This is a genomic window from Paenibacillus sp. BIHB 4019 (assembly GCF_002741035.1).
In the GTDB taxonomy this organism is placed as follows: Bacteria; Bacillota; Bacilli; order Paenibacillales; family Paenibacillaceae; genus Pristimantibacillus.
In genome coordinates, this window is sequence record NZ_CP016808.1 from 4,043,874 (window position 1) to 4,159,216 (window position 115,343).

Sequence of the window (115,343 nt, forward strand, 5' to 3'; positions counted from 1 at the left end):
CGATGCGAGCGGGATGCGAAGGAATCCGCCGAAGAGGTTGTGAGAGGGCTGCAAGCTATTGCGAGCACCGGAGCCGCCGCCAACGTTTCCGTGAAGCTGACGCAGCTCGGGCTGGATATTTCCTATCCGTTATGCCTTAGCCATATGCGAATGATCGTATCGGAGGCGAAACGGCTGGATAGCTTCGTGCGCATCGATATGGAGGATTACGCCCGCAATGAGCCATCGATCCAAATGTATGAGCAGCTGCGAGCAGAGTTCGGCCATCATATCGGCATTGTCCTGCAGGCTTATTTATTCAAAACTGAAGGGGATATGGAGCGGCTGAGCATTTTGAAGCCGAACTACCGTTTGGTAAAAGGCGCCTACAAAGAGCCGCCAGAGGTCGCTTTTCCTAATAAAGCGGATGTGGATCGCAATTTTATCCATCTCATTAAAAAACAGCTCGAAAACGGCCATTATGCTGCTGTCGCAACCCATGATGACGCCATTATTGAATGGGTGAAGGATTATGTGAAGGAGCAGGCCATCCCGAGGGAGCAGTTTGAATTTCAAATGCTGTATGGCATTCGCACAGCGCTCCAGCAGCAGCTCGCCAAGGAGGGCTACAAGGTGCGTACCTATGTGCCGTACGGAACAGATTGGTATGGCTACTTTATGCGGCGGCTGGCCGAACGGCCGGAAAATGTCTCTTTTGTGCTCAAATCCATGTTCAAACGATAGGCTGAGCTGAGAAAGAAATAGCCATCAGGCTGGAAAGAGGGATGGTCATGAAGGAGCAGGCTAATACGATTGAGCAGACCGAGCGGCTTGGCGCGCATAACTATCACCCGCTGCCGATTGTAATCGCCAAGGCGGAGGGCGTGTGGGTCGAGGACCCGGCTGGAAAGCGTTACATGGATATGCTCAGCGGGTATTCGGCGCTCAATCAAGGGCATCGGCATCCGCGAATTATAGAAGCTTTGAAGAAGCAAGCGGATTTGGTCACGCTGACGTCGCGAGCGTTTTATAATGAGCCGTTTGGGGAATTGCTTGCGCTGCTGACAGATTTAACGGGCAAAAATATGCTGCTGCCGATGAATACCGGAGTGGAAGCGGTGGAGACGGCGGTAAAGGCGGCCCGCAGATATGGCTACCGGGTAAAAGGCATTCCAGCGGGCCAAGCGGACATTATTGTATGTGCCGGCAATTTTCACGGTCGAACGCTGACCGTTACGTCTTTTTCCTCCGAGCCTTCTTATCGGGAAGACTTTGGGCCGTTTACACCGGGCTTCACCATTATTCCTTATGGGGATATTGCGGCGCTGGAAGCGGCCATTACCCCGAATACGGCTGCGTTTCTCGTCGAGCCGATTCAAGGGGAAGCAGGAATCGTGATCCCGCCGGAAGGTTATTTGCGCCAGGCTGCCGCTTTGTGCAAGCAGCATCAGGTGCTGCTGATGGCCGATGAGATTCAGACGGGCTTTGGCCGTACGGGCAAGCGCTTCGCCTGTGATTGGGAAGCGGTCACGCCGGATGTTTACATTATGGGCAAAGCGCTTGGCGGCGGCGTGCTGCCGGTGTCAGCGGTAGCGGCGGACAGCAGCATTTTGGGCGTGTTTGAGCCTGGCTCGCATGGCTCGACGTTTGGCGGAAATCCGCTGGCGAGTGCCGTAGCTGTCGCATCGCTGCGTGTAACGGAGGATGAGCGCCTCGCGGAAAGATCGCTGACACTGGGCGAGCGGCTGCTCGCCAAGCTGCGGGAAATCAAGCATCACGACATTGTGGAGGTGCGCGGCAGGGGGCTTTTTATTGCGATCGAGCTGAAAGGGGCGGCGCGGCCCTACTGTGAGAAGCTGAAGGAAGCCGGCCTGCTATGCAAGGAAACGCATGAAAAGGTAATCCGGCTAGCGCCGCCGCTGATTATTTCCGAAGACGAGCTGGCATGGGCGGCTCAGCGTATAGCGGATGTTTTTCAAGCGATGTGACCCGACTTATCCAATTCATCTATTTTAAGAGGAGAAGGGTGGAGCTTTCCTATGATTACTTATGTACCGGAGCCATTTACCGATTTCACGATCGAGGCGAACAGCGAGGCGCTTGCCGCAGCCATTAGCCAAGTGCAGCAGCAGCTGGGCCAGGTTTATCCGCTTATTATCGGCGGCAGCAGGGTCATGACAGAGGAAACGCAAAGCTCGATCAATCCTTCCAGCACGAGCGAGGTCGTGGGGCGGGTATCGAAGGCTAATGCAGAGCAAGCCGACCAGGCGATCGCAAGCGCCTCTGAGACGTTTAAGTCGTGGTCCAAGGTGCCTGTGGCGCATCGGGCGAGATTGCTGTTTAAGGCAGCAGCGATTTTGCGCCGCCGCAAGCATGAGTTTAATGCGTGGCTCATGATTGAGGCGGGCAAGACGCGCGGGGAAGCAGATGCTGATACGGCGGAAGCGATTGATTTTCTCGAATATTATGCCCGGCAAATGCTGGAGATGAGTGAAACGGCAGCGAAAAAGCTGATCGTTCGGCGCGGCGAAGATAACGATCTGCAATATATTCCGCTTGGCGTCGGTGTCGTCATTCCGCCGTGGAACTTTCCGCTGGCGATTATGGCGGGCATGACGACGGCGGCGGTAGTGGCGGGGAACACGGTAGTGCTGAAGCCGGCAAGCACGACGCCTGTTATCGCGTACAAGTTCGTCGAGGTGCTGGAGCAGGCGGGCATGCCGGCTGGCGTCGTCCAGTTTTTGCCGGGGAGCGGCGCGGAAATTGGCGATTTGCTCGTGACGCATCCGCTGACGCGATTCATTTCCTTCACGGGTTCGCGGGAGGTCGGACTGCGAATATTCGAGCTGTCTGCGAAAACCTCGCCAGGCCAAATTTGGCTTAAACGGTTTGTCGGCGAACTGGGCGGCAAAGATGCTATCGTTGTTGATAGCGAAGCGGATCTGGAGGCAGCAGCGCAGGCGATTGTTGCTTCGGCATTCAGCTTTTCCGGGCAAAAATGCTCCGCCTGCTCCCGGGCCATCGTCCACGAGGCTGTCTATGACGCGGTATTAAAACGCTGCACCGAGCTGACGGAGGCGCTGACCGTCGGCAATACGGTGGACTTCAATAACTATACAGGGCCGGTTATTGATTCGAATGCTTACCGCAAAATTTTCGAATATATCGAAACGGGCAGCAAGGAAGGGCGGCTTGTGACCGGAGGGGAGAAGGCGGAAGGCGATGGCTATTACATCCAGCCTACAATTATTGCTGATCTCAAGCCGGATGCTGTACTGATGCAGGAGGAGGTTTTTGGCCCGGTGCTCGGCTTCTGCAAAGCTTCATCTTATGAAGAGGCGCTTGAGATTGCCAACAACACGGAATATGGACTCACCGGTGCGGTTTTTTCGACGAACCGCGTTAAGCTGGAGCTGGCGCGCGAGCAGTTCCATGTCGGCAATCTTTATTTTAATCGAAAATGTACAGGAGCCATCGTCGGTGTCCATCCTTTCGGAGGCTTTAATATGTCGGGAACGGATTCCAAAGCCGGGGGGCCGGATTATTTGCTGCAATTTACACAGCTTAAGCTGATTTCGGAGCAGCTGTAAATAGCTGAAGCAGTTGCGAATCAAGCCCAGCAGGTAAAGGAGGATGGCTTATGCTGCCGATTAGCCAAACGGATATTTCAATTATCGGTGTCCCGATTGATCTGGGGGCAGACCGTCGCGGCGTCGATATGGGGCCAAGTGCGATTCGCTGCGCGGGTATTGAACAGAAGCTGGAACAGCTCGGCTATATGGTGCATGATTTGGGCGATGTAGCTGTGCGCCGCCCTGCATCGCGTCCTGAGCCAGGCGAGAAGCTGAAATATGTAGATGAGCTCGTTAGGGTCAATAGCAAGCTGGCGGACAAAACGGCCGAGGAGCTGGGGAAAGGGCGGTTCCCGCTTATTTTGGGCGGCGACCACAGCATAGCCATTGGCACGATAAAAGGGGTGCAGCGCCATATTCCGCGCCTTGGCGTGTTATGGTTCGATGCGCATTGTGATGCCAACACAGCGGATACTACGCCGTCGGGCAATATTCACGGCATGTCGCTGGCGGTTAGTCTCGGCTATGGCAGCCGTCGCCTGCTTGGAGTAGGAGGCGGCGGTGGAAAACGCGAGCCGATCCGCCCAGAGGATGTCGTCATTATCGGGGCCCGCTCGATTGATCCGGGCGAGAAGGCTTTGCTCCGCAAGCTTGGCGTCCGCGTCTATACGATGCATGATATTGATCGGCGAGGCATGGATCAGGTGATGGAGGAAGCGCTTGAGCGGCTTGCGGCAGCAGATGGCGTCCATTTGAGCTTCGATTTGGACGGTCTTGACCCGAACGATGCCCCGGGAGTCGGTACGCCCATTATCGGCGGAGTCAGCTATCGGGAAAGCCATCTTGCGATGGAAATGCTAGCCGAATCGAAGCGGCTTGTATCCGCGGAGTTTGTTGAGGTGAATCCTGTACTCGATTACCGCAACAAAACAGCTCATACAGCAGTTGAGCTGATCGGATCTGTTTTCGGAGAGCAAATTATGTAGCTCGGCAGCAAGTCCAGCATAAACAGCAGGAACACAAGGAGGCTGCTTCCGTGTCCAGTAGCCATCTGGCAGCGGAAGCAGCCTTTTTGTGATGAATATCGTTATGCTTATAGACATTAAGTGTAGGGTCATACAATCATCTAGGCGCATCCGAGGTGTTTGATAGAGTGCAATTAATGAGTTGAACGCCTCTTCCGCAGTGCTTGCTGCTGCGTCTCCCGAGCTGGTGGAGCTAAGCACCGTCGGCCATTCCGTTAACGGAATAAGCTGATTGGAGCTTCGGCACTTGCGTATTTTTGCTGGAAATTATGTGCTGAACCGTCCATAATAGAAGGACTGGATTATGCATTTTATATGATAAAGCGATAGATATTGATGGCTGCAGGTGGAATAAAGGCTGGCTGGATGGTCGAATGGGCGGCGTCTGATCAGCAGATAGGAGGGACGCGTAGTGGTAGCGGGTTCAATTAAATCGATTAATATTGGGATGCCTCAGCAGGTACCCTATTTGAAGAAAGAGGTTTTAACGGGCATTCATAAGCATCCTGTCCAGGATGCTGTTAAGCTTACTGCCGTCTGCTTTGAGGGAGACGGCCAAGCGGATTTGGTCCATCATGGCGGGGAGGATAAGGCGGTGTGCGTGTATCCTTTTGAGCATTATGCCTATTGGGAGACGCAGGGCTTGCCGATGAACTTCGGCGCCTTTGGCGAAAATCTTACGACGCAGGGCATCGTTGAGGAGGATATCCATATTGGCGATACGTTCCAGCTTGGGACGGCGATTGTGCAGGTAAGCCAGCCTCGCCAGCCCTGCTTCAAGCTGTCCGTCAAATACGGCTTGCCCGAGCTTCCGCTTCAGGTACAGCAGACCGGCTATACCGGGTATTATTTTCGAGTGCTCAAGGAAGGTGTCGTTTCGCCTTCGGACTCTTTCATGTGCATAAGCAAGCATCCGGCAGCGTTGTCGATTTCTTACGCGAATCAAATTATGCATGTGGAGAAAACGAATCAGGAGGGCATGGAGCGGCTGCTTGCCGCGCCAGAGCTGTCCAGCAGCTGGAGAGCGACGTTCACCAAACGTCTGGCCGGGATGGAGACGGATACAACGGAGCGGCTATCGGGCCAAGCGGCGAATAAGCAAGCCGATTAAGTTGAACGATTGACTTTGAAGGACAGAGGTTCCGCTATACTGGCTTTTGAGAAGAATGGAGGCTGTACGCGGACGGGAAAGCCGTTATGTTCTGTATAATTCTGCAAAATAACGTTTGGCAGCCCATTAGCGTCTCCTCAGTCCGCTTCGTCTGCCATAATCCCTAATTTGTGTGAAGTAGCGGCGGCTGTGTCCACCAAGTCTATGCCTGCGATGCTGTTTTTCAGCAAGTAGATTTCTATTCATGTTTGCTGCTAAATTCAATCCGAATCAGCGTCGAGCATGCTTGTGTCTGGCCTGCATGCCCTAGCGTGATGGCGATAGTGGACACGCGGCCCCATCTCTTTCTTTAGTTCAACTTATATAGCAAAGCAATCCAAAACGAGGAGGTAGACCTGCATGACCCATTTATTGTGGCAGGAAGATAAAGTGACGACCGCGGAAGAGCTGAGAAGCATGATGACCGAGCCTTCTGAAGCTGTCGTGAAAAAAACGATTTCCATTATCGATTCGCATGCCGCCAATTATTTGTCGATGTCGCCGCTCTTTTTTCTAGCGACCTCGAATGCGGCTGGCGTAGGCGATGTTTCCCCGCGCGGGGATGAGGCCGGCTTTGTTAAGGTGCTTAATGAGAAGCAAATCGCATTCCCGGATCGTCCGGGCAATAGAAGAATTGACTCCTTGCTGAATGTGATTGAGAATCCGCAAATCGGCATGATTTTTATTATTCCGGGACTTGATGAAGTGATGCGGGTGAATGGGCGTGCGAGCATTACGCGTAATGCTGCGTTTATCAGCAGCATGGGGTGGAATGGCAAGACGAGCGGCCTTGCCGTTGTCGTTGAAGTCGAAGAATGTTTCATTCACTGCCCGCGGGCGTTCAAGCAGGCCGGATTATGGGGGCATGAGCAGTGGCCTTCCAAGGAGCAGCTGCCCTCCGTTCAAGATTTGTTCAAAGCCCATCTTGAAATTAATGGCTTCCCGCTTAAAAAATAATTTTAGACAACGAAGGCAGGTACAGTTATGCAATTATCTGAAATGCAAAAGCAGGTGAAGGAATTCAGCCTCGCTCATGGGTTTGACGAATCAACGATCGAGCAAAGGGCGCTTTATTTAGTTACGGAGGTAGGGGAGACGGTTAAAGAGCTGCTGCATCTTTCCTACCACCCCGACCATGAGAAGAAGGAAGAAATCAAAGACCGTTTGGGCCTGGAAATGTATGATATCGTATGGAATATTTGCGACCTTGCCAATAAGCTGGATATAGATTTGGAGCAGGCTTTTTCGAAGAAGATCGAAATCAACAAAACTCGCACCTGGTAATGGCGATTCGCTATTTCTAACAATTCGGATATGTTTGTTTAAGAAATTGGATGGACTGGCGGATTAACGCTTTTAAGACGTTCGTATCTATGTCGGCCACTTTATTGATGTAGACGCATGCCTTGCCCGCTGTATGTTTTCCGAGCTGCAGCAGCAGCACCTCTCGCTGCGTGTCGCCTGTCGCAAAATACAGGCTGATCTTGGCTTTTCTTGGGGAAAAGCCAACTAGAGGTGCATCTCCAGCATGCCCTGATTCATATTTGTAGTGATACGACCCGAAGCCGATAATGCTCGGCCCCCACATTTTTGCGGGAAGCCCCGTAGTATCGGTGAAGAGGTCAAGCAGCTTATATGCGTCTTCCCGTTTTTTAATATTTTCGATTTCTTCAATAAATGCGATGACGCTGTTATCGGTTTCCTTCGTTTTCAGCTCGTACATGTCAAACGCCCCCGATCGCTCATTTAGTGGTTGTAAATTCGTCTATAGGAGTCGCGGAATGTAGTTCCGTCCCCTTCAATCACGCGAATCAAGCAGTCGCCAAATTCCTCCTCATACTGAAAATGCAAATTAGCTCCCGTATTTAAAAAGGCAATGATCATATCATGGTCCTTGCAAATTTCGATGATCTGCAGGTCATTTTGCTGGGCATAAAGCGTAAAGCTCTCCCAAAAATGAATCTCATATTCCTTTATTATTTCCTCTTTGCTGCTGCGTAAGCTGCGGTTGATAAATTTAAGATTTTCCCCGATCAATGCCAAATGGTCATCATAAAAAATTTCCAAAAGCCAGTTTTTAAACTCAAAGCCTAAAATGGTGCCGGTTATGGCGCTGTGGCTTTCCTTGCTGCTGCATTTCATCAATAAATCATGGAAGCCGCTGTTTTTATGGGCGGGAAGGTTGAAAAAACCTTTGTGCTTCAAATAATCTTTGATCGAAAAATCGATACTCTCCATCTCCATATAAGAGGAGGGCGAGAGCGTAGAATTAATCATTCGTTTGTTCCCAAACCGGCTTGTAATTTCGCTTATGAGGAAATCATCATGGGCTTTGGAATAATGAAAAATGAGGCGCAAGCCGTTGTCGAGTATGGCTTTTCTGCTGTTTTTGGTTAGTGTGCATGTGCGGATAGCTAAACGATGCTGGGCCGCATAACGTTCAAAATCATGCCAAAAATGAAAGTCGCCTAGCTTTGCTATTTTATGAGCGTCCTTGATTCGGGCCAGCCTCTTAAAGTCGATAAGCGAGCCATAATATTGGTCATGAACATAGATTAGGGACAAGTCGAAGTGGCGAAATTCAAAATTCAATACCGTACATGGCTCGTTTCTTGCGCTTGCTTGGCAGGCAATTAGCAGCTCGCGAAAGGTTAATTGTCCGTTTTCGGGCATTTCGATAAATCCGCCATGTTTTATAAAGGCATTCAGATCAGCGTACTTATAATTATTTTCTCCTAAGCGAATAGGTAACACCTCTCTTATGTGTAAAGCGAGTCTCCCTATAAATTATACATGATCATGGAATGTGAACGCATGCTCCGATATGCCCTATACAAACAAAACAGGGACGCGATTTGCTCGCATCCCTGTTGTCTATTCCGTTATATCCTTGCCCCCTGAAAAAATCCTTACGCAGGCACAACGCTGCGAATGACGGTCAGGCTGCCGTCCAGCTCGTAGCCGCCAAGGCTTGCTGGAAGCAAGTAAGCTTGGCCCGCAGAGAGAGCGAGCTCGCCATCTGCCCATTTCAGCTTGCCGCTGCCTTCGGCAACGATCAGGATGACGAAGCTTGTTGCAGGCGTTTCATAAGCTGCTGCGGAACGGATGATTCCTTTTTCCACAATAAAATAAGGAGATGAGGCAATGGTCAGCCACTGGCCATCAGCAACGCCTTCGGTAGTCATGCGGCTTGCGCCAGCGCCGTCATAAGCAATGACGTTCAGCGAGTCCTCGATATGCAGATCGCGCAGCTCGCCATCAAGACCAAGACGGTCATAATCATACAGGCGGTAAGTCGTATCGGAGTTTTGCTGAATTTCGGCCACGACTACGCCAGCGCACAACGCATGGACGGTTCCTGCCGGTATGTAAAAGGCATCGCCTGCTTGTACGGGAACCTCCTGCAGCGTATCCATAATGCGTCCTTCAGCAATTGCAGCTTCCATAGCGCCGCGGTCTACGCCGTCCTTCAAGCCGTAAATAATCGTTGCGCCTGGCTTGGCATCAAGGATATACCACATTTCGGTTTTGCCAAGCTCACCTTCAGGCAATCCTTCGTACGTGTCGGTCGGGTGAACCTGAATCGACAGGTCGTCATTGCAATCGAGCAGCTTAATGAGCAGCGGGAAGCGGCCATTTTTCTCGGAAAAGCCTTTCGTGCCGAACCACTCGCGGCCATAAGCTTCGCGAATTTCGTCGAGGCCTTTGCCAGCAAGCTCGCCATTAATAACCTTCGTCGTGCCGTTCGGATGGTCGCCGATCATCCAGCCTTCGCCAATCGATCCTTCCGGCAGCGTAAGGCCAAACTGCTCAAGCGCACGGCCTCCCCAAATACGTTCCTTCATCTCTGGTTGAAATTGCAGTGGATATGGTTTAGTCATTACAGTATCTCTCCCTAAGTTAAGTAGTTTAAGCTTTTCATTTGCCTTTTTTCTCTACGCCAAGCAAATACGGTGCAGCTTTCTTATGAAGCTGGCGGTACAGCATCGTGGAGGCAGCCTCATCGGGCAGTGCTTCAACCCAATGCTGCACGGCAGCCGCTTCCTCCGCGCCGCCCGGATGACCGGGATAGACGACGCATGTAATGATGCCGCCCGGACGAAGCAGGGCAAGCGCTGCTTCCAGCGCGGCAATTGTAGTCGATGGCTGCGTAATAAGCGACTCATCGCCACCAGGCAAAAAGCCGAGATTAAACATCACTCCAGCAATATTGCCATGCAGCGCGGTTGGCAGGCCATCCGCCATATGCTCGTGGCTTTGGAGCAAAAGCTGCGTCTCCGCGAGCTTCTCCTTGCCGCTTGCGCGTATTGCATCCAGCCGCTCCCGCGTCCGGTCGAGCGCCGCCTGCTGGATGTCGAAGGCGAATACGCTGCCGCGTTCGCCGACGAGACGGGCGAGGGCTAGCGTGTCAACGCCGCCGCCTGACGTGGCATCGATGACGGTATCACCGGGCTGTGCCCGTTCGGCCATCCAGCGATGCGCCATGCTGAGAACCGATAAAAATCCCATGCTAGCCGTTCACCCACAGCTTTCCTTGCCAAGTGCCACGCTTACGCAGCTCATCATCAATCGCATTGAGCACTTCCCATTTCTTGAGGCTCCACATTGGGCCGATGAGCAGGTCGCGCGGCGCGTCGCCAGTGAGGCGGTGGACGATCATCTCTGGCGGCAAAAACTCCAGCGTGTCGCCAATGAGCTTGACGTATTCGTCCTTCTCCAGAAAGCGCAGCAGTCCAGCCTCATATTGGCGAACCATGGGCGTCTTGCGCATGAGATGGAGCAGATGGATTTTGATGCCCTGCACATCCATGGCGGCAACGGCGCGCCCGGTGTCCAGCATCATTTCATGCGTTTCCTGCGGCAGTCCATAAATAATATGGGCGCAGACGCGGATGCCGTGCGCCCGCAAGCGTTTTACCGCGTCAACATAGCAGGCGGTATCATGCGCCCGGTTAATCAGCTCCGAGGTCGATTCATGCACCGTCTGAAGTCCCATTTCGATCCAGAGGTAGGTGCGCTCATTGAGCTCCGCCAAATAATCGACGACATCGTCCGGCAGACAGTCGGGGCGGGTTGCAATCGACAGGCCGACAACGCCGGGCTGCTGTAAAATCACTTCGTAATATTCGCGAAGCTCCTCTACGGGTGCGTAAGTGTTCGTATAGGCCTGAAAGTAGCCGATATACTGGGCATCGGGCCATTTTTGATGCTGGCGGTCGCGAATGTTGTTGAACTGGGTAATGAGATCATCCCGCCGGCTTCCGGCAAAGTCGCCTGATCCGCGCGCGCTGCAGAAGGTGCAGCCGCCCTTGGCAATGGATCCATCGCGGTTCGGGCAAGTAAATCCGGCATCTAGCATGACCTTGAACACTTTGCCCCCGAATTGCTCGCGCATCTCGTAGTTCCATGTATGAAATCTTTTATCGCCCCACAGCTGGGGTTCATTGGCTGATTCTAATGCTGTTGCTGTTGCTTTTAATGAATTCATTCCGTTCTCCTTCTCTTATAAAAAGGGTGGTGAAAAAATCGGTGCGGAGTGAAAGGTTTGAATCATAGAAGCATATACTTAAGCTTTCCGCAGGAATGCCGCTTCATAAGCCAACCTTTCACACAGCCCAGATTCGTTTTGACCGCCATTTATTCGCTCCTTCTATTTTAACGAAAAAACAGGCGGAAAGCCACGCCCGATTATAGGCTGAATGTAAACGTTTCCACTATGCGGAAAACTGGAAATTATTTTTGAGAAAACAGAAAATAGGCTTGCTATACCTTACATGATCTGTTATATTAAAAGTGTGAAATGGAAACAAAAAAACCTAACATAGCTAATTCGTAGCGATTGTCATACAATGTCGTTTGTCTGGAAATAATGAGTTATATTAAACGATGAGGTGATGTCTAATGAGCCAGCAAACTAGAATTCCACATGGCGATGAGAAAGTAACGGTAGAATTGACAGTTAAAGAGCTGATGGCGCTGAGCGGTGTCAGATTCCACAATAATCATCATGTTGAAGTATCTGCTCGCAAGAAGTTGAATGAAGCGCTGGAAGAAACCTATGAAATCGATAAATCCAGTGCTCCGATTGATTATCGCTTGCTGATCTGAGCTGCTCTATAATTAGTAGAAGAACCGCGGGGGCGGCCACCCTGCGGTTCTTTTTTTGGCTATCTGCTTTACAAGAAGGGCGATCTTAGGCACAATAAGGACTAGCTTATATGCGGGAGTTGCCCACAATTCGGGCACGCTCGCAATTAAATGGAGGATTCAAATACAATGCGATTAAGAGGAAGAAAAGGAATTCGTGAAAGCCTGGAGGCACAGCCAGAGCTTGTTGTTCTGGATGCTGCCCCGCTTAAAGGGAAATGGCGCGATTTTTTCGGCAATGATAACCCGATTTATGTAGAGCTTGGCATGGGCAAGGGCCGTTTCATCAGCCATATGAGCGCGCGCAATCCGCATATTAATTTTATTGGCGTAGATATGTATGATGAGCTGATTCGCCGTGCAGGCGAGAAGGCACATGCGATTTGGGCAGAGCAGGGAGTTAGCCATCCGCCTAATTTGGCGCTGCTGCGCGCGAATATCGAGCAAATTGAGACGATGTTTGAGCCGGGCGAGCTTGAGCGCATTCATCTGAATTTCAGCGATCCTTGGCCAAAAGCGAAGCATGCCCGCCGCAGGCTGACGCATCCGCGTTTTCTGGCGAAGTATGGTCAATTGCTGAACGAGCGCGGAGAAATTCATTTTAAGACCGATTCGATGTCGTTGTTTGAGTTCTCATTGAACAGCTTTACGGAGATGGAGCTTCAGCTTCGGAACATTTCCCTGCATTTGCATAAGGATGAGCCGCGCGAGGAGCTTGTATTTACTGAGTATGAGATGAAATTTATGGACAAGGGCCAGCCGATTTACCGTCTGGAAGCTGTAATCGGTTCAGCAGCGCTGGCGAAATTCCGCGAAAACAAGCTGGCGAATGCCCAGCGTGAAGCGGAGCAAAGCGATCAGGACGAAGAAACAGAAGACTAGCCTTTCAAACCAATAATCAACGATCCCCGCAGTAAAATAACGGGCAAAAGCCAAATACAGCTAGGTTACATGGTAGTAACCCAGCTGTATTGTACGGCGAATGCCGTGACCGTGCCTATAAGTGCGCCGACAATAACGTCGGAAGGATAATGCAGCCCCAAGTACATCCTCGACCAGCCTACCGAAACGCCTATAACCGCAGCAATGGGGACGGTAATAACCAGCAGGACGCCGCTCGTAAGCACAATTGGGATAAGCCAGGCGAATATCGCTGTCGTATGTCCAGATGGGAACGACGAATCGACAAGCGGCTTGCGACTGGTGGTCAACCCCTCAAGCGCTTGATACGGGCGCAGCCTCTTGAACCAGCGTTTGACCACAAAAACGGGGAAATGGCTAATGACGACGGTTATGAAGCATTGCCAGCCTGTTGCGTTCCATGGTGATGGAGCGATCAAAGCAAATAGCAGAGAACTGGTCAGGGTAAACGTCGCACCACCCATATGTGTAATGACGCTGAGCCATTTTCCAAGCCAGCGGTGCAGGCGCTTATGTCCACGCCGGCTGTTCGCCCAGACAATGAGCTGCTGCTCGCGCACTCTCAGCCATCCTAACAATTGTTTCATTCAAATCCTCCTGTATAAGTGTGGCGGTTTTCCACTCTAAAGATAGTACCATGTTTTGAGCCCCTGTACGCATACAATTTGTAAAAATCCAGATTAATGTTGCGTTCATACTGTGTTGATTACCCGATAACATACCTTCCTTACAATAATAGCCGATAGCATTCAAGAGTAAAGGCGAAGGAGGCGTATGAATGAGACTCGCGCTTTTTACCGATACCTATGAGCCGGAACGTAATGGCGTTGCCCGATCGCTTGGCCGCTGGAAAGCCTATTTGCAGCGCAGGGGGGTGGAGTGCCTGGTGCTGGCGCCGGAGCGCTCGATATTTGACTCCAAGGCTGCTATGCAGGCAAGCTCTGTAGAACGTTTTGCCAGCCTTCCGTTTTTTCTATACCCCGAGTGCCGTCTGGCGCTGCCGAATCCGCTGCATCTCCGCCATGCCCTGCATGAATTTAATCCTACCCTCATCCATGTAGCTACCCCATTCAACCTTGGCTTATGTGGCATTCATTATGCCCGCAGGCATCAAATTCCGCTGATCGCATCGTATCACACCAATTTTGATCAATATTTGCCGTTTTATAATTTGCAATGGATGGTAAAGATGTTAAGTAGGTATATGGAATGGTTTCATCACGACTGTAAAAAGATTTTTGTACCTTCCACATCTACACTGCAGGATTTGACTAGGAAAGGATGGGGTGCAGAGCGGCTTTCGGTGTGGAGCCGGGGTATAGACACGAGCTTGTTTCATCCCGGGGTTAACCGGGAGCAATTGCTGGCGCAGCATGGCATACAACATGAAAGTTTTGTCGTTTTTTATGCAGGAAGGCTTGCTCCAGAGAAAGATGTCGAAACCGCAATTGAGGCTTTCTCCTTATTCCAAAAACAAACAAATGCACAGGTTAAGCTGGTGCTGGCTGGTGACGGTCCTTCGTCAGAGGCGCTGCAGCAGCAATGCGCAAGAAGCGGCGTAGCTGCAACCTTCCTTGGCTTTCAAACGTCAGAGGAGCTGCAGAGGTGGTACGCCGCTGCTGATCTTTTCCTGTTTCCGTCAGCGACGGAAACGTTCGGCAATGTTGTGCTTGAGGCAATGGCATGCGGCACACCTGTCCTTTGTGCGAACAAGGGCGGCGTGCTTGATTCCGTCTCCCACGGACTAAACGGATTGTTATGCGAGGCGGGAAGCCCGGCAAGCTTTGCCGCTGCGCTTGCGCTTCTGCACGAGGATGAGGAACGCAGAAGAAGTTTGGGCATTAGCGCAAGATTGTTCAGTCTTCGCAAGTCTTGGGATGCGATTTTTGATGGGCTTCTCGCGGAATGCGAGCGGCAATCCGCACAGGGGCGTTCACCAGTCAGTCACATTATGAGATAAATTTAACGGAAACATTTTCGCGATTTTTATCGTAAGTAAGGACAGAAGTGCTAAAAATTCAGCAAATGGATGAAAATAAGGGTGACGCGCCGCAAAAGGAGGTAATGCAGTCATTGGTTAACCATGGTAGCGCTTTTCCGGCTGGAAAACGCTCAATTGAGCTTTTGACAAAAGGAAGCAATGTGTGGAGAATCAAGTAAGGTCAGGGACGCTTTCAGAAAAGCGCCCGTATACAAGAGAGATATAAAATAACCGCCTGAACGATGAACGCATGCTTGGTCGGCTGCGCCATTCAATTTGGCAAATCAAAAAAAGGGGTCTCAAGGGGGCAGTACCTAAATGTTCAATTCGATTATGTTTGTTGTGCAAATTTTATTTGCAGTGCTTGGCCTGTATCAATTGTTTCTGACGTTTTTTGGATGGCATCGCAAAAAAGAGGATTTGTCGCATAAGCCGCAAAAGTCTTTCGCTTTGCTAATCGCCGCTCATAACGAAGAGCAAGTAGTCGGAGCTTTAATCGAGAATTTGCAAAAGATGAAATACCCTCGCGAGCTGTACGATATTTTCGTCATCTGCGATAACTGTACCGACGGAACAGTCGATGTTGTAAAAAGCTATGACGGCGTATATGCCTGCGTTAGAGAAAATCCGAACCAACGCGGTAAAGGCTTTGCGGTGGAATGGATGCTTAAAGAGCTGTGGCAAATGCCGCGCAGCTATGATGGCGTTGCGATTTTCGATGCTGACAATCTCGTGGCAACGGACTTCCTGCAATATATGAACAATGACCTGTGCAATGGCTTCCAGGTTGTACAAGGTTATCTGGATACGAAAAACCCGAACGACTCTTGGGTCAGCTCGGCTAATGCAATCAACTATTGGTTCTGTAACCGTCTATGGCAGCTGCCGCGTACGAACCTGGGGCTTGCGAACTTCCTCGGCGGTACGGGCATGGTGTTCGATTCCAAGCTGCTGCAGGAAATGGGCTGGGGAGCTACGAGCCTTGTCGAGGATTTGGAGTTTACCGTTCGCTGCATTAAGCGGGGCATTTACCCGAAATTCAACTTTGAAGCGAAAGTATTCGACGAAAAGCCGATTACGTTTCAGGCTTCTGCCCGCCAGCGCTTGCGCTGGATGCAAGGCCATTTTGATGTAACGCGCAAGCATATGCTGCCGTTGCTGTGGCAGGGCATCAAGGATCGCAGCTGGACGAAGATCGACGCTGCGCTGTATGTCTTTAATGCTTACAATTATCTTGCGGGCTTCTGTATAGCCGCTATCGTTTGGGGCGACATCTTCCTGTCGGGAGGAGTGCGGGTAACATCCGTGTACAATATGCTGCCGATTTGGGTGTCTATCCCTTATATGCTTTACATTTTCATTCAAATTCCGTTGTCTATGCATTTGGCTAAAGTCAACTGGAAGCTGTACCTGCGCATTCCGACGTTTTTGCTTTTCACCTTGTCATGGTGGCCAATTACGGTTCATGCCTTCTTTACACAAAACAACAAGAAGTGGAGCCATACGCAGCATACTCGCGTTATCCGCTTGGAGGAAGTACAGAGCAAGCAGCTTTAATGATGAATTTGTGAATAAGCTGCCGCGACGCCGACGGATCATTGTTTCAGCATTAGCTGATCTTGAACAATGATCTCGTCTGCTGCGCGCGGTTACCCACATTTTGATTTTAAAAGTGTTGACACTGAACTTTCGGTTGTGATATAGTAAGTCGGTAGTGTTTAGGAAACAATTTATGAAATACTGTAACGCACAAGCAGAAGCACCCGCTTCTCACCTTTCGGCTCGCGCTGACCGGTTTGCGATAATCGACTAAGCTTATCTTTTGTGTCTCCTTGTGGGATGTAGGGAATAGCAGCAAACAACGGTTATGGGATGCGGGTTCAATTGAGCCTGTATCCCTTTTATTATGCAAGTATACTCTTTTGGAGGTGGCACGTTATTAGCAGAGAACATCAAATCAATGATGAAATCCGGGCCAGAGAAGTACGTTTAGTTGGTGCGGAAGGCGAGCAAATCGGTATTAAACCTATTCGTGATGCCTTGCAAATGGCCATAGACTTAAACCTGGATCTGGTGAACGTAGCGCCGACGGCTAAACCGCCGGTATGCCGGATTATGGATTACGGAAAATTCCGCTATGAGCAGCAAAAGAAAGAAAAAGAAGCCCGGAAAAACCAAAAGATCGTTGATCTTAAGGAAGTTTGGTTCCGTGCAAACATTGATGAGCACGATTATCAAACGAAATACCGCAATGTTGTAAAGTTTTTGGGTGAAGGCGATAAAGTTAAAGCTTCTGTCCGGTTCCGCGGTCGTGAAATTGCGCACGCGTCGCTTGGTCAAAAGATTTTGGATCGTCTCGCTCAAGAGGTTGCCGAAATATGCAGCGTAGAACGCGCTCCTAAGCTGGAAGGCCGGAGCATGATTATGATTTTGGCACCAAAAAGCAACACTTAATTTAAGGGAGGATAATTGACATGCCTAAAATGAAAACACACAGCAGTCTGAAAGACCGTTTCAAAATTACGGGTACTGGTAAAGTAAAGCGTTATAAAGCTTACAAAAACCACTTGCTTTCCCACAAATCCGGACGCCAGAAGCGCGTTCTTGCTGGTCAACCACTGATGGCTGCTGGCGACGTTAAACGCCTGCAACAAGGTCTTAACAATCTTAAATAAGCACATTTCGCAATAAATACTAATTAGAAACTTTCAGGAGGTCAACACTCATGGCAAGAGTTAAAGGCGGATTTGTCCGCACTCGTCGTCGCAAAAGAATTTTGAAACTGGCAAAAGGTTATTTCGGTTCAAAGCATCGCCTGTTTAAAACAGCGAAGGAGCAAGTAGGCAAGTCCTTAATGTATGCTTACCGCGACCGTCGCAACAAAAAACGTGACATCCGCAGACTGTGGATCGTTCGTATCAATGCAGCAGCTCGTATCAACGGATTGTCGTACAGCAAATTCATGTACGGTTTGAAACTTGCTGGCGTTGAAGTAAACCGCAAAATCCTTGCTGACCTGGCTGTTAACGATATTGCTTCGTTCAACTCCCTTGCTGGCGTGGCTAAACAAAAAATCAACGCTTAGTAACTAAAGGCGTTATAGATGAGGCTGTCCCTTAGGGGACAGCCTCATTATGATTTCTACGGCTTTTTCATTGCTGGTTCCGGCTGGAGAAGTGTACATTTTAGCGTCCAATTCCGGCAGCAGAGGACAAACAAACAGGCGGCTACCTCTTTCCTGAATAAACTAAAGCACAACGGGAAAGGAGGGATTTTGCATGGGTAACATTACCAAAGAGCAGGCGCGTAAGCTCGCGGGCAAATCCATCTATGCAGTGCGCAAGGACGGCTCTGTCGTCACGGGCAAGCTCGTTCGCATCCAAGGCAACAAGCTGACGCTTGCACCAATTGGCAAGGACAAGGGCAAGTCGGTCAAAACAAAAGCGCTGCTGCCCCTAGTTTTGTTTGATTTGCTGGCAATCGGTACGCTTCCATTCTTCGGAGCTGGCTTCGGCGGCGGCTACGGTGGTGGCTATGGAGGCGGCTACGGTGGAGGATATGGCGGCGGTTACGGAGGCGGCTATGGTGGCGGTTACGGCGGAGGCCAATGCTGTCAGAACCAAGGCTACAACTACGGCGGCTATTACTAAGTATTTAGCGGCATAGGGCTGCTGATCCCAGCCTCAACTAAGCCCTTTAATCATTTCGTAGCAGCGAAGCTCGGGATAATATCGAATTGCTTGATATCCGAGCTTCGTATAAAAATGGCGGGCCTTGTCGTTGATTTCATCGACGAACAGGCGGCCCATCGTACAGGAAGCTGCCAAGCCATAGGCTTCGGCTGCTGCCATGAGTTTTGTGCCGCAATGGCGGTTGCGATGCTCGGGGTGTACGGCAAGCATGGAGAACATCAAAATGTCGTGGGCTTTTTCAAAATGAATAAAGCCATAGGGTGTGGCTTTTTTTCCTGCTGCCGCAACATAAGTTACGCCGCGGCGAAGGCGCAGGGGCAGCTCGCGTATGACTGTGGCATCATGTTGATGAGTCGTCCATGAGAGCGGCATAAGCTCTGACTTGATGAGCCTGATAATTTCTTCATCGTCGGTACGGGCGTTGCGTTCTCGTATCATTAGGATCATTCCTGACTGCATGAGTTTGCCGAATGCTGGCTATTCTAATATATGAAGCGGGGCTTTGCTGCGCGCCCTATTTTTGCTAAAATGCTATTGCGGTTTCTTCTTGACTAACGAATGATGTCAGCTTATAATAAAGAAAGTCTTATTCTAACATATGTCATCAGCAATGATGAGGACGAAGTGTTAAGGGCTCTTTTGTTCAGAGAGCGGATGGATCAGCTGCAACCATCGCCAAAACCCCTTTTCTACGAGCTCACCTCGGAGCTGTTTTCCTGAAAAGCACGTCAAGTGGTTATTAGGGAAAATCGCAGGGCACGCGTTACAGTGCTAAAGGTATGGACGGTCAGTGCGCACACGTTCTTACCTGTGGAGGTTATACATCGCAAGATGTGTAACGAATTTGGGTGGTACCACGGAAGTTAAACCTTTCGTCCCTCGATGCTTCTTCTAGAAGCAGGAGGAGCGAAAGGTTTTTTTGTTGTTTTCGAGAGGAGGATGACCGATGGTCACGCAAAATGCAACACTGAAGTCAAAAGAAGAATTAATGGAGAAGCTGAGGCAGCCAGAAGTAATTACGGGTTCCGAAATTTTGCTTCGCAGCTTGGTGCTGGAAGGCGTCGATTGCGTATTCGGGTATCCGGGTGGCGCAGTGTTGTACATTTACGATGCGATGCACGGTTTCTCTGATTTCAACCACGTGCTTACCCGCCATGAGCAAGGCGCAATTCACGCAGCCGATGGTTATGCTCGCGCAAGCGGCAAAGTAGGGGTTTGTATTGCAACCTCCGGCCCTGGTGCGACAAACTTGGTAACGGGTATTGCTACCGCTTTTATGGATTCGGTTCCGTTGGTTGTCATTACCGGTAATGTCATCTCTAGCTTGATTGGAACCGATGCGTTCCAGGAAGCTGATATTACAGGCATTACAATGCCAATTACAAAGCACAGCTATCTGGTACGGGATGTCAATGATTTGGCCCGTACGATTCACGAAGCTTTCCATATTGCTAATACAGGACGCAAGGGACCTGTTCTAATTGATATACCGAAAGACATTTCCGCTAACAAGACGCTGTTCAAGCCGGTAACGGAAGTCAGCATTCGCGGATATAACCCAACTGTATCGCCGAACAAGCTGCAGGTGGACAAAATGATTAAAGCGATCACGGAAGCGGAGCGTCCGCTAATTCTTGCAGGCGGCGGCGTTATTTACTCCGGCGCGCATGAAGAACTGCATGAATTCGTGAAGAAAACCGATATTCCGATTACGACAACACTGCTCGGTCTTGGGGCATTCCCAAGCGGAGATGACTTGTTCCTCGGCATGCCGGGTATGCACGGCACGTATACAGCGAACAAATCGATTCAGAAGGCAGATTTGCTGATCAATATCGGCGCGCGTTTTGATGACCGAGTAACGGGCAAGCTGTCTGGGTTTGCACCGCATGCGAAGATCATTCATATCGATATCGATCCTGCCGAAATCGGCAAAAACGTGCCTACGGACATTCCGATTGTAGGCGATGTGAAGACGGTGCTGCAAATTGCGAATTTGCAAGCCAAGCGTGCAGATAAAGCAGATGCATGGCGTGCGGAGCTGCTGGCTTCGAAAGCGCAATATCCGTTCAGATACAAGGATTCGGAAGATGAGCTGAAGCCGCAATGGGTCGTGGAAATGCTGCATGAGACGACGAATGGCGATGCTATTGTAACGACGGACGTTGGCCAGCATCAAATGTGGGCAGCGCAGTTTTACAAGTTCAACAAGCCGCGCTCGTGGGTAACCTCTGGCGGACTTGGAACGATGGGCTTTGGTTTCCCATCGGCAATCGGCGCTCAAATGGCGAACCCTGACCGCCTTGTTATTTCAATCAACGGCGATGGCGGCATGCAGATGTGTGCGCAGGAGCTGGCGATTTGTGCAATCAACAACATTCCGGTCAAGGTTGTTATTTTGAACAATCAGGTACTGGGAATGGTGCGCCAGTGGCAGGAGCTGATTTACGATAATCGCTACAGCCACATTGACCTTTCGGGCAGCCCGGACTTTGTGAAGCTGGCGGAAGCATATGGAGTGAAAGGCTTCCGCGCGACGAACAAGGAAGAAGCAAAAGCAGTATGGGAAGAGGCAATGAATCACCCTGGTCCTGCAGTTGTGGAGTTTGTCGTTCGCAAAGAAGAAAATGTATACCCGATGGTCGCACAAGGTAGCACGATCGACGAAATGATCATGGGGGATGCGGAATGAAGAAACATACAATCGCAGTAATCGTTAACGACCAGCCTGGCGTTTTGCAGCGTGTGTCCGGTTTGTTCGGCCGCCGCGGCTTCAATATTGAGAGCATCACAGTGGGGACGAGCGAAGAGGTTGGCCTGTCCCGCATGGTCATCGTCACAACAGGCGATGAGCAGACGCTTGAGCAGATTACGAAGCAGCTTTATAAGCTTATTGATGTAATCAAAGTCATTCATCTTAGCTCGAACCCGATTGTTGCCCGCGAGCTGGCGCTTATTAAAGTAAGCGCCGAGCCAGCGGTGCGTCCGGAAATTTTCGGCGTAGTCGAAACATTCCGCGCAGCAGTTGTGGACATTGGCACTCATTCCGTTATGGTACAAGTTGTTGGCGATACCGAGAAAATCGACGCAATGGTTGAATTGCTGGCGCCCTACGGTATTCGCGAGCTGTCCCGTACCGGGGTAACGGCGCTGAACCGCGGCAACAGCCGCTAACGTTCGATCGCAAGCTTTTTTTTGAATTCTAAGAAAGTATAAGTTTCATCCTTATATCCGCTTAGAATTCTAGGGCAAAGCTCTTCGCTCGTCCCAAGAGGACGACGAAATCGTTTTTGCTTGAAATATAGGAAAGGATATGATTTCGTCATCCTTTCTCTATATTTCTCGGACTGAAACGCGCCGCGCCACCAAAGGACGGCGACAGCCGTCTCACCTTGAAAATATGGATTTACCCCGCTTTGAGCGGGAGTTTAAGCGGAGAACCGCGGCTATTCGCGTCATTCTCTACTTAAACACCCGTTCAAAAGGGTCAAAATAAAGGAGGCAATTATTCACATGGCAGTTACATTGTATTATGAAAAAGACGCTGATCAAAGCGTACTTCAAGGTAAAACGATCGCAGTAATCGGTTACGGAAGCCAAGGCCACGCACAAGCGCAAAACCTTCGCGACAGCGGACTTAAAGTTATCATCGGTCTTCGTCCGGGCAAATCCGCAGACGCAGCAAAAAAAGACGGTTTCGAAGTATTGACCGTTGCAGAAGCAACTAAAGTAGCAGACGTTGTTCAAATTCTGCTGCCTGACGAAACTCAAGCACAAGTATACAATGAGGAAATCGCACCGAACCTGAAAAAAGGCGCGGCCCTGATGTTCTCCCACGGCTTCAACATTCACTTTGGCCAAATCAAGCCAAGCAAAGATACAGATGTATTCCTGGTTGCTCCTAAATCGCCAGGCCACATGGTTCGCCGTACGTATGAAGAAGGCTTTGGCGTACCGGGCTTGATCGCAATCGAGCAAGATGCTTCCGGCAACGCAAAAGCAATCGGTCTTGCTTATGCTAAAGGTATCGGCTGTACTCGTGCAGGCGTTATCGAAACAACTTTCAAAGAAGAAACAGAAACCGATCTTTTCGGTGAGCAAGCTGTTCTTTGCGGCGGCGCTTCCGCGCTTGTACAAGCTGGTTTTGAAACGCTTGTTGAAGCTGGCTACGCTCCAGAAATGGCTTACTTCGAGTGCTTGCACGAGCTGAAGCTGATCGTTGACATGATGTACGAAGGCGGCATCTCCTCGATGCGCGATTCCATCTCCAACACAGCTGAATACGGCGACTATGTAACGGGTCCTCGCATTGTAACAGCTGAAACGAAAAAAGAAATGAAGCGCGTATTGGAAGATATCCAATCCGGCCGTTTCGCTCGCGATTTCATCCTGGAAAACAAATCAGGACAAGCAATGATGAACGCTACTCGCCGCAACGAGGCAGCTCATCCAATCGAGCAAACAGGCAAACAGCTTCGTGAGCTTATGCACTGGATCAAGAAGTAATAATTTTTAACTAGGGCGTATCTTCAAATAGGTGTTTAACCTTGCGGAGATGCGCCCCTATAGCATGAAGCGATGAAGAAATAATCCCGGTTCACCGGCGGATGAGCTGCGCGCAGGCGCAGTCTTAGAGCTGTCCGTGCGTACCGGGATCATTCTGTTCCCGGAGGTGCAAGGAAATGCGTAAAATTTATATTTTTGACACAACATTGCGTGATGGGGAGCAGTCTCCAGGCGTCAACCTGAACACGAAGGAAAAGGTGGAAATCGCCCTCCAACTGGAAAAGCTGGGTGTTGATCGGATTGAAGCTGGTTTTCCTGCGGCATCTCCCGGTGATTTGGCAGCGGTTAATGCGGTAGCGACAGCTATCAAAAATGCAACGATTATCGGCCTGTCGCGCTCGCGCGAGCAGGATATTGACGCGGTGCGTGAAGCGCTTAAAGGCGCGCAGGACCCGTGCATCCATCTATTCCTGGCGACAAGCCCGATTCACCGCAAGCACAAGCTGCGGATGGAGAAGGAGCAAGTGCTGGAAACAGCAGAGCGCGCTATTCGTTATGCGAAGAAATATTTTGATAAAGTCGAATTCTCGCCTGAAGATGCTGGGCGCACAGAGCTTGATTTCCTTTGCGAAGTAACGGATATGGCGATTCGCGCGGGAGCGACAGTCGTTAATATTCCGGATACCGTCGGTTATTTGAATCCGCAGGAATTCGGCAACATCTTCAAAACGCTGAAGCAAAACGTTCCGAACATCGAAACGATCCAGCTCAGCGCGCATTGCCATGATGATCTGGGCATGGCAACAGCCAATGCGCTGTCTGCTATACTTAACGGCGCAGATCAAGTAGAGGGTACGATTAACGGTATCGGCGAACGCGCCGGAAACACGGCAATCGAGGAAATTGCCCTTGCGCTTGCGACGCGTTCCGATTATTTCGGCGCGACGACGACGCTGAACCTGAAAGAAATTGCCAAGACGAGCCGCCTGGTCAGCAAGCTGACGGGGATGGTAGTGCCAGGCAATAAAGCGATTGTGGGCGCCAACGCCTTCGCGCATGAGTCCGGCATTCATCAGGACGGCATGCTCAAGGAAAAAACGACGTATGAAATCATTTCGCCGGATACGATCGGTTTGAAAGAGTCTTCGCTCGTCCTTGGCAAGCACTCCGGTCGTCACGCATTCCGCGAGAAGCTGATTGACATGGGCTATGAGCTGGATGAAGAAGCGGTTAACGTGGCCTTCGCCAAGTTCAAAAACTTGGCTGACCGCAAAAAGAATGTCACCGACGAAGATATTCGTGCTTTTCTCGAAGAAAAGCTCGTGGACACGCCGGAAGTGTTTACGCTTGAGACGATTCAAGTGAGCTACGGCAACCAATCGACGCCTAGCGCTTCGGTTATTATCCGCCAAGCGGATGGAAGCGTTAGCGAAGGAACAGCGGAAGGCAATGGCTCGGTTGACGCGATTTACAATGCAATCGATAAAGTGACTTCTGAAGCTGTAGAGCTTGAGGATTATTCGATCAAATCGGTATCCCAAGGCAAGGATGCGCTTGGCGAGGTACATGTTGTGCTGAACCAAAATGAAGTATCTGCGCAGGGCCGCGGCCTCAGCACCGATATTTTGGAAGCGAGCGCACGCGCCTACATCGATGCGCTCAACCGTCTCATTGAGAAACGCAAATCGCCAGGACGTCGCGATAAAATGAGCTTGATTTAGTTAGCTTAGGAGGAGCGAAAGCTCCTCCTTTATTTAAAAGTATAGGTTTTCTGCGATACGCCATATGCGTATTCAATAGTCTTTATAAGCATTGCCTATAAAGACCATAGATTTTATATCTTTGTTTTCAGCTCTGAAATATGGTACAAATGATAACAGAATGAGAATAGCTCATCCGAGCTCAAAAATAAGGAGTGTTACACAACAATGTCAGAAGTTAAAAAAATTGCAGTAGTTGCCGGCGACGGTATTGGTCCAGAGGTCGTAGGCGAAGCGCTTAAAGTATTGAAAAAAGTAGAAGAGCTTTACGGCTATCAGTTCGAAACCGAGCACGGCCTGTTCGGCGGCATTGCAATCGATCAAAAAGGAACACCATTGCCGCAAGAGACGCTTGATCTTTGTAAAAATGCTGACGCTGTGTTGCTCGGTGCTGTTGGCGGCCCGAAATGGGACAACAACTCGAAGGAGCTTCGCCCTGAGACTGGCCTTCTTGGCATTCGCAAAGCGCTGGGCCTGTTCTCCAACATTCGTCCGGCAACGGTATTTGACTGCTTGAAGGAAGCTTCTACGCTTAAACCAGAAGTGCTGGAAGGCACTGACCTGATCGTTGTGCGCGAGCTGACAGGCGGCATTTACTTCGGCGAGAAATTCCGTCGTGAAGGTGCTGGCGGCGAAGAAGCGGTTGATACTTGCGTCTACAATGTACAAGAGATTGAGCGTATCGTTCGCCAAGCGTTTGATATTGCGATGACTCGCAGCAAGCGTCTGGCTTCCGTTGATAAAGCAAACGTGCTGGAAACTTCCCGCCTGTGGCGCGAAGTCGTTAACCGGATTGCTCCTGAATACCCAGAGGTTGAGCTGGAGCATGTGCTTGTAGACAACTGCGCAATGCAATTGCTGCGCCGTCCATCGAGCTTTGACGTTATCGTAACGGAAAATATGTTTGGCGATATTTTGAGCGATGAAGCAGCGATGCTGACAGGCTCCATCGGCATGCTTTCCTCCGCTTCCCTTGGCGAAGGCAGCTTTGGCCTTTACGAGCCGGTACACGGTTCCGCTCCTGACATTGCTGGACAAGGCATCTCGAACCCAATCGCAACGATTTTGTCGGTTGCACTGATGTTCCGTCTGACTTTCGGCTATCACGATGCAGCGCAAGCGATTGAAGATGCTGTTAAAGAAGTGCTGGATGCAGGACACCGTACAGGCGATATCGCGGTAGATAAGAGCAAAGCTATCGGCACATCGGCGATGGGCGATTTGATCATTGCAGCGCTGAAAAAAGCTTAATTATAATAATTATAAAAAAATATTGAATACAATCTTGACTTCAATATAATCTAGTGATAATATTTATCAATAGATAGCGATAGTCACCGATGCTCACGCATCGATACATGCTCATCATTAAAACTCAAGGAGGATTTCAAATTATGGCAGAACGTTTGGTAGGTTACCCAGCTCCAGATTTCACAGCAGAAACAGCAATCGGTGATGGTTCCGGTTTCGGCAAAGCATCCCTTGCAGACTACAAAGGCAAATGGTTGGTTTTGTTCTTCTATCCACTTGACTTCACTTTTGTTTGCCCAACTGAAATTACAGCTTTGAGCCTTGCTGCTGATGAGTTCAAGAAGCTTAACACTGAAATTCTTGGTGTGAGCGTAGACAGCCAGCACAGCCACAAAGCATGGATTAATACATCCGTTAACGATAATGGCCTTGGCAAGCTTGAGTTCCCTCTTGCTGCTGATATTACGAAAAAAATCGCTAAAGATTATGGCGTTCTGATTGAAGAAGAAGGTATCGCGCTTCGCGGCCTGTTCATCATCGATCCAGAAGGCGAAGTGAAATACCAAGTCGTTAACCATAACGATGTTGGCCGCAGCGTAGACGAAACGCTTCGCGTATTGCAAGCTTTGCAATCCGGCGGACTTTGCCCAATGAACTGGAAGCCAGGCCAGCAAACGCTGTCTGTTTAATCCAAATTTGCTTGTCTTTAGCAGAAGCTGAGACAAAGAGCCCATGCCAAATATTGGCATGGGCTTTTCTATTGCGAAAAAAGCAGGAATTGTACGTGTGTAAAGCGAATAAGTTTATGTCAAACGAAACGTGCTTGCTGCGAACTGGCAACAGCTAAGGAGGTCGTCGTCGATGAGTTTTTGTTGTGGAGCTAGTATGATTGGTACCAAAGGGACATTAAAGCATTTTCGGACACATATCCATAACGTGCCTATTTTGTTCTGCCCGGTATGCAACCGTGTGGAGATTCACCACTTGGTAGAAAATGAGTATGAAATATTGGCTGAATACGCACATGGAGACGGCGCCGCTGAGGTTGATTTTCAGGAGTATGTGGAGCAAGAAGGCAAGGACCTGCGGGAAAATTGCGTAAATCATGAAAGTGAAGATCCGATGGATGTCGTACTGAGTCAAATTGACATATCCCTTGATTTGCTCAGCTTTGCGAACCAAATTGACGACATCGCATGGCAAGGTGAATTAAAGAAGCGTCTGGTTATTTTAAGCAGCCGGCGCAATAAGCTTAAAGAGCGGCGAACATCAGTCTAAAATGAATCATTTTATGAAATGTGGCCTCCGTTTGGGGGCTTTTTCATTTTTCTCATAAATTTCGGGGCCTACCCCCTCAAGCGACACAGATTGACCGAAACCTATGAATGAGAGGTGGAACGGTTGCTACTTGTATTATTCAAGCGTTTCTTGCGGAAAACCGTGCCCACCGACACCGTAGAAACGAAAGCGAAGGAACCATTATTAAAAAATACGAAATCCATGCAATCCCTGACGCCGGAGCAGACGGTTCTGCAAATTCAGCAAGGAGACGAGCTGCTGCGGGAGAGGTTCATTGCAAGCTATAAGCCATACATTGCAAAAGTGACAAGCCGCTTCTGCAAACGTTATGTCAATGCGAGCAGGGATGATGAATATAGCGTGGCCTTAATCGCCTTTAACGAAGCCATTAGCCAATTTTCGCCGGAATCCGGGAGATCGTTTCTTGGTTTTGCCGAGACGGTTATCAGACGCCGTCTAATTGACTATGTGCGCCGTGAGCAGCGTCATCTATCGTCGGTTCCATATAGCACGTTCGAGCGTTTAGACGATGAGGAGCAGCTTTACAATCCTGTTGAGCTGAAGCAGGCGCTGGCTGCATATGAATTGAACAGTACGGCGGATGAACGCCGGCTGGAGATGGGCGAATTTAATCAGGAGCTGCTGAAATATGGCGTATCGTTCGCTGAACTGGTCGACGCGTCGCCGAAGCATGCGGATTCACGCAAAATGCTGATGCGAACAGCAGCGATATTAGCAGAGGATGCGGCGATGTTTGGCCAATTAAAGCTGACAGGCAAGCTGCCGGTCAAAGCATTGACGGAGGCGAGCGGCTTGTCGCGCAAGACGATTGAACGCAATCGTAAATATATGATTGCTATTGCATGCATTTTACGGGGCACGTACCCGTTTTTGAAAGATTACCTAGACCTGGATGACTGGCAGCGAGAAGCGAGCAAGGAGGCAGAATGATGAATCGTGGCGTCGTAATGCAGATACAAAAAAATAGGGCAATTGTGCTGACGGCGGATGGCAGATTCATCAATTCCGTGCTTCCTCGCAACGTTAAGGTTGGCGATGAAATTGTGATTCAGCAGGAGGAGCGCGCGAGGCGCAGGAAGCCGAAAGCGCTGCTGTGGAGAACCGGAGTGGCTGCGGCTATCGTACTGCTTATTTTGCCTGTGCTGCTGTATGTTCAGAGCGGCAAGCATCCAGTAGTCGCTTATTTCAGCATGGACATCAATCCAAGCATTGAAATCGGCATTGACAGCCGCGAGCAGGTGCAGGAGCTGCATGCGTTCAATGAGGCGGGCAAGCAGGTCATTGCTGGTGTGTCCTACAAAAATAAATCGCTTGCGCTGGTCACATCGGCTGTTATGCAAAAAATTGCGGGCATGCACTATTTTGACGATAAGGTGCAGGATATCGTAGTGACGAGCGTAGTTGTTGGCGGTGATGACCCGCAGATGGACGTATTATTTTCGACTAAGCTTAATAAGGCTTTAACAGATATGGTGGCGGACGGATATATGCAGGCGGCTGTAGAAATTATGACGCTGTCTGCGCCGGTAGAGCTGCGGGATGCAGCGGAAGCGTACGGCCTGTCGTCGGGCAAGATGGCGGTTTATTTGATGGCCAAGGATGAAGGTTATGATCTTGAGCTGGAAAACTTCCAGCAGCATTCCATCAGCATGATAACCGAGCCGCTTGGCGGAGTGAAAACGATTATGAAGCATGCCGATAAAACGACCAAAGAAAGCCTGAGAAGCTTGCTTGAGGCGGAATCAAAGCAAGAAGCGGTGCAAGCCTCCGCTCCGGTTGTGGACAATGCGCCTGCTAAGCCCTTAGCATCTCCGACTCCTGCGCCTGTTCTTATAAGCTCATTGACGGATGGCGCGTCCTCTCCGAAGCCTTATGAGACGGTATCGACAAAGCCGACATCAACAACTGGGGCGACTGTCCAAGAGACGCCAGCCAAACAGGAGGATAACGGAAAGAGCGGGCATCACGACAAAGACAAGGACAAAGGCAAGAACAAAGACAAGAACAAAAATAAGAACAAAAATAAGAACAAAGACAAGAACAAAGAAAAAGATAAGAACAAGCATGAAAACGGACATGAAAATAACGATAAGCAAGAAAATAACCAGGGAAACAAAAATAAAAATAAAGACAAAAACAGTGATAATAATAAAAAAGATGGCAGAAACAATAGCCATAAAGATGGTAAAAACAAGGATTCGGGCAAAAATAAAGAAAAAAGTAACGGAGGGAAAGCTGGCGATAAAAATAAATGGAAGACCATTTGGGACGGTCAGCTCCATTTTAACTATCGAACAAACGTGGAAAATACATACGGCTGGCAGCGGTCAGCTTAGGATTCGTCCAATTCGTTGTAAAAATACCATTTTTCGACAAATATTCTCATTGACATGAAGGACATCAAAAATCTATGATGAGTATAGCTTGAATTAGCGTTGTCCATTGATGCTGCCGGGGGGGAGTAGAGGATGCAGATGATGCGAAAGCGTTATTTCCCGGCACTTGCCGAATACATACGAAGTGATAAGGAAAGTTCTCTTTATCAAGCAGCAGAGCTAGGCAAAGAGTTAACGGGAATCCAACTTGATGATGTCATTGCGATCCATGAGGATTGCATGCAGACATTAGTATCGAATGTGGACTCGGAAGAAGCAGTCAAATTGTACAATCGTTCGTTCATTTTTTTAATCGAATTTATGGTGGCGTATCGTTTTCATTTGCTGGCGAATCAAACCAATGATCAGAAGTTTACGGAAATGAGGGAAATGCTGCTCCGTTCCAATCGTTCATTTGAAATGGTCAAAAATAAGTATGAAAATGTGCTGCAGCATATGGACAGCGGCATCGCATTGTTTGACAGTGAAGGCATTTTGTCATTCATTAATTTGCAAATGGCGAAGCACCTAGACATTCCCCGCAAAACGCTGGTGGGCTGCAATTTGCCTGAAATTTTGCGGCATCCGCAGCTTAGCCGGTATACCCGGAAAATGATTTTAAGGCTGTACAAGGAAATGCTGCTTAGGCGCATGCGGAGTTATGAGTTTCAGGATAGGGATGGCAACCATTTGCTCGTAACGGTCACCTACGGCGATCAGCTTGAAGGTGATTTTCTATTCAGCGTCAAAGATGTGTCGGAGTATAAGCAGATTGAACAAACGGCTTTACAAAATGACAAGCTAGCCATGCTTGGCCGAATTGCGGCTGCCATTGCGCATGAAATTCGCAATCCGCTGACGTCGATACGCGGATTTATCCAGCTGCTGCGCCCGTATTTGCTGCAAATGGGCAAGGAGGAATATGCCCGAATCATTTTAGCCGAAATTGATCGTGCTAATGATATTATTTACGAGTTTCTAAACTCGTCCAAGCCGTCAGCTCCATTAAAGAAAGCGTTTTCTATTAATTTACTGCTTAAAGAAGTTGCGCTGCTTACGGAGAGCGAGGCGCTTATGCGCAATTGCCAGATCGAGCTGCAGCTCGAAGGAGATGAATATGCGCTCGTCGCTTCGATCGACATGAAGCAGATTAAGCAGGTCATTCTCAACATTGTGAAAAATTCGCTCGATGCGGTAGCGGAGCGGGAAAGCGATGATATCGGCATTATTGAGCTGTCAACGAGAGCCGATGGCTCTTATGTGGAGATTACGATGAAGGATAATGGGAAAGGAATGGATAAGGCGACATTAGCTCGATTATTTGATCCTTTTTTTACGACCAAGGAAGAAGGGACAGGCCTTGGCTTATCCGTCAGTTATCGGATCATCCGCAATCATGGCGGCTCTATTCGCGTCGAAAGCGTCGTAGGAAGCGGCACATCATTCATTATTTATTTGCCATTAGCGGAATAAATGATTAAAATCGGGGGTATGCCCCCCGATTTTTTTTCATCTTTATGGCGGGAGGCGCTAAAAGGAGAGGAATGATTGACCATGAGTACATTATTTACATATGGAACGCCAGGTGCTGAACCAATAGATGCAGTCGTTCGTTTCATTAGCCCGCGTGAGCTTAGCGATGCTGCAGCCGAATGGCTGCTGCCGCAAATTGACCAGGCTATTCGCAGCCTGTTTCTCAAAGGGCTGTTCAAGGGAGAGGCGGAGCAGGCTCACGTCATTCAGACGCTCGGCTTGTATCCTGCTGCCGAGCATGTAATAGTGGTTGGCTATGAGGAGCAATCCGGCGCAGACGGCTTGCGTCTAGCGGCTGCAACAGCGGCCAAAGCCTTGAAGCGCATAAAGGCGCAGTCCGTGCATGTTGTGCTGCCGCTATCTGCGGTGGAAGCAGAAGGACTTTCCCAGCAGCAAGCGGCTCAGGCGCTGACTGAAGGGCTGAAGCTGGCGGTGCATGACCGTCTGCCAGAGAAACGCGAAGCGAAAACGCGTTATGCGATCGGTAAAGTGTATTTCTCCATCGCTGGAAATGAAGCGCAAGGCGCTGCTTCTGATACCAGCGAGCAATGGATTGCTGGAATTACACGCGGCGTTGCCTGTGCCGATGGCGTAATCAGCGCCCGTGATTTGACGAATATAGCGGGCAATAAGCTCGTGCCTGAAGGTCTGGCTACGTATGCCGAGGAGCTTGCCCGCCAGTATGATTTTGACATTGAAATTATTGATGAGTGGACAGCAGCCGAGCAGGGCATGGGCGGCTTGCTTGGAGTCGGTCAAGGCAGCATCAACCCGCCGCGTATGATTGTGCTGCATTATAAGGGTGCGCCAGGCGAGCAAGCGGCTTGGGGCTTAATTGGCAAAGGCATCACCTTTGATACAGGCGGCATATCGCTCAAGCGGGCGCCGGGCATGGAGGAGATGATTGCCGATATGGGCGGCGCAGCGGCAGTGCTTGGCGCAATGCAGGCTATCGGCGAGCTTAAGCCGGCGGTGAACATTATTGCGGTCATTCCATCGGCGGAAAACATGCCATCGGATCGGGCACTGAAGCCAGGCGATGTCATTACGATGATGAACGGCCTGACGGTGGAAGTGGTGAATACGGATGCCGAAGGCAGGCTGGTGCTTGGCGACGGACTCACGACAGCGATTCGCCGCGGGGCAACGAAGCTGATTGATGTCGCGACGCTGACAGGAGCGGTGTCGGTAGCGCTCGGCTCGCAAGCGACGGGAGCGGTAACGAATCATGATGGGCTCATGCAGCAGGTGCGCGAGGCATCTGAGCGTGCTGGCGAGCGAGTATGGCAGCTTCCCGCTTATCCGGAATACAAGAAGCAAATTCGGAGTGAAGCGGCAGATTTGAAAAACAGCGGCGGCCGGGAAGCGGGCACCATTACGGGCGGATTGTTCATCGGCGCATTCGCTGAGGATCTGCCTTGGGTTCATCTCGATATTGCGGGCGTGTCGTTCCGTGAATCGGCGAAGGCACTGGAGCCGAAAGGCGGCACCGGCGTTATGGTGCGTACGCTTGTCGAGCTCATGTACGCAGCAAAGGCGTAAACTGCAGCTTAAGCAGGAGTGCGCTGGACAGCAAGTTAATGCTTATAATCAAAGCAACGACCGCAGCAGAGGGTTAACCTCGGCTGCGGTCGTTGCTTCTCTTTTTCCATCTTTCTACATGCCAAAAAAATAAATAGCATAACCAACTACGTAAATGTTACTATATATAAAAAATAAAGCAGTGGACGAGGAGTTTTGAAGCAGCATGAATAACGGAGAAGCGGGCCTTAAAAAAGAAGGCCTGGTCATTTTAATACTTAGCTTTGCTTTAACGTTGGTCGTTATGAATACAATGATGTTTAATCTGGCGCTGCCGGATGTGGAGAAGCAATTTTCCCTCACAGCGATTGCGACCTCATGGATTGTAACGGGTTATTCCATTATGTTCGCGATTGCTTCGATTACGTACAGCAGGCTTTCGGATTTTATACCGATGAAGCTATTGTTTCTCATTGCCCTGTCTTCCCTTGGCGTAGCGTCGATTTTAGGCTTTTTCAGCAACAGCTTCATACTGCTAATGGCTGCGCGTCTTATTCAAGCAACGGGAGCAGGGGCGATTGCCGCGCTTGGCATCGTGCTCGTTACACGGTTTATTCCCGCTGACCGCCGCGGCCGGGCGATGGCGCTTATTATGTCTGCAACCTCGCTAGGGCTTGGACTTGGTCCGGTAATCGGCGGTGTGATCGTCGAATATTTGGGCTGGCATTATTTATTTGCGGTTACAGCCATTATGATTTTGCTCATTCCTATGTTCTATAAAATGATTCCGGCTGAAAGCCGCAAAAGCGGCTCGTTCGACGTAGCGGGCGCGCTGCTGATTGGCATTGGAACGACAGGCCTGCTGCTCGCCTTGACGAGCAAAAGCCTGATCGCCTTAATCGTCGGTGTGGTCGCGGTTGCCTTGTTCTGGTGGCGAATCCACAAGGCGAAGGACCCCTTCGTCCAGCCGGATTTGTTCCGCAATAAGCCTTACATGCTGCTCGGCATGCTGGGTGTTACTTCATACATGAACAACTTTGCTGCATTATTTCTCGTTCCACAGGTGCTCGCTGGCGTGTATCATTTAACGCCTGCCCAGTCCGGTTTAATCGTATTTCCAGGCTCGCTGGCAACGATGGTTGCCTCAAGATATATTGGCAGTACCATTGACCGGCTTGGCAATCGTTTCTTTATCCGTCTGGCTCCGGTCGGCCTATTTGCCGCTTCGCTCGCGCTTGCATTCAGCGCTGTACATTCCTATTGGGCAATTCTCATTATCTATATGCTGCTTAGTGTTAGTTTCTCTGCCTTAACGAGCAGCGTGTCTAATGAAATGTCGAGGCTGCTGCCGCAAAAGGAAATTGGAGCGGGAATGGGATTATTCCAGCTTGCCCAGTTTTTCAGTGGCGCTTTGACTGCCGCCTTGATAGGCACCGCCATTGTATGGCAGGCTCAGCTGGCTAAATCAGAAGCGTTCAATCATATTTTATGGGGCATGTCCGTTATTGTGCTGGGCACGGTCGTCAGTTCGCTGTTATACACGCGCAGCGCTGCTCGCCAAGCTTCCCGCCAAGCAGCCTAATACGTGTCGTGAAACCTGTCGCGGGTTTCTAATTTTTTATAAAAGAGTTAACGTCTTACAGGGATGAATATATTTATTTTCCAATAAATCTGGATGCGCTAGCAGGGAAGTTAACAACCCATGTTGAATTTACAACTCATGAGGACGGAATAGGGCTGAAAGTGGAGGGTTCGGATGAGCGACTATGTAAGTGCGGACTTGTATCATACCTATATGAACTCCATTTGGGAAGAGACAACAGATGGTATTGTTATTGTCGATTTGCAGCGTATCGTGCTGGATGTCAATCCAGCTTTTGAGCAGATGTACGGCTGGACGAAGGAGGAGCTGGTAGGCAGGAAGCTCCCCGTCGGCCCGGCCCATCTCTATAAGGAGTTTGCCAGACTGTACGATCAGGTGATTGAGGGCAAGAAGGTAGCCGCAGCGGAATACCCGAAGCTGTGCAAGAACGGCAAGCATCTGCATGTGAGCATTACCTTATCCGCTGTTCGCGACAGCAGCGGCCAGACGACCGGAATCGTTGCTATTGAGCGGGATATTACGAAACGCAAGCAGACCGAGAAGGCGCTTCGGGAGACGGAGCAGCTTTACAGCCACCTGACGCAAAATGTGCTAGCCGGCGTTTTTGTGAGGCAGGATCGTAAAATCGTTTATATTAACTCGTATATGTCCGCCATGCTCGGCTACACGAGAGAGGAATTTGTTACGCTGCGCACCGCCGACTACATTGATGCGATTGAGCTGTTCACCATTAAGCGGCAGGTCGCGGAAATTTTGATTAAAAAGCGTGAGCCCCGCTATACCGTTACCGTACGCGGCAAGAAGAAGGATGGCGGATTCGTTTATTTGGAAGTCAATCTCTCGCTCATTATGTACAAAGGCAGAACAGCGATGCTAGGCTCAGCCAAGGATGTGACATCATCGGTTGCACTTGAGCGTTCCTTGCGGGAAAGCGCCGAGATGTACCAGCGTGTCATGAAGCTGCTGCCCGAGCCGATTGTGCTTAGCGATCATGGAAAAATTATTTACGCCAACAATTCGGCCATCAAGCTCGTTCAGGCCGATGAAAAAAACGAAGTAATTGGACATTCGGTATTTGAATATATTCATCCTGACCATCATGAGGAATCGCTTAGGATGATGGATCTGATTATGTTTGATGAAGAGCCGAGCCAGTTTGAGGAGCGGCAAATTATTTGCAGGGATGGGCAGACGATAGATGTTGAAATGTCGAGCATCCGCATTAACAATTATATGGGCAAGCGGGTTATTTTAACGGTAATCCGGGATTTGACTGATCGCAAGCGTTCTGAGGATATGCTGGTGCGTTCCGAGAAGCTGTCGGTTATTGGCCAGCTTGCTGCGGGCGTTGCCCATGAAATTCGCAATCCGCTAACGGCGCTCAAAGGTTTTACGCAATTGCTCAAAACCAAAAACGAAGGTTATGGCTCCTATCTCGATATTATGTCCAACGAGCTGGATCGAATTAATTTAATCGTTAATGAATTTATGACTTTGGCTAAGCCGCATTTTACCAGATTCAACGATGAGAATTTGGTACATATTTTGCGCGGCGTTATTTCGGTGCTGGAAACACAGGCGATAATGACGAACGTGGATATTGAGACGCAGGTGGAAGATTGCTTAATGATTATTCATGCAGACGCCAATCAGCTCAAGCAGGTATTCATTAATGTCATCAAAAATGCGATCGAGGCAATGCCTGATGGCGGGCGCGTTACGATTACGATTCGCTCAAACTTTCCTGATAGCGTTTGCTTGACGATTCGCGATGAGGGGATTGGAATGACCGACTCCATTATCGGGAAAATCGGGCAGCCCTTTATTACGACAAAGGAAAAAGGCACGGGCCTAGGGCTGATGATCAGCTCCAGAATTATTGAGGCCCATCATGGTACTTTACATATCGTTAGTCGACATGGCGAAGGCACGGAAGTGCAAATTACGCTGCCGCTGGCTAAGCCTGCAACGACAGAATTAAATTAATTTTGCCCTGTTCCCTCATTTAACCTTCATCCCAGTAGCGTATCCGTTTTAGAGTGATAAGCCTTCAGTTTCGCGCCTACCCGCGAAGTGCTGAAGGTTTTTATCTATTTGTGTGCGAAACGGGCAAATTAGACTGATCAGACTTACATGTTGTTAAATGCACTTAAAATAGAATGAAAAAGCAGCAAAAGGAGTGTCACATAGATGAAGGCCTATTTCACAGATCGCATTAAAATCCCGCTTGGATTTTGGGAAGGATTGCGCCAACTTGGGATCCCCGCCCACGACGTAGCTCGCAAAGCACGACTGCCGCTCACCATTATTACTGAGCCAGTAGTCACAACTGCCCAATATTTCGCGATTTGGCAGGCTTATTCCGAACTCATTGGTGAATCTGCCATAGGGATTATCAAGCTTGCGACCGCCTTTGAAACAGCAAAGTATCCACCGACTGTCTTAGCCACTTACCATGCTCGTAATTACCGTGACGCTTTGAACCGCATGGCCCGTTACAAACAGCTATGTCCCCCCGAAAGCTTACAGATTACAGAGAAGGGGGAGCACTGTGCAATCGAACTCGGATGGCTGAATACCGAACAACCGGGGCCTTCGATGCTGGTTGGCATTACGCTGGCCTTTCTTCTGGAGCTTGGGCGCCGGGGCACAGGCCAGCCTTTGAAGGCGAAGCTCGTCGAATTTTCACACCCAATGGGCGATGTACAAGCCCTTGAAGCATATTTCGGCTGCCCGATCCAGATGGGAGCACAAAGCAACCGATTGACGCTGCATCGAAGTGATCTGGACCTCCCTTTTGTCTCATACAACGAAGAGCTGCTGGAAATGCTGACTCCTGCTTTGGACCGTTCGCTTAATGAACAGCAGCGCAGCCGTTCAATGGCCGATACGGTCAAATGGATCATAAAACGCAGCCTCACAGGAGGGCGTACCGACATTGAGGCAGTGGCGAAGGAACTGAGCATGAGCGATCGTACGCTGCAGCGCCGGCTTACTGACGAAAACACGAGCTTCAAGCTTCTATTGACACAAGCTAGACATGAGCAGGCAAGAGAATACTTGGCAGACCCCTCGCTCGAAATTAAAGAAGTGGCTTTCTTGATTGGCTATGAGGACCAAAACTCGTTTTACCGCGCCTTCCGCCTTTGGGAAGGCGCTACGCCTTCCAATTGGCGGAAGAAACAGTTAGATGCAAGCTCGATATAAAATAAATGGCAAGGATTTATCGCGTTTTATGATTTGGCGTATGAAGCAAGACCTTTGGCGCAACAGGCTAGTTACGGAGCAAGCCGGGTAAGGTAATATAAATTCGATTCCGAGCAATGGACTGTTGGAAAAATGACGGCTAATAATCTTGCCAATACGATAAGTTAATGAAACGGAGAAATGTATGATGGAAATGGGATTAACCAATAAAACGGCTTTAGTTACAGGATCAACGAAAGGCATAGGCAAAGCCATTGCCCTAGAACTTGCCAAAGAAGGCGTTCATGTCCTTATTAATGGACGAAATTATGAGGAGGTAGAACAAACAGTACGCGAAATAAAGTCGGAATTTCCTGCTACCTCCCCTCAAAATGCTGCGGCTGATATTGTGGATAGCGGGCAAAGGGAAGCTTTATTTGAAAAATACCCCGAAATAGATATTCTGGTTAATAATACGGGCATTTATGAAATCATGAAGTATGAGGATGTCGACGACGACATATGGGAAAAATATATCCGTACGAATGTTCTTGCCGCAAACGGCTTAACAAAATTTTATTTGCCTAAAATGGTGAAAAATAATGATGGCCGCATTATCTTTATTGCAAGTGAAGAAGCCATGATGCCATCTGGACTAATGCCTCAGTATGGAATGACAAAGTCCATGCTGTTATCCTTGGCAAAGAGCTTATCTAAATTAACGCGAGGAACAGAGGTTACAGTCAATACGATTATGCCCGGACCGACACTTTCTGAAAAAGTGCAACAAATTATCGAGGGCATGTACTCCGATGAAGACATGGCTTTTTCAGAAAAAGAGAAAAAATTTATGGCTGCAAGCCTGCCTCAATCGGAAATTCAGCGATTTATCAGGCCTGTTGAAATAGGAAGACTAGCCGCTTTTGTATGCAGTCCTTATGCATCCGCATTTAAAGGCTCTCCGATCCGCATGGATGGAGGTCTAGTGCCGACTATTTTTTAATCTTGTTTTCGTATATTCGCTTCAACAAAATTCGTGTAAAATAAAATTATTCTTTTGAAAGTGAGCTGAAGATGGATGATGTGGTCGCCACTATTTGAAAATGATGTACCTGTAGTTATTCTCCCTTAACGGCAGAAAACTACAACTCCGTTAAGGGCAGGAATGTTCTGGAAAAACGGAGGGTACTCAATGAAAAACACTTGGTTAGGTTCTTTGTATTTAGCGCTCGCAGCTAGCATTTGGGGCGGGATGTATGTTGTAGTCAAACATGTGGTAGACTTTGTGCCGCCACTTGAATTAGTATGGATTCGCTATGTCATTGCTTTTTTTGCATTGCTCATTATTGGCGTTGCAACCAAACAATCATGGCGTATTGAAAAACGGGACTTGCTGTTAATCTTCCTAATTGGACTAATTGGTAATACAATATCCATTATTACTCAAGAAGCGGGCACGATGCTTTCTACAGCCCAAATGGGTGCGATTATTACGTCAACGACGCCTGCATTCATGGTGCTATTTGCACGTATCCTCTTAAAAGAAAAAATAACGTTTAAAAAAGCAAGCTCCATTATTTTAGCATCGATCGGTGTCGGCATTATTGTCGGAAAATCCGAAATGGATTCATCCATTCAACTGGGTGGGGTATCACTGCTTATAGCAGCACTTACTTGGGCGCTTATGTCTGTTCTTATTAAGCGGGTACCCGGACAATATTCACAAATGGTCATAACGTGCTATACAACACTAGTAGCCATTGTTTTAATTACACCTTTTACAATAAGCCGGTTGCCGGAGCTTGATTATCAAGCCATGATGCATCCAACGGTTTGGGGCGGCCTTTTGTACTTGGGGGTTATTTCGACAGCGTGCGCCTTTTTATTGTGGAATCGTGGCCTGCAAATGCTCAATGCTTCAAGCGGCGGATTGTTTTTCTTTTTTCAACCGATAGTCGGCACTTTTTTAGGGTGGCTATTGCTCGGCGAGCAAATTGGTTTGTCTTTTTGGATAGGTACGATATTCATTTTTATCGGTGTATTATTCGTTATTCGAGATGAATGAGCAATGAAAAAAAGTTGGTCGGCGTCATTTGCCGATCAGCTTTTTTTTATGCATGTCATTTGATCGCTTGACTTGGAGTTAACTCCAGAGGGTAAACTACATTCGAAGGCAATTGTACTTAACCGAAAGCGAGGAACGATCAATGGAATATGTGAAACTTGGTAATACGGGCTTGGATGTATCTCGGCTTTGTCTTGGCTGTATGAGCTTTGGTGTAGCAGAACGGTGGATTCATCCATGGGTGCTTGATGAAGAGCACAGTCGTCCTATTATAAAAAAAGCGCTGGAGCTGGGTATTAATTTTTTTGATACAGCAAATGTGTATGCAGATGGAACAAGCGAGGAAATCGTTGGACGGGCTCTAAAGGATTATGCGAATCGTGATGAAATTGTGCTGGCAACCAAGGTGCATTTCCGCATGCATGAAGGGCCGAATGGTGCGGGGCTTTCCCGGAAAGCTATCATGAGTGAAATCGACAAGAGCCTGAAGCGATTGGGAACGGATTATGTAGACCTTTATCAAATCCATCGCTGGGATTATAATACGCCTATTGAAGAAACGATGGAAGCTTTGCATGATGTCGTGAAGGCTGGAAAAGCAAGATACATTGGAGCTTCCGCTATGTATGCTTGGCAGTTCCAGAAGGCGCTGTATACAGCTGAGAAAAATGGATGGACCAAATTTGTGTCGATGCAAAATCATATGAATCTCATCTACCGTGAAGAGGAACGAGAGATGCTGCCGCTTTGCAAGGAAGAAAAAATCGGTGTTATTCCTTACAGTCCGCTGGCATCAGGAAGATTGACGCGTGATTGGTCGGAAACGACGAATCGCTCCGAAACCGATCAAGTGCAGAAATCGAAATACGATGCGACTGCGGATACGGATCGAGTAATTGTGGAGCGCGTTGCAGCAATCGCTGAGAAGCGTGGCGTTCCCCGCGCTCAAATCGCACTTGCCTGGGTAGCGCAGAAGGAACCGGTAACAGGCCCGATTGTCGGCGCTTCGAAAATATCCCATCTCGAGGATGCCGCAGCTGCGCTCTCCATTAATTTGACACCTGAAGAAATTGCGTCGCTGGAGGAGCCTTATGTACCTCATCCGGTCATTGGCGCCGTATAATAGGAAGATAGGACAAGAGCGCCCGGACCATTTCATTGGGCGTTCTTTATTTTAAATGTGGTGGTGACACGAGCATGTTTATAGCAGAAGTAAGTGAAAAATATGATTTGTCTCAGGATACGCTTCGCTACTATGAACGAATTGGGCTTATTCCGCGAGTGAACCGCAATAAAAGCGGGCTCAGGGACTACACCGAAGAAGATTGCCGGTGGGTTGAATTTGTGAAGTGTATGCGGGGCGTCGGACTTCCTGTTGAGGTATTGATTGAGTACGTTGGGCTGTTTCAACAGGGTGATGAAACGAAAGGGGCCAGAAAAGAACTCCTAATCGAGCAGCGCAAGCTGCTTAGAGCAAGAATGGAAGATATGCATAAGGTGCTTGAACGCATGGATGATAAGATCGAAAGATATGAGCAGACCATCGTGAAAAAAGAAAAAACACTAAATAGACCTGAAGTCTAACCATATGTGTCGTATATTAAGCCAACTGGGGATAGCCGGTTGGCCTTTTTTTCTCCGTCCTGCCGTTGCATCCACGATTTACTCCTTGCTGTGTGCTGACGCTATCTGGACTAATTGGCGTATGTGAGCATCTTTCAACGTATAAAACACCATTTTTCCTTCCTTCCGATAGTTAGCTAATCCAAGCTGTTTTAGCGTTCGTAGATGATGCGATGTAGTTGCCAGCGAGGATTTGGTGATATTTGCCACATCACAGACGCACAGTTCGTCTTCTTCGCATAAAGCAAATACGATTTTTAAACGTGTCTCATCGGCCAGTGCTTTAAACAGCTTGGCCATACTCTCCATGTTTTGCCGCTCTAGAGCATGCTGTACCTTATGTACTTTAGGCTCGTCATAGCAATATATCTCACAGCTATCTTTCATGCCGCACCCTCTCCGTTATTCAAATTAAAATTGATTGTTGCTAGCTTAGCATATTATAATAAATCAATCAAACATATGCTTGATTGATCATTTAAGTTTAGACAGAATGGTGCTCATGCTAGTTAATGGAAGGATGATACATATGTATGATGTGTTGATTATAGGTGCAGGGCAAGCGGGGTTGTCTGCAGGATATTTTTTGAAAAAGAGTGGTTTAAGCTTTCTCATTTTGGAAGCAGCAGCATCAGTCGGGGATTCTTGGCGGCGGCGCTATGACTCGCTTCATCTCTTTACACCGCGCATGTATGATGGATTGCCTGGCAAGCCTATAGAAGGAAATCAGAATGGTCTGCCCAGTAAGGATGAGATTGCAGACTATCTTGAAGCCTATGCGGAAAATATGGCGTTTCCGATCAAGCTGAATAGTCTTGTTAAACGGCTTTGGAGAGATGGCAACTTTAAAGTGGAAACAGCAGATGGAATTATTGAAGCTCGCAACATTATCGTGGGAACAGGCCCCTTCCAAGTGAAAAATGTACCCTCCTTTTCGAACTTATTATCAGAGAGCATCACTCAGTTGCATTCCTCAGAATATATCAACCCCGTTCAGTTGAGCCCGGGGAACACAATCGTTGTGGGAGGCGGGAATTCAGGTGCTCAAATAGCAGTTGAGTTAGCTCAGAATGGGGATAAAGACAGATCAGTATACTTATCCATTGCTCGTGATATCTCTTTCAAGCCCTTGCATATTATGAATCGAAGCATTTTCTGGTATTTTGAAAAACTTGGGTTTCTTCGTGCAAGCACGCAAAGCCCTATTGGCAAATGGTTGAAAAACCAGCCCGAGCAAGTATATGGATTTGAACTGAAGCAGCTGATGAAAAAGGGGAAAGTAAAGGTTGCTTCTCGTGTAAGGAACGCGATTGGCAACCGTGTAATATGTGAGGATGGAAACGAAATAGAGGTGAAAAATGTAATTTGGGCTACTGGTTTTAAGCGAGATGACCATTGGATTGACATTCAGGATGCATTCGATTCGCATGGCCAGATTAAGCATAAAGAAGGTGTATCCCCGGTTGCGGGATTGTATTTTGTCGGTTTGCCATGGCAAACCTCAAGGGGATCGGCACTTCTGGGCTGGGTAAAATATGACGCTCAAAAAATAGTTGACCATCTAACTCTCACTACTAATTAAGAGCTTGTTCAATAAAATAGCGGAGGCTGAGGACTAAATGATCTGTCCAGGGCCGCCGCTATTTCTATTAGGATGCCTATTTCCCCCGTTATTTTCTGCCAAATAACCGTGCTAATTGAGCTGCTTGACGGAGCTTCGTGCGATGAGCTCCGCAGGCAGCACGACTTTCCGCCACGGGCCGGAGGCGCTGCCGTTCTGGATGCGGTCAATGAGCATTTGCATGCCGAGATAGCCAAACTGGTAGGCTTGCTGGGCGACAACGGTAATAAACGGATTAATGTCCGCGTAGGGGCCAAAATCGTCAAAGCATACGATGGAAATATCGTCTGGAATGCGCAGTCCGCGCTGTTGGAGCAGGCGAATCAGCTCTATGGCGATGACGTTGTTTCCAGCAATGATGGCGGTCGGAAGCGGGTTGATGCTGTCGATCCAGGCATTCATGGCGGACAAATCATTTTGCGGGCCGAAGCTCGTCTCGAATAAATAGTCCGGCTCATAGTCCAGCCCATTAAGCTGGAGCGCCTCTCTGTAGCCTTGCAGGCGAAGGCGGGCGCTGGAGCTCGATAGCGAGCCGTTGACCATCATAATCCGCGTATGCCCCAGCCCCACAAGATGATCGACGAGCTGGCGAGCGCCTTCCTTGCTGTCCCCAAGGACGATGTCGCATTCGATGCCCGGTACTTCGCGGTCAATCAGCACGAACGGAGTCTGATGGTGCAGCAGCGACTCCAGATTGGACAAGGAGGGGTCGCCAGTCGGCGCCATCATCACGCCGTCAACCCGCGTCGTCAAAATCGTATGGATATAATCCGATTCCTTAGCTAAATTTTCATCGCTGTTGCCGAACAACAGCTTGTAGCCATTTTTCGTAGCGGCATCCTCTGCCCCACGTGACAGTGTCGTATAAAACGGATTCGTAATATCGGCAATAAGCAAAAACAGCAGGCGGGTATGCTGAAGCACCAGACTTCTTGCCATCTGGTTTGGCACATAGTGCATTTCCTCCATCACTTTCTTGACCTTTGCCCGCGTTTTGTCGCTTATTCTGCCTGTGTTATTGATAACTCGCGATACGGTCATTGCTGAAACGCCAGATCGCTGAGCGATATCGTAAATCGTAACCATGCGGCTTGCTCCTTATCTATTTCGTCCCACTCGTTTGTTATCTTACCATCTTACAAAAGTGAGCCATTGACAGCAACCCTCAAGCTTGATAAATTAGAGTTATCGGTAACTCTATACTAACTCAAACAGCTGGTTATGCACTTTATTTTAGAATATAAGAATTATAAGCTTCACTCTTGTAATTTCTTATATTTCATCGCGAAACGGAAGCTTTGCCGCCAGAAGACGGCAAAAGCCGTTTACGCTCGTATTGGAGGGATAATAGTGACACAAGAAAAGCATCGTTTTGAAAGCGGTTTCCCTAAAATAGGTATTCGTCCTACGATTGATGGACGCCGTAAAGGCGTTCGCGAATCGCTCGAAGAACAGACAATGAATATGGCAAAATCGGTAGCCGCGCTCATTGGCGAGCATTTGCGTTATCCGAACGGCGAGCCAGTTGAATGCGTCATTGCGGACAGCTGTATCGGCGGTGTAGCAGAAGCGGCAGCTTGCGCGGACAAATTTTCCCGCGAGCGCGTAGGCGTGTCCATCACCGTAACGCCATGCTGGTGTTATGGCACCGAGACGATGGATATGGACCCTTCCATTCCGAAAGCGGTATGGGGCTTTAATGGTACCGAACGTCCAGGCGCCGTATATTTGGCGGCTGTACTGTCTGGCTATGCACAGAAGGGCCTTCCAGCCTTCGGCATTTATGGCGAGGAAGTACAGGACTCAGGCGACACGAGCATTCCTGAAGATGTGAAGGGCAAGCTGCTGGGCTTCGCGAAAGCGGGACTTGTTGTAGCTTACATGCGCGGCAAATCATACTTGTCGATGGGCTCCGTATCGATGGGTATCGCGGGCTCGATCGTAAACGATGCTTTTTTCCAAGAATATTTGGGCATGCGTACCGAGTATGTGGATATGTCGGAATTCGTCCGCCGCTTCGAAGAGGAAATTTATGATGGCGAAGAATTTTCCCGTGCGCTGGCATGGGTGAAGGAAAACTGTCCGGAAGGCGCAGACAACAACCCAGCGCAAATCCAAACCTCCAGAGAGCAGAAGGACAAGGATTGGGAAACGGTTGTGAAAATGACGATGATTGCCCGCGACCTGATGGTCGGCAACCCGCGTCTTGCGGAGCTAGGCTTCGGGGAAGAGGCGATGGGCCACAATGCGATTGTATCCGGCTTCCAGGGGCAGCGCCAATGGACGGATCATTTTCCAAACGGCGATTTCATGGAAACGCTGCTTAACTCCTCGTTCGACTGGAACGGCATCCGCGCACCTTACATGGTAGCAACAGAAAATGACAGCTTGAACGGCGTTGCGATGCTGTTCGGCAATTTGCTGACGAATACGGCGCAAATTTTCGCCGATGTGCGGACGTATTGGAGTCCAGATTCGGTGCAGCGCGTAACGGGGCATAAGCTGGAAGGGCACGCAGCGGGCGGCATTTTGCACCTGATCAACTCCGGCTCGGCGACGCTTGACGGCACGGGCGAGCAGCAGCTTGCTGGCAAGCCTGCGCTTAAGCCGCATTGGGAAATTTCCGAGCAGGAGGCGGCGGATTGCCTGAAGGCAACGTCGTGGCGTCCGGCATCGGTTGAATATTTCCGCGGCGGCGGCTATTCCTCCGACTATTTGACACGCGGGGGCATGCCGATGACGATGTCCCGGATTAATTTGGTCAAGGGCATTGGCCCCGTTCTGCAAATAGCCGAAGGTTATTCGGTTGATCTGCCAGAGGGCGTTCATGATGTACTCGACAAGCGGACAGATCCGACTTGGCCGACGACGTGGTTCGCTCCGATTTTGACAGGCAGCGGCGCGTTCCGCAGCGTTTATGAAGTGATGGACCAATGGGGGGCGAATCACGGTTCTATCAGCTACGGGCATATTGGCGCAGATTTAATTACACTTGCGTCGATGCTGCGTATTCCAGTCAATATGCACAATGTGGCAGAAGAAAAGCTGTTCCGTCCGCGCGCTTGGGGCCTGTTCGGCACGAGCAATGCGGAAAGCGCAGATTACCGCGCTTGCGACAACTTTGGGCCATTGTATAAATAATGAAAAATTGAATGAGTCATCTATAAGCTGCCGTTCCAATTTTTTGGGGCGGCAGCTTCATGGGTTCAATATGACAGAGGAGGAAGAGAGAAATGAGCAGCTTGGAAATTAGAGAGGAACTATGCAAATACGCAAAAAAGACGGTCGCGAACCGTTTGGTAGTTGGCCCCGGCGGCAACATTAGCGCGAAGCATGAGGGCAAAATGTATTTGTCCCCAAGCGGTTTTGCCCTTGATGAAATTGAGCCGGAGCAGTGGGTAGAGGTCGATATTGAGACTGGAGCGGTAACGGATACAGGCTTCCGTCCGTCTTCTGAGGTCCTGATGCATCTTTATGCTTACCGGGCGAATCCGAACATCGGCGCGATCGTGCATACGCACCCGCCTTATTGCATCGCCTTTACACTTGTGGAGCAGGAGCTGCCGATTATGTTCCCCGATCAGGCGGCGCTAGTAGGCAAGACGGTATATATTCCGTATGTACTGCCTACTACCGATAAGCTTGCAGATGCGCTAGTTGAAAAAGTGAATGCTGCCAGCTCGATTCTGCTGGGCAATCATGGACTCGTAACGACAGGGCGCAATCTGCGCGAAGCCTATTATCGTACGGAAGTGGTAGAAGAAAGCGCAAAAATTTTCCTGATCGCCAAAGCGATTAAGGAACCAAAAGTGCTGACGAAGGAAGAATTTGAAGAAATCGCATCGCTGGAGAGCGAGGCCTACCGTATCCAGCTGCTGCAAAAAATGCAGTAGATTTGCGTTGAATCCGCTAGGAGGAGGAGGAATGCAGGAATGGCAAATGCAGCGAAAACGGCGGCGACGGTCCTTGCCTTTGATCTGGGCGCAAGCAGCGGCAGGGCGCTGATCGGCAAGCTTGCTGCAAGTGCAGAGGGCGGCCGCAAGCTTGAGGTGACCGAGCTTCATCGTTTTCCCAACTATGCGGTGCAAATAGGGCGGCATCTGCACTGGGACATTTTGCGACTGCTTCAGGAGATGAAGGTTGCTATTCGCAAGGCGTTCCAACAGGGCTATCAGCCGTCCACCTTTGGTGTGGATACATGGGGAGTGGACTTTGGCCTGCTGGATGCGCATGGCGAGCTGCTGGGCAATCCCTATCATTACCGCGACCCGCAGACGGAAGGCTTGATCGAAGAGGTGGAGCAGCTGCTGAGCCGCGAGGAGCAGTACCAGCAGGGCGGGCTCCAGTTCATGCCCTTTAATACGATTTATCAGCTGTATGCGATGAGCAAGGCAGGCTCGCCGAAGCTGGCGGCCGCCGAGACGCTGCTGCTGACGCCGGATTTGCTCGTTTATTTTTTGACGGGCAAGAAGGTATGCGAATTTACGATGGCGACTACGACGCAGCTGTTTCATCCCGAGCGGCAGCAGTGGAATGCGCCGCTTATGCAGCAGCTCGGCATTCCAGCGAAGCTGTTTCTTGCGCCGATTCATCCGGGACAGCGCATAGGGCCGCTAACAGCGGAAGTATGCGAAGAGCTGGCTGTACCGCCAATTGAAGCGATTGCCGTAGGCACGCATGATACGGAATCAGCGGTTGCTGCTGTGCCAGCGGCAGGCGGGAAAGCTTTTGCCTATTTGGTGTGCGGCACGTGGTCGCTGCTTGGCACTGAGCTTATGCGTCCGCTGCTGACGCCAGAAGCGCTGGCGCTCGATTTTTCCAATGAGGGCGGAGTCGGCGGAACCTATCAGCTGCTCAAAAACATTATGGGCCTATGGATTTTGCAGGAATGCCACCGCGAATGGGAGGCGCTAGGGCAAGAGCTGACATTCGCACAGCTTGCGGCCGAAGCGGAGCAGGCGGAGCCTTTCCGCAGCCTGATCCATCCGGATGATCTGCGTTTTTACAGCCCTTCGGGCATGATTCGAAATGTGCAGCAGTATTGCGAGGAGACGGGGCAGCTTGTGCCGCAGTCGCGGGGAGAAATAGCGAGATGCATTCTCGAAAGTCTGGCGCTAAAATACCGTTACGCGCTGGCGCAAATGGAGCAGTTGACCGGAGAGGCTTATTCGGGTCTGCACATGGTTGGCGGCGGTATACAGAACAAGCTGCTCTGCCGTTTTACGGCGAATGCCATTGGCCGCTCGGTATGGGCAGGTCCGGTCGAAGCGAGCGCCATCGGCAATATGCTCGTTCAGCTCATTGCCCAAGGGGAATGTGCGGATTTGCAGGAGGCGCGGCAGCTGTCGGCGGCATCGTTCGAGGTGGATACCTATGAGCCAGCGCCAGCGGAGCAGCAAGTGTGGGAGCAGGCTTACGAAGATTACCTGCGGTTAGTCGCTTTGCAGGCGAAGTCTTAATTTTAATCTTACTCAAGGGAGTGTTTAAGGTGCTGCATGGCATATCCAAATTGATTTCACCGGAGCTTTTGAAAATATTAATGGAGATGGGACACAGCGACGAAATCGTGCTGGCCGACGGCAATTTCCCCGTCATGAGCCACGCGCAGCGCGTTGTCCGGGCCGACGGCCACGGCATTCCCGAGCTGCTGGAAGCGGTATTGCCGCTGTTTCCCTTGGATCAATATGTGGAGCGTCCGGCGGCGCTCATGCAGGTTGTTCCTGGCGATACCGTCCAGACGCCAATCTGGGAGCAGTATCAGCTCATTATCGAGCAGCATACGCCGGTACGGGAGAAGCCTGAGGAAGTGGAACGCTTCGCTTTCTATGAGCGGGCTAAGAAGGCTTATGCGATTGTGGCAACCGGCGAGCAGGCGCTGTATGCGAATATTATTTTGAAAAAAGGCGTTATTAAATAGTCTATAGAGACGTTAAAACGGCACGGGAATGTTTCGTTACATTCTGTGCCGTTTTTTGTTTACATATATTACGCTGAACCTTATCTTAAGTAGGGGCAAGTTTTTTTGCGGTTTCCTTATGGAATGCGGAATCGAAAATGAGGTTGTGAGATGAGAAGGATACTTGTGACCGGACCTTGATAAGCCAGCCCATCTTTTCGATGGAGAGGCTGCAACAATTAGATAGTGCCAAAGTGTGTGAAGTGATTCATAGTAACATTCTAAGCCTTATTCACAATTCCTGTAATGCTAGGGCTCTCACAGTAGCTTGTTTTAATGCATCCATCAATATTAAATACGGATGCGGACCGTAGCTGATGCGAGCGACGCCTAATGATGCCAGTTTCTGGATTGAAGGGGAGTCCGGGGAAATCATAACGTTAACAGGTATTGAAGCCTTCTGGCATAATTTCTCGATCAGTTTCTCGTTACATAACCCCGGCACGAAAATTCCATGAGCGCCGGCTTTGGCATAGGCGTCTGCCCTGTGAAGGGCAGCTTCCAAGTGAGCTTCCTCGTGGTCATGTGCTGCGCTCTCTAAGAAGATATCGGTTCGAGCATTAATAAAAAGGGGAATCGACGTATGTTCAGCGGCTTCCCGTACAGCTCTGATACGCAAGGCTTGCTCATCTATGGCGTATAATCCCGGTTCATGGATCTTCTGATCTTCAAGATTGACTCCTACGGCTCCGCACTCGATGATTTTTAACACATTGTTCTTGATAATCTCGGGAGAAGGTCCATAACCGCCTTCTATATCAATTGTAATGGGCAGATTTACGCTATTGCTAATCCGCTGAAGATTGGATAGAACGAGGTCGAAAGGAAGCTTCTCTCCATCTTCGTATCCATGCGCAGCAGCTACAGACCAGCTGCCTGTAGCAATAGCTTGGCCCCCCGCGTCTTGAATGATTTGCGCGCTTCCGGCGTCCCAGGCGTTGACGAGGACTAGCGGGCTGCCGCTTCTGTGCAATTCGTGAAACTTCCGTGCATGTTCAAGTTGATTTTCCATTTTCTTGACCTCCGATTTTCTCGTGATTTAGCAGCCATTCTTTGCGAGCGGCTTCGCCGCCATACCCGCCGAGTTCGCCACTGATGTTAATACGCTCTACTGAAATGGCGATCCCATTAGATGAAGAGGCGTCTTAAATTCAGTTAACGTTCCCTCAAAAAATTGACTTAGTTCACCCTCAATAGACCGAATGGGGGCGTATGTCCTGGTATAATCGCCGCTTTCAATCTTGTCCGTAACCTTTCAACCTCGCGTTCCAAACCCCGGCGTTCTGCGAATTCCAGGAGATACAGCTCATTATCGTCCGCTATTGCCGTCATAGGGCCGTGTAGCGTGTCCAGCCACGATGCTTTAAGAATAAGGCTATCATCTGCTGCGCTGTCTCGTAGAATTCACAGTTAACGTACTTTGGTTTCCTGGCTGGACAAGTTGGCCGGCAGAATACCCCGGTTGAGGTGATGCCCACATAGAAGACACCTTCGTACTCGGATTTTTTCTCGACAAGGGCTTTATAATATTCGACTTTGCGTTCCGCATATGGATCATGATTACACCTACATGCTTTAGACGAGTTTATTATAACGCTTGCTAACGACGTCCGTAGCCGAAAATCAGGCATCTATTTTGTATTAATATCACGCAGACCATAGAAGCTGGCAGGTCACACTTCAGCCGGAATAATGCTTAACAGGATTCTAATCGTCATTTTTTCATTCAGTGCAAAACTTGCCACTCCAACGTGCACGCTGAACCGTATCACAAATAAGGCAAGTTTTTGACCTGTGTAAAGTCGATTTAAGACATAGATTCCCTATCCCCTAAATCTGTCCAATGCTATGATTTTACATATCAGGTGCGCACATGATGGCAGTGAGTTGTGAATCAAGTGAAGGAGATGAGAAGATGGGTAAAGACAATTTTTTGCGATCCATGCTATCCGAGAAGGTCAACATGACCCCGAATGGATTCGTTGCCGATCAATTAAGCCCCGAACAATTCAGGGAATGTCACGAGCTGATTTTTGACAGTCTATTTGAAATTCATACGTCTGTCATATCGGGAGTAGAGGGCTACGGGCGGTTCAACGAGGATGGCACACCGGAATATGAGAGTTGCAGGGATTTTCTGATCAACACGTTTACTGAGGACAAAGAAGGGTATTGGTATAACTGGAGGGAAATGTTCGGAACGACGGTTTTGCAACGGGATTTCTTTGAGCAGTACTACAAGGAGATGGAGGCCCGAATTTCTTATTGCGAGGGCAGACGTTATTTAGTGAATAACTTTACGTTTTTAATCAACATCATTACGGATGGAAAAACTACGGTGGGGTTTCCCGATTGGAGCTACTCCGGCATTGGAGACTTCCTGATTGATTTTGCAATTATGGATTTAAACAAGCCTTACCTCCAAATACCGGAGCTTCTCATGGCGTATTGCAAAAAAAGGAATATCATTATACCCGACTTTAAGGAAAGATTTTTATGTATGGCGTATTATAAAGGGATAGATGGCTTGCGTTGGCACGCATCAATTGACGATGCAGAATCGTGTACATCTATGATGAAATCCATGAGTGAACTAAAAGATCGAATATATGGTTTGTAGACGGTGATGACATGAAATATGAGAATGGCAGTGACATCCTTCCAGAGGAACTATTGAGAGAGGTTCAAAAGTACGCCTCGGGAAAGCTACTTTACATTCCCGCGGGAGAGGAAAAGAGAGCCTGGGGTGCAGCCTCTGGATACCGGGAGCAGTTACAGAGAAGAAATCGCATGATTCGTAACAAGTATGCTCATGGCCGTACCGTATCGGAGCTTGCTGACGAATACTTCTTGTCTTTGGATTCGATTAAAAAAATTCTTTACTCAAAGAAACAGGATGACTACGCAGCGTATTCACCTACTATTGAGTCGGCTGTGAAATATGCGAATGGCGGGATGCTTGAAGAGTGGATGTACTGCTACTGGCAGCTTTCTAAAAACGCAAAGGTTGAAAAAGAAAATGTCGTGGAAAATCGACTTTATTTTGGCATCGTAAAGTTTCCATTGCGTCTTATTCAAAGGGATGAGCTCGATATTGGTAACTCCCCTGCGAATGCAACCGACGAGCATGACAAGCTCCCGCCTCTTATCATTGAGTATCATCAAGGAAAATTCTATTGTACCGAACAGAAGGGGTTATTGGCGGGGTTGATCCAACGCAAAGCTAATTCGTATCCGACCATTATCGTGTTGCGGGAGGGTACCGATTATAAAAGGTTTATGAATCACTTTGGAACCGTATTATTTTTCGTCAAATAAAGCATGAAAACGGCTGTCCCGCAAGGTACAGCCTAAAAACTTGCCGTTACAGACAGCGTGGAGAACCGCACTATAAGTAGTGGTAAAGCGGAAAGCCGAGTTAATGGTGAGTTTAAAAGAGTACAATCTGAAGGGAAACTAGCATTTGCCAGGATAATTCTACAAAAAAGTAATTTATTGCACACAGGTTAAATTTCATCAAAGATGTTGACAAGATAATTGTGGTGGAGAATGGTTCTGTTGTTGGTGAAGGTAAATTTGATTATTTAATAGAAAATTGCCATCTATTTGAAGAGCTATGGAGCAGAAAAAGTGTTAATGAATGAACTGAATTTTGTAGTAAGAAGGACACTTTGGAATAGTCTAATCTAAATGAAATTAAACCATCTTATCATTTAATTCGGCTCTAAGGTAACTTTTCATCCAAGGCGGTTATACATAGATTGCAAAATGTGTTTATAGAACTGGGGATTCCTGATGAGTATGCAGGGGCGAAAGCTAACGCCGACACGGAAACGATAGAGATTAATGCGGAAGATAGACGTCTTAGGCTGGCAGATTTTTCGGAAATTTTTGCAGAGAAAAATATTATTGGCATTCCGGAAGATGAACGTTACCGGGAAATTTGCAAGTATTGGCCGGGCGCTGATATCTATAAAGTGCTGGAAGGCAATTGGTGCGCTGCATTCGTTTACTACTGCTGTATGGCGGTGGGAATAAGACTGCCAATTCGCTATCCGAATCGCATGTATCGATTAGCCGGGGTTGGCGCATGGTTGGATTGGGCACAACTGCCAGAAACGGGGTTTTTCTATCGTGATAAACAAGATGGATTTAATCCAGAGCGCGGGGATATCGTTATTTACGAGAAGCTTTTAAGCGATCACTCTCACGATCATATTGGAATTGTTATAGCTTGTGAGGACAACAGAATTAGGGTTGCAGAAGGTAACCTAGACAATAAAAACTGCTCTGGTGTTTTATACAGGGATAGAGATCATTGTATTTTCGGATATATCCGTATAGACAACGGTTATTGTTTTAATTTTGATGGGGAATATAAGCCTATCCGTTAATATGAAATGTAGGGTCGTTTAGTTATTCAACAAATAGTTAAGTTCAATATTCTAAAAAAAGAGCCATCCCGCGAAGGATGGCTTTAAATCTTGCCGTTACAGACAAGGCGGAGAACTTTATCACAGACAAACCAAATCCGTGGTAAAGGACGGAATATGACATAAAGGGGCGTACTTCGTTAATCCCCTGCAATAAATCTTATTTCGACTGGGCCATACTTGACAGTGTTTGAGTAATTGTCCTTGTCACGTTGTCGAAGGCTGAGATCCAGTCGGTTGTGATGATGCTTCCGATATAACCGTCTGGCCGGATTAGCAGCAGCGTGTCGCCAGTGATGCCGTAGATGCTGGTCAGCTTGCCGGCGATGTCGTTGAGGCCATTGTGATCGACTCCGTGCTCAGTACTTACGAAGTAACGGTGTAAATCGGCACCGCCATTCGGCCAGCTCAGCTCGGGGAGTACTTTAGTTGCGTTCGCTCCGAAGGCCAGCATGGTGAAGTGTGGTCCATGGAAGACATCGAACAGACGCCGTATCCCGCCTGGTCCGTTGCAGGGCGCGTCCGGTGCCCGGTCACCCACATGCAGGGTTTTGGTGGCTGGCGCGTCGGCAGGGGCGAGCGGCCCGCGATGGTACGAAAGTCCGAGCTGCCGCTCCTCGTCTCCGCGCTTGAGGGTCGAGAGGCGTTGCTGGTCAAGACGGGAGTACAGATCGCTGGACTTTCCGAGGACGCGTGCAGCGACTGGCTGCCGTTCGGACTCGTAGCTGTCGAGGAGGCTGTCGGGAGCACCAGCGATGACCTGAGCGAGTTTCCAGCCAAGATTGTAGGCGTCCTGCACACCAGTGTTGAGGCCCTGCGCACCAGCTGGAGTGTGGACGTGGGCGGCATCGCCTGCGAGGAAGACATTGCCCGCCCGGTAGTGCTCGGCGAGCCGGACGTTGGGCCGGAACACGGAGGTCCAGGTGATGCTGTGAAGCCGGAAACCGGTGAGCTTATGGAACTGGGCGGCGAGGGCAGCTTCGTCGAGGTCAGGCGTCTCATCTGGTGTCAGACGGATCATGACCTGAAACTGGTCGGAGCGGGGCAACGGACAGGCTCCGACAAACTTGCCGTGCGTGCGTGGCCACATATGCCACCGGTTGCGTGACAGTCCGTCGATCGTACAATCGATGATAAGCGTACGGTCGGAGTCGGCGGTCTCTCCGAGGAACCGAATACCAGAGGCCTTGCGGACCGAGCTCGAGCCGCCGTCGGCCCCGACCAGATACCTGCTGCGGACCTCCTCTCCCGTTGAGAGAGTCGTCGTCACTCCATCGGAATCCTGTTCGAAACCCACCACCGCTGTATCGAACTCGATGCTTAGCCCTAGGCGGTCGAGCAGGCGGTGCAGGATGGCATCGGTACGGTGCTGCTGCAGCAGCAGGATGTTCGGATACGGTACGTTGGGCGTTGGTTTGTTCTGCTGCTGCATTCGCTACGGCACAGTGATGGGTCCGAAATGGAGACCCGCGAGCGGGTAGGGTCCGCCCTCCGCGAGAGCCTCGCCCAGAATACCGAGGTCTTCAAACACCTCAAGGGTTCGCGGCTGAACCCCCTTTGCACGGGAGCCCTTGAAGGCATGCGGTGCTTTATCTACCAGTCGGACACGAAGGCCGCGCCGCAGAAGGTCTGCTGCTAGCGTGGAGCCGGTCGGTCCGGCTCCGGCGATGAGTACGTCAACGTTCATGTATATTCCTCCACTGCCATTTTGGTTTCCATGAAACAATAATAGATGCCGCTCCTCTCTTTGTCAATATTGTTTCCGGGAAACTTTAATTTCGGACTATCCACTGGTATACTGATATTAAGCTAAACATCGGAGGAAAAATGAATGACCAATCACTCGGGAGTGAAAAATAAAGATCGGTTAATCAAGGGATTGCTGGAAGTTGTGAAGGACATACAGCTTAGATACCAAGCGGAGGATGATGAAGAGAAGCAGTGGCTGATTCAAAATAGCCCAAATCCTGCTGTTGCAGAATTGGTAAAAGAAATGACAGTCATGATGCTGCATGTGCTGGATGCGATTGGACAGCTTGAGCCTGTAAACGGCATAACGATTTCAAAGAAGTTCGGCTATTCCAAAGGGAGTATTTCTAAAATCACGAGAAAACTGGCGGATAAACAAATCATCCTCTTTGAATACCTTCCGGATAACAAAAAAGAAATTCTGTTCCGTACTACTTCACTGGGCAAAGAGATTTATCGTCTGCATGAAGCTCTGCATCATCAAATCGATATTGGAGTCAATCGTTTCCTGCAACAGTATAACGAAGACGAATTAAGCTTTCTCGTCAATGCCCTTAGCGAAACGTTGCATACATCATGGGTTTATCCGGAGACAAAAGAGGAATCAATCGCACCAAGTCAGAGAGCTGCGCGCACTAACGAAGAGACAGACAATGACAAGTCCCTTCGTACTTTATCAGATACCGAGGAAATGAACGAAATTATGGCGATGCTCAAAAAGTTGGATTCCCACAACTTAAAGAAAGCTAAAGTAATTCTTAACGATACTTTTTCAACTCCTTCGAAATGATCCAGTGTGCGAATACGGTGAACGTCGAATTGCGGTTTTGAGCCGCCACGCATCGCCTCTATATGTCAAACCCACAACTGAATCAGATTTTGGCTTAATGAGGATGCAAGATCGTTCTGTTTCTGGCAAAATGATGGAGAGTGGACAAGTTATAATTATGAAGAGGAGACGGTCATTTCATGGTCAAATTATCAGTGATACATCAGATTTCTGTAAGGGAAAAGGCAGTGGCCTTCACATTTGATGATGGTCCGGATTCGGTATATACGAGCCAATTGCTTGATATTTTCCGCAGTGTGGGGGGGCGAGCAACTTTTTTTATGATTGGCCAGGAGATGGAAGCACACCCAGAAATGGCGGCTGCTGTGCATCGGGAGGGCCACGAGCTCGGGAACCATACTTATTCCCATCCACACCTTACCAAACTGACGTTGGAGGAAGCCAAGGAGGAACTGCAGCGAACGGATGTCCTTATCCGAAAGGTCACGAGGCAAGAGGTACGTAGCTTTAGACCGCCATTCTTTAGCGTGAATGACAACATTCTGTCTCTGGCTGCAGAGTACGGATACCGGACAATCGGCACAGTAAATGGAGCGGCCAAGGACTGGGACAATCCAGGCGTCGATTATATTCTGGAGCATACACGGCAGGTGGTCGCGCCCGGCAGTATCCTGCTGTTCCATGACGGGTACGGGGACCGCTCCCAGACCATAGAAGCGGTTCGGGTGCTGGTGGAAGAACTGGCTGCAGAAGGATATCGTTTTGTCACCACCAGTGAACTGCTGGATATGGCCGATTCGGATGAGAGCGGCCTGACGATGAGCCCAGAGGAGTAGGATGGATAGACCTGAAGCTCAGGGGCCTTCCGTTTTCATCCAATCATGGTATACTCCATTGACGGACACCAGCGAGGTGTCCGTTTTCTTGCACCCACAGAAAGCTTCCACTTGTTCATGAATTTTGCGCCTTTCTCTAAACTACTCTATAATAGCAGCCTGCGTTATTATGGATTTGCTAAACGATTATAAACCGGACTGTTTCCTAAATGTTTCTACAGGAGGAGGGATCAAGTGAGAAAAATTCTGGTGATCGATGATGAGGCGGCTATTCGAGACTTAGTGGAGCTCGTGCTTCTCCGGGAAAATTTTGTGGTGAAAACCGCAGAGAATGGCCGGGTTGGCCTTCAAGAGCTGGATGCGTTCCAGCCGGACTTGGTGCTGTTGGATTTAATGCTGCCGGACTATTCCGGTTATGATCTGTGCAAAGAGATTACGAAGAAGCAAGTGGTTCCCGTTATTATGTTATCGGCCAAAAATGAAACCATTGATAAAGTATTGGGGCTTGAGCTCGGAGCAGAGGATTACATGACGAAGCCCTTTGATAACCGCGAACTCATTGCCCGTATTAAAGTGGTGCTAAGACGATATGAGCCTAACTATAGGAACAAACCGAATGAAGAGCAACAAATCAATTACGGAGAACTGGCGTTTAATTTGGAGACCCGGGTCGTGCTGAAAAATGGAGAGCCGATTTCTCTGACAGCCAAAGAATTCAAAATTCTAGAGACATTATTGAGAAGGCCCAATAAAATTTACACAAGAGATGAGCTTCTGGAAATCGTATGGGGATACGATTATTTGGGTGACAGCCGCAGCGTAGATATGACGATCATGAGGCTCAGAAGAAAGCTGGAGGACGATGCCGAAAATCCGAAATATGTGAAGACGGTCTATGGATTTGGCTATCAGCTTGGCGGTGATTCCGCCTGAAATATGCAACCCGGCTCTTGTTGAATTATTTATTTTTCTCTATATTATCCTTTGCCGTCATCATTATAGCGGTAGATAAAGCGATTGATTACTATAGCTTCATAACCATCGAGAAGCAAATGATGGAAAAGGCTGATTTGAGCGAACTGTCATTCCGGGAAATACTGGCTAAGTATGATGAAGAATCGTCAGCTCAGGGGCAAACCCCAGACGTATCCAGAACGGCTCTGGAAACGTTAAAGGCTACGGGCAAGGAAGTGCGGATTTATGACAGCCAGTTGAATCTTCTGGGACACGCGGAGAATGGCATTATCGTCAACGAAGGGACGCCTGTCATTTTCAAGAAAAATATAGAAAGTGCGCTGCAAGGAAATTATTCGTATTCCGTCACTGAAGATAAATTGCTCTATTTCTCCATCCCGATTCAGGATAAATATTACCAGAATGTGTTTGTGTTCGAGTTTGTGGAAGACCTCTCTTATTTTTACGATATTATGAATCGAATCCGTTTTATTTTGTTTATGGGCGCAGGCGGATTCCTGATTTTGATGACGTTATCCAGCCTATACATTGCCCGTACAACGACCAGGCCGATTAAATATTTGCTGAAGGCTACAGAACGATTCTCCAAGCAGCAATTTGAGCAGGTCCATCTAAACAGAAAAGATGAGCTGGGCATGCTTGCGGCAGGATTGAACCAGATGGGCGTTCAACTGAACGATTATATTCAATATCAGAAGCAGTTTGTCTCGAACGTATCTCATGAGCTGAAAACTCCGCTCGCCGCAATCCGGGGATTTTCCCAGTATTTATATGAGGGAGAGAATGAGGACAAAGATTTACAGAAGATTTATTACCATCTTGTCAATGAATCGGATCGGCTCACCGCGCTCATTAATGAGTTGTTAATGCTGGCCCAATTTGACAAAGCTGGCCCCGAAGAGATAGGTACCGAGAAGATGAATATATCGGATCTGACGGAGCGAGTCGTTGCCGAACTGAGAACCAGAGCGGAGCAGAAACAAATTACAGTGGAAGTTAAGCTGGCCAAAGCAGCTTTTGTATATGCCAATACGATATTGCTATCACATGCCATTGCGAATATTCTCGATAACGCCATCAAGTATTCGAATGCCAACACTCATATCCGGGTTGAGACCTTTATCAGGCAGCAGGAAGCAGTCATCCAAGTCACTGATCAGGGAATCGGAATTTCCAAGAAGGATATAGCACGGGTTCAGGAAAGATTCTACCGGGCAGAAAACTCCAATGTGGCCAAAGGTTCAGGGCTAGGACTGTCCATTTGCAAGGAAATTGCCGAAAAGTTCGGCGGATCTATCATTATTGAGAGCAAAGCGAGTGTTGGCACCACCGTGTCCATCGTTCTGCCTTCGTTGTGAAAGATGAAGTTACAAGAATGTTACAAGACTGCTATAACAATACTAAATGGTTTTCCTATAATAACCGCATAAGACGTAGACCATAACTCTTGGAGGGATAATGTTGAAAATAATGAAGAAATCAGCAACCATCGCGTTGACAACGGTATTGGCAATGACACTATTGGCAGCATGCCAGGAGAACCACGCGGGGACAACGCCAACCGTAGACCTAGCTTCTCCGGCAGCAAGTGAAGCATCCGGCTCCAATTCGGAAGTTATTAAGGAAGGCACCATTAAGAAGGAAGGCAATGTGGTTCTGAAAGAGCTGTCTTTTGTGTATAATGACGTTACCATTGCTCTCTCTGACATCGTAGACGATGCTAAGCTTGAAGGCATGCTGGGTAAAGCCACAGCGATCAAGTCCCATACCTATGCTGCGGACGATGGCACGAATATGGATAACCTGATTGGATTCACGGAGAAACAGTACACCTATCCAGGCGTTGTCATTAAAACCATTGATTCGGGGGAAGGGAAGCAGTTCAAAATTTTCAATATCAAAATAACCGATTCTAAATATACGACGGTCCGCAATATCAAAGTCGGCGACAGTATCGAGAAGCTGCAAGAAGCCTATCCCGAAGGGAACCTGATTGGAGGAGAGGTGTCCAATGAAGAGGATGATTACCGCTATTCACCGGTTAATTATGTGGACGTGATGAATTTTCATATAATTGATAAGAAGGTGGAGAGCATTCAAATCTTCACTCTTTTGGACTAACGGTATGAGTGTTGGCGAATTGTGGAGTACAATAATTATGACAGGCTGAAGCAACAATAGTTCTAGAACGGTTCCCCATAGGCAGGCCATTTAATAATGGCTCGGCTGTGGGGCTTTTTTGTGCACCGTGGCTAAGTTGATTTATTTTTTCTCCTTCGCCCATTGACACCTAGGTAGATGTGGATTACCATTATCACAATATAATTCCAAGTTAACAAGTTGGTTAAGTTGTATTTTACGAGGAGGCTCTCCCGGTGAATATCGAAAATATAGAAGCATTCGTCTATGTCATTTATTACGGCAGCTTCAATAAGGCAGCGGAAAGCCTGTTTCTTTCCCAGCCGTCTGTAACGGCAAGAATTCAGTCGCTGGAGCGCGAGCTTGATTGCAAGCTGTTCGACCGCATGGGCAAGCAAATTCAATTGACCGAGGAAGGCAAGCGATTTCTGCCGTATGCCCAGCAAATTTTGCAGACGCTGGAAAAGGGGCGCAAGCAGCTGCATCAGAAGCAGGAGATGCCGGCCCAGCTGAGAATTGGCTGTACCGTGTCGACGGCGAACTATTTGGTGCCGAGGCTGCTGCCAGCGCTGAAGGAGAAGCATCCCGGCATTCGCTTCAAGACGGTGACTGCTCCGACGGATGATATTGTGGAGAAGGTGCTGAACAAAGAGGTCGATATCGGCTTTGTCCGCCAAACGACCCATCCCGGCTTGCGCTCGGTTAAGCTGCTGGATGATGCGATTCGGCTGCATGTGTACGAAGGCCACCCCTTTCTGAAGGAGAAGCAAATTACGCTGAGGGCGATAGGGAACCAGCCGCTTGTGTTTTTTGAATGCGGGGCGCTTGACTGGGTAAGGCTGCAGCGGGTTTTTGAGTCGCTCAATGAACCGCCGGAAATGTCCTGCCATACGGATAATTTGGAAACCGCGAAGCGGCTCGTGCTGCAAAAGCTGGGCATCTGCTTCCTGCCAAGTTTGTCTGCCTATGACGAGGTTCAGGCGGGACAGCTTTTTCCGATTACGATTCCGGAGGTGGAGGGCTTGTCGCTTGATACGAACCTGATTATGCTGAACGGCGAGAGCAGCCCATTTTTCGACAGCTTGGTGAAGCTTGTCAAAGCACTGCCTTTCGTCAGCCGGGCATAAAACGAGCGAATGCAACAATAGGAGCAGCTGCCCATAGGCAGACCTATCGAATGTTTAGATAAGAGAATAGAAAAACCCTATTATCCGGGGCATTGACGGTTTGATGAGCGGATGATAAATTAGTGACAGAACAATTCTTACTTAGTAGGTAGGAATTATAGGTTTTATAAAAATGATCATGACATGGGGGAATGATTTTTATGAAAAAAAGAACTTTTTTAGCTACGCTGCTTGTTTTGTCCTTTACGCTGACGGCGTGCGGAGCTGCAAATAATGGCACGAAAGAAACGGCGGACAGCGGTTCGGGAGCAAGCGCGAGCCCAGCTCAGGAAGTGAAGAAAATTATTGTCGGCACGGGCACCCAGTTTCCGAATGTATGCTTTATCGATGAGGATGGCAAGCTGACAGGCTTCGACGTTGAGCTCGTTAGAGAGCTGGATAAGCGCCTGCCGGAATATGAGTTTGAATTCCAAACGCAAGAATTTTCCAGCTTGCTGCTAAGCCTGGAGACGAAAAAAATCGATTTTGTCGCTCACCAAATGGAGAAAAATCCAGAGCGTGAAGCGAAATTCCTTTTTAATAAAGAGCCATACAGCATTTTCCTTTCAAAAATAGCGGTGTACAGAGACAACACAACGATTAAATCGATTGACGATTTGACAGGCAAAAAAATATTTACATCGCCAACGAGCAACCAAGCCTTTTTCCTGGAGCAATACAACAAGGAGCATAACAATCCGTATGAAATTGTTTACTCCAGCGGCGCAGCCAATGACCGTATTGCTTTGCTCAAAAGCGGCCGCGTAGATGCAACGCTTGCTACCGATTTCTCGCTTCCTTTCTACCCTGATACGGATGGCAATCCTGCGATGAAGACGGTAGGCGACCCGCTTATTCAATCCGATGTGCTGTTCGTGCTTCGCAAAGACAGCCAGGAGCTGGCTGACAAACTGGATGCCGCGATTAAAGAAGTTAAAGCTGACGGAACGCTTTCGAAGCTGAGCATCGAGTGGCTTGGCGAAGATTATACAAAACCGCTTGATGAAGTTGTAAAAAAATAAATGGCGCTACTAACTTGCTGGTCAAGGGTGTAAGACGGAGGGAAACATATGGGCAGAAAATTTGATATTCATTACTTGCTGGATTTCTTACCCAAATTGCTGTCTTACCTGCATATTACCTTGTTTATTGTAGCTGCATCCATCTTGCTGGGGCTCGTCGTGGGTTTTATTATCGCGCTGCCCCGGCTTTACAAAATTCCTGTATTGCAGCGGGCTTCGCAGGTGTATGTATCCTTTTTCCGTGGAACGCCGATATTGATTCAGCTCTTTCTCATTTATTACGGCCTCCCGGAATTGCTCAAGCTCGTTCATATTGATGTATCGCGGGCCAATGTGCTCGTTTTCGTTATTTTGGCTTATGCTCTCCACAGTGGCGCTTTTATATCCGAGGCGATTCGGGCAGCGGTCAATGGGGTGGATCGCGGGCAGGTAGAGGCGGCTTATGCGATTGGCATGAGCGGCTATCAGGCGTTTACCCGTATTGTGCTGCCGCAGGCGCTGGCGATATCGATACCGATATTAGCGAATCTCGTCATCGGCAACTTGAAGGATACGTCGCTGGCATTCACGCTGGGAGCGATGGAAATGACAGGCAAGTCGCAGACGCTCGCCTCGGCGACCCAGCATTTTATTGAAACCTATATCGCTTTGTCGCTCATTTATTTTGTAATCAGCACTGTTTTGGAGCGGACCTTCCATCATTTAGAGCGCAGGCTGCTGCGTCATGAGAAGCAAGTAGCTGAACCGGTCGTGCGTTATGGAAAAAGAAGGCTGTGGAAGCGGACGCTCATTACGCGCTTGGAGAAAGGAGGCTGAGCTTCATGTCACTAGACCCCGGATTTATATGGACGGCCTTTCTCAGCTTGTTCAAAGCGCTGCCGAATACGCTTTATATTACCATCGTCTCGGTGCTCGTCGGTTTCATTATTGGTACTGCGGTTGCCCTCATTCGGATTTATCGGATTCCCGTTTTATATTCGCTGGCTAGCGCTTATGTGCTATTCATTCGCGGCACGCCGATGCTTATGCATTTGCTGCTGATCTATTTCGGGCTTCCGATCCTCATCGATGGTTTGGCTAGCGCACTGGGACTTGGCTTTAATTCAACAGTCATTCCGTTAATCGGCTTTGCTTATATTTCATTCTCGATTACAGCAGGCGCCTACATGTCGGAGGTTGTGCGCGCAGGCATTCTAGCTGTGAACCGCGGACAGATGGAGGCTGCCTATTCCATTGGAATGACGACGCCGCAGGCGCTGCGCCGCATCGTACTGCCGCAGGCGCTCGCCGTCTGCTTGCCGAATTTATCCAACAATTTGATCGGCATGCTGCACGGCTCAACGCTTGCTTTTACCGTATCTGTCGTTGAAATTAACGCCCAGGCGCAAATTGTCGCGGCGACCAATTGGAAGTTTCTTGAGGCCTACCTTGCAGCTGCGATGCTGTTCTGGGGCATGACGATCTTAATTGAGCAGGCGACAGCTTGGCTGGAGCGCAGAATTAATAAATACAATCGAGGTGGCGTAGCATGATTGAACTGAAGCAAATTTCCAAGTCGTTCGGGAAAAATCAGGTGCTTCAATCCATCGATTTGACGGTGGAAAAAGGCGAGGTCGTTGTTATTTTGGGCCCAAGCGGTTCAGGCAAAACAACCTTGCTGCGCTGCATCAATTATTTGGAGAAGCCCGATAATGGGCAAATCCGCATTGGCGAATTCGAGCTGGACTTCAAGGCAGCGGGGAAGAAGGATATTCATAACCTGCGCCAGCGATCGGCAATGGTGTTCCAGCATTACAATTTATTCAAGCATAAGACGGCGCTGGAAAATGTAATGGAAGGGCTGCTCATTGTGCAGAAGCTGCCCAAGGATGAAGCAAGGCGGCGCAGCACGCAAATGCTCGAGAAGGTAGGGCTTGCGGCGAAGCTTGACGCCTACCCAAGCGAGCTGTCCGGCGGGCAGCAGCAGCGGGTAGGCATCGCCCGGGCGCTTGCGCTGAACCCGGAAGTGATTTTATTCGATGAGCCGACGTCGGCGCTTGACCCGGAGCTTGTGGGCGAGGTGCTTGACGTCATTCGCAAAATCGCTGGAGAAGGCATTACGATGATCGTCGTCACGCATGAAATGGGCTTCGCCCGCGATGTCGCAAACCATGTCGTCTTTATGGATGGCGGCGTCATCGTCGAGGAAGGCAAGCCGAGCGAGCTGTTCGGCAAGCCGAAGGAAGAGAGAACGAAGCAGTTTCTGAAGCGGATCGCGCCGGAACCTAGCTACAGCATATAAACGAGCGTTACGAGGCAAACGACGATGGGAGAGAATGAATATGGCGATTAAGCTTAGCATTTTAGACCAAAGCCCTGTTTTTCCAGGAAGCACCCCGGCAGAGGCTTTTCAAAATACACTTACACTGGTTAAAAAGGCGGAGCAGCTCGGCTACAAGCGCTTCTGGGTATCCGAGCATCATGATTCGGCGCAAGTTGCAGGCTCCTCCCCTGAGGTGCTGATCTCGTTTTTGCTTGCTCAGACGGAAAGTATCCGCATCGGCTCAGGCGGAATTATGCTTCAGCATTATAGCCCTTATAAAGTGGCGGAAAACTTTAATTTGCTGGCGACACTCGCTCCAGGCCGCGTAGATTTGGGCATCGGCCGCGCTCCGGGCGGGCTGCCGCGTTCCACGCAGGCTTTGCAGAAAGGCATTTCACAGGAGCAGTCCTTGCAGGATAAGCTGGTGGAATTAGAGCATTTTGTGCAAAATACGCTGCCCGCAGATCATGCGCTTGCTGGGCTGCAGGCATCCCCAGTGCCAGAGCAGCCGGCCGAGATTTTCGTGCTTGGCGCCAGCGTGGCTAGTGCGAAGCTGGCAGCGGAAGCGGGTTATCCGTATGTGTTTGCCCAATTTATTAATAGCGATGCAGCTGTTGCGGAAGAGGCGCTAACCGCCTATCATGCCGAGTTTCGCTCGGATAAAGGCAAGCAGCCGCAGGCGATTTTGGCACTGTCGCTCATTGCTGCAAATACCGATGAGGAAGCTGCGCAGCTGGCCTCTGACCATAAAAATGTCAAAATCCATTTGGAAAACGGCAAGACGCTGACGGTCGGAACCGTCGAACAGGCGGAAGAATTCGGCAGGCAATCGGGCCAGACCTATACCGTTGAAGTGAAGGAAGCGGAAATTACGAAAGGCTCGAAGGAGACCGTTCGGAGGCGGCTGCTGGAATGGCAGCAGAAGCATCACGTCAATGAATTTATCGTCACGACCGCGGTGAAGGATTTTGAAGCTAGAATTCGTTCCTATGAGCTGTTATCTGAGGCATTCGCTGAGCTTGCTGTAGAAAGCTAGACCATTTATCATATAGGCCGGTTACTGTGAAAAAAGAATAGCAGGGCAGTCAGCATGAATAGGCTGAAGTGAAAGCGCAAAGCGAAGGGAGGACTTTAGCATGGCAGATACACAGGCGGCTGAGAGGACGCAGCAGCTAGGCGCAAAGCTGATTGAAATACGGCGCCAGCTGCACCAGCATCCCGAATTATCAAATGAAGAGTTTGCTACAACGAAGGCGATTCAACAATGGCTCACGGAAGCGGGCATTCGCATCGTCGATTATGGACTGAAAACGGGTGTAGTTGCCGAAGTAGGCGGCAAACATAGCGGGCCTGTACTTGCTTTGCGGGCCGATATTGACGCGCTGCCGATTCAAGAGGAGACGGGGCTGCCTTATGCATCGCAAGAAACGGGAAAAATGCATGCTTGCGGGCATGATTATCATACCGCTTCGCTCATCGGTGCAGCCTTGCTGCTGAAGCAGCGCGAGGATACACTTTCGGGGACGGTGCGCCTTATTTTTCAACCATCGGAGGAAAAGGCGACGGGCGCGCAGGCGGTCATTGCAAGCGGAGCGCTTGAAGGTGTGCAAGCGATTTATGGAATTCATAATAAGCCGGATCTGCCCGTCGGGACGGTTGGGATTAAGCCGGGACCGATAATGGCGGCAGCCGATGGTTTTGTCGTTGAAGTGACAGGCAAGGGCAGCCATGCCGCTGTGCCAGAAGCAAGCATCGATCCGATTGTGACGGCGGCGCATATTGTGACGGCGCTGCAATCGATCGTCAGCCGCAATGTCAGCCCGCTGCTCAGCGCGGTCATTAGCGTGACGCGCATTCAAAGCGGCACTGCCTGGAATGTCATAGCGGAGAAGGCCGTCTTCGACGGGACGATTCGCACCTTTGACGAGCAGGTGAGGCAGCATGTGCTGGAGCGCTTCAAACAGGTGGCGGAAAATGTAGCGGCTGCGTTCGGCGCAACTGCGGCGGTACGCTGGATTAAAGGGCCGCCGGCGGTTCAAAATGACGCTGCTTTAGTAGAAGTCGCGATCGCAGCAGCTCACGATGCGCAGCTGAATGTCGTAGAGCCGCTTCCGTCATCTGCGGGCGAGGACTTTGCCTATTATCAGAAGCAAGTGCCGGGATTGTTTTTTTTCATGGGAACAGCGGGCCCGCAGGAATGGCATCATCCAGCTTTCGATATTGATGAGCAGGCGCTGCCGCTGACTGCTGCTTATTTTGCCAATCTCGCAAGCCGTTATTTGGAATCGTTCAGCAAAGCGAATGAACAATAAATGTAAGAAATAACTCAGGAGCGAGTAGACGTCGCCTTATAGATGTAGCGGTCAAAGCTCTTTTTCAACCTATAATTCCGATAAAAATCATGCGAAAGGTGTGTATAGTGTGGCGAAAATCAAAGTGGAAGTTCGGGATGCGGTGGCGGAAGACCGCGAGGCGATTTTGCGTATCGTCGTAGCTGCTTATTCGCAATACGAGGCTGTTATGTCACCAGCTCGCTGGTTAGATTATAAGGCGTCTATTATTCAATCGGTTGATAAGGAAGGTCCTCATTCGCGCATTATAGCCGAGGTTAATGGGGAAATCGTCGGCAGCGTGCTGCTGTTCACTTCTTCGGCGATCGCCTATGGGCGTCCAGAGCTAGGGATTGAGTCGCCTATTATCCGCTTGCTTGGAGTAGCGCCGGAGGCCCGCGGGCTTGGCGTTGCAACTGAGCTGATCAAGGAAAGCATTCGCCGCTCGCTCGCGCTAGGAGCTTCCACGCTGCATTTGCACACCTCGGATTTAATGGCATCGGCGATCAAGCTTTATGAGAAGCTTGGCTTTGAACGGGCGACGGACAAGGAAATGTACAATGGCGATGTTTTAGTGAAATGCTACAAGCTGCAGCTTCAGGAAACGGCATTATTGTCTTCATAAAAATCCGGAGGAGGAATCGGTTATGGCGAAGCGGAAAAAAATCAAATTAGGTGCGATTGTACATGGGGTTGGCGGTCACGTTGGGGCTTGGAGACATCAGGATGCGGTGACGGATGCCAGCGTTAATTTTGAATTTTATAAGCAGCAGGCGCAGAAGGCGGAAGCAGGCAAGTTCGATCTTGTATTTATTGCCGATGGTCTCTATATTACCGAGCATTCGCTGCCTCATTTCTTGAATCGCTTTGAGCCGCTGACGATCCTTTCCGCACTTGCGGCGGTCACGTCTAAGATTGGCTTGGTCGGCACACTGTCGACGTCCTATAGCGAGCCGTTCACCGTAGCGCGGCAGTTTGCTTCGCTCGATCATATTAGCGGCGGGCGCGGCGGCTGGAACGTCGTTACCTCTCCGCTTGAAGGCTCGGCGAAAAACTACAGCAAAGCGGATCATCCGACGCATCCGCAGCGCTACCGCATTGCGGAGGAATATTTGGAGGTAACGCGCGGCCTTTGGGATTCATGGGAAGACGATGCTTTTGTGCGAAATAAGGAGTCAGGCGTGTTTTTTGACCCGGAGAAGCTGCATCGCTTGAATCATAAAGGCGAGTTTTTCTCCGTACAAGGGCCGCTTAATATCGCCCGCTCGAAGCAGGGCCATCCGGTTGTATTTCAAGCGGGGTCCTCGGAGGATGGACGCAATTTGGCAGCGAAAAGCGCCGATGCGGTATTTACGGGGCATGAATCGTTGGAGGAAGCGAAAGCCTTTTATCTCGATGTGAAAACTAGAGCGGCAGCGTACGGCCGGTCGGCCGATGAAATTGGCATTTTCCCTGGCATTTCTCCAATTATCGGACGCACCCAGGAAGAAGCAGACCGCAAATACGAGGAGCTTGCCAGCCTCGTATCGATTGATAAGGCTCTGCAATTTTTGGGCCGGTTTTTCGAGCATTTCGACTTCTCCCAGTTTCCGCTTGATGAGCCGTTCCCGGACATTGGCGATCTCGGCAGCAACAGCTTCCGCAGCGGCACGGACAAAATCAAGAGCAAAGCTCGGGAGCACGGCTTGACGCTGCGCCAAGTCGCGCTCAGCGCAGCAACGCCGCGCACCGACTTTATTGGTACGCCGGAGAAAATCGCTGATTTAATTCAGCAGTGGCATGAGGAAGAGGGAGCGGACGGCTTCATTATCCATTCCTCCGTGCCTAAGGGGCTGGATGACTTCGTTGATCTAGTCGTGCCGATTTTGCAGGAGCGGGGCATCTACCGGACGGATTATGAGCATGATACGCTTCGCGGCAACCTGGAGCTGCCGATTCCTGAAAATCGCTATGCCGCAAAGGCGCTAAGCGAAGCTTAAAACCGTATTTGTGAAAAGTTGATAGGACAAGAAAGAATAGTAAATACGTTTGTATTATACACGAGTACCCGCATGCTGGACATTTTAAAAATGTTCACTTTATGGGACTCGTGTATTTGCTGTTTATACTGGATCATGTAACGCTCCCCGTGATGGCTTCCGTACACTAGAGGATCGTTTGGTAAAGCATGTGTGGGCCTTGCCGTTCCATGCAGGCTTATGCCTGATTCATTTATCATTATTAATGCCGGAAGGCCCACGATTTACGTATCGGTTAGAAAGCTGAATAGTAGCTGAAGCTCCGCTGAATGGCAGCTTAGCTTTTTAGAAAACAGCTCGTGAAGCTAGTCCCCCAGCTAAAGCAAGCACGCCTATGAAACGACCGTTTTTTTGGAGAGGGAGACTGCTTTTTCCGTTAATGAGGCACCTTGCAAAAAACGGAATTAGTGATAAAATAATAGCGTTTACAATAGGGGCGTTTAAGCCATATTGGGGAGGCAAAGCATGTCCAGATTATTTCAGACCAATACGATTCGAAAAGTTAGAGAGCTCGGCGGTATGTGGGATTTTGTTACGGTGCCGGATGGGGAAATCCAGCTGGAAGCATTGGAATATCGATATAAGCTAGCCGTTCCGGGCTGCTGGGAAACCCATCCGGAGCTGCTGACATACAGTGGCAGAGGCGTTTACCGCACGAAGGTGACCGTGGAAAAAAGAACGTCGCTTCGCCTTATTTTTAAAGGCGTCAGCCATACAGCCAATGTGTTTTTTGACGGGAAGCCGGTTGCTCGCCATTATAATGCGTATACGGCATTCGATGCCGTCATTCGCGATGTTGAAGCGGGCACACATGAGCTTGCCGTGCTCGTGGATAATTCTTTTAGCGAAGCGTCGTCGCTCCACGTTCCTAACGATTATTATACATACGGCGGAATTATTCGTCCTGTCATGCTGGAGGAAATTCAGGAGCTGTTTGTTGAGCGCCTATCATTTACCCCATTGAAAGGGTTAACTGCAAAATCAGAAACAAAAACAGAGATAGGAGCAGAAACAGGATCAGAAATGGAAGCCGAATCCGAATCGGAAGCAGGGCAGCAAAGTGTGGGAAGCTGGCAGGCAGATATTCGCGCTTGCATCCGTTATCCGGCGCTATCGAAGAAGCATACACAGGTGCAGCTGACTGCTAAGTTGACGGCATTAATTTCTGGACAGACGCTGGAGCTTGGCAGCGTAAGCTTGCAGCCGGGAGAGACGGCCACAGTAGGCGGCGTTTTCAGCATTGATCAGGTGCAGTCATGGTCACAGGAAAATCCGGCTTTGTATTTGCTGCAGGTTTTGCTGCAAATCGAAGGTCAAGCGGCGCCTGTCGATGATTTGGTGGAACGAGTAGGCTTCCGTACGGTTACGACGGAGCGTGGACGCATTCAGCTGAACGGCGAGGATATCGTACTTCAAGGATTTAATCGGCATGAGGATCATCCGCTGACAGGGTCATCATTCCCGCTGCCGCTCATGGCACAGGATTTGCAGCTGATGCTTGATATGGGTGCAAACGCGGTGCGAACGAGCCATTATCCGAATGATGAGCGGTTCCTCGATTTATGCGATGAGCACGGCGTGCTCATATGGGAAGAAAATCATGCCCGCGGCTTGTCGATTGAGCAAATGCGCAATCCGAATTTTATTTGGCAGTGCGAGCAGGTTAATCGCGAGATGGTGGAGCAGCATTATAATCATCCCTCGATTGTCATTTGGGCAATTCTGAATGAATGCGCCAGCGACTTGGAGGAAGGGCGGGTTCACTACAAACGGCAGCTGGAGCAAATTCGGGCACTGGACAGCAGCAGGCCGCTAACGTTTGCCTCCCATCACCGCGAGAAGGAAATTTGCTTTGACCTGGCGGACATTGTGTCTTGTAATTTGTATCCGGGCTGGTACGGCGATGAAGATCCAGGCGAGCTGTGCGATGCGGCGCGAGGCTGGGCCGATGCCGCAGGCGGTGCCGGCAAGCCGATGATTATGAGCGAGTTCGGCGGCGACGGCCATTATGGCTTGCGCGACCCGAACCGGGTACGCGGCACGGAGGAGCGCCAAGCGGATATTATTGAAGCGAATTTGCAGGCGTACACGTCGCGAGAGTACATGTCCGGCATGTTCATCTGGCAGTTTTGCGATTGCCGGGTAACAGAAGGCACGGGCTGGCTGCTCGCCCGCGCTGGTACGCAGAACAGCAAAGGCATTGTGGACCGCTATCGCAGGCCAAAGCTGGCGTATGAGGTTGTGAAGAAATATTTTCGCGGGAAAGCTAGCTTATAAGGCAAGCGAGGCTAGTAAATGAAAGAGATTTAACACAGGTTCGGAGACATCCAGCTAAATAGAATCACCATTAAAGCGATGGAGTTAAACGGCGTGCTGCCGTTTGTTCCATCGTTTTTTATGTGATAAGGCGTGTGCAAACGTAAGCGGGCCAGATGCTGGTTGATTTTAGCGTCAAACGTATTCCCGTCGCAGTTTCGCAACCGACTCCGGTATACTCCCTGCCGAATGATGGATGGACTTGGCGGACACAGCAGCCGCTAATTCAACAAAATCAAGGGTGTGGCACAGGACGCGGACTCAGGAGCAGCTAATGCGCTGCCAGCAGCCATTTTGAAGGGATAATGAGGACGATAACGGATTTCCTGTCCGCTTACGTCCTGAAATCGGAGCAAAAGCCAGAATAGCGGAACCTCAGTCCGCCAAAAAAAGAGGGAGCGTTCCCGAGCTGCGGTGTCTCAGCCACAGTGGTTTCAGTAACAGTAATCTCAGCAACGCACCTATGCGGTTGCCTCAGCCTTAACTCGTTAGATGAGATTTGTCTCAAAAAGCGCTAAGTAAACACTAGGCAATCAGCAGCAGGCCAACTTTGGTTTGCATACACATCCTAGACAAATACTTAGTTAGGTTGTTTGGCTTCATTTTTTCATTTTTCAAGCGCGTTTTAAGTGATTGTTAAGAGGGGTTTATTATATTGAAGGTATAGCCGCGAAAATGTAGAGAAATCGCTAACTTGAAATTTAAATTGGGCGTTTGAAGCTTTTTGGGCAGCGTCTATGTTTTACGAGTCTGTCCTCCATACCGTTTGCCCTCACCAATTTAGGGGCAGGCGGGATTTTATCGTTGTACAAGCTGCAATCAGCGTCGGCGGATGCTTTAAAGGATAGACAGGGCAATTCGAGAATGAGAAAATAAAGGAAGCACAGCCTTAAATAAATATGAACGCTATGAAGTTAACCTATGACCGTAAAAATAAACGATTATCGCAAGCAAGGGGGGCGAAGGTGCGCCACATCAGAACAGATCGCTTTCTACTGGGACTTGGCATCATGACGCTGCTCCTCGTACTCGTTTTATTGCAGCAAATAATAGGCGGCCGCGAGATGATTACGGCGAAGCAGGGCATTTTAACTTTGCCTGGCGTGGAATGGCTGGATAAGCGAGTCGTTTCCTTGGATGGGGAGTGGGCGTTTTATCCGAATCAGCTGTTGTCGCCAGAGGAAATTAGACAAGCAAAGGCGAGGCCCGTTTTCATTCATGTGCCAGGCAACTGGAACGAAGCGCAGCATAAGAATGGCGACATAATGACTGGGAAAGGCTATGGAACGTACCGGCTGCTTGTGCGAAATGTGCCGCCGAATGAGCCGCTGGCGATAGCCAAGCGATATGTTCGTTTTTCCGATGCAATGTATGTCAATGGACAGCTGCTTGGGCGATCTGGCCAGCCAGGGAGTTCTGTTGAAACCTACCAACCGCGCAATGTGCCTTATACGGTGTATTTTCACTCGGAGGGTACGGAGGTTGAAATTGTACTGCAAGTGGCTAATTTCGATTTTCATAGCGGCGGTATTAACGGGGCCATTGATCTGGGCCTTAGTCAGCATATCGAAGCGAGAACGATTCTGCAGTCTGGGCTTGAGTTATTAACGATAGGCATTGTCCTGATTTTGGGGCTTTTGTTTTTTTATTTGTACGTTCGTCTGCATCGAGATGGGCTTCAATTGCTGTATGGGCTGTTCTTTATTGGTTTCGCACTCATTGTATTTACAAATGGGGAGCGGCTGCTGCTGCAGTTTTTTCCAGAAATGCCCTTCGAGGCTGCTTTCAAGCTGAAGTACATCGCGGTGTATAGCGTACCTGCTATTGTATTTGTTATTGTATCGCGAATTGCAGCAAGGCTAATGATTCGGAGATGGCTGCAGGCTGCAAGTGCTTTATTAGCTCTATATGTGACTTTGGTTGTGCTACTGCCGTTTCACATGTATTCGTATGCTCAAGACAGTATTTATTTAGTTATTCTGTTTACCTATGTAGCGGCCTCTGTCATGCTCCTGTCCCAGTATGTGCGGGGAGAATATGGGAGCATCACTAAAGCGCAGTTTCAATTGCTAATTACATGCGTATGGATGATGCTTATCAACAGCGTGCTGGCGATCGTGGTGGTATGGAACCCGCTAAGCCAAATTTTGCTGAATGGAGCGACTTTGCTGCTTCTCGGTGCTTTTGCCATGCTGATCGTTTATCAATATGTCGGCGCTTATGATTCCATGCGAAAGCTTGCTCATCAATTGCAGCTGGCAGATAAGGCCAAGGATGAGTTTTTACTGCTAACCTCCCATGAGTTGAACTCGCCGCTGCACAGCATCCTTCATTTATCGAAATCGCTTCTGGGGTCGCCGCTGCGCCAGACGGACGAGATTGGCATACGTGAGAAGCTGCAGCTCATACGCAATACAGCCCACCGAATGTCGAATCACGTAAATGATTTGATCGACATGTCACGCTTTAAAGAAGGCAGCATGAAGCTGGAAATGGGAATGGTTGACCTCGTGTCCTCCATCTCAGTCGTTGTTGAGGTGCTTGGCTTTCTAGCTAATGGAAAAGGGATTGTCCTGATGCGGGAAATCGAGCCCGAAGCCCGCTATATTATGGCCGACGAGAGCAGGCTGCAGCAGGTGCTATATAGCATCGTTTATCATATGATTGGCCAGCGGAGCCATAGGGAGCTTATATTCGAGTGTTTAAAGCAGGATGAAAACGTGCGAATCATTCTAAGGTACAAGCCTCGCTTAGCGGAGCCAATAGGCGCTAGGATGGAGGAGGCTTTTTCTGCAAAGGAGCCAAGCAGCGTTGCGGCGGGATTGTCTTTTGCCCCGGAGCTTGTCCGCCTAATGGGTGGGACGCTTCTCATTCATGATGCGGAGGAATACATTCAAATCGAACTGAAATCTGCAAAAATGGTAGATGGGGAGGCCCTTTCAGAGGTTGCCGCTGCCCGAGCCAAACATGAATGGCATGGGGAACGCAGCCAAAGTGCAGCTTCGGCAGTGGTACTTATTGCTACCGCTGATCTCGCAGATATGGAGCATTTGAGTACATTGCTTTCTACAGAAGGCTTTCAGATGATGTTCGCGGGCTCCGATACGGAGGCGCAAAAGCTTCTGGAGCGGCAGCGGCAGCCAGATTTGGTTATTGTGGATGCGCTGCTTCCGCCTGCAACAGGCTATGCGCTGTGCAAACGAATTCGAAATGACTTTACCCAAGCCGAGCTTCCGGTATTATTTATTAATATGCGCAGCACGCCCGCGGATGTTGAGGCATGTATGAGAGCGGGTGGAAATGATTTTATTACGCGTCCGCTCGATGCGGGAGAAATTCTCGTACGCGTACATACGCTGCTTGGGATGAAACGGCTGGTCAAGGAAGCAGCGAGCAATGAAATGGCGTTTCTGCGATCGCAGATCAAGCCGCATTTTTTGTATAATGCCTTGGGCACGATTATGTCATTATGCTTTACAGATGGCCCGAGGGCAGGCGAGCTGCTGGGCAGCTTCAGCCGTTATTTGCGCATTCTTTTTCATCTGGATAATTCAGAGGAAACGATTCCGCTCAGCAAAGAAATGGAGCTTGTCCGGGCTTATGTAGAAATTGAACGGGAGCGATTTGGCAGCCGGCTTCAAGTGGAATTTGATGTAGATGACACGCTCAATTCCTGCAAAATTATGCCGCTTCTCATTGAGCCGCTGGTGGAAAATGCGATTCGCCATGGGGTGTCCAAAAAAATAAGCGGGGGAACCGTTCGCCTGTCGATTCAAAGGCTTGAAGAAATGGTGCAGGTTGTAGTCGAGGACGATGGCGTTGGCATGCCACAGCAGCAGGCACAAGCCTTATGGAATAAAAGGACTGGAGGGCATGGTATCGGATTGCAAAATGTACAGCGGCGGCTGAAGCATCTGAGTGGACAAGAGCCTTCCATTAGCAGCGAGCCGGGAGCAGGTACAAAGGTAACGATAATGTTTCCATTCCAGTAGTTGAAGGAGAGGAGTATCGCGGTGCTGCAGGCGTATTTGGTAGATGATGAGCTTCATGCGTTAAACATTTTGGAAATTTTTCTTGCTCGCACCGAGAAAGTGAATGTCGCGGGACGATACACCAACGGCTTTGAAGCGCTGGAAGCGCTGCGGCACAGGCGGCCGCATATTTGGTTTTTGGATATCGAAATGCCGGAAATGAGCGGCTTGGAGCTGGCAGTCCACATAAATGAGGCAGATCCCGATGCAACGATTGTTTTTACAACCGCTTACGATCATTATGCTGTAGCGGCTTTTGAGCACGAGGCGATTGATTATTTGCTGAAGCCGATTGAAATGGAGCGTTTGTCCCGAACCATTGAACGACTGACAAGGGACAAGGGCGTGAAGGTGGAAGCTGCTCCCCTTGATCTGGAAGCCGGCTGCAAGGAAGAGCTTATCGTGCATATGCTCGGCATATTTCATGTCCAATCTGTAAACGGCATGCAGCTGACATGGCGGACGGCCAAGGAGAAAGAACTGTTTGCCTATTTGCTGCTGCATGGTCATATGACGTCGGGCGTTCACCGTGATCGCATCATTGCAAGCCTCTGGGCTGACGAGCCGTACGAGAAAGCTAAAATCTATTTGCACACCTGTATCAGCCTGCTGCGGAAAGGCTTGCGGCAAATTGGCATTGAACAGATGGTCAGTTATAAAAACGAGCAATATCGTCTGGATATGAAAAGGATAAAGGCGGATGTATTTGCTTTTATATCCGCTTCTTTAGAGCTGCAGCCTTCTGCAGAGGCATCTATTGCGCAGATGGAGCAAACGCTGCAGATGTATGGGCAAGAGCTGCTTGCCCAAGAGAATTATGATTGGGCTGTCGAATGGCATCAGCGGCTGGAGCTTTTTTCGATGGAGTGGCTGCTTAAGCTTTCATCCCATTATCTCGCTCAAAAAAATGGGAAAAGGGCAGCTGAGGCTGCGGAGCGCGCAATTATTCAATCGCCGTATGTAGAAGAAGCTTATCGCTGCGCCATGCACGCCTATTTGTTCATGGGCGAGCACCATCAAGTGCTTCGCGTCTATCGCAAACTAAAGGAGCAGCTGGCTGAGCTGAACATTCAACCCTCTGCGCTCTCCCGGCAGCTGTATGAGCAGATCGAGGTGTGACGGTCGTAAGAGGGCGGAGTTTTTTTATATTCGTTTGGAGGTTTACGATGATATGAAAAATAAAATATTCATTCTTTTCAGTACAGCTATAGTTATTATCCTGATTGCTTTTTTTGGCTTTGGCAATCGCCATGCGCCAGAGCAAGCGGCTGTTTCTGTTGATCCCGTACCAACTACAACTACAACTGCAAAAGCAAATGCAGCCTCGACAGCAGCAAGCATTCAAATGACGGAGAGTGTAGCTCAGGCGGCAAGCGCCATATCTTACAAAAAAGAACTGATCGCCCTAACTAATCAGAGTGGCCAAAGCGCCTATACGGGGTCGCTTACAACGATGCCAGCGGACGGCAAGGTTTTGAGCATTTCCGTAGAAAACAAAGGGGACTCTACGATTTATTTGAATATTAAACGGAATGAAGAAGAGCCTGTGACGGCTAAGCCTATCCGCAAAGGCGAGCAAATTACGCATACCTTTGAACAATTAGAGGCCGATGGCATAAGCGGGGATTGGTCCATTTACGCCTATAGCAAAATTGGCGCCGCGATGAATGTGAGTGTGAGGGCAGGGCAGCTCTAAGGCTTGGCCTACAGCTGCTGCAAATCCTTCATCAACCACTCGTCTGTTCCATCGCGAGATAAAAACCATACATGGGTAAAGCGGCCTTGCGGCTTATAAATGAGCTCCTTGGCACGCAAAATGTCGGACATGCCGAAGGCGGGGGACGCATTTCGAATAATTAAGGCGATTGGATAAGCAGTCGCATAATTGTTTATTTTCATTTCCTTCGTCTGGATGCGCTTGTTCAGCTCGGCGATCAGCATTTCGACAACCTCTTGATTAAGATTGCGCGATTGCGAGCGGCCTAGCAGCCTTTTCGCTTCCTCGGAATCATAGAACAGATGGGTAATTTCAACGCCGATCATCTGTTGGTTCCGATGCTGAAGCACGGCATCCGGTCGTTCGCGCTGATAGAGGAGCCGGAGCTTGCTCTCATAATTATGGTTGTAGAGATTGATGAAAATACGGACAGCTGTGCGTTCGAGATCTCTTTTTTCCTGATAGCCCTGCAACTGAATTCCCCTATCTGCGTACTTTTCCGAGCTGCTTAACATACTGCGGAGCGGTTAAGTTTGCATTTATTATATGCAATTGTCTCATGACATTGCACAAAGAACAAGTGCGGCTGCAGCAAGGGGATTGGGAATACAGGATAATGGAAAAGGAAAGAAGCACGTATTAAAAATGGGTTCAATGAGGTAGGGCTTGCAGCCAGAAGAGCGGCGAAAAAAAACGCCTGCACTCTTTAGGCTGCTCAGAGCAAGGTCGTTATTAGAGAACTAGAAGATAGGCTGCGTTCGGCGCGCTTGCCTGTCATCTCTGGCACGGTCGATATACTGCTTCAGCGCTATTAATTCCTGCGGCAAATGAATGTCGTACGGAACGTCCCAGTTCGCCCACTCCCCGCTTACGAAGCCCTCGTAGTTTGCTTCAAGCAAAACATGGGCAATTTGCAGAAAATCCAATTCACCCTCGCCAATCGGCTTAAGCTGTTTATCCATTTCGAGAGAAAGCATGGCATCATGAAAATGGACATGCTGGATAGCCGCTCCCAAATGCTGCAGCACCTCCATCGGCTCGGCGAAACCTCTCCGCTTCGTATGCAGAACATCCCAAACAGCTGTAATTTGAGGGTCATCTACGTTTTCCAAAAGGCTTGCAAGGTCGCTAGGCGCAGACCAGTCGTCATGCGTCTCTACACCAATCGTTACTCCGTAATTACGGGCATAGGGGGCTAGCTCTTTAAGCGCATGGGCGATCGTTATCCGGGTGTCGTCGCGCGAAGCGCCAAGCGGAATTTTACCGCCTGCAACACGAATGACAGGAATGCCGAGATCAGAAGCTAGCCTGATGTTCGCCTTTGCCGTTTCGAGCTGTTCTGCTGCTTGTTGAGGCAGCGAAAATTTGTTGGTTACCCCCAGACAGCAAATGCGGATGCCGCTATCAGCTGCCAGCCGTCTCATATGTTCACGCTGCTGGGCGGTTGCGCCAACCTCTGCTCCATGTGCATGCCCTACTCCTGCTCGAAGCTCCACTCCATCATAATGGTAGGTTTTTGCCACCTCTATGAGTTGGGACAATGTTAAATCAGGACAAGAGAATGAATTAAATGCAAATTTCATTTCAGCAACCCTCCAATATTTCAAGTATAAAGGGATAGCGATGATCTCTCCATGAAGCATAGATGTCCTGCTAGCATGGATTATCTTTAGATCCTATGTTACGATACGGACAAAAAACGAAGCATTATTATTCATTTTTGGAGGAGCTTTCACTAGTGAATGGAGAACAACATGCTTTTTTGAAGCAGATTATAATTGAAATTCCTTTATTTGTTCAAGTGAAGGGCGACCTTGGACCGGTTATACAGCAGCAGACTGTGCAGCATCAGACGCTATTGGTCGTGGCTGGAGGAAAGGGAGAATTGTTAATCAATCATCAACCGTTCAAGCTGTCTACTAAAGCGGTGTTTCTTATTCCAGCTGGAGCAGCTATAGAAATTCACAACAGGCAGCGTTATGGCCTGCAGCTGTACCTACTTTCTTTTGAGCTGTTTCGTCAATCTAAAGCGGATGCCGGGGTTAGACTTTACGAGAAGGATGACCATTTTCCGATTCGCGGGCAACTGCGGCTTGCCAAGCCCGGTCGCGTTTTGCAAATGGTCAAGCAGCTATACGAGCGGATGATGGTTAAGCAGGAGGGTAACGGGCTTCAAAACAGCTTTGAGCTTCAGCACTTGCTTCAAGAGCTGCTGCTCCAAGATTCTCTTCATGCTGCGGTTTCAGCTGAACGATCGTTTGACCGTTCAATCAAATATTTGCAAAATGCATTCCATACGGACATTACTTTGGGCAATCTTGCCGAGCGGGCAGGATTGAATGCTTCCTACTATTCGTTTCTATTCGCGAAGAAGATGGGGAAAGGCCCGATTGAATATTTGACAGAGCTGCGAATGAACCGGGCAAAAGAAAGATTGCTGCTGTCTGGCGACAAAATTCAGCAAATTGCGCGAGAGGTAGGCTATAAAGATGAGTTTTATTTTAGCCGACGGTTCAAGGCGCAGCAGGGCTTGTCTCCCTCAGCTTATAGCAGGCACCATCCTGCCCATATTGTACCGTTGTCGTTTGCCTATACCGACCATCTGTTTGCACTAGGCATGATCCCTCTAGCAGCCCAGGTTAATGAGCAGTATGCCACGATTTCCGAGCATATCGAGCTGCCGCTTGAACGGCTGCAGTCTTTAAAGCAGTGGCGGGAGCAGCTGTTGAAGGTTAAACCTGAGCTTATTATATGCAAGGACAATATTTCAGTGGCGATGCGTGAAAATCTTAGCGATGTAGCGCCAATTATCGCCTTTCCATGGATGGAAATGGATGTATATGGTCATCTTTCGGCCTTGGCAAAGCTGACGAATAAGCAAAAAGCCGCTGAAGAGTGGATGGAACACCATGAGAATAAGGCAGCATTAGGACGCAAGAAGGTAGCGGCAATTGCTGGCGGGGCTGCGGTTACCATTTGTGGCTTGTCTGATGGCCAATATCGCATTTATGGAGACCGGAATATGGGACATGTTTTTTATCGCTCCTTGCAGCTGAATCCATCCGAGAAGCTGCGCGGGGAAATGGATAAGCATATGCCTGGAACAGGCCTGGATTGGATGGAAATTGATGCGGGGCAGCTTTGCGAATACGAATCAGATTATTTGATATTCATTGCCAAAACGGAAGCAGACAGGAAGGCCATGCAGCTGCAGCTTCAGCCAGGCGGCCGATGGTGTTCACATAAGGCTGTGAGAAATAAGCGCGTATTTCAGCTGAATCTGGGCAAATGGGTCGTTTATGCACCGCTCGCGCTCGACCAGCAGCTGGATGAGGCCGTATCCCTCTTTTTAAATAGTCGCTAGCAGGACTGCACGGAGCTAAAAAAAATCCATGCTTTAACGGGCGGTCCATGTCATGGTGGAATAGGAAAGCAGCATGTATAGTAATGATTATCATTATCATCATACTTACAGGAGGCTTTACACATGAAGTTCAGCAAGAGTGCAGTATATTCGGTTTTTTTATTGACTATGATCATTTTGATTGTAGGTTGCAGTAACAACGTCAGCACAGCAACACCAGATGGGACAAGCAGCGGATCTGCCCAGAACGCGGCGGCAACGCTGCAGCCCGACCAAAGGACAATCAAGCATGATATGGGAGAGACTGCTATTCAGGGAGAGCCTGTGAATGTGGTTGTACTGGAAGTCAGCTTCATCGATCCTCTGCTTGATGCAGGAATAGTGCCGATTGGCGTAGCAGAGGACGGGGATCCTAATCTGATTGTCGCCGATGTTTTAGAGAAAATTAAAGGTTATACATCGGTCGGCATGCGCGCCCAGCCTAGTCTGGAGGCTATTCGGGCCTTGAAGCCAGATCTAATTATTGCCGAGACAAGCCGGCATAAGGATGTATATAAGGAACTTAGCAATATTGCGCCAACGCTTTCTTTTTCCAATACGAACGGCGGGTATGAGGATGTCATTTCCATCGCTGCCTCTATTGGGGATGCTTTAGGCAAAAGCGCAGAAATGACAAAGGTCATTGAGGAGCATCAAAGCAAGCTGAAGGCAGTACAGGATAAAGCATCAGAGGTGAAGGACAGCATTTTGCTAATCGGGAATACGGATGGCGAAATTACAGTGCGGACCGCCGACTTTTTTTCGTCGCAGCTGATGAGTAAAATTGGCTTGACCTATGCCCTTTCCCAGAATGCCAAATACAGTGCGGTAACGGGAATTAGCGTGAAAATGTCCATTGAGCAATTGCTGGAGGTAGACCCTGATATTATTATTTTAATGTCCGGCAAGGTGGACAAAATCGACAGTACAGGTACAAGGCCGATATTCAAGGATGAGCTATGGAATGATCTGAAAGCTGTAAAAACAAATCAAATGTACGATGTAGACCGCTTCGGCTGGTCGCTGAGACGCAGTATTCAAGGGGCCAATGTCATGCTCGAGCAGATGGAAACTGACATCCTGAAGCTAAAATAAGGAAATGACAAACCCGTTCAGAATAGCCGCATGGGGAACTGCGGCTGCTATGCTGCTGATTGCAATGGTTCTATCAGTATCGCTCGGCTCCACCATATTTTCCGTTTCCATGATAGTGGATTCAATCTTTCATTTTGACGGTTCTAGGGATCACATTATATTGCGTAATGTGCGGTTTCCCCGAACGATTGTAACCGTATTGGCCGGAGCAAATTTGGCAGTCGCAGGGGCACTCATGCAGGCCATAACGAGAAATGTGCTGGCATCCCCAGGTATTTTCGGCATTAACTCTGGTGCAGCTGCGGTTGCCGTGTTGCTTATGGTCATATATCCACAGGTAACGAGCAGCAATCTGGTATTCGCGGCATTTGTTGGCGGAGCCTGCGCAGCATTGATTGTTTACGCGATGGCTACGGCATTTAAGCAAACCCATATGGCTGTTCATTTGGCCCTTACTGGCGTTGCCATACAGGCGATGCTCTCCGCTTTTACACAGACGATTATTATGTTCAATGAAATCCAGCTGGATCGCATTTTGTTCTGGCTGGCAGGCTCGGTATCGTCACGTAAATGGGAGCACGCGGCCGTGCTGTTAAAGTGGAGCATACCTGCCTTGCTGGTCGCATTCACACTTGGCCGATCAGCGTCTGTTCTTAGTTTGGGGGACAGTCTTGCCAAAGGGCTCGGTCAACGGCTTGCTTTAGCGCGCGGCCTGATGGCGCTTATCGTTATTGTGCTAGCTGGGGTTACCGTATCCGTTACAGGGCCGATTGGATTTGTCGGTCTAATCGTGCCCCATATCGCGAGGCAGCTGACAGGCCTTGATTATCGGTCAGTTCTTCCTTTGTCAGCTTTATGTGGAGCGCTCTTGCTGCTGCTGGCAGATTTATTATCCCGCTACATTGTTTTTCCTTACGAAACGCCTGTAGGCATCGTAACAGCTTTGATTGGTACGCCATTCTTCATTTATCTGGCAAGAAGGCGCAAGAAGGAGGCAAAGATATGAAGACGCTTGTTTTCAAGTTGCTCTGGCTGCCTGCGGTTCTTGCTTGTATTACGCTGCTGCTGATATTGCTGAATATAGCTGTTGGTGATACTCCTATAAGCATGGGGGAGATAATGAAAATCATGTTTGGCAGGGGGGATGCGGAAGCCAGCTATGTTATTTGGCAATATCGCATGCCGCGCTTGCTTCTGGCTCTGCTCGTAGGAGCCAGCTTGGCCGTCTCGGGGGTCATTGTACAGGCTGTTATGAGAAATCCGCTTGCCGCTCCAGACACATTAGGAATTACGGGAGGAGCTGGCTTGGCAGCAGTGGCTATTACTCTCCTTATGCCGCTTTCAGCTCCACTCGTATTAACCATTTCTGCTTTCATAGGGGGGCTTGCAGCTGCTGCTGCGGTATATATGCTCGCTTATCGCACGGGAATTATTCCTGTACGCTTAATGCTAGTCGGCATTGCAATAAGTGCTTTTTGCGCATCTGCTGTTCAGCTTTTGGTTACAAGGGGATTTCCGAATGTCAGCTCGGCTTTAATTTGGCTAAGCGGGAGCCTTTGGGGCAGAAGCTGGGAGCAGGTTTCACACCTGCTGCCTTGGGTTGTGATTTTAGTTCCGCTAGCTTGGATATTATCAATTCGGATGGATATTATTCGGATCGGCGATTTAATTGGCAAAGGACTCGGCTTACGGATTGAAGCCAATCGGCTGCTGCTGCTCAGCATTGCCATTTTTCTGGCTGGGGCTGCAGTATCGGCTGTCGGAACGATTGGCTTCGTCGGTCTAATTACGCCACATCTTGCGAGGCGGCTTGTTGGTGCCCGGCACCGCGTTCTTATCCCCGTAGCCGCTCTTCTGGGCGGGCAGCTTGTATTATTGGCTGATTTGCTAGGCAGAGCCATTAAGCCTCCGCTAGAAATTCCCGCAGGCCTTATTGTGGCTATGATTGGCGGACCGTATTTTCTATTTTTATTATGGAAACAAAGCAGGCTAACTTCTTGATGTTGGAGGGCGAATTATATAAAATAAGCGATGATCGCGCCAATACCTGCAAGCGTGCACAAAACGCCTCCGAGTCTTGTTGAGATAAGATATAGGCTTGACGCCTCTGTGCCGTCATTTGATTTCCAGCTCTCGGTCAGTGTCCATACGAAAGCAGGTTGCACCACTAATAATAAACCAATGCAGATGAGTATAATTCCAATAAAAAGCATATGCACGCTTCTCCTTCAAAGATGAGTATAGTTTTATAATAACATGATTGATGACCAGAACCGTAATAGTTTAGTAAAAAAAGCCTGCTCCTTCCGCGTTCGGATAGGAGCAGGCTTTTTTATAGATTTGGCTTTATGAAGCAGCTAGCTATTACAAATAAACGGCTTTTCCTGTGCGAGCGGACTCATAAATGGCTTCCAAAATTTGCGACACGACATAGGCTTGCTCTGGCGTTACGACCGGATCAGTATCATCTTCAATCGCTTTCAGCCACATTCTCATTTCCAGATCGGAGTCGCGGCCGGAATCTGCACCGTCAAAGAAAGCGACTCCGCCTGATTTCAGCTCAATATCAGTTGTATAAAGACGGCTGTGATTTTCGCCATTGATGCGCAGTCCGCCTTTCATGTCTGCTCCGCCTTCTGTTCCGGACAGCGAGCATTTTGCTTCGTCAATATCCAGTGTGTTCAGCGCCCAGCTGGACTCAAGGGAAATCGTCGCGCCGTTTTCCATGACGATCATGCCGAAAGCGGAATCTTCAACAGTAAACTTGGCAGGGTCCCAAGGGCCCCAAGCGTTGGCTGCATTTTCACGCTGCGACAGCTTGTGGTAAGCCGTTCCAAGCACAACCTTCGGCTTGTAGTTGTCCATCATCCACAGCGTCAAATCCAGCGCGTGAGTACCGATATCGATTAGCGGGCCGCCGCCTTGTTTTTCTTCATCAAGGAATACGCCCCATGTTGGCACAGCGCGGCGACGGATCGCATGTGCTTTTGCGTAATACACCTCGCCCAGCTCGCCATTTGCACAAATTTTCTTCAGCTGCTGGCTGTCTGGACGGAAACGGTTATTGTAGCCGATCGTCAATTTTTTGCCAGTACGGCGAGCGGTTTCCATCATGAGCTTCGCATCTGCTGCTGTTTTCGCCATTGGCTTCTCGCACATCACATGCTTGCCCGCTTCCAGCGCAGCAATTGCGATGACAGCATGGGAGTCATTTGGCGTACAGACGTGAACGATTTCAATAGTTTCGTCCTTCAACAGCTCAGTGTAGTCCGTGTATACGCGAGCGCCTTCCGCGCCATATTTCGCGGCAGCCTCCTGTGCGCGATGCTCTTCAATGTCGCAGAAAGCGACGATTTGCACGCTTTTAATCGTGCTAAGGCTTGGCAAATGCTTGCCGTTGGCGATACCGCCGCAGCCGATAATCGCAATACGATGAGTTGTAGACATAATAAAATCCTCCTTGAATTTTAGGTTGCAACGCTTTCACGCAGCGAATTTCCATTGTAACAGGCTCTTACGCAAACGGGGAAGGCAAAAAGATATCGACTTCCTTTTTCGTCTGAGCAGAACGGATAATGCCATCAATAACAGCTTGATTGCGCACGATTTGGCTGCCCGGGATAGGGGCAGGTCTTCCGTCGCGCACCGCTTCGGCAAAGTCCCACACCTTGGCATGGAATAGATCTGTTTGGTGCTGAATAACCGGAATCGGGCTTTCCGTATGATGTCCCTGTACATCATGGAACATCGTGATGGAGCCTACACTGCCATCGAATACGCCGCTCCAAGGGCCGGAGCCGGAAGGCGTAACCTTGAGCCCGGCATTGGTACCGAGAAAGAGGGCGGCGCCGAGCGAGTCCATATGCATCGCCCAGGAAATTTTGAAATTAAGCACAATATCGCCTTCGAAACGGATCATCGCCACGCCGAAATCCTCGACATCAAACTTATCCGCTTCCTTATGGTACAGCGGGTTCGTGCCAAAATGGTTAGACGTAAACGCCGATACCGTCAGCGGCTTTGGATAGCCGAGCGCATTCATCGCCATATCGAGCGAATAGCAGCCGATGTCAGCCATTGCGCCAGCTCCAGCGATATCCTTGCGGATAAAGGTTCCGCCTGGCATGCCGCGGCGGCGTCCGCCTCCGGTTTCTACATAATACACTTTGCCGAGCTCGCCGGACGAGATCAGGTCGCGAATGATCGCCATATTCGGGTCATAGCGCGGCTGGAAGCCGATGTTGAGCATATTGCCCGTTTTGAGCGCTGTCTCCGCCATCGTCACCGCTTCTTCAAGCGTGACCGACATCGGTTTTTCCAGCATAACATGCTTGCCTGCATTTAGCGCATCAACCGTCGTTTGAAAATGGGCCACATTTGGCGTGCAAATGCTGACGCCATCTAGCTCTGTGTCGAGCAATTGACGGTAATCCTCATAGGCCGCCGCATGGGGCAGTTCCCAGTGCTCGATAAATTGCTTGGCGCGGCCCGGAATAATATCCGCGACAGCGGCAACTTCTACGCCAAGCATTTGCTTATACGCTCTGGCGTGGGCGCCTGCAATGCCGCCGCTGCCGATAATTCCGATTTTTAGCGTCTTGGACATGGGGAGTATCATCCTTTACTACATGATGGTCATCTGCTGCGCGCGGTATTCAGAAGGGGTCATATCAAAACGTTTGCGAAACACCGCATGCAAATAGTTGGCATTGGCAAAACCCGTTTGCTGGGCGATTTTTTCAATCGACTGCGTGCTTTCGGCAAGCGCATGGCATACCGCCTTGAGGCGCATGTTTTCGAGCGTGGCACTGAAGGACTGGCCGTCCCCGGCCTCCTTGAACACCCGCTGAATATGCCGCGAGCTTAAATTCAGCTTGTCGGCTACGTCCTCAAGCGTGACCTCGCCAGAGTAGTTGGCCTGTATATATTCCATCGCGAGACGATAGCGGTAAGCCTTCATATCCCGGGTGGGTAAGTGGGCCTGCTCCGGCTCCTTCACCGTGTCATAAGCGCGCACTGCGCGAAGCAATATTTGAATGACATTTTGTCTAATTGTCGTATAGCTGCCCGTGTAATGCCGCGAGCAAGCTTCATAAGCTTCCAGAAACAGAGGCATAGCCTGATGCACATCATCGGCCGGAAACAGCGGCAGCGTGCGAAGCTTGCTGATGCAATCATCGGCCTCGGCAATTTCCCAATCATCCGCTTCCGTAACAGGGGAAGGGCCGGGCTGCAATCTGCGATCGATAATATCGACATGCAGACACAGCTCATCCATAATGTCATCCGGGCTTGCCTCCTGATAATGCAGCACATCAGGTCCAGTCAAATAAAACATGCCTTCGTTCAGCGCATACGGCATATCGACCAGAATAACGGTCCCCTTGCCCTGCGGTATAAAATGAAACTCGAACTCGGCATGCTTGTGAAAGTTGACGATTTTGCCGGGAAGAAACTGGGTCAGGTGAAAACGCAGCACATGTATATCGTAATAGCCCCAGCGGATGCGAAGATCAAGCCTCTCGAGCGCATCCTGGCGCTCACGCATCACTTCATATGGAAAAGGTTGCAATCGCGCCAAACCTCCCTTCAAGCCGTTTTTGTTGAAAAATAATCCAGTAGTCTATTATTGCGCCAACTCATCGATACGAATCGATTTTCCTTCACGCACGGAGCGGTTCGCCGCTTCAACCAGCTTCGTTAATTCAACAGCAAGCTGTACATTTTCCTCAGCTTTTGTATTGTTCACAATATGATCGGCAAATTGGTTGAAAGCGCCTGGGCGTGAGTCTGGCAGCGTCTGCTCCTGCCACTCCTTCGCTGCGTCTTCACCATTCACGTTTGTCCGCAGCAGCAGGCGGTCATCTGGTGTGCCGTACATCAATGTGCCTTGCGTGCCATGGATTTCAATGGTGAAAGGCGAAAACGCGTTGACGAAGCCTGCTTCAACGATACCGACAGCGCCGGATGCTGTTTTTAGCAGTACAACAGCGTTGTCTTCTACTTCTTTTCCTGTTACATAGCCATATTGGGCAGAAGCTTCAACAGGCTGCTCACCGAGGAACAAGCGAGTCAAATACATCGGGTGGCAGCCCAGATCGATCAAGGCGCCGCCGCCGCATTGCTCCAAATTGTAAAAATGCTCAGGCAGCCAGTTTTTCGTAGCGCCATCATGCGACAATCTAACCCGAACAAGCGTAACCTTGCCCAGCAGCCCTTGTGCCAAAATGTCCTGAATCGCCAGCGTGTAGCCAGCGTTCAGTCTTGGCAGGGACACGGTAAGCTTCACATTATTTGCAGATACTGCTTCAATGACTTCATTCACTTCTTTAAGCGTAGGAGCGATAACCTTCTCCGTAAAAATATGCTTGCCAGCGCGAGCCGCCGCAATGATAACGTCGCGGTGGATGTTGGACGGGGCGTCTACGATTACCGCATCAATGTCGCTTGCGAGCATCTCGTCCAAGTTGCTGTAGAAAGGAACGCCGAGCTTGTCAGCAGCCGCTTGGCCGCGCTCTGGAAGCTCATCCCATACCGCTGTAATTTCTGTACCCGGATGCGCCTGCGCTTCCTTCGTATAATCCCAAGCATGTACATGCCAGTAGCTAATTTTACCAATTTTAATCATCTCATCACTTCTCCCAACCTAGTATACAAAATTGAGACATCACAGTAAATTTATCATAGAGATTTCAATTTTATTAGTCCAATTAAGTGACTTTGTATGTATAAGATTACGACGTGATTTTTTTCGTTGATAACCTCCAATAATTATGCCTAAAAATACGTCCTAGAAACGGAATGTTTTTATTTTATGTAAGGATCGTTGCTTTAGAAAAATAACATTTGTATGATTAAGGAAGTTATAGGAGAGGGGTATAGGAGTAAATGAAAGAAGAAGTTAGTGTGGTCAAAAGATTAAAAGATTATTTTGGAAAAGGAAAAACTAATCTTTCTAAACTTGGTTTCTTTATTTTGTTTAGCACATCGATATCATATGCGGTCCTCTTATGCATCCGCTTAGCGTTTAAGCCCATATTAAATACCACCCCAACAAATCACGTTATCCAGCTTGTTGTCATTCTGTATGGTGCCATTTGGTTAGCCATTGTTTATCTTGAATTTAAGCAGCATGTCAAGCTGTTTTTATTCAAAACTATACGTCGGAAACTGCTGCCGGCAGTGTTCATCTCAATCATCTTGGATTATGGATTTAATGATCAGAACAGACTATTTTCCGGGGGAGTTTGGTCTGATCTATATGATGTGAATGTAATAGCCATTTCTTTATATGCAATCATTTTAACGATCAAAAAGCTGCTTGCCAAAAAAGATGAGCCCGCGACTGATGCTGCAGACAAAGCACAGAAGTACCAATTTCATTCTAGCCCTTCATTAGGCATCGGCGGAACTGACAGCTTGGGTCGTGAGAAGTTTGCGAAAGATTTGGCAGCGATCCTCATAGATCGTATGGCTATTCCTACGGATCATGCTTTGACTATTGGGCTATATGGGCCATGGGGGTCAGGAAAATCCTCTATTATTGATTTGATTGAAAAGCAACATATTAGTAAAGAGAAGATTATTCGTTTCCATCCTTGGTATATGGGGAAGGATCAAAATAATATTATTCCTGAGTTTTTAAAGCTGTTAATATCGCATCTGGAAAATCGTCAATCTAATTCCCAGCAAAAGCTTATTTATGGGTTAAAGAAGTATTTGAAATTTTTGACAACGATTAGCATCAGACCACCGGGGTTTATTGTGAATTTTAAAGATTATATGAGCAATCCTGAATTTTCCAAAGATTTTGAAGATGCTCAAGGCATGAGGGAGCATATTATTGATTTGCTGAAAGCGGCTCGAATGCCTATGGTGGTTTTCATAGATGATATAGATCGTCTAGATAATAAGGAGATTCAAATCATCTTTAAACTAGTACGGCTTATCGCTGATTTTCCTAATATCACCTATGTTCTTGCTATGGATGAGAAACACGTAGCGAAATCGTTATCCCAGCTCTATTCCAAAGACTATGAGGAAAAGGTAGGGCTTGAATATATTTCAAAGTTTATTCATGTGCCGCTGTACCTGCCAAGAGTTGATTCCTACCTGATGATTAAAGCTTTTCAAACGTCAATGATGAAGATAATAAACGATTATAAAATTGAAGTTGAAAATGATTACATCGATTTTTTAGGGGGAATTGCTAATCACTTTCAGTTCACGCCAAGGAATATGGAGAGGGTAGCGAATATCGCGATGGTTCATATGCCCATGTTAAAAAAAGAAACGAACCCGAAGGACCTTCTCACCTTATTAGCGATTAAAATTGATAATCCTGAATTATTTGCGTTCATTTATAAAAACTCAAGCGTATTTCTAGGTGAGCAAAAAGATGAAGCCGTTATTAAAGAGCAACGTGAGAAGCTATACATACAATTTCCGTCTTATATTTCCTTATTGAACAAGTTATTTCCCGCTCTCGGGAATTCAAGTGTAAATAAATTATTGTCGAACAAAAATAAACTAATTTGCTCTTCTGTGCATTTCGATACTTATTTTCAATATGCTGTACCTTCTTTAAAGGTGTCCAACGAGCAGCTTCAGAAATTTTATACTGCGATTTTGGACAGTGATGACGAGGGGGGAACGGTATACGGGGAGCTAGTAACTGATTTGAATCGGGAAGAGTTTTTTCATCAATTGTGGCTGGATATAGCTCCAGAGCAGGTCGAGAAAAACATGAAAATATTAAAATTTGTTCTTGATCAGCATCAAGATCTTACGAAATTTAATAGGCAGATGACAATTTTTATAAATGAAATGTTTAAAGCATTGATAAAAGAAGATAGTGATAATGAAAAAGTTACGTCTATTTTATCAAACTACAAAGATGGTTTGTTGATTGCGGCACAATTAAATAATAATGGTATAAAAAAGGGCGAGTGGGCTCAAAAATATATTTTTGCTCATATGGACCTATCGGTACTGCTCGAATATTCAGACGATGATGTTAAAAGTGCATTCAATTTGTGGGCGTTCAGTGAGGAAAATGATATTCAAAACATTCGGGCTATGGTAAGTGATTGGGTAAGTAGTAACGAGATATGGAAGATCGTTAGAATGAAAATGACCGATCCCCTTGAAGATTATAATTTCGCATTTTACAATTATGCATCGTTACTATCCATTTTACCAATAGAAGTAATAGAGGAGGCTGTGGAAAAAATAGGAGAAATCAGTTCAGAAATAGAACTCAAATTGTTCTTAAGGACTGGCGATTTCAGAAAAGAACAGCTTGAATTAGCCTACATGCATAGTACATGCTATGCAAATACATTAAAACAGCTTACCCATAGTAAGGGTGAATCTTGGACCTATACATTTTTAAAAGCTGTTGAACTGCTCTGTAAATATGGAAGACCAGAGAACACTTTCCATATAAAAGAAGAGTTAAGTAAACATTATACACAGTAAAGTGATGGAATTTAAAAGAAGGCACACTAAGTAAGTCAAATAAGCATTATTTGTCATGTGAAAGTGTCCTGAAAGAAGGCCATTTATCAAGTAACTTTCTTGCAGGACACAATCTATTATACAACTGAAATATGACATATTTATCTGTTCAAGCGTCTACAAATGCTTGCGATAATCCCGCGGCGAGAGCCGAGTAACTTTTTTGAACGTTTTGCCGAAGTGGGAGAAGTTGTCGAAGCCGGTGGCGGCGGCAATTTCCGTAATCGACTGGTCGGTCTCGCGCAGCAGGCGCTGGGCTTCTTTGATGCGGGTAATCGTCAAGTAGGTGGAGAAGGAGAAGCCGGTTATTTCCTTAAAGATGCGGCTTAAATAATACGAGCTGATATAGAACTGTTCGGCAATGGCGCTAAGCCTAATCTCTTCGCTGAAATGGTGATTAATATAACGCACGATTTCGGTAATTTTCGCATGCATCGGCGTGGCATGGGAGAGCGGGACGAATTCGTGCTTTTGCAAATAACGGGCCGCATGCAGCAGCAGCTCGGTAACCGCGATTGGCGGATACAGCTCATAGCCGGGAGGGCATTGCTGAATTTCCTCCAGCAGTCTGCGGATGAGCTGCTCCATCACCAGCTGTTCCTGGCGGGGCAGCCGCAGCACGTGAATATGCTGCTCGAACGGCGACAAAATCAGCTCGCGAAGCTCGGGCGCAAACGATTCAGGGAAATGGTGATCGAAGTGGATAATGACCCGTTCATGCGAGGCTTCGCCAGCGTACAGCGTTTTATGAACGACTTGGCGGGAAATGAAGATCAAGTCGCCCTGCTCCACCGGATAAGAACGGTCATGGACGAAATAAATCCGTTTGCCGCTGAGCAAATAATAAATTTCATAATAGTCATGAAAATGATCATTAGGCATCGTGAAGGGCTCGGAGCGCTTCATATATTCAATGTACAAATCCGCTAAATTTCCATAATCAAAGGAAGCGGGCGTTTTTTCAATCATAGCCTTCAAAGCTCCTTTCATATAAAACGCAAAATATGCGGCATATTTCCTTAAATAAGCACTATATGAGGAGAATTATAACACTTATATGCGATAAAATGAAAGCGTATTAAACAATCAAGGTGAAACGGCTGTCGCCGTCCTTTAGCAGCGCGGCGCGTTTCAGTCCGAGAAATATAAGCCTATTTATACGTGTGAAGCTTATAAATTCTTATATTCCAAAAAAATCAGACAAAGGGTGAGCCGCAATGACACAAAAGAAAAAGTACGTATTGGTAGGAACGGGAGGAAGAGCCGAGTTTTTCTATGCTGCAATTGCAACCGATTTCAGAGATACGTCGGAGCTGCTTGCATTTTGTGATACGAACCAAACGAGACTTGACCATGCCAACCATCGTTTAACCGATAAATATAATTATCATTCCGTTAACACATATAAAGCAGAGCAATTCGAGGAAATGATCGAGATTGAGAAGCCGGATTCCGTTATTGTGACCAGCGTAGACCGCACGCATCATACGTATATTATTCGGGCGCTGGAGCTTGGCTGCGACGTCATTACCGAGAAGCCGATGACCGTAGATGAGAAGAAATGCCAGGATATTATTGATGCTGTTGAGCGCACCGGGAAAAATGTTCGCGTAACGTTCAACTACCGCTATGCGCCGCATCATACGAAAGCCAGAGAGCTGATCGAGAATGGCACGATCGGCAAAGTTAATTCGGTGCATTTTGAATGGCTGCTCAATACGCAGCATGGCGCGGATTATTTCCGTCGCTGGCACCGTGACAAGCGCAACAGCGGCGGCCTGCTTGTCCACAAATCGACGCATCACTTCGACTTGGTGAACTTCTGGATCGGCTCGCAGCCGGATACCGTCTTTGCTTTCGGGGATCTGCTGTTCTATGGTAAGGAAAATGCCGAAGAGCGTGGCGAAACGAAGTTTTACGACCGTGCGACAGGCCACCCCAATGCGAAGGAAGATCCGTTTGCGCTGCATATGGACAGCAATGAGAACCTCAAGGCAATGTATTTGGATGCCGAGCATGAGGACGGCTACCGCCGCGACCAAAGCGTATTCAGCGACGGCATTAACATCGAAGATACGATGGGCGTAATGGTACGCTACAAAAACAATGCAATTTTGACTTATTCGCTTAATGCTTATCTGCCATGGGAAGGCTACCGCATTGCGTTCAACGGCACAAAGGGCCGGATAGAGATGGAAATTGTCGAGCAATCCTATGTTAATTCCGGCGGCGAAAAATCGCAAGAGGGCGCGCTGAAAGGCAAGCGCATTATCGTTTATCCAATGTTTGGCGCTCCTTACAATGTGGAAGTGGAAGAAGGAATTGGCGGCCATGGCGGCGGCGATCCTGTGCTGCTCAACGATATTTTTGGCACGTCAGTAGAGGATAAGTTCAATCGCGCGGCGAATCATGTAGACGGTGCCCGTTCGATTTTGACAGGTATTGCTGCTAATAAATCAATTCAGACGGGACTCGCTGTGAAGGTGGACGAACTAGTTAAATTCAGGAGGGACTAACTTGGCTAAGTTTCTGGACGACAATTTTTTGCTGGCAAATGAAACGGCGCGGGATTTGTACCATAACTATGCAAAGGACATGCCGATTATCGATTATCATTGCCATTTGAGCCCGCAGCAAATTTACGATAACATCAGCTTCTCGAATTTGTCGGAAGCTTGGCTGTATGGCGATCATTACAAGTGGCGGGCGATGCGCTCGAATGGCATTGAAGAAAAATATGTCACGGGTGGCGAAGGCGTCAGCGATTATGACCGCTTCCTCGCTTTTGCAAGGACGGTTCCGCAGGCAATTGGCAATCCGCTTTACCATTGGTCGCATCTGGAGCTGCAGCGCTTCTTCGGCGTCGATGAAGTGATTAATGAGCGCAATGCGCCGGCGATTTGGGAAAAAGTAAATGCGAAGCTGGCTGGAGAGGGCTTTAAGGCCCGCGATCTCATCGTAAACTCCAAGGTTGAGGTCGTCTGCACGACAGATGATCCTGCGGATTCGCTGGAATATCATTTGAAAATTAAGGAGCTGCCGGACTTTCCGGTAGCGGTGCTGCCTTCGTTCCGTCCAGATAAAGCGCTGGAAATTAACCGCGCTGGTTTCTTGGAATGGATCGCGAAGCTGGAGCAGGCTGCGGGCCAAAAGCTGGACAGCTATGAGGCGCTGTTAGCTGCGCTGGAAGCAAGAGTTTCCTTCTTCCACGAGGCAGGCTGCCGCGTTTCGGATCATGCCCTTGATTATGTGCCTTACGGGGAGACGACAAAGGATGAGGCAGCAGCGATTTTTGCTAGTGCACTTGCCGGAAATCGTGTAAGCCTTGAGGATGAGAAAAAATACAAAACGTATACGCTTGTCTTCCTCGGAAAGCTGTATGCGAAGCATGACTGGGCGATGCAATTTCATATTAATGCCGCGCGCAACAATAATACGGCGATGTTTAATCGCCTTGGGCCGGACACAGGCTATGATTCTATCGGCGACAGTCCGCTTGCCTATCCGCTCGTTAAGCTGCTCGATGAGTTAGCGAAGGATGAGGCGCTGCCGCGCACGATTTTGTATTCGCTAAATGCAATGGACAATGAAGTGCTTGGCTCGATTATCGGCAGCTTCCAAGGCGACGGCATCCCGGGCAAAATCCAGCTGGGCTCCGCTTGGTGGTTCAATGATACGCGGGACGGCATGGTCGTACAAATGAAGGCGCTCGCGAACTTCGGTTTGCTGAGCCGTTTTGTCGGCATGCTGACCGATTCCCGCAGCTTCCTGTCTTATACCCGGCATGAGTATTTCCGCCGGATTTTGTGCAATTTGCTCGGCGAGTGGGTGGAGAACGGCGAAGTGCCGGATGACCGCGAGCTGCTGGGCGACATTGTCCGCAATATTAGCTACTACAATGCGAAAAACTATTTTAAATTTTAATCATTAACATTTAATCGTTCATATTTATCAAAGAAGAAGCCGACAGCTATTGGGCAGCTGTCGGCTTCTTTTTGTCGGCTAGGCGTTGGCCGCTGCTTTCTGTACAGTTTTTAATCCCAGCTTGCTCAGGGCACGCTCCAGCAGCTCGAACATTTCGCCTGTTTCTGCTTCGGTTACCGTGAGTGCGGGTGTAATCCGTACTGTGGAAGCGTTAAGCGCATTAATAATCAATCCATCCTCCATACAGCAAGCCGCAAGCTGCGGCGCTATGCCTTCCTGCACAGTGAAGGCGAGCAGCAAGCCTTTGCCGCGAATGTCGGTGATCGCATACTTGCCGGAAAGCTCAACCAGCTTCTCTGTCATTAAGTCACCCATCAGCTTCGCATTGGTGGCCAAATCCAAACGAATAATCTCCTCTACGACTGCGTGGCCTGCTGCCATCGCAAGCGGTCCGCCCGTATAGGTTCCGCCTTGATCGCCAGGCTCAAAAAGATCGTATTGCTCCATCGTTAGTGTCGCGGATAGCGGAAAGCCGCCGCCAATTCCTTTCGCCAGCGTCATGACGTCTGGTTTAACGCCATAATGCTCATGGGCAAACATTTTTCCTGTCCGGCCAATACCGGTCTGAACCTCGTCGAAAATAAGCATAATGCCATAAACATCGCATGCCTTGCGCAGTGCCTGAAGGTAAGGGGCATCAACCGAATGGACGCCGCCCTCCCCTTGGACGAGCTCCAGCATAATCGCACAGGTACGGTTGCTAATGGCAGCGAAGCACGCATCAAAATCATTGATAGGCACATGCTTGAAGCCTGGAACTTTAGGGGCATAAAGGCTTTCCCAATGCGCTTTGCCTGTTGCCGACATCATGGCGAGCGTTCTGCCATGGAAGCTGTTCGTCAAAGTAATAATTTCATAAGCGCCGTTTAAATTTAGGGCGCCATGCTTGCGGGCGAGTTTAATCGCGGTTTCATTCGCTTCGGCGCCGCTGCTGGTGAAATAGGCTTTGTCAAAGCCGGACACGCTTGTCAGCAGCTCTGCGAACTCAACCATTGGTTTGTTATAGAAAGCGGGGCTTGCATGCACGAGCTGTCCGGCTTGCTTGGCAATGGCCTCCTGCAAAGCTTTAGGCGAATGTCCCAAGCTGGTGACCGCCCAGCCGCTGCTGAAATCGAGGTATTGTTTACCTTCCGTATCCCATAAGTACATGCCTTCCCCGCGCTCCATCACGACCTCGGGTCTGCTTGTTGTGAACAGCACGGATTTTTTGGCTGCAGCCAGCAAGGCAGCGGTATCGTTGTTTTTTAAATTAGTCATCGTCTAACCTCCGTATAAGTCTCGTTATGTATAAATATACACTTAAGTAAATAAAAATACAATACGCAGCTGCATATTTGCTGAGCGGCCCGTCACCCGGCGGATATCGTGGGGTTGTTCTTCAAATAGTAACCAAATCATTAATATTTATAGTAGCGCAGACATAAGGAATACTCGTCTGAAGGTATTCGCTCCGGCGACTTCATGGTATTATCAAAAAACAGCAAAATATAAACAGAGCGTCAGCAGATTATACAAACGTGGGGGAGTTCAGGCAATGAACAATGTAAAGAGCTTTATCATGAAGCGGAAGCTGCTGCTGAAAATGATCTTTTCATATGTAGCTGTCGGATTTATTCTCATTGGGGTATTTGCTTATGTCATTATCGATAAGGTTTCGGATAATTTGACGGAGGACGTCAACCAGTCGGTCATTCGGATGACCGAGCAGTCTTATAATACGGCTGATATTTTGCTTACCTCGACCTATAACTATTTTGCCAAAAACTATGACAACCAGGTCGTTTATAACGCGATGTATGGCGGTTCCTTCACTTATATAGAGATGAAGCAAATTAATACGCTGCTGTCCGAGATGAAGGAAGCGAACCCATTAATCGATTCGATTTATATTTACAACCTGAATAATGATAGCGTTTTCTCTTCGGAAAAGCCGATTACGCCGATTGCAGATTTTTATGATAAAAGGTTGACGGCGATGCTGAAAGAGAAGGATTTTTATAAAAAAGGCGTATTTATTCCGCGGCATGAAAAGTATACCGAATTAGCAAAGTCTTATGAGAAGAACTGGATTACGATTGTCTATTCCCAATTCGCCCGCAATTCCATTATTGATGGCGCGCTTGTCGTAAATTTGAATCAGCAGATGCTGCAGCAGCTGGCAACGAAGGGAAGCGGCAGCGGCAGCTCGATTCAGTCGGTCATTATTAATGATAAGGGAACGGTCATATCCCACAGCAATCCAAGCATGGTGAATAAAAATTTAAATGAGGAGCCGTATATTCGTACCATATTGGATTCTACAGCGGAAAGCGGCCAACTGAGCGATACGATTAATAATCAAAGCGTCTTCGTTTCTTATTTTAAATCGGATCGTCTAGGCTGGAGCTTTATTGGCATTGCAGAAAATGAAAGCCTGCTGCTGAAGGTCAATCATTTAAAGCAGTTTATTATCTGGATGACCGCTATTTTTGTCCTAATCGCCGCGGCCACGGCACTTTTTTCGATTCGCATGATTTATATGCCGCTCAATACGATTATGAAGCGGGCAGGCTCATCGCTGCAGGTTGGACTTAAAGATGGCTCCCAGCTTAATGAGTATGAGCTGCTGACGAAATCCTTTTCCTATTTGGAGGGGAAGGTAACCGATCTGCAGCTTGACGTATCGGGCTATTTACCCGCCAAACGCAAGGAGGTGCTGCGCTCCGTTATTCAAGGCGGGTACACGGGAAACGCAGGCGATAGCAAACTGACCGAGCTTGGGCTGCCTTTGCATGCTGCGGATTGCTTTCAAGTATGCGTTATTCGCCTTGATGAATATGACAAGCGTCTGCAGCAATTTGATTTGGCGGATATTTCCTTGTTCAAATACGCGATCTCCAACATAGCGGAGGAAATTATAACGTCGCCGATGCAGCGCGAGGCTATGGACGATAACGATGATACGATCATGCTGCTTCTGAGCTGGAAGGATGGCGAGCTAAGCGATACGGCCGAGGTTGAGCAGCGGATGGCGGATATTCAGTCTAAGGTTGCGCAGTTTCTGAAGCTGTCGGTCACGATTGCGATTGGGCCAGTTGTGCAAACGCTTAAGGCGATTCCGCTTTCATGGAATCAGGCTTACCATTCGTCGCGCTATCGTTTGATTTGCGGCTATGGCACTATTATTGCCAAGCAAGGCGAGGCGTCCTCCATCCATGCCGCTGCGGAACATGATTATCCATTAGCGCTGGAGAAGCATATTACCGATCAGATGAAGCTGGGGGATAAGGAGAAATTCCAGCAGGCGGTTGAGCAGTTTTTTGCGGAAATCCGCACCTATCAATATGATGAAATTATGCTGTATGTGTATCAATTGACGGTTATGGCGGTGCGCGCCAGCAAAGGGATGGTTAGCGAGGCCGAGTTGCTGCAGAGCGGGATGCTGTCGCTTCCAGAAACGATTCAGAAGCAGGAGACGCTGGAGCATATGATAACGGAGTTTGCTGCCGCATGCAGGCAAGTGATGAGCCAGCGCGACTACAGCTCGTCGCAGACGAATGTGAAGGCGGTATCGCTTATTGAGGAACAGGTGCGCTCAGGCTATGCCGACCCGAATTTGTCAGTAGAGGGCTTGGCGGAAGCCGTGGGATTTTCAACAAACTATGCGAGGAAAGTATTTAAAGATTTTACAGGCAAAACAATTTCGCAGTATATTGCCGATTTCCGCTTCGACAAGGCGAAGGAGCTGCTGCTGTCTACCGATTTATCTGCGGGGAAGGTCGGAGAGCTGGTCGGGATGACGAATACGAATTATTTTTACGCCTCATTCAAGAAGCATACGGGCAAATCGCCCGTTCATTATCGCAAGGCTTACATGCTGGACGCGATGCTGAAGGATGTTAAGGAAGACGAAACAACACTATGAAAGGTCCAATCATGCTGTGAAAAACGGCCGCTCCGCTTTAAGGGGCGGTTTTTTCATGCGAAAATTGCAGCTTTCAGTGAAAAAGTAACATTTTATAGCGTTAGCGAGCGAACAATTTGCGGATATCGGAACATTTTATTCTAGCTGGACGCCTGCTGTTTCTGCCATGATGAGGGCACAAGAAAACGCAAGCAGCGTTAAGGAGGTCTACATGTGAGAGAAGCAGCATTACAAAAAACGGGCAGCAAAGCAGCCGGGCAGCAAAAGAAGGACTCCTTTTTTAGTGAACTTCATAAAAACGGCCTGCTCTACTTGCTTACATTGCCGGGACTGTTAGTCGTATTTATCTTCTCGTATTTGCCCATAGGCGGCATCGTCATTGCCTTTCAGGATTTTAATCCAAGGCTGGGACTGTTCAAAAGCGAATTTGTCGGCTTGAAAAATTTCAGCTTCTTCTTTGAATCCAGCGACACGATCAAGGTGATGGTGAACACGCTGTTTCTGAACACGCTGTTTATCGGAATCGGCACGCTCGCTTCCGTCGCTATCGCCATTATGCTCTCCGAGCTGGGCGGAAAATGGTTCAAGCGCATTACGCAAACGATTGTAACGCTGCCTTATTTTTTATCCTGGACCGTTATTTCGATGTTTATCGTGGCGCTGCTGTCCAGTGAAAATGGCTTCATCAATAAAATATTAGGCGCATTCGGCATCGCAGAAATTTCCTTCTTTAACGAAGCCGCCTATTGGCCAGCTATTCTTGTGCTGATCAAGCTTTGGCAGGGTGCAGGCTTTGGCTCAATCGTCTATATGGCAACGATATCTGGCATTAATCCGGACATTTATGAATCCGCTTCAATTGACGGAGCAGGCCGGTGGAAAAAAATAAGATTTATTACGCTTCCCTTGCTCAAGCCAACGATCATATTAATGCTGCTGCTGGCTATGGGCGGAATTTTCTACGGCGACTTCGGCATGATCTTCGCGATTGTCGGACGCAATCCGATTCTTTACCCGACAACAGACGTCATTGATACGTACGTATACCGGGCGCTTATGGATTTGGGAGATATGAGCATGGCGGCTTCCGTAGGCGTTTTCCAATCGATGGTTGGTTTTATCCTTGTGCTGACCGCGAATCAAATGGCCAGAAAGTTCAGCCCGGATTCCGCTTTATTTTAAAAATACTCGTTGCCGCACAGGAGGCGCCTCACATGATCAAAGAAAGCGCAGCGGACCGCATAGTGAAGCTGTCCATTTATGTACTGATAACCTTATTCGCCCTCTATTGCATTGTGCCGTTTCTCATGGTCATCAGCAGCTCGATGACGACGGAGACGTCCTTGCTCCGCGATGGCTACGGCCTGTGGCCGAAAGAGTTTTCGCTTAAGGCGTATGAGCTGATTTTTAAAGATGCAACGATCTATAAAGCATACGGAGTCACGCTGTTTGTAACGATTGTCGGTACAGCGCTTGCGATGCTCGTTACGTGTGCCCTTGCTTATCCGCTGTCCATTAAGACGCTCAAATACCGCAATGGCATTAACTTCTATGTCTACTTTACGATGCTGTTCCATGGCGGGCTTGTTGCCAACTATTTGCTTATTACTAAATATTTAGGCATGGCGAACTCCATATGGGTGCTCATTATTCCAGCGCTCGTAAGTCCCTGGAATATGTTCCTTATGCGCAACTTCTTCAAATCGATAGACGAGTCGCTTGCTGAATCAGCAAAAATCGATGGCGCGAACGATCTATATATTTTATTCCGTATTATTTTGCCGATCTCGCTGCCTGCGATTGCCACGGTGGGCCTGTTCTATGCGCTCGCGTTCTGGAACAAATGGTTTGAGGCGATGCTCTATATTTCCAAGGAGGACTTGTTCCCGCTGCAATATTTAATTATGCGCATTATGAGCAATGTGGAGTTTGCCAACACCATTTCGTCAAAGGTCAATATTCCCGGCTTTGCGACGCCGACTTATACGACGCGGCTTGCAACGACGGTCGTCACGATTGGCCCGATTATTTTCCTCTATCCCTTCCTGCAAAAATATTTTGTCAAAGGCTTGATGGTAGGCGCAGTCAAAGGCTAGCTTATGCCCGGCTGAATTCGCTTTCAAAAGGCGATTTAGTATATACTTTACACACATAAAAGGGAGGAAAAAACATGAAACAGGTGTTTAAATCATTTTTCCTGATGCTGGCCATCGTCGCTTTGGTTGCAGCTTGCTCGAACAACAGCGGTGGCACAAACACACCGGCCGCTTCCAGCGCGACAGATGGCGGAGGAGCTTCGGCAAACACAGCTTTGAAACCGATTACTTTAAAGGTTATGCTGTTCGGTGACAAGCCGACGGATTTAGGCAGCGTGCTTGCAGAGTTCGAGAACCGAACGAAGGATACGCTGAATACGAAGCTTGAGTTCGAATTTAATACAGGTGACGACCATAAGCAGAAGATGAAGCTGAAAATGTCTACTGGCGAGCAGGTCGATCTGGCCTTCGACGCGCCATGGCAGAACCTGAGCCAGCATGTCAGCCAAGGGCTGTATACGGAGCTGGATAAATATTTTAACAATGACGATTACCCTGGCCTGAAAGCCGCATTCTCGGAGGAGTTTCTCGCCAGCAATAAAATAGACGGCCATATTTATGCCATTCCGCTTACGCAATATTACACCGATATTGAAGCTGTTATGGTTCGTAAAGACTTGCGTGAAAAATATGGCATGGACCCGATTGCAAGCTACGACGATTACAAGGTTTATTTGGACAATGTCAGAAAAAATGAAGGCAGCATGATCCCTCTGGCGCTTAAAGGAGCGCGCGGCTTCTTCAAAATGTTCGAGGTCGAAACGAATTCACAGACGTTCCGCGGAGCCAACTGGGCGGTCAACGGACTCGGCATTACGGGAACAGGAGCCGACTTTAACGTCGCGTTGTCCGAGGATGGCAAAACCGTCGTTGGCGTAACGACAATCGGCGATCCTGTGTCCGAATATGCCAGCTTCCCGGAGCCGTTCAACAATCCAGATAATATTTATCAGGCTTACGACAAGTACGTGGCATTCAATTCCTATGTCCAGAAGGATTCACTTAGCGAGAAGGATGCTATCGCGCTGTTCAAGGCGGGAAAAGCCGCTTCGTTTGAAGGCACGATTAACGATATTCCAAGTGTTAGACAAGAGCTGCAGAAGGCGGTTCCTGGCGCAGACGTCGAGCCGTTCGTCTACTTGTCCTGCGCAGCAGGCAAAAAAGCCGGCTGCATTCCTACCGATTACAAAGCATGGAACGATCTGGTCATTCCCATTACGGCACAGGACCCAGACCGCACGATGAAGTTTATCGACTGGATTTTTGCCAGCCAGGAAAATCATGACCTGTTCGAGCTTGGCATCGAGGGAACCCACTGGAAGGCGGAAGGCGAGAAGCAATACAGCCTGACAGAAGGCTCAACGAATTACATTTTCCCTAAATATGAATTGACTTGGAATCCGGTTTTGTCCCGCGTGGGCTCAGATAACGACCCGCTTACGCTCGACTACTTGAACTATCAAGGCAGCAATGACAGCTATTTCCGTATCCCGCTCTCGGGCTTTACCTTTAATTCCGATTCGGTCAAAACAGAAATTGCCAAGGTGCAGCCGAAGTTTGACCAAGCGGTGCAAATTTTCAGGCACGGGCTTGATCCGAACTGGAAGCAGTCCGCCGAGAAATTGAACAAGGAGCTTCGTGCGCTCGGACTGGATACCATCCGTGAAGAGCTCAAGAAGCAAATGCAGGCTTATCTGGACAATGGCGGTATCTAATAGAAAGCAGAATTAGCATTCGTTGGCTGTATCATCAAGGCTAGCATGCCTGTCTATTCATAAACAAAGAAGTCCCCCCTCGTGTACGGCTGGGCAGCTGCCACAAGGGGGACTTCTTCTTATTATTAAATGGTGAGCTTCAGCAGAAGGGAGGCATGTGGAGCAAGCTGATAGGAAAGCGAGTCCTCGCATTGCCCTAGCTTCTCTTGCTGCCATACATCCCGCACGCTGCGCGTACCGTCAAGCCCAAGCTGGCTTAGCGATACCGATACGACAGCTGCTTCATCGCCCGCATTGAACAGGGCGACATAGGCGGTGCCTTCGCCTTCAGCGGAGCCAGCCGTCCATACGATGCGGTCTGCGCTATCGCGGTAAACTTGGCGGGCATCGCGGCTGTTTTGATGCAGCGCAAGCACCTCCTTATTCGTGAGCAGCGACAGCGTCCATTCGTCATTATCGTTCAATTCCCCGCCGAACATGAGCGGTGAGCGGAAAATAGACCATAGCGACATCATCGTTACCTGCTCGTCGCGGGTAAAGCGCGTCCAGCGGTCTGCGCCGCCGCCGTCTACGGAGCGAATGCCGAGATGGCCGAGCGGCAGCATGTCGCAATCCGGCCAGTGGCCGGGGCCGACATGGGGAGCCCATTTTTCACAGCGCTCGAACATTTCGTACAGCAGATGCCACAAATCCCAGTAGTCGTCCGTAATCCGCCACATGTTGGCGCCAGCAGTCAGCTCCTCGGCGTGCTCGACTGGAGCCGGGCCAGGGGAAAGACTGAGCACCATCGGCCGTCCGCAACTATCAATCGCCTGGCGAATCATGCTGATTTCATCAGCCCGGATGCCATACAGCCTCGAAGCAGCGATATCATCGACTTTTACAAAGTCTACGCCCCATGAAGCATACAGCTCAAACAGCGAGTTGTAATATTGCTGGGCGCCATCCTTGTTCGTATTGACGCCATACATGTCGGTATTCCACGGACAAATGCTGCCGTCACCGGCTTGTGCAATCGAGCGGGCAGTTGCGTCGGTGCCGAGAATTTTCGTATCGGCATGGGCGGCTTGGCGCGGAATGCCCCGCATAATATGAATGCCGAATTTAAGTCCAAGACTGTGTACATATTCGGAAAGCGGTTTAAAGCCTTGTCCATCCGCAGCGGATGGGAACCGGTTAACGGCGGGCAGCAAGCGGGAATATTCGTCCATTTCCAGCGGCACGAAAGGGCGGTACGAGGAGGAATAGGCTCCTGGCTCATACCACTGAATATCCACCACGACATATTCCCAGCCAAAAGGCTTCAAATGCTCCGCCATATAACGAGCATTGGCACGTACTTCCTCTTCCTTCACACTTGCGCCATAACAATCCCAGCTATTCCAGCCCATCGGCGGCGTAACAGCCAGTTCGTGATGCTTCAACATCGATATCGTCCCCTTCGTCGCTTATATTGCGGTTCTATTCTTCCATGGTAAGCGAGAGGACGATAGGTTTCCAGCATAAAGTATTGCGTATACATGTAAAATATTGCGGTTTCAGTCAAACATAAACCGCCACGTGGCCGGCAGCTCCTGCGCCTCGCGAAACTCGCTGGGCGGAAAGCCCGTCCAGCTGCGGAACACCTTGCTGAAATAGCTGCCGCTCGTGTAGCCGACCGCAAGCGCAACCTCATGAACAGACAAGGGCGATTGCCGCAGCAGCTGGGTAGCCTTCTCCATGCGCAGCCGCGTCATATAGGCGAGCAGTGTCATGCCGGTCGCTTCGGCAAAGGTGCGTGTCAGATGGTATTTCGATGATCCGGCGGCGGCCGCAATATCATCAAGGCTTTCCGGCCTGGTGTAATGCTGCTCCATATATGCAGCTGCACGCTGCACTTTATCAGGCCAGCTGCTGCGCTGTCTGCGCTCGGCAGAACGGCTGCGGCTCAGCTCCATCATAAACTGATACACTAGCGAGGAAGCTTGATGAACGTCTTCAATCCGGCCATGCCTGGCCTCGGCATAAATGAGCTGGAGCATGCGAATAACCGGAGAATCCATCGGAAAAGTCGGGAGCGGACCAAGCGAATCTAACATGGCTGACCATAGCTCCCCAAGATGCTGCTGCCGGAACAGTACAAAATAAAACTCCCATGGGGTGCCGTTCTCGTCGTCATTTCCGTTGTCACCATTTCCATTATCCCGTGCAAAATAGCGATGCTTCCCCGGTATTTCCACCATAAAGGCCGTTCCTGCCGGGACGGAGAAGCGCTGGTCACCCAGCTCCAGCTGGCCGCAGCCTGAAACGGTATATTGAAATAAATAAAGCGGCCCGTCCGTTCGCTTCATGCCGTCCCATTCATACAGAAGGCTGTCCATTTTCTCATAGCCAGTCGCATAGAGCTGGTAGATAGGCTGTACGGCGGGCTCCTGAAAGCGGTAGCCGAACACGCCATATTTTTCACTGGAGCTTATAATCGCGCACCTTCTTTTTTTAGTTTCATTATAAAGAAAGCAGCCAGTGGATGACAGCCCCGCATTAAAAAAATGAAATGGGCTGCATCGTTGCGCCTATGCGCAGATGCAGCCCATTTCATAAATTTGCTATAATAGCAAGCGTAAACGGCTGAAGCTGTCGACTGGCGGCAAAGCTTTCGTTTCGCGGGCGAAATATAAGCCCATTATAAGGGTAATGCTTATAAATGCTTATATTTGCACTAATACGTAGTAGAGAGGATAGTGGAAGGATGAATAAGCAGCAAGCAGGAGAAGCCGGAAACAACAAAGAAACAGCGAAGCGTCCGCTTATTATTGGGCATCGGGGAGCCGCGGGCGAAGCCCCGGAAAATACGCTCGCATCCTTTCAATTAGCTGCCGAACAAGGCTGTGATATGGTCGAACTGGACATCCATCTTTCAGCTGATAATAAGCTGGTCGTCTGCCATGATGCGACGCTGGATCGGACGACGACGCAGACTGGCCTGATCCGCAGCATGAATTATGAGGCGATCAGCAAGGCGGATGCGGGCAGCAAATTTGCCGCAGCATTTAGCGGGGAACGGGCACCGCTGCTGGAGGAAGTCTATGCGCTGCTTCCGAAGCCTATTGAAATTAATGTAGAAGCGAAGGACTCCTATAACGGCGCGCTGGATGAAGCGCTGGACGCTTTTTTGCAGGAGCCTGGACGCATGGAGCGCACGATTGTGTCCTCCTTCGATCATAAACTGCTGGCACGGCTGAAAGCACGGATGCCGGAGCTGCGGATCGGTCTGCTTTATGGGGCGGCATTAATTGCGCCAGCGGCGTATGCCGGGCTGATGGGCTGCGAAGTATTTTCGCTGCATCCGCATTACAGCAGCATTGACGCCGAGGATACGGCGGAAGCCGCAAAGGCAAATATCGCTGTTTTTCCCTATACCGTGAATGAAGAGCAAGATTTTCTGGCTTTGCTAGACAAGCAGGTGGACGGCATTATTACGGATTTTCCCGGCCGCTTAAAGCAGCTGCTGGATAGGAGCTAGGGAAGAGGGCGATTCCTTTTGTGGTAGAATAAGGATATCTACTAGGAGGAAGAGGTGGCGCATGATGGAGGAGAACAAGGAAAGAGAGCTGGATGAAATTAAGCTGCGGCTGGAGAAGCTGGAGCAGGAGCACGGAAAACGGCAAGGCTTGCCTGGCGGGCTGAAATTCGCTATCGGTTTTGTTGTTGTCATGTTTTTGATGTTGATGTCTATTGGTGTCGTTCAATTTATTTCGGCAAAATAATAATAACAGGTTGAAAATATAGCGGGAGGGCCGTGCGCTTATGATTTTGGAAGTTGCTATTTTACAAGTCAAGGCAGGGCTCGCAGATTCGTTCGAGGCCAGCTTCAAGGAAGCTTCGCAAATCATTTCCAGCATGAAAGGCTACGTGCATCATGAGCTGCAGCGCTGCCTGGAGGAGCAAAATAAATACCTGCTGCTCGTGAAATGGGAGACGCTGGAGGACCATACAGAGGGCTTCCGCGGTTCCTCGGAATATCAGGAGTGGAAGCGGCTGCTGCATCATTATTATGATCCGTTTCCGGTCGTGGAGCATTACACGAGCATCGAGCTGTAGGATGAGCAAGCTATTATTTATATGCAGCCGGAACAAATGGCGCAGCTTGACAGCTGAAACGGTGCTGAATGGTGTAGATGGACATGAGGTGCGTTCTGCCGGAACAGAGCCGCAGGCTAGAGTGCGAGTGACCGAAGGCCACATCGGCTGGGCTGACGTTATTTTTGTCATGGAGAAAAAGCATTTGCGCCGCATGCAGGAGAAGTTTCCCCATGCGATAAGCGAGAAGCGGGTCATTTGCCTGCACATTCCTGATGAATACGAATAGATGAATGCCGATCTTATACAACTGCTGCAAGCTGCCGTTATAGAATATATGCCTGATGAATAATGGCATAAAAGGAAAATTCATAAACAATGAAAGGAGGAACTTCAGCATGCTGGTCAAAAGCTTGCGCGTGCTGCTCATGGTCGCGCTGCTTACTGCAATTGCTGTGCAGCCGCTTGCGGCAGCTGCGAAGACGGTGACGATTAAGGTTACCTTCGTTAGTGAGGATTTGGTGTCGAACGATTCTGTGGGGAATGAGTGGGAGACGCAGGTTTTGATCAATGGAAAGGCCGTAGCCGCTGGAGACAGCATTAAGCTGACGCTAAAGCCAAGCGAGCTTGTGAAGCTGGAGGCAACGGCAATCGAGCAGGACAAAATCCCTGATGTCGGCACAGCCAATAAGTCTTTCAAGGCTTCAACGGTGACGTCGAGCAAGAAGCATACGCTTGATGTAAAGGTCGTGGAAAACAGAGGCCGATACTCTGGCAACGCTGCAAAATGGAAGTTTGTTTTTAAAGTAGAGAAGGCGTAAGCGAGGAAATGCAGAGGTAGGCGGCGGGGCTATGGGGCTCCGCCTTTTTCTTGGCTGGATAGGTAACTAGAGTTGGCCTGCTGCTCCTTGCGTAAGGGGCAAGCCTCATCTTATCGTTCCGAGGGTGGGAACAGCAGCATGCGATCGTGGCTGAGAGCACCGTGGCTGAGAGCACCGTGGCTGAGAGCGCTGTTACTGAGGTCACTGTTGCTGAGAGCGCTGTTACTGAGGTCACTGTTGCTGAGATCACTATTGCTGATGGCGCGCAGCTCGGGAATACTCACTGTTTTTTTGAGGACCGAGGTTCCGCTATTGTGGCTTATTATTCGATTCCAGGCGGTAAGCGGACAGGAAAGCCGCTATGGCTCTCCTCATCCCGTCAAAATGGCTTTTGTCAGCACATTAGCTGCTCCTGAGTCCGCAGACAGTGCCTAATCCCGTGATTTTGTGTAAATAGCGGCTGCTGTGTCCACCAAATATCCTTGTGTCTTTGTGCTAGGAGCAAACCCGCGAAACAAAGAGTCCCACGGTGCCTTTGGTAAGTAGATTCACATTCACAAGGGGTGGCATTAAATTATGGACAATAAACATCCCAGATATGTTACAAGAAGTGCTGTGGAGGGGCTTGTAGAGAAAATCAAGTTGCCACCCCCAGGTGAATTCACACAAGACTGGGAATATGAAGTTTCTTATTTTTCTAAAATTGGTGAATTTTTGCATGCATATGAAAGCATGGATTTAAACCTCGAAGAAAAATTTGCTTTAATGATTATTATTGTTGAATCATACAACGATGCGATTTCGGGAAACAAGGCCGAAGAAAATATAGCTGAGCTCATAAAATATCATTTAATAAGGGATGTAAATATTCATATAAATACCATATGTTATTGGGCGAAACTTGATGAGGATGATATTGAAAATGTTTTTGCTATCACTCCCTTTATGAGGGAAATTGCTACTATAGATAAGACATTGTAGCTAAGGCAGCTATTACGAAAAATAGTCGTTGAATTCCGCTCTTTTTCGTAAGCGATTGCAAGTGATGGCCCAATAATTTCTTGCGAATTTCGACATATTCGTTTAAAATCTTCAACATACATAGTGCTTGAAGCATGTTGGATTTGGGTAGCGGACTAGTAAAAAAGGCTGGGTTTGATGCGGGAGGAAGAGGATCGGATGATCGGATTTTTCAGGAAACGTTTAGTGGCACGCATTGTTGCGGTAGTTACGCTAGTCATTGTTATTATCTCTGCCGGCAGCGTATTGCTGCAGCTTGCGAACATGAAGTCAGCTGCACAGGAGGCCATTTCCAGCTATAACATCCAGATTGCTCAGAGCTACGTCAACCAGCTGGATACAGCTGCTTATGCGGAGTTTGCCAAAGAACCGAAGGAAAATGATTTATTTTTGACCATACGAGATGAGCTTGATGATTTTCGCGTGCGCATCGGCGCCATGTATGTGTATTTCGTGAAAATCGATGACAAGGGCACGCCGCTTATTATGGTGGACGGCATGAAGGATGCGGATAAGGCATCACCGATTAATGAAGTGACGGATATGCCGGGCGATGCGGTTCAGAAACTGCTGCAAGGAAGCCCAGCAAGCTCGCCGATTATTGACAATGAGGAGTACGGCAAATATATTTCCTCGTACGCTCCCTTATTGGACAGCAGCGGCGCATTGATTGGCGTCATTGGCATTGATACGGCTGTGTCCGTTGTTAGCGATATTGAATCGGATATTATTAAGTCGAGCATTCCCTTTTATGTCCTGCTGCTGTTCATTACGGCTGCGGCCATTGCGATCGTATTGCGCTTTGTCGTAAAGGGGCTCAGACCGCTGAAAGTATTGAAGGCCAGTGTCGATAAAATGGCGCATGGCGAGCTGGCGCAGGCCAATCAGATTTTGACGGCGTATCATCTCAGAAGCGAGGATGAAATCGGCAGCACGTTTAAAGCGATGATTCATATGTCGGGCAACTTGAATAAAATCATTAGCGATATGGTTGCAGGTGTTGCGGCTACGACGAATATTTTAGTTGATTCGACAGAGCAATTCAGCCGCAATGCGGAGGAAATGCTGGTCATGAGCAAGACGGTTGACCATTCCGTCCAGCATATCCGGCAGGGCGCACATACGCAGAAGCAAGGCGCAAGCGACAGTGCGAATGCGATGGAGGAAATCGCTAAAGGAATCACTAATGTATCCGAGTCCTCAACCGCCGTTTCGGATGCGGCGACAAGCGCGCTGGCCACAGCGCAATCAGGCAAAGAAAGCATGACCCAGATGAAAAATCAGATGGAGAACATTTCCGTGGTAGCCGGAGATGTTGCCGCAATGGTCGATGTGCTTAGCGGCTACTCGCAGGAAATAGGCGGGGCGCTGCAAGCGGTACGGGATTTTGCTACCCAGACGAAGCTGCTGGCGCTGAATGCTTCGATTGAAGCAGCCCATGCAGGCGAGCATGGCAAAGGCTTCGCTGTTGTAGCCGATGAAGTGCGGAAGCTGGCGGAGGCTTCAAGCTTATCGGTGCAGATGATATCGGATTTGCTGCTTGGCATTCAGCAGGAATCCCAGCACATCGGCACGAAGATGGGCGTAACAGCCAAAGAGATTGGCCAAGGCGTAGCGATTACGGCGGAAGCGGAGCAAGCTTTTACCCATGTAGTGGACGCCTTCCGCACCGTGACGCAGCGCATTCAAGAGGTATCTGCAACGGCGGAGGAGATGACGGCAGGGTCTGAGGAGGCTGCGGCGTCCGTCCATGCGATTGCGCATATTGCATCGGGCGTTTCGGAACGCTCTGATGAGATTTACCGCTTGACCAGCGAGCAGTCGGTCATGTTCCAGAGGGTGGCGCAAACGTCGAGTCTGCTTCGGCAGCAGACGCATGAGATGAGCGAAGCCGTGAAAAAGGTTAACGTATAAGGCAATCGAATAAGAGCGGGGCGCATGCGGCGTCCCGCTTATTTTTTATATAAGCATTTATAAGTTTCATCCTTATAATGGGCTTATAGTTCCCGGACTGAAACGCGCCGCGCCGCAAAAAGGAGGGCGACAGCCGTTTAACCTTGGTTCAGCAATAGAAACAGGTATAATAGACAGGAGGAAAGAGCACGAAACTATAGAGGAACATAAAAAGAAGAGGAGGAGCTTATGCGCAAGTTGCTCAAAAGAGTAGGGATATTCATAGCCGCTGCAGCTGCTATCATCGTTTTTCTTTATTTTCAAAATAATGCTTTGACGGTGTCGTCATTTCAGCTTTCGTCGGCGAAGCTGCCGCAAGGGCTGAAAGACTTTACCATTGTGCAGCTGTCCGATGTGCATGGCAAAAGATTTGGCGACCATCAGCAGCGGCTCGTCCGCAAGGTGGAAAATCAGCAGCCGAACATCATCGTCGTTACAGGCGATTTAATTGATAGCAGGCGTGGAGGCGAGGCGGAAAGCCTTGAGCTAATGGCAGAAATCGTGAAGCTGGCCCCTGTTTATTATGTGACGGGCAATCATGAATATGCTTACGCGCGTTACCCGGAGCTGGAGAAAAAGCTGCTGGAGCTTGGCGTTCATGTCCTGCGAAATGAAACGGAAAGCATCTCTGTTGGAAGTAGTAATGGAACGGGGACTGGAAGTAGAGCAGGGAGCGGGGCTGAGACTGGGGCTGTGGCCGGAGCTGGAGAAATCCGATTGCTAGGCATCGATGATCCGAAATTTTCATCGTTTGCTGGACATGATGCAGAGGCGGCGGAGCAAAATATTCAAACAGCTATTGAAGACTTTGCCAACATAGCCGGGAAAGAGAAGGCGGGTGCCGCAACGAAAGCGGAGGCGGGAAAGCAATCCGAAGAAGGGCTTTACACGATACTTCTGTCCCATCGTCCTGAACTGTTTGACGTCTATGTTCGTGAAGATATCGATCTGGCCTTCTCGGGCCATGCCCATGGCGGGCAAGTCAGGCTGCCGTTCATTGGCGGGCTCGTCGCTCCGGGGCAGGGTTTACTGCCCGTATACGATGCGGGCCAATATGTAAACGGACAGACGAATATGCTGGTCAGCAGAGGGCTTGGCAACAGCGTCGTTCCCCAGCGCTTGTTCAATCGCCCGAATATTGTCGTCGTTAAGCTGTCAGCTGCAAGCTAGCGTCCGCCTGTGGGGGTTATAGCTCTTCTACTACATGTAATTGAGAAATCCCGCCAATGATTAATGGAACGATTTTGCGGGCTAAGGCGGATGGGGATTCCAGTCTGCCTTCCTGGTTCCATTGATAGGTGATGCCATAAATCGACCAGCTTAACAAGGTGGCAGCATGCTCCAGCGTTTTTTGATCTTTATGGGGGTTTTCGCTCGTCAGCAGTTGAACAATAAAATCATCCAACTGTTTTTTAATATTTTTTTCAATAATAGGTGCGACTGAATTGTATTTCTTGACGCATTTATTGCTGGATTCATGATAATCGCATAGTGAATAAATCAGCTCCTGAACCGTATCCTCCGTCAAAGGCGCCCCGGCATCGACCCGCTTCAGAACATATTCCATAAAGGCATCCGCTAATAAAGCTTCAAGCAAGGCATATTTATCTGGAAAATGGGCATAAAACGTCGCCCGGTTAATCGTCGCTTTTTTTGCAATGTCCATAATGGTCATCGTATGAAAGTCCGTATGATTTAACTGCCACATGAAAGCATCTAATATTAATTGGCGTGTTCGAATGACTCGCGGGTCATGGGGGTTGGGCGCAAAAACACCTGGCATTATAAGAAGCCTCCTTTTTCGTACACTGAAGTTTTCTCCTATTATAAACATCTGTTGTTTAAGCAACAAGCGATTTTTGAAAAGCAACAATGTTATTCTCGCCTCGCTTAAGCAACATATCGGGCAACTTGTCGGTTGAATGAGGCCATAAACCTTGTTACTATTTCACTCGTACCCCATTTGATTGCGTGCAATGAAGCGCAATTAATGGCACAGCCCAAATAGAGGAGGCGTTACCCATGAGCAATAAACAGCAGGAAATTCATTTAACCGAAGCCTTATTTCAACCTTATACGATTCATAATTTGACTATACCGACTCGTATTGTAATGGCGCCTATGTCACGTGGTTTTTCACCAAATGGTGTGCCAGGACCGGATGTCGCTGCCTATTATCGTCGCCGTGCAGAAAATGGTGTCGGCCTTATCGTGACCGAAGGAACCGTCATTAACCACCCAGCTGCGACGAGTGAGCCAACTTTGCCGCATATTTATGGAGAAGCGGCTTTAAACGGTTGGGGGGAAGCAGTCAGACAGGTCCATGAAGCGGGCGGCAAAATTTTTCCGCAAATTTGGCATATGGGCATTGCGCGTCCTGCGGGCTCCCAGCCCAACCCGGATGTGCTGTCGATCAGTCCATCGGGTCTTGATCTGGATGGCAATAAAGTGGGCGAGCCAATGACAGAAGAAGAAATCGCTAACGTCATTCAGAGCTACGTCGATGCAGCAGTAAACGCGCAAAAAATAGGCTTTGACGGTATTGAGCTGCACGGTGCCCACGGGTATCTCATTGATCAATTTTTATGGGAGCAGACGAATGTGCGCACGGATCGTTATGGCGGCAATAGGATGAAGCGCACGCAATTTGCCGTTGAGTTGATCCAGTCTATCCGCGCTGCCGTAGGTCCTGACTATCCGATTGCTATCCGCATATCGCAATGGAAAATGAACGATTACAACGCGAAGCTGGTTGATACGCCGGAGCAGCTGGAGCAATTGCTGCATGTATTGGTGCAAGCGGGAGTGGACATTTTTCACTGCTCAACGCGCCGGTTCTGGGAGCCTGAATTCGAAGGCTCTGAGCTTAACTTTGCAGGTTGGGTGAAGAAGCTGTCGGGCAAAACGACGATTACCGTTGGCTCAGTAGGGCTGGATACGGATTATGTGTCGCTTTACACAGAAGGCAAAGGGGCAGGCCATACGGATATCGATGCGTTGCTAGAGCGGCTAAGCAACGATGAATTTGATCTCGTAGCTGTTGGACGCGCACTGTTGGGCGATCCGGAATGGGCCGCGAAAATACGCGATGGCCGACTGAATGAGCTTCAAGCTTTCACGCCGGAGGCGCTTGCAGCGCTAGTATAATGTATTCGGACTGGCGATAAGGATAGCCGTATGGGATAAAACAAAGAAGCTCTCGCTCCCCGTCAATATAGGGGCGAAAGCTTCTTTGTTGTTGGCAGCCCATATTTTAGCCTACAGCACCTTGCTTAGAAAAGCTTGCGTACGCTCATGCTGGGGTGTATCGAAAATGGCAGCGGGCGGACCCTGCTCAACAATATAACCGCCATCCATGAAAATAACGCGGTCTGCAACTTCGCGGGCGAAGCCCATTTCATGCGTCACGACTACCATCGTAATCCCTTCATGAGCCAAATCCTTCATCACCTGAAGCACCTCGCCGACCATTTCCGGATCGAGTGCCGAGGTTGGCTCGTCGAACAGCATGACCCGCGGGTTCATCGCCAGCGCGCGGGCGATAGCGACACGCTGCTGCTGTCCGCCGGACAAGCGGGCGGGGTATTCATCCTTTTTGGCGGCAAGACCGACTTTATCCAGCAGCGCTAAAGCCTGCTTCTCGTTTTCCGCCTTGCTTGCTTTCTTAATATGCTTAGGCGCCAGCATAATGTTCTCCAGCACCGTCAAATGCGGAAATAGATTAAACTGCTGGAACACCATGCCGACATTTTGCCGCAGCTTGTCTATATTCGTTTTTGGAGCTGTGACGGTAACGTCGCCGATGGTTACAACGCCGGACGTCACTTCCTCCAGCAAATTAAGACAACGCAGGAAGGTGCTTTTGCCTGAACCGGAAGGGCCAATGATGCAGACGACTTCCTTCTCGGTAATGGTAGTGGAAATATCCCGCAGCACCTCGTTGTCGCCAAACTTTTTCTGCAAACCTTCGACAATAATCATTTCAGGCTCAGCCTCCTTTCAAGCACACGGGACAGGCGTGAAATACCGTAAATAATGATGAAATACAAGACGCCAACCGTTCCCCATATTTCAAAAGCGCGGTAGTTGGTAGAGATGATAATTTCACCGCTTTGGGTCAGTTCCCTTATTCCGATAACGGATAATAGCGACGTATCCTTGATGCTGATTGTACACTGATTGACGAAAGCGGGAATCATGCGGCGAAACGCCTGCGGCAAAATGACGAGGCGCATCGTCTGCACCTGGCTGAGACCGAGGGAGCGGGCGGCTTCCCGCTGCCCTTTATCTATCGACGAGATGCCGGCGCGGAAAATTTCCGCAATATAAGCACCGGCATTGGCGCTGATTGCGATGATCCCCGCTGTCTCCGCTGGAATACGGATGTCGAGAAATGCCGGCAAGGCGAAATAAATGAAAAACACTTGGACGAGCAGCGGCGTACCGCGAATAATATCGATATAAAGCGTTGCAATAAACTTTAAAATTTTGCTCGTTGATGTATTCATCAATCCCGTAATTAATCCGATTACGAATGCAATCAGCAGCGAGATGACGACAATTTTGACCGTTATCCATAACCCTTGCAACAGCAAGGGCATCGCATCCACAATAACTTGCCACGAGGACATCATGAAATTCACAGCTCCTTCATTTCACAGGATGTCTTCGTCTTTATTTTGCAGACGTTCCTATATATTTGTTAATGATTTCATCGTATTTGCCGCTTTCCTTCAGCTTCTTGATGCCGTCATTGATTTTTTGCAGCAGTTCTTCGTTGTCTTTGCTCACTGCGATGCCATATAGGTCGCCTGTCAGCCTTTCGCCAACGATTTTCAAATTGGCGTTTGGATCAACCGCCAGTTTATAAGAGATAACGGGGTAATCTTCAATGGTAGCATCGGCATTTTTGTTCACAACCTCTTGGAACATCGCCGGACTATCGTCAAAATAATTGAGGGTAATGTTGTATTCCTTCGCTAATTCCTCGGCTTTTTTAGAGCCTGCCGTCCCTTTTTTAATCGCAATGACTTTGCCTTTCAAATCCTCTGGCTTCGTAATCGTGTCATTATCCGAACGTACGACCAGCGACAAACCCGCTTCAAAATACGTATCGGACAGGTTCACAACCTGCTTTCGCTCATCCGTAATACTGATGCCGGC

The 115,343-nt window shown here is 49.0% G+C and carries 103 protein-coding genes and 3 pseudogenes (2 of these 106 cut by a window edge); 79 read left to right on the plus strand and 27 right to left on the minus strand.

Annotated elements, in window-relative coordinates:
* The 7 genes from BBD42_RS17545 to BBD42_RS17575 form a co-directional block, all read left to right on the plus strand.
* Positions 1-723 carry the 3' portion of a proline dehydrogenase family protein gene (locus tag BBD42_RS17545; protein WP_237163134.1) on the plus strand. It extends 195 nt beyond the left edge of the window, so 723 of the gene's 918 nt are visible here — the last part of the coding sequence; its start codon lies beyond the left edge, outside the window; the stop codon is at positions 721-723.
* A gap of 47 nt (positions 724-770) precedes the next feature.
* Positions 771-1,967, plus strand: a complete 1,197-nt coding sequence (locus tag BBD42_RS17550; protein ID WP_099519211.1) for an ornithine--oxo-acid transaminase — start codon at positions 771-773, stop codon at positions 1,965-1,967.
* Between the two features lie 51 nt (positions 1,968-2,018).
* Positions 2,019-3,569, plus strand: coding sequence for an L-glutamate gamma-semialdehyde dehydrogenase (gene pruA, locus BBD42_RS17555; RefSeq protein ID WP_099519212.1), 1,551 nt, complete (start codon positions 2,019-2,021; stop codon positions 3,567-3,569).
* Positions 3,570-3,619: 50 nt separating this feature from the next.
* Entirely contained in the window at positions 3,620-4,537 is a 918-nt protein-coding gene (rocF, locus tag BBD42_RS17560; RefSeq protein WP_056043112.1) for an arginase, read from the plus strand.
* A 451-nt stretch (positions 4,538-4,988) separates the two neighbouring features.
* Entirely contained in the window at positions 4,989-5,687 is a 699-nt protein-coding gene (locus BBD42_RS17565; protein ID WP_237163135.1) for an MOSC domain-containing protein, read from the plus strand.
* A 399-nt stretch (positions 5,688-6,086) separates the two neighbouring features.
* Positions 6,087-6,683 carry an MSMEG_1061 family FMN-dependent PPOX-type flavoprotein gene (locus tag BBD42_RS17570; protein ID WP_099519213.1) on the plus strand — a complete coding sequence of 199 codons (597 nt, stop codon included), beginning with the start codon at positions 6,087-6,089 and terminating at the stop codon, positions 6,681-6,683.
* Between the two features lie 27 nt (positions 6,684-6,710).
* Entirely contained in the window at positions 6,711-7,010 is a 300-nt protein-coding gene (locus tag BBD42_RS17575) for a MazG-like family protein (protein WP_099519214.1), read from the plus strand.
* Positions 7,011-7,026: 16 nt separating this feature from the next.
* Here BBD42_RS17575 and BBD42_RS17580 read toward each other — a convergent pair whose 3' ends face one another.
* From BBD42_RS17580 to mnmL, 5 genes are all read right to left on the minus strand, one after another.
* Positions 7,027-7,449 carry a DUF1801 domain-containing protein gene (locus tag BBD42_RS17580; protein ID WP_099519215.1) on the minus strand — a complete coding sequence of 141 codons (423 nt, stop codon included), beginning with the start codon at positions 7,447-7,449 and terminating at the stop codon, positions 7,027-7,029.
* A 23-nt stretch (positions 7,450-7,472) separates the two neighbouring features.
* A complete protein-coding gene (locus tag BBD42_RS17585) occupies positions 7,473-8,399 on the minus strand; it encodes a hypothetical protein (RefSeq protein WP_150131567.1) in 927 nt (308 codons plus the stop codon).
* A 236-nt stretch (positions 8,400-8,635) separates the two neighbouring features.
* Positions 8,636-9,607 carry a type I phosphomannose isomerase catalytic subunit gene (locus tag BBD42_RS17590; RefSeq protein ID WP_099519217.1) on the minus strand — a complete coding sequence of 324 codons (972 nt, stop codon included), beginning with the start codon at positions 9,605-9,607 and terminating at the stop codon, positions 8,636-8,638.
* 37 nt (positions 9,608-9,644) lie between these two features.
* Positions 9,645-10,235 (minus strand): tRNA 5-(aminomethyl)-2-thiouridylate-methyltransferase MnmM, encoded by a 591-nt coding sequence (gene mnmM, locus BBD42_RS17595; RefSeq protein WP_099519218.1) that lies wholly within the window; start codon positions 10,233-10,235, stop codon positions 9,645-9,647.
* A gap of 1 nt (position 10,236) precedes the next feature.
* Positions 10,237-11,214, minus strand: a complete 978-nt coding sequence (gene mnmL / locus BBD42_RS17600; protein ID WP_099519219.1) for a tRNA modification radical SAM protein MnmL/YtqA — start codon at positions 11,212-11,214, stop codon at positions 10,237-10,239.
* A 413-nt stretch (positions 11,215-11,627) separates the two neighbouring features.
* Here mnmL and BBD42_RS17605 point away from each other — a divergent pair, with 413 nt between their 5' ends.
* Together BBD42_RS17605 and trmB are read left to right on the plus strand one after the other, a co-directional pair.
* A complete protein-coding gene (locus tag BBD42_RS17605; RefSeq protein ID WP_056043134.1) occupies positions 11,628-11,834 on the plus strand; it encodes a hypothetical protein in 207 nt (68 codons plus the stop codon).
* Between the two features lie 168 nt (positions 11,835-12,002).
* Complete coding sequence (trmB, locus tag BBD42_RS17610; protein ID WP_056043137.1) at positions 12,003-12,755, plus strand: tRNA (guanosine(46)-N7)-methyltransferase TrmB; 753 nt, start codon at positions 12,003-12,005, stop codon at positions 12,753-12,755.
* 65 nt (positions 12,756-12,820) lie between these two features.
* Here the strand turns inward: trmB and BBD42_RS17615 are convergent, their stop codons facing one another.
* A complete protein-coding gene (locus tag BBD42_RS17615) occupies positions 12,821-13,381 on the minus strand; it encodes a phosphatase PAP2 family protein (RefSeq protein ID WP_099519220.1) in 561 nt (186 codons plus the stop codon).
* Positions 13,382-13,572: 191 nt separating this feature from the next.
* Here BBD42_RS17615 and BBD42_RS17620 point away from each other — a divergent pair, with 191 nt between their 5' ends.
* From BBD42_RS17620 to BBD42_RS17650, 6 genes are all read left to right on the plus strand, one after another.
* Positions 13,573-14,754 carry a glycosyltransferase family 4 protein gene (locus BBD42_RS17620; protein ID WP_099519221.1) on the plus strand — a complete coding sequence of 394 codons (1,182 nt, stop codon included), beginning with the start codon at positions 13,573-13,575 and terminating at the stop codon, positions 14,752-14,754.
* Between the two features lie 339 nt (positions 14,755-15,093).
* Positions 15,094-16,332, plus strand: coding sequence for a glycosyltransferase family 2 protein (locus BBD42_RS17625; protein ID WP_099519222.1), 1,239 nt, complete (start codon positions 15,094-15,096; stop codon positions 16,330-16,332).
* 315 nt (positions 16,333-16,647) lie between these two features.
* Complete coding sequence (infC, locus tag BBD42_RS17630; protein ID WP_081419163.1) at positions 16,648-17,229, plus strand: translation initiation factor IF-3; 582 nt, start codon at positions 16,648-16,650, stop codon at positions 17,227-17,229.
* 20 nt (positions 17,230-17,249) lie between these two features.
* Entirely contained in the window at positions 17,250-17,450 is a 201-nt protein-coding gene (gene rpmI / locus BBD42_RS17635) for a 50S ribosomal protein L35 (RefSeq protein ID WP_046232963.1), read from the plus strand.
* Positions 17,451-17,500: 50 nt separating this feature from the next.
* Positions 17,501-17,860: a 50S ribosomal protein L20 gene (rplT, locus tag BBD42_RS17640; protein ID WP_046232964.1), complete on the plus strand. Its 360-nt coding sequence runs from the start codon at positions 17,501-17,503 to the stop codon at positions 17,858-17,860.
* Between the two features lie 193 nt (positions 17,861-18,053).
* Positions 18,054-18,425: a hypothetical protein gene (locus BBD42_RS17650; protein ID WP_099519224.1), complete on the plus strand. Its 372-nt coding sequence runs from the start codon at positions 18,054-18,056 to the stop codon at positions 18,423-18,425.
* A gap of 33 nt (positions 18,426-18,458) precedes the next feature.
* On the opposite strand, the gene BBD42_RS17655 is transcribed toward BBD42_RS17650, so the two are convergent.
* Positions 18,459-18,905, minus strand: coding sequence for a GNAT family N-acetyltransferase (locus tag BBD42_RS17655; RefSeq protein ID WP_172455536.1), 447 nt, complete (start codon positions 18,903-18,905; stop codon positions 18,459-18,461).
* 508 nt (positions 18,906-19,413) lie between these two features.
* On the opposite strand from BBD42_RS17655, the gene ilvB reads away from it, so the two are divergent.
* The 18 genes from ilvB (at position 19,414) to BBD42_RS17745 (ending at position 41,171) form a co-directional block, all read left to right on the plus strand.
* Entirely contained in the window at positions 19,414-21,159 is a 1,746-nt protein-coding gene (ilvB, locus tag BBD42_RS17660; protein WP_056043153.1) for a biosynthetic-type acetolactate synthase large subunit, read from the plus strand.
* Positions 21,156-21,641 carry an acetolactate synthase small subunit gene (gene ilvN, locus BBD42_RS17665; protein WP_099519226.1) on the plus strand — a complete coding sequence of 162 codons (486 nt, stop codon included), beginning with the start codon at positions 21,156-21,158 and terminating at the stop codon, positions 21,639-21,641. The genes ilvB and ilvN overlap by 4 nt, the downstream gene beginning before the upstream one ends.
* Before the next feature lie 339 nt (positions 21,642-21,980).
* Entirely contained in the window at positions 21,981-22,973 is a 993-nt protein-coding gene (ilvC, locus tag BBD42_RS17670; protein ID WP_099519227.1) for a ketol-acid reductoisomerase, read from the plus strand.
* Between the two features lie 176 nt (positions 22,974-23,149).
* Positions 23,150-24,694 carry a 2-isopropylmalate synthase gene (locus BBD42_RS17675; protein WP_099519228.1) on the plus strand — a complete coding sequence of 515 codons (1,545 nt, stop codon included), beginning with the start codon at positions 23,150-23,152 and terminating at the stop codon, positions 24,692-24,694.
* Between the two features lie 207 nt (positions 24,695-24,901).
* A complete protein-coding gene (gene leuB / locus BBD42_RS17680; protein ID WP_056043166.1) occupies positions 24,902-25,984 on the plus strand; it encodes a 3-isopropylmalate dehydrogenase in 1,083 nt (360 codons plus the stop codon).
* Positions 25,985-26,127: 143 nt separating this feature from the next.
* On the plus strand, positions 26,128-26,673 hold the full coding sequence (locus BBD42_RS17685; protein WP_056043169.1) for a peroxiredoxin: 546 nt from the start codon (positions 26,128-26,130) through the stop codon (positions 26,671-26,673).
* Positions 26,674-26,845: 172 nt separating this feature from the next.
* Entirely contained in the window at positions 26,846-27,262 is a 417-nt protein-coding gene (locus BBD42_RS17690; RefSeq protein WP_099519229.1) for a hypothetical protein, read from the plus strand.
* Positions 27,263-27,385: 123 nt separating this feature from the next.
* Positions 27,386-28,234: an RNA polymerase sigma factor SigI gene (sigI, locus tag BBD42_RS17695; protein WP_237163136.1), complete on the plus strand. Its 849-nt coding sequence runs from the start codon at positions 27,386-27,388 to the stop codon at positions 28,232-28,234.
* Positions 28,231-29,640: an anti-sigma factor domain-containing protein gene (locus BBD42_RS17700; RefSeq protein ID WP_099519230.1), complete on the plus strand. Its 1,410-nt coding sequence runs from the start codon at positions 28,231-28,233 to the stop codon at positions 29,638-29,640. The genes sigI and BBD42_RS17700 overlap by 4 nt, the downstream gene beginning before the upstream one ends.
* A 132-nt stretch (positions 29,641-29,772) precedes the next feature.
* On the plus strand, positions 29,773-31,152 hold the full coding sequence (locus BBD42_RS17705; protein WP_056043177.1) for an ATP-binding protein: 1,380 nt from the start codon (positions 29,773-29,775) through the stop codon (positions 31,150-31,152).
* 81 nt (positions 31,153-31,233) lie between these two features.
* Complete coding sequence (locus tag BBD42_RS17710; protein ID WP_099519231.1) at positions 31,234-32,754, plus strand: leucyl aminopeptidase; 1,521 nt, start codon at positions 31,234-31,236, stop codon at positions 32,752-32,754.
* Between the two features lie 205 nt (positions 32,755-32,959).
* Complete coding sequence (locus BBD42_RS17715; RefSeq protein ID WP_099519232.1) at positions 32,960-34,315, plus strand: MFS transporter; 1,356 nt, start codon at positions 32,960-32,962, stop codon at positions 34,313-34,315.
* A 174-nt stretch (positions 34,316-34,489) separates the two neighbouring features.
* On the plus strand, positions 34,490-36,322 hold the full coding sequence (locus BBD42_RS17720) for a PAS domain S-box protein (protein ID WP_099519233.1): 1,833 nt from the start codon (positions 34,490-34,492) through the stop codon (positions 36,320-36,322).
* Positions 36,323-36,526: 204 nt separating this feature from the next.
* On the plus strand, positions 36,527-37,543 hold the full coding sequence (locus BBD42_RS17725) for an AraC family transcriptional regulator (RefSeq protein WP_099519234.1): 1,017 nt from the start codon (positions 36,527-36,529) through the stop codon (positions 37,541-37,543).
* 187 nt (positions 37,544-37,730) lie between these two features.
* Entirely contained in the window at positions 37,731-38,525 is a 795-nt protein-coding gene (locus tag BBD42_RS17730) for an SDR family NAD(P)-dependent oxidoreductase (protein ID WP_099519235.1), read from the plus strand.
* Positions 38,526-38,714: 189 nt separating this feature from the next.
* Positions 38,715-39,587, plus strand: a complete 873-nt coding sequence (locus tag BBD42_RS17735) for a DMT family transporter (RefSeq protein WP_099519236.1) — start codon at positions 38,715-38,717, stop codon at positions 39,585-39,587.
* Positions 39,588-39,729: 142 nt separating this feature from the next.
* Entirely contained in the window at positions 39,730-40,710 is a 981-nt protein-coding gene (locus BBD42_RS17740) for an aldo/keto reductase (RefSeq protein WP_099519237.1), read from the plus strand.
* Between the two features lie 74 nt (positions 40,711-40,784).
* Complete coding sequence (locus BBD42_RS17745) at positions 40,785-41,171, plus strand: MerR family transcriptional regulator (RefSeq protein WP_099519238.1); 387 nt, start codon at positions 40,785-40,787, stop codon at positions 41,169-41,171.
* A 78-nt stretch (positions 41,172-41,249) separates the two neighbouring features.
* Here BBD42_RS17745 and BBD42_RS17750 read toward each other — a convergent pair whose 3' ends face one another.
* Entirely contained in the window at positions 41,250-41,597 is a 348-nt protein-coding gene (locus BBD42_RS17750) for an ArsR/SmtB family transcription factor (RefSeq protein WP_099519239.1), read from the minus strand.
* A 142-nt stretch (positions 41,598-41,739) separates the two neighbouring features.
* Here BBD42_RS17750 and BBD42_RS17755 point away from each other — a divergent pair, with 142 nt between their 5' ends.
* Positions 41,740-42,792 carry a flavin-containing monooxygenase gene (locus BBD42_RS17755; protein ID WP_172455537.1) on the plus strand — a complete coding sequence of 351 codons (1,053 nt, stop codon included), beginning with the start codon at positions 41,740-41,742 and terminating at the stop codon, positions 42,790-42,792.
* A gap of 111 nt (positions 42,793-42,903) precedes the next feature.
* Here the strand turns inward: BBD42_RS17755 and BBD42_RS17760 are convergent, their stop codons facing one another.
* On the minus strand, positions 42,904-43,917 hold the full coding sequence (locus BBD42_RS17760; protein WP_099519240.1) for a LacI family DNA-binding transcriptional regulator: 1,014 nt from the start codon (positions 43,915-43,917) through the stop codon (positions 42,904-42,906).
* Between the two features lie 264 nt (positions 43,918-44,181).
* Between BBD42_RS17760 and BBD42_RS17765 the strand changes: the two genes are divergently transcribed.
* The 4 genes from BBD42_RS17765 to fucU all read left to right on the plus strand — a co-directional run bounded on the left by BBD42_RS17765 (position 44,182) and on the right by fucU (position 48,748).
* The gene (locus BBD42_RS17765) at positions 44,182-45,972 is read left to right on the plus strand and encodes an L-fucose isomerase (RefSeq protein WP_237163137.1); all 1,791 of its coding nucleotides are present in this window, start codon (positions 44,182-44,184) and stop codon (positions 45,970-45,972) included.
* 92 nt (positions 45,973-46,064) lie between these two features.
* Complete coding sequence (locus BBD42_RS17770) at positions 46,065-46,724, plus strand: class II aldolase/adducin family protein (RefSeq protein ID WP_046232992.1); 660 nt, start codon at positions 46,065-46,067, stop codon at positions 46,722-46,724.
* Positions 46,725-46,763: 39 nt separating this feature from the next.
* On the plus strand, positions 46,764-48,290 hold the full coding sequence (locus BBD42_RS17775) for a rhamnulokinase (RefSeq protein ID WP_099519242.1): 1,527 nt from the start codon (positions 46,764-46,766) through the stop codon (positions 48,288-48,290).
* Between the two features lie 29 nt (positions 48,291-48,319).
* Complete coding sequence (fucU, locus tag BBD42_RS17780) at positions 48,320-48,748, plus strand: L-fucose mutarotase (protein ID WP_099519243.1); 429 nt, start codon at positions 48,320-48,322, stop codon at positions 48,746-48,748.
* Positions 48,749-49,019: 271 nt separating this feature from the next.
* Here fucU and BBD42_RS17785 read toward each other — a convergent pair whose 3' ends face one another.
* Positions 49,020-49,799 (minus strand): isocitrate lyase/PEP mutase family protein, encoded by a 780-nt coding sequence (locus BBD42_RS17785; RefSeq protein ID WP_099519244.1) that lies wholly within the window; start codon positions 49,797-49,799, stop codon positions 49,020-49,022.
* Positions 49,783-50,376 (minus strand): annotated as a pseudogene (locus BBD42_RS17790) (Ada metal-binding domain-containing protein). Before BBD42_RS17790 ends, BBD42_RS17785 begins: the two are co-directional and overlap by 17 nt.
* A gap of 326 nt (positions 50,377-50,702) precedes the next feature.
* Here BBD42_RS17790 and BBD42_RS17795 point away from each other — a divergent pair.
* The 3 genes from BBD42_RS17795 (at position 50,703) to BBD42_RS17805 (ending at position 53,181) form a co-directional block, all read left to right on the plus strand.
* A complete protein-coding gene (locus BBD42_RS17795) occupies positions 50,703-51,407 on the plus strand; it encodes a hypothetical protein (RefSeq protein ID WP_099519245.1) in 705 nt (234 codons plus the stop codon).
* Positions 51,408-51,418: 11 nt separating this feature from the next.
* Positions 51,419-52,105, plus strand: a complete 687-nt coding sequence (locus tag BBD42_RS32890) for a CD3324 family protein (protein ID WP_481855883.1) — start codon at positions 51,419-51,421, stop codon at positions 52,103-52,105.
* 452 nt (positions 52,106-52,557) lie between these two features.
* Positions 52,558-53,181 carry a CHAP domain-containing protein gene (locus BBD42_RS17805; RefSeq protein ID WP_237163535.1) on the plus strand — a complete coding sequence of 208 codons (624 nt, stop codon included), beginning with the start codon at positions 52,558-52,560 and terminating at the stop codon, positions 53,179-53,181.
* Positions 53,182-53,380: 199 nt separating this feature from the next.
* On the opposite strand, the pseudogene BBD42_RS17810 reads toward BBD42_RS17805, so the two are convergent.
* Positions 53,381-54,907 (minus strand): annotated as a pseudogene (locus BBD42_RS17810) (FAD-dependent monooxygenase).
* A 144-nt stretch (positions 54,908-55,051) separates the two neighbouring features.
* On the opposite strand from BBD42_RS17810, the gene BBD42_RS17815 reads away from it, so the two are divergent.
* The 18 genes from BBD42_RS17815 (at position 55,052) to BBD42_RS17900 (ending at position 76,590) form a co-directional block, all read left to right on the plus strand.
* Positions 55,052-55,759, plus strand: coding sequence for a MarR family transcriptional regulator (locus BBD42_RS17815; protein ID WP_099519247.1), 708 nt, complete (start codon positions 55,052-55,054; stop codon positions 55,757-55,759).
* Between the two features lie 179 nt (positions 55,760-55,938).
* Positions 55,939-56,595: a polysaccharide deacetylase family protein gene (locus BBD42_RS17820; RefSeq protein WP_099519248.1), complete on the plus strand. Its 657-nt coding sequence runs from the start codon at positions 55,939-55,941 to the stop codon at positions 56,593-56,595.
* Between the two features lie 234 nt (positions 56,596-56,829).
* On the plus strand, positions 56,830-57,528 hold the full coding sequence (locus tag BBD42_RS17825) for a response regulator transcription factor (RefSeq protein ID WP_099519249.1): 699 nt from the start codon (positions 56,830-56,832) through the stop codon (positions 57,526-57,528).
* 17 nt (positions 57,529-57,545) lie between these two features.
* Entirely contained in the window at positions 57,546-58,928 is a 1,383-nt protein-coding gene (locus BBD42_RS17830; RefSeq protein WP_237163138.1) for a sensor histidine kinase, read from the plus strand.
* Between the two features lie 100 nt (positions 58,929-59,028).
* The gene (locus BBD42_RS17835) at positions 59,029-59,691 is read left to right on the plus strand and encodes a hypothetical protein (protein ID WP_216364849.1); all 663 of its coding nucleotides are present in this window, start codon (positions 59,029-59,031) and stop codon (positions 59,689-59,691) included.
* 254 nt (positions 59,692-59,945) lie between these two features.
* Positions 59,946-60,836 carry a LysR family transcriptional regulator gene (locus BBD42_RS17840; RefSeq protein ID WP_099519250.1) on the plus strand — a complete coding sequence of 297 codons (891 nt, stop codon included), beginning with the start codon at positions 59,946-59,948 and terminating at the stop codon, positions 60,834-60,836.
* 200 nt (positions 60,837-61,036) lie between these two features.
* The gene (locus BBD42_RS17845; RefSeq protein ID WP_099519251.1) at positions 61,037-61,897 is read left to right on the plus strand and encodes a transporter substrate-binding domain-containing protein; all 861 of its coding nucleotides are present in this window, start codon (positions 61,037-61,039) and stop codon (positions 61,895-61,897) included.
* Between the two features lie 48 nt (positions 61,898-61,945).
* The gene (locus BBD42_RS17850; protein ID WP_099519252.1) at positions 61,946-62,713 is read left to right on the plus strand and encodes an amino acid ABC transporter permease; all 768 of its coding nucleotides are present in this window, start codon (positions 61,946-61,948) and stop codon (positions 62,711-62,713) included.
* Between the two features lie 5 nt (positions 62,714-62,718).
* On the plus strand, positions 62,719-63,429 hold the full coding sequence (locus tag BBD42_RS17855; protein WP_099519253.1) for an amino acid ABC transporter permease: 711 nt from the start codon (positions 62,719-62,721) through the stop codon (positions 63,427-63,429).
* Positions 63,426-64,178, plus strand: coding sequence for an amino acid ABC transporter ATP-binding protein (locus BBD42_RS17860; protein WP_099519254.1), 753 nt, complete (start codon positions 63,426-63,428; stop codon positions 64,176-64,178). Before BBD42_RS17855 ends, BBD42_RS17860 begins: the two co-directional genes overlap by 4 nt.
* A gap of 40 nt (positions 64,179-64,218) precedes the next feature.
* A complete protein-coding gene (locus tag BBD42_RS17865) occupies positions 64,219-65,235 on the plus strand; it encodes an LLM class flavin-dependent oxidoreductase (RefSeq protein ID WP_099519255.1) in 1,017 nt (338 codons plus the stop codon).
* A 100-nt stretch (positions 65,236-65,335) separates the two neighbouring features.
* Positions 65,336-66,511 carry an amidohydrolase gene (locus tag BBD42_RS17870; protein ID WP_099519256.1) on the plus strand — a complete coding sequence of 392 codons (1,176 nt, stop codon included), beginning with the start codon at positions 65,336-65,338 and terminating at the stop codon, positions 66,509-66,511.
* 109 nt (positions 66,512-66,620) lie between these two features.
* The gene (locus BBD42_RS17875) at positions 66,621-67,154 is read left to right on the plus strand and encodes a GNAT family N-acetyltransferase (RefSeq protein WP_099519257.1); all 534 of its coding nucleotides are present in this window, start codon (positions 66,621-66,623) and stop codon (positions 67,152-67,154) included.
* A 22-nt stretch (positions 67,155-67,176) separates the two neighbouring features.
* Positions 67,177-68,508, plus strand: a complete 1,332-nt coding sequence (locus BBD42_RS17880) for an LLM class flavin-dependent oxidoreductase (protein WP_099519258.1) — start codon at positions 67,177-67,179, stop codon at positions 68,506-68,508.
* Positions 68,509-69,012: 504 nt separating this feature from the next.
* Positions 69,013-70,824: a glycoside hydrolase family 2 protein gene (locus BBD42_RS17885; RefSeq protein ID WP_099519259.1), complete on the plus strand. Its 1,812-nt coding sequence runs from the start codon at positions 69,013-69,015 to the stop codon at positions 70,822-70,824.
* Between the two features lie 1,004 nt (positions 70,825-71,828).
* On the plus strand, positions 71,829-74,855 hold the full coding sequence (locus BBD42_RS17890) for a hybrid sensor histidine kinase/response regulator (RefSeq protein ID WP_172455538.1): 3,027 nt from the start codon (positions 71,829-71,831) through the stop codon (positions 74,853-74,855).
* Positions 74,856-74,876: 21 nt separating this feature from the next.
* Positions 74,877-76,013 carry a response regulator gene (locus BBD42_RS17895; protein ID WP_172455539.1) on the plus strand — a complete coding sequence of 379 codons (1,137 nt, stop codon included), beginning with the start codon at positions 74,877-74,879 and terminating at the stop codon, positions 76,011-76,013.
* Positions 76,014-76,065: 52 nt separating this feature from the next.
* Entirely contained in the window at positions 76,066-76,590 is a 525-nt protein-coding gene (locus tag BBD42_RS17900; protein WP_099519262.1) for a hypothetical protein, read from the plus strand.
* 8 nt (positions 76,591-76,598) lie between these two features.
* Here BBD42_RS17900 and BBD42_RS17905 read toward each other — a convergent pair whose 3' ends face one another.
* Together BBD42_RS17905 and BBD42_RS17910 are read right to left on the minus strand one after the other, a co-directional pair.
* Positions 76,599-77,084 carry a hypothetical protein gene (locus BBD42_RS17905; RefSeq protein WP_237163139.1) on the minus strand — a complete coding sequence of 162 codons (486 nt, stop codon included), beginning with the start codon at positions 77,082-77,084 and terminating at the stop codon, positions 76,599-76,601.
* A 267-nt stretch (positions 77,085-77,351) separates the two neighbouring features.
* Complete coding sequence (locus tag BBD42_RS17910; protein WP_172455540.1) at positions 77,352-78,194, minus strand: sugar phosphate isomerase/epimerase family protein; 843 nt, start codon at positions 78,192-78,194, stop codon at positions 77,352-77,354.
* Between the two features lie 155 nt (positions 78,195-78,349).
* Here BBD42_RS17910 and BBD42_RS17915 point away from each other — a divergent pair, with 155 nt between their 5' ends.
* The 4 genes from BBD42_RS17915 to BBD42_RS17930 all read left to right on the plus strand — a co-directional run bounded on the left by BBD42_RS17915 (position 78,350) and on the right by BBD42_RS17930 (position 83,110).
* Complete coding sequence (locus BBD42_RS17915; protein ID WP_172455541.1) at positions 78,350-79,975, plus strand: helix-turn-helix domain-containing protein; 1,626 nt, start codon at positions 78,350-78,352, stop codon at positions 79,973-79,975.
* A gap of 123 nt (positions 79,976-80,098) precedes the next feature.
* Positions 80,099-81,109, plus strand: coding sequence for an ABC transporter substrate-binding protein (locus tag BBD42_RS17920; RefSeq protein WP_099519266.1), 1,011 nt, complete (start codon positions 80,099-80,101; stop codon positions 81,107-81,109).
* A gap of 4 nt (positions 81,110-81,113) precedes the next feature.
* On the plus strand, positions 81,114-82,115 hold the full coding sequence (locus BBD42_RS17925) for a FecCD family ABC transporter permease (protein ID WP_099519267.1): 1,002 nt from the start codon (positions 81,114-81,116) through the stop codon (positions 82,113-82,115).
* Complete coding sequence (locus BBD42_RS17930; RefSeq protein ID WP_099519268.1) at positions 82,112-83,110, plus strand: FecCD family ABC transporter permease; 999 nt, start codon at positions 82,112-82,114, stop codon at positions 83,108-83,110. Before BBD42_RS17925 ends, BBD42_RS17930 begins: the two co-directional genes overlap by 4 nt.
* A gap of 14 nt (positions 83,111-83,124) precedes the next feature.
* Here the strand turns inward: BBD42_RS17930 and BBD42_RS17935 are convergent, their stop codons facing one another.
* The 5 genes from BBD42_RS17935 to BBD42_RS17955 form a co-directional block, all read right to left on the minus strand.
* Positions 83,125-83,322: a DUF6199 family natural product biosynthesis protein gene (locus tag BBD42_RS17935; protein WP_099519269.1), complete on the minus strand. Its 198-nt coding sequence runs from the start codon at positions 83,320-83,322 to the stop codon at positions 83,125-83,127.
* Between the two features lie 151 nt (positions 83,323-83,473).
* Positions 83,474-84,556 (minus strand): Gfo/Idh/MocA family protein, encoded by a 1,083-nt coding sequence (locus BBD42_RS17940; protein ID WP_099519270.1) that lies wholly within the window; start codon positions 84,554-84,556, stop codon positions 83,474-83,476.
* Between the two features lie 67 nt (positions 84,557-84,623).
* Positions 84,624-85,715, minus strand: coding sequence for a Gfo/Idh/MocA family protein (locus tag BBD42_RS17945; protein WP_099519271.1), 1,092 nt, complete (start codon positions 85,713-85,715; stop codon positions 84,624-84,626).
* 18 nt (positions 85,716-85,733) lie between these two features.
* Positions 85,734-86,681, minus strand: a complete 948-nt coding sequence (locus BBD42_RS17950) for an AraC family transcriptional regulator (protein WP_235533348.1) — start codon at positions 86,679-86,681, stop codon at positions 85,734-85,736.
* A 54-nt stretch (positions 86,682-86,735) separates the two neighbouring features.
* On the minus strand, positions 86,736-87,737 hold the full coding sequence (locus tag BBD42_RS17955) for a Gfo/Idh/MocA family protein (RefSeq protein WP_099519272.1): 1,002 nt from the start codon (positions 87,735-87,737) through the stop codon (positions 86,736-86,738).
* 260 nt (positions 87,738-87,997) lie between these two features.
* On the opposite strand from BBD42_RS17955, the gene BBD42_RS17960 reads away from it, so the two are divergent.
* On the plus strand, positions 87,998-90,589 hold the full coding sequence (locus BBD42_RS17960; RefSeq protein ID WP_099519273.1) for a KAP family P-loop NTPase fold protein: 2,592 nt from the start codon (positions 87,998-88,000) through the stop codon (positions 90,587-90,589).
* Positions 90,590-90,745: 156 nt separating this feature from the next.
* On the opposite strand, the gene BBD42_RS17965 is transcribed toward BBD42_RS17960, so the two are convergent.
* Entirely contained in the window at positions 90,746-91,597 is an 852-nt protein-coding gene (locus BBD42_RS17965; protein ID WP_172455542.1) for an AraC family transcriptional regulator, read from the minus strand.
* A gap of 248 nt (positions 91,598-91,845) precedes the next feature.
* On the opposite strand from BBD42_RS17965, the gene BBD42_RS17970 reads away from it, so the two are divergent.
* Entirely contained in the window at positions 91,846-93,144 is a 1,299-nt protein-coding gene (locus BBD42_RS17970) for a Gfo/Idh/MocA family oxidoreductase (RefSeq protein ID WP_099519275.1), read from the plus strand.
* A gap of 1 nt (position 93,145) precedes the next feature.
* On the plus strand, positions 93,146-94,552 hold the full coding sequence (gene uxaC, locus BBD42_RS17975; RefSeq protein WP_056043296.1) for a glucuronate isomerase: 1,407 nt from the start codon (positions 93,146-93,148) through the stop codon (positions 94,550-94,552).
* A gap of 78 nt (positions 94,553-94,630) precedes the next feature.
* On the opposite strand, the gene BBD42_RS17980 is transcribed toward uxaC, so the two are convergent.
* The gene (locus BBD42_RS17980; protein ID WP_099519276.1) at positions 94,631-95,869 is read right to left on the minus strand and encodes an aspartate aminotransferase family protein; all 1,239 of its coding nucleotides are present in this window, start codon (positions 95,867-95,869) and stop codon (positions 94,631-94,633) included.
* 277 nt (positions 95,870-96,146) lie between these two features.
* On the opposite strand from BBD42_RS17980, the gene BBD42_RS17985 reads away from it, so the two are divergent.
* The 4 genes from BBD42_RS17985 to BBD42_RS18000 all read left to right on the plus strand — a co-directional run bounded on the left by BBD42_RS17985 (position 96,147) and on the right by BBD42_RS18000 (position 102,327).
* On the plus strand, positions 96,147-98,516 hold the full coding sequence (locus tag BBD42_RS17985) for a helix-turn-helix domain-containing protein (RefSeq protein ID WP_099519277.1): 2,370 nt from the start codon (positions 96,147-96,149) through the stop codon (positions 98,514-98,516).
* Between the two features lie 213 nt (positions 98,517-98,729).
* Entirely contained in the window at positions 98,730-99,698 is a 969-nt protein-coding gene (locus tag BBD42_RS17990; protein WP_099519278.1) for an ABC transporter permease, read from the plus strand.
* Between the two features lie 32 nt (positions 99,699-99,730).
* Positions 99,731-100,612, plus strand: a complete 882-nt coding sequence (locus BBD42_RS17995) for a carbohydrate ABC transporter permease (RefSeq protein ID WP_099519279.1) — start codon at positions 99,731-99,733, stop codon at positions 100,610-100,612.
* Between the two features lie 74 nt (positions 100,613-100,686).
* Positions 100,687-102,327 carry an ABC transporter substrate-binding protein gene (locus BBD42_RS18000; RefSeq protein ID WP_099519280.1) on the plus strand — a complete coding sequence of 547 codons (1,641 nt, stop codon included), beginning with the start codon at positions 100,687-100,689 and terminating at the stop codon, positions 102,325-102,327.
* Positions 102,328-102,452: 125 nt separating this feature from the next.
* Here BBD42_RS18000 and BBD42_RS18005 read toward each other — a convergent pair whose 3' ends face one another.
* On the minus strand, positions 102,453-103,751 hold the full coding sequence (locus BBD42_RS18005; RefSeq protein WP_099521668.1) for a glycoside hydrolase family 27 protein: 1,299 nt from the start codon (positions 103,749-103,751) through the stop codon (positions 102,453-102,455).
* 114 nt (positions 103,752-103,865) lie between these two features.
* Positions 103,866-104,759 carry a helix-turn-helix domain-containing protein gene (locus tag BBD42_RS18010; protein WP_099519281.1) on the minus strand — a complete coding sequence of 298 codons (894 nt, stop codon included), beginning with the start codon at positions 104,757-104,759 and terminating at the stop codon, positions 103,866-103,868.
* A 296-nt stretch (positions 104,760-105,055) separates the two neighbouring features.
* Here BBD42_RS18010 and BBD42_RS18015 point away from each other — a divergent pair, with 296 nt between their 5' ends.
* The 8 genes and pseudogenes from BBD42_RS18015 (at position 105,056) to BBD42_RS18055 (ending at position 111,350) form a co-directional block, all read left to right on the plus strand.
* Positions 105,056-105,829 (plus strand): glycerophosphodiester phosphodiesterase, encoded by a 774-nt coding sequence (locus BBD42_RS18015; RefSeq protein ID WP_099519282.1) that lies wholly within the window; start codon positions 105,056-105,058, stop codon positions 105,827-105,829.
* Between the two features lie 61 nt (positions 105,830-105,890).
* Positions 105,891-106,073 (plus strand): hypothetical protein, encoded by a 183-nt coding sequence (locus tag BBD42_RS18020; RefSeq protein WP_099519283.1) that lies wholly within the window; start codon positions 105,891-105,893, stop codon positions 106,071-106,073.
* A gap of 40 nt (positions 106,074-106,113) precedes the next feature.
* Positions 106,114-106,407, plus strand: coding sequence for an antibiotic biosynthesis monooxygenase family protein (locus tag BBD42_RS18025; RefSeq protein WP_099519284.1), 294 nt, complete (start codon positions 106,114-106,116; stop codon positions 106,405-106,407).
* A gap of 1 nt (position 106,408) precedes the next feature.
* Positions 106,409-106,672, plus strand: a pseudogene (locus BBD42_RS18030) (low molecular weight protein tyrosine phosphatase family protein); the annotation flags it as partial.
* Positions 106,673-106,784: 112 nt separating this feature from the next.
* Complete coding sequence (locus tag BBD42_RS18035) at positions 106,785-107,207, plus strand: hypothetical protein (RefSeq protein ID WP_099519286.1); 423 nt, start codon at positions 106,785-106,787, stop codon at positions 107,205-107,207.
* A 576-nt stretch (positions 107,208-107,783) separates the two neighbouring features.
* Entirely contained in the window at positions 107,784-108,188 is a 405-nt protein-coding gene (locus BBD42_RS18045) for a hypothetical protein (protein ID WP_099519288.1), read from the plus strand.
* 198 nt (positions 108,189-108,386) lie between these two features.
* Positions 108,387-110,141: a methyl-accepting chemotaxis protein gene (locus tag BBD42_RS18050; protein ID WP_099521669.1), complete on the plus strand. Its 1,755-nt coding sequence runs from the start codon at positions 108,387-108,389 to the stop codon at positions 110,139-110,141.
* A gap of 228 nt (positions 110,142-110,369) precedes the next feature.
* Positions 110,370-111,350 carry a metallophosphoesterase gene (locus tag BBD42_RS18055; RefSeq protein WP_099519289.1) on the plus strand — a complete coding sequence of 327 codons (981 nt, stop codon included), beginning with the start codon at positions 110,370-110,372 and terminating at the stop codon, positions 111,348-111,350.
* Between the two features lie 16 nt (positions 111,351-111,366).
* Here BBD42_RS18055 and BBD42_RS18060 read toward each other — a convergent pair whose 3' ends face one another.
* A complete protein-coding gene (locus BBD42_RS18060) occupies positions 111,367-111,963 on the minus strand; it encodes a TetR/AcrR family transcriptional regulator (RefSeq protein ID WP_172455544.1) in 597 nt (198 codons plus the stop codon).
* Positions 111,964-112,202: 239 nt separating this feature from the next.
* On the opposite strand from BBD42_RS18060, the gene BBD42_RS18065 reads away from it, so the two are divergent.
* Positions 112,203-113,327, plus strand: coding sequence for an NADH:flavin oxidoreductase (locus BBD42_RS18065; RefSeq protein WP_099519291.1), 1,125 nt, complete (start codon positions 112,203-112,205; stop codon positions 113,325-113,327).
* Between the two features lie 111 nt (positions 113,328-113,438).
* Here the strand turns inward: BBD42_RS18065 and BBD42_RS18070 are convergent, their stop codons facing one another.
* The 3 genes in view from BBD42_RS18070 to BBD42_RS18080 are tightly spaced (at most 40 nt apart) and all read right to left on the minus strand, a layout consistent with a single transcriptional unit that may run on beyond the window.
* On the minus strand, positions 113,439-114,161 hold the full coding sequence (locus BBD42_RS18070; RefSeq protein WP_099519292.1) for an amino acid ABC transporter ATP-binding protein: 723 nt from the start codon (positions 114,159-114,161) through the stop codon (positions 113,439-113,441).
* Positions 114,158-114,814, minus strand: coding sequence for an amino acid ABC transporter permease (locus tag BBD42_RS18075; protein ID WP_099519293.1), 657 nt, complete (start codon positions 114,812-114,814; stop codon positions 114,158-114,160). The genes BBD42_RS18070 and BBD42_RS18075 overlap by 4 nt, the downstream gene beginning before the upstream one ends.
* Positions 114,815-114,854: 40 nt before the next feature.
* A protein-coding gene (locus BBD42_RS18080) for a transporter substrate-binding domain-containing protein (protein ID WP_099519294.1) crosses the window boundary here: on the minus strand, positions 114,855-115,343 show its 3' portion. The gene runs 312 nt beyond the window's last position; 489 of the gene's 801 nt are visible here — the last part of the coding sequence; the start codon falls outside the window, past its right edge; the stop codon is at positions 114,855-114,857.

What these genes read in the sequence shown, in the direction of transcription:
- BBD42_RS17860 (WP_099519254.1), top strand. Translation starts at nt 63,426, where the DNA reads ATGATTGAACTGAAGCAAATTTCCAAGTCGTTCGGGAAAAATCAGGTG.
- BBD42_RS17870 (WP_099519256.1), top strand. Translation starts at nt 65,336, where the DNA reads ATGGCAGATACACAGGCGGCTGAGAGGACGCAGCAGCTAGGCGCAAAG.
- BBD42_RS18050 (WP_099521669.1), top strand. Translation starts at nt 108,387, where the DNA reads ATGATCGGATTTTTCAGGAAACGTTTAGTGGCACGCATTGTTGCGGTA.
- BBD42_RS17755 (WP_172455537.1), top strand. Translation starts at nt 41,740, where the DNA reads ATGTATGATGTGTTGATTATAGGTGCAGGGCAAGCGGGGTTGTCTGCA.
- BBD42_RS17935 (WP_099519269.1), bottom strand. Translation starts at nt 83,322, where the DNA reads ATGCTTTTTATTGGAATTATACTCATCTGCATTGGTTTATTATTAGTG.
- BBD42_RS17590 (WP_099519217.1), bottom strand. Translation starts at nt 9,607, where the DNA reads ATGACTAAACCATATCCACTGCAATTTCAACCAGAGATGAAGGAACGT.
- BBD42_RS17570 (WP_099519213.1), top strand. Translation starts at nt 6,087, where the DNA reads ATGACCCATTTATTGTGGCAGGAAGATAAAGTGACGACCGCGGAAGAG.
- BBD42_RS17710 (WP_099519231.1), top strand. Translation starts at nt 31,234, where the DNA reads ATGAGTACATTATTTACATATGGAACGCCAGGTGCTGAACCAATAGAT.
- BBD42_RS17605 (WP_056043134.1), top strand. Translation starts at nt 11,628, where the DNA reads ATGAGCCAGCAAACTAGAATTCCACATGGCGATGAGAAAGTAACGGTA.
- BBD42_RS17745 (WP_099519238.1), top strand. Translation starts at nt 40,785, where the DNA reads ATGTTTATAGCAGAAGTAAGTGAAAAATATGATTTGTCTCAGGATACG.
- BBD42_RS18055 (WP_099519289.1), top strand. Translation starts at nt 110,370, where the DNA reads ATGCGCAAGTTGCTCAAAAGAGTAGGGATATTCATAGCCGCTGCAGCT.
- BBD42_RS17885 (WP_099519259.1), top strand. Translation starts at nt 69,013, where the DNA reads ATGTCCAGATTATTTCAGACCAATACGATTCGAAAAGTTAGAGAGCTC.
- BBD42_RS17980 (WP_099519276.1), bottom strand. Translation starts at nt 95,869, where the DNA reads ATGACTAATTTAAAAAACAACGATACCGCTGCCTTGCTGGCTGCAGCC.
- BBD42_RS17615 (WP_099519220.1), bottom strand. Translation starts at nt 13,381, where the DNA reads ATGAAACAATTGTTAGGATGGCTGAGAGTGCGCGAGCAGCAGCTCATT.
- BBD42_RS17930 (WP_099519268.1), top strand. Translation starts at nt 82,112, where the DNA reads ATGAAGACGCTTGTTTTCAAGTTGCTCTGGCTGCCTGCGGTTCTTGCT.
- BBD42_RS17575 (WP_099519214.1), top strand. Translation starts at nt 6,711, where the DNA reads ATGCAATTATCTGAAATGCAAAAGCAGGTGAAGGAATTCAGCCTCGCT.
- BBD42_RS17795 (WP_099519245.1), top strand. Translation starts at nt 50,703, where the DNA reads ATGGGTAAAGACAATTTTTTGCGATCCATGCTATCCGAGAAGGTCAAC.
- mnmM (WP_099519218.1), bottom strand. Translation starts at nt 10,235, where the DNA reads ATGGGATTTTTATCGGTTCTCAGCATGGCGCATCGCTGGATGGCCGAA.
- BBD42_RS17925 (WP_099519267.1), top strand. Translation starts at nt 81,114, where the DNA reads ATGACAAACCCGTTCAGAATAGCCGCATGGGGAACTGCGGCTGCTATG.
- rpmI (WP_046232963.1), top strand. Translation starts at nt 17,250, where the DNA reads ATGCCTAAAATGAAAACACACAGCAGTCTGAAAGACCGTTTCAAAATT.
- BBD42_RS17835 (WP_216364849.1), top strand. Translation starts at nt 59,029, where the DNA reads ATGTTGAAAATAATGAAGAAATCAGCAACCATCGCGTTGACAACGGTA.
- ilvN (WP_099519226.1), top strand. Translation starts at nt 21,156, where the DNA reads ATGAAGAAACATACAATCGCAGTAATCGTTAACGACCAGCCTGGCGTT.
- BBD42_RS17965 (WP_172455542.1), bottom strand. Translation starts at nt 91,597, where the DNA reads ATGATTGAAAAAACGCCCGCTTCCTTTGATTATGGAAATTTAGCGGAT.
- BBD42_RS17690 (WP_099519229.1), top strand. Translation starts at nt 26,846, where the DNA reads ATGAGTTTTTGTTGTGGAGCTAGTATGATTGGTACCAAAGGGACATTA.
- BBD42_RS17820 (WP_099519248.1), top strand. Translation starts at nt 55,939, where the DNA reads ATGGTCAAATTATCAGTGATACATCAGATTTCTGTAAGGGAAAAGGCA.
- BBD42_RS17865 (WP_099519255.1), top strand. Translation starts at nt 64,219, where the DNA reads ATGGCGATTAAGCTTAGCATTTTAGACCAAAGCCCTGTTTTTCCAGGA.
- BBD42_RS17920 (WP_099519266.1), top strand. Translation starts at nt 80,099, where the DNA reads ATGAAGTTCAGCAAGAGTGCAGTATATTCGGTTTTTTTATTGACTATG.
- BBD42_RS17735 (WP_099519236.1), top strand. Translation starts at nt 38,715, where the DNA reads ATGAAAAACACTTGGTTAGGTTCTTTGTATTTAGCGCTCGCAGCTAGC.
- BBD42_RS17585 (WP_150131567.1), bottom strand. Translation starts at nt 8,399, where the DNA reads ATGCCCGAAAACGGACAATTAACCTTTCGCGAGCTGCTAATTGCCTGC.
- BBD42_RS18015 (WP_099519282.1), top strand. Translation starts at nt 105,056, where the DNA reads ATGAATAAGCAGCAAGCAGGAGAAGCCGGAAACAACAAAGAAACAGCG.
- BBD42_RS18060 (WP_172455544.1), bottom strand. Translation starts at nt 111,963, where the DNA reads ATGCCAGGTGTTTTTGCGCCCAACCCCCATGACCCGCGAGTCATTCGA.
- rplT (WP_046232964.1), top strand. Translation starts at nt 17,501, where the DNA reads ATGGCAAGAGTTAAAGGCGGATTTGTCCGCACTCGTCGTCGCAAAAGA.
- BBD42_RS17985 (WP_099519277.1), top strand. Translation starts at nt 96,147, where the DNA reads ATGAACAATGTAAAGAGCTTTATCATGAAGCGGAAGCTGCTGCTGAAA.
- trmB (WP_056043137.1), top strand. Translation starts at nt 12,003, where the DNA reads ATGCGATTAAGAGGAAGAAAAGGAATTCGTGAAAGCCTGGAGGCACAG.
- BBD42_RS18065 (WP_099519291.1), top strand. Translation starts at nt 112,203, where the DNA reads ATGAGCAATAAACAGCAGGAAATTCATTTAACCGAAGCCTTATTTCAA.
- BBD42_RS17730 (WP_099519235.1), top strand. Translation starts at nt 37,731, where the DNA reads ATGGAAATGGGATTAACCAATAAAACGGCTTTAGTTACAGGATCAACG.
- BBD42_RS17770 (WP_046232992.1), top strand. Translation starts at nt 46,065, where the DNA reads ATGAGCAGCTTGGAAATTAGAGAGGAACTATGCAAATACGCAAAAAAG.
- BBD42_RS17705 (WP_056043177.1), top strand. Translation starts at nt 29,773, where the DNA reads ATGCAGATGATGCGAAAGCGTTATTTCCCGGCACTTGCCGAATACATA.
- leuB (WP_056043166.1), top strand. Translation starts at nt 24,902, where the DNA reads ATGTCAGAAGTTAAAAAAATTGCAGTAGTTGCCGGCGACGGTATTGGT.
- BBD42_RS17850 (WP_099519252.1), top strand. Translation starts at nt 61,946, where the DNA reads ATGGGCAGAAAATTTGATATTCATTACTTGCTGGATTTCTTACCCAAA.
- BBD42_RS17940 (WP_099519270.1), bottom strand. Translation starts at nt 84,556, where the DNA reads ATGTCTACAACTCATCGTATTGCGATTATCGGCTGCGGCGGTATCGCC.
- BBD42_RS18025 (WP_099519284.1), top strand. Translation starts at nt 106,114, where the DNA reads ATGATTTTGGAAGTTGCTATTTTACAAGTCAAGGCAGGGCTCGCAGAT.
- BBD42_RS17750 (WP_099519239.1), bottom strand. Translation starts at nt 41,597, where the DNA reads ATGAAAGATAGCTGTGAGATATATTGCTATGACGAGCCTAAAGTACAT.
- BBD42_RS17995 (WP_099519279.1), top strand. Translation starts at nt 99,731, where the DNA reads ATGATCAAAGAAAGCGCAGCGGACCGCATAGTGAAGCTGTCCATTTAT.
- BBD42_RS17955 (WP_099519272.1), bottom strand. Translation starts at nt 87,737, where the DNA reads ATGATTAAAATTGGTAAAATTAGCTACTGGCATGTACATGCTTGGGAT.
- BBD42_RS17785 (WP_099519244.1), bottom strand. Translation starts at nt 49,799, where the DNA reads ATGGAAAATCAACTTGAACATGCACGGAAGTTTCACGAATTGCACAGA.
- BBD42_RS18075 (WP_099519293.1), bottom strand. Translation starts at nt 114,814, where the DNA reads ATGATGTCCTCGTGGCAAGTTATTGTGGATGCGATGCCCTTGCTGTTG.
- BBD42_RS17945 (WP_099519271.1), bottom strand. Translation starts at nt 85,715, where the DNA reads ATGTCCAAGACGCTAAAAATCGGAATTATCGGCAGCGGCGGCATTGCA.
- BBD42_RS17970 (WP_099519275.1), top strand. Translation starts at nt 91,846, where the DNA reads ATGACACAAAAGAAAAAGTACGTATTGGTAGGAACGGGAGGAAGAGCC.
- BBD42_RS17715 (WP_099519232.1), top strand. Translation starts at nt 32,960, where the DNA reads ATGAATAACGGAGAAGCGGGCCTTAAAAAAGAAGGCCTGGTCATTTTA.
- ilvB (WP_056043153.1), top strand. Translation starts at nt 19,414, where the DNA reads ATGGTCACGCAAAATGCAACACTGAAGTCAAAAGAAGAATTAATGGAG.
- BBD42_RS17620 (WP_099519221.1), top strand. Translation starts at nt 13,573, where the DNA reads ATGAGACTCGCGCTTTTTACCGATACCTATGAGCCGGAACGTAATGGC.
- BBD42_RS18045 (WP_099519288.1), top strand. Translation starts at nt 107,784, where the DNA reads ATGGACAATAAACATCCCAGATATGTTACAAGAAGTGCTGTGGAGGGG.
- BBD42_RS18020 (WP_099519283.1), top strand. Translation starts at nt 105,891, where the DNA reads ATGATGGAGGAGAACAAGGAAAGAGAGCTGGATGAAATTAAGCTGCGG.
- BBD42_RS17855 (WP_099519253.1), top strand. Translation starts at nt 62,719, where the DNA reads ATGTCACTAGACCCCGGATTTATATGGACGGCCTTTCTCAGCTTGTTC.
- BBD42_RS17775 (WP_099519242.1), top strand. Translation starts at nt 46,764, where the DNA reads ATGGCAAATGCAGCGAAAACGGCGGCGACGGTCCTTGCCTTTGATCTG.
- BBD42_RS17900 (WP_099519262.1), top strand. Translation starts at nt 76,066, where the DNA reads ATGAAAAATAAAATATTCATTCTTTTCAGTACAGCTATAGTTATTATC.
- BBD42_RS17815 (WP_099519247.1), top strand. Translation starts at nt 55,052, where the DNA reads ATGACCAATCACTCGGGAGTGAAAAATAAAGATCGGTTAATCAAGGGA.
- BBD42_RS17655 (WP_172455536.1), bottom strand. Translation starts at nt 18,905, where the DNA reads ATGATACGAGAACGCAACGCCCGTACCGACGATGAAGAAATTATCAGG.
- BBD42_RS17910 (WP_172455540.1), bottom strand. Translation starts at nt 78,194, where the DNA reads ATGAAATTTGCATTTAATTCATTCTCTTGTCCTGATTTAACATTGTCC.
- BBD42_RS17685 (WP_056043169.1), top strand. Translation starts at nt 26,128, where the DNA reads ATGGCAGAACGTTTGGTAGGTTACCCAGCTCCAGATTTCACAGCAGAA.
- BBD42_RS17550 (WP_099519211.1), top strand. Translation starts at nt 771, where the DNA reads ATGAAGGAGCAGGCTAATACGATTGAGCAGACCGAGCGGCTTGGCGCG.
- BBD42_RS17880 (WP_099519258.1), top strand. Translation starts at nt 67,177, where the DNA reads ATGGCGAAGCGGAAAAAAATCAAATTAGGTGCGATTGTACATGGGGTT.
- BBD42_RS17725 (WP_099519234.1), top strand. Translation starts at nt 36,527, where the DNA reads ATGAAGGCCTATTTCACAGATCGCATTAAAATCCCGCTTGGATTTTGG.
- BBD42_RS17720 (WP_099519233.1), top strand. Translation starts at nt 34,490, where the DNA reads ATGAGCGACTATGTAAGTGCGGACTTGTATCATACCTATATGAACTCC.
- BBD42_RS17675 (WP_099519228.1), top strand. Translation starts at nt 23,150, where the DNA reads ATGCGTAAAATTTATATTTTTGACACAACATTGCGTGATGGGGAGCAG.
- infC (WP_081419163.1), top strand. Translation starts at nt 16,648, where the DNA reads ATGCGGGTTCAATTGAGCCTGTATCCCTTTTATTATGCAAGTATACTC.
- BBD42_RS17960 (WP_099519273.1), top strand. Translation starts at nt 87,998, where the DNA reads ATGAAAGAAGAAGTTAGTGTGGTCAAAAGATTAAAAGATTATTTTGGA.
- BBD42_RS18035 (WP_099519286.1), top strand. Translation starts at nt 106,785, where the DNA reads ATGCTGGTCAAAAGCTTGCGCGTGCTGCTCATGGTCGCGCTGCTTACT.
- BBD42_RS17760 (WP_099519240.1), bottom strand. Translation starts at nt 43,917, where the DNA reads ATGGTTACGATTTACGATATCGCTCAGCGATCTGGCGTTTCAGCAATG.
- BBD42_RS17580 (WP_099519215.1), bottom strand. Translation starts at nt 7,449, where the DNA reads ATGTACGAGCTGAAAACGAAGGAAACCGATAACAGCGTCATCGCATTT.
- rocF (WP_056043112.1), top strand. Translation starts at nt 3,620, where the DNA reads ATGCTGCCGATTAGCCAAACGGATATTTCAATTATCGGTGTCCCGATT.
- BBD42_RS17650 (WP_099519224.1), top strand. Translation starts at nt 18,054, where the DNA reads ATGGGTAACATTACCAAAGAGCAGGCGCGTAAGCTCGCGGGCAAATCC.
- BBD42_RS17740 (WP_099519237.1), top strand. Translation starts at nt 39,730, where the DNA reads ATGGAATATGTGAAACTTGGTAATACGGGCTTGGATGTATCTCGGCTT.
- BBD42_RS17625 (WP_099519222.1), top strand. Translation starts at nt 15,094, where the DNA reads ATGTTCAATTCGATTATGTTTGTTGTGCAAATTTTATTTGCAGTGCTT.
- BBD42_RS17845 (WP_099519251.1), top strand. Translation starts at nt 61,037, where the DNA reads ATGAAAAAAAGAACTTTTTTAGCTACGCTGCTTGTTTTGTCCTTTACG.
- mnmL (WP_099519219.1), bottom strand. Translation starts at nt 11,214, where the DNA reads ATGAATTCATTAAAAGCAACAGCAACAGCATTAGAATCAGCCAATGAA.
- ilvC (WP_099519227.1), top strand. Translation starts at nt 21,981, where the DNA reads ATGGCAGTTACATTGTATTATGAAAAAGACGCTGATCAAAGCGTACTT.
- BBD42_RS18000 (WP_099519280.1), top strand. Translation starts at nt 100,687, where the DNA reads ATGAAACAGGTGTTTAAATCATTTTTCCTGATGCTGGCCATCGTCGCT.
- BBD42_RS32890 (WP_481855883.1), top strand. Translation starts at nt 51,419, where the DNA reads ATGAAATATGAGAATGGCAGTGACATCCTTCCAGAGGAACTATTGAGA.
- pruA (WP_099519212.1), top strand. Translation starts at nt 2,019, where the DNA reads ATGATTACTTATGTACCGGAGCCATTTACCGATTTCACGATCGAGGCG.
- BBD42_RS17700 (WP_099519230.1), top strand. Translation starts at nt 28,231, where the DNA reads ATGATGAATCGTGGCGTCGTAATGCAGATACAAAAAAATAGGGCAATT.
- BBD42_RS18070 (WP_099519292.1), bottom strand. Translation starts at nt 114,161, where the DNA reads ATGATTATTGTCGAAGGTTTGCAGAAAAAGTTTGGCGACAACGAGGTG.